The organism is Streptomyces sp. NPDC003032, from assembly GCF_053591415.1.
Window position 1 is genome coordinate 124,908 of record NZ_JBSFTT010000003.1, and the last position, 113,933, is coordinate 238,840.

At 71.1% G+C, this 113,933-nt stretch carries 98 protein-coding genes, 1 tRNA gene and 1 pseudogene (1 of these 100 only partly in view); 37 read left to right on the top strand and 63 right to left on the bottom strand.

Going from position 1 to position 113,933, the window contains the following annotated elements; translation table 11 throughout:
• Positions 1-183: 183 nt before the first annotated feature.
• Positions 184-729 carry a response regulator gene (locus ACWDZ7_RS05155; protein ID WP_451794952.1) on the bottom strand — a complete coding sequence of 182 codons (546 nt, stop codon included), beginning with the start codon at positions 727-729 and terminating at the stop codon, positions 184-186.
• 213 nt (positions 730-942) lie between these two features.
• Between ACWDZ7_RS05155 and ACWDZ7_RS05160 the strand changes: the two genes are divergently transcribed.
• A tRNA-Arg gene (locus tag ACWDZ7_RS05160) sits at positions 943-1,014 on the top strand.
• A gap of 231 nt (positions 1,015-1,245) precedes the next feature.
• Here ACWDZ7_RS05160 and ACWDZ7_RS05165 read toward each other — a convergent pair.
• The 15 genes from ACWDZ7_RS05165 to ACWDZ7_RS05235 form a co-directional block, all read right to left on the bottom strand.
• Positions 1,246-2,619 carry a tyrosine-type recombinase/integrase gene (locus ACWDZ7_RS05165; protein WP_451794954.1) on the bottom strand — a complete coding sequence of 458 codons (1,374 nt, stop codon included), beginning with the start codon at positions 2,617-2,619 and terminating at the stop codon, positions 1,246-1,248.
• Positions 2,616-2,786, bottom strand: coding sequence for a helix-turn-helix transcriptional regulator (locus tag ACWDZ7_RS05170; protein ID WP_451794955.1), 171 nt, complete (start codon positions 2,784-2,786; stop codon positions 2,616-2,618). The genes ACWDZ7_RS05165 and ACWDZ7_RS05170 overlap by 4 nt, the downstream gene beginning before the upstream one ends.
• Before the next feature lie 11 nt (positions 2,787-2,797).
• On the bottom strand, positions 2,798-4,276 hold the full coding sequence (locus ACWDZ7_RS05175; RefSeq protein ID WP_451794956.1) for a replication initiator: 1,479 nt from the start codon (positions 4,274-4,276) through the stop codon (positions 2,798-2,800).
• Entirely contained in the window at positions 4,273-4,482 is a 210-nt protein-coding gene (locus tag ACWDZ7_RS05180; RefSeq protein ID WP_451794958.1) for a hypothetical protein, read from the bottom strand. Before ACWDZ7_RS05180 ends, ACWDZ7_RS05175 begins: the two co-directional genes overlap by 4 nt.
• A complete protein-coding gene (locus ACWDZ7_RS05185) occupies positions 4,479-4,931 on the bottom strand; it encodes a Pycsar system effector family protein (protein ID WP_451794960.1) in 453 nt (150 codons plus the stop codon). Before ACWDZ7_RS05185 ends, ACWDZ7_RS05180 begins: the two co-directional genes overlap by 4 nt.
• Positions 4,928-5,122, bottom strand: coding sequence for a hypothetical protein (locus tag ACWDZ7_RS05190; RefSeq protein ID WP_451794961.1), 195 nt, complete (start codon positions 5,120-5,122; stop codon positions 4,928-4,930). The genes ACWDZ7_RS05185 and ACWDZ7_RS05190 overlap by 4 nt, the downstream gene beginning before the upstream one ends.
• A gap of 92 nt (positions 5,123-5,214) precedes the next feature.
• Entirely contained in the window at positions 5,215-5,556 is a 342-nt protein-coding gene (locus ACWDZ7_RS05195) for a SpdD-like protein (RefSeq protein WP_451795363.1), read from the bottom strand.
• 24 nt (positions 5,557-5,580) lie between these two features.
• A complete protein-coding gene (locus ACWDZ7_RS05200; RefSeq protein WP_451794963.1) occupies positions 5,581-5,736 on the bottom strand; it encodes a hypothetical protein in 156 nt (51 codons plus the stop codon).
• A gap of 17 nt (positions 5,737-5,753) precedes the next feature.
• The gene (locus ACWDZ7_RS05205; RefSeq protein ID WP_451794964.1) at positions 5,754-5,948 is read right to left on the bottom strand and encodes a mobile element transfer protein; all 195 of its coding nucleotides are present in this window, start codon (positions 5,946-5,948) and stop codon (positions 5,754-5,756) included.
• A 20-nt stretch (positions 5,949-5,968) separates the two neighbouring features.
• A complete protein-coding gene (locus ACWDZ7_RS05210) occupies positions 5,969-6,622 on the bottom strand; it encodes a DUF2637 domain-containing protein (protein WP_451794966.1) in 654 nt (217 codons plus the stop codon).
• Positions 6,623-6,699: 77 nt separating this feature from the next.
• On the bottom strand, positions 6,700-6,873 hold the full coding sequence (locus tag ACWDZ7_RS05215; RefSeq protein ID WP_451794968.1) for a hypothetical protein: 174 nt from the start codon (positions 6,871-6,873) through the stop codon (positions 6,700-6,702).
• 2 nt (positions 6,874-6,875) lie between these two features.
• Positions 6,876-7,100 (bottom strand): hypothetical protein, encoded by a 225-nt coding sequence (locus tag ACWDZ7_RS05220; RefSeq protein ID WP_451794970.1) that lies wholly within the window; start codon positions 7,098-7,100, stop codon positions 6,876-6,878.
• The gene (locus ACWDZ7_RS05225; protein ID WP_451794972.1) at positions 7,088-7,240 is read right to left on the bottom strand and encodes a hypothetical protein; all 153 of its coding nucleotides are present in this window, start codon (positions 7,238-7,240) and stop codon (positions 7,088-7,090) included. Before ACWDZ7_RS05225 ends, ACWDZ7_RS05220 begins: the two co-directional genes overlap by 13 nt.
• Before the next feature lie 80 nt (positions 7,241-7,320).
• Positions 7,321-8,664, bottom strand: a complete 1,344-nt coding sequence (locus tag ACWDZ7_RS05230; protein WP_451794973.1) for an FtsK/SpoIIIE domain-containing protein — start codon at positions 8,662-8,664, stop codon at positions 7,321-7,323.
• 2 nt (positions 8,665-8,666) lie between these two features.
• Positions 8,667-9,026, bottom strand: coding sequence for an SCO3933 family regulatory protein (locus ACWDZ7_RS05235; RefSeq protein ID WP_451794974.1), 360 nt, complete (start codon positions 9,024-9,026; stop codon positions 8,667-8,669).
• Between the two features lie 396 nt (positions 9,027-9,422).
• On the opposite strand from ACWDZ7_RS05235, the gene ACWDZ7_RS05240 reads away from it, so the two are divergent.
• The gene (locus ACWDZ7_RS05240; protein WP_451795365.1) at positions 9,423-10,499 is read left to right on the top strand and encodes an XRE family transcriptional regulator; all 1,077 of its coding nucleotides are present in this window, start codon (positions 9,423-9,425) and stop codon (positions 10,497-10,499) included.
• 4 nt (positions 10,500-10,503) lie between these two features.
• Here the strand turns inward: ACWDZ7_RS05240 and ACWDZ7_RS05245 are convergent, their stop codons facing one another.
• Positions 10,504-11,274, bottom strand: coding sequence for an NUDIX domain-containing protein (locus ACWDZ7_RS05245; RefSeq protein ID WP_451794975.1), 771 nt, complete (start codon positions 11,272-11,274; stop codon positions 10,504-10,506).
• 116 nt (positions 11,275-11,390) lie between these two features.
• A pseudogene (locus ACWDZ7_RS05250) lies at positions 11,391-12,262 on the bottom strand (nuclease-related domain-containing protein).
• Between the two features lie 991 nt (positions 12,263-13,253).
• On the opposite strand from ACWDZ7_RS05250, the gene ACWDZ7_RS05255 reads away from it, so the two are divergent.
• Positions 13,254-15,074, top strand: coding sequence for a DUF262 domain-containing protein (locus ACWDZ7_RS05255; RefSeq protein ID WP_451794977.1), 1,821 nt, complete (start codon positions 13,254-13,256; stop codon positions 15,072-15,074).
• 152 nt (positions 15,075-15,226) lie between these two features.
• Here the strand turns inward: ACWDZ7_RS05255 and ACWDZ7_RS05260 are convergent, their stop codons facing one another.
• Complete coding sequence (locus tag ACWDZ7_RS05260; protein WP_451794979.1) at positions 15,227-16,087, bottom strand: DUF6551 family protein; 861 nt, start codon at positions 16,085-16,087, stop codon at positions 15,227-15,229.
• Between the two features lie 614 nt (positions 16,088-16,701).
• Between ACWDZ7_RS05260 and ACWDZ7_RS05265 the strand changes: the two genes are divergently transcribed.
• Positions 16,702-17,106, top strand: coding sequence for a hypothetical protein (locus tag ACWDZ7_RS05265; RefSeq protein WP_451794981.1), 405 nt, complete (start codon positions 16,702-16,704; stop codon positions 17,104-17,106).
• Between the two features lie 898 nt (positions 17,107-18,004).
• Here the strand turns inward: ACWDZ7_RS05265 and ACWDZ7_RS05270 are convergent.
• The 3 genes from ACWDZ7_RS05270 to ACWDZ7_RS05280 all read right to left on the bottom strand — a co-directional run bounded on the left by ACWDZ7_RS05270 (position 18,005) and on the right by ACWDZ7_RS05280 (position 20,388).
• The gene (locus ACWDZ7_RS05270) at positions 18,005-18,805 is read right to left on the bottom strand and encodes a HEAT repeat domain-containing protein (protein WP_451794983.1); all 801 of its coding nucleotides are present in this window, start codon (positions 18,803-18,805) and stop codon (positions 18,005-18,007) included.
• Positions 18,806-18,818: 13 nt separating this feature from the next.
• Entirely contained in the window at positions 18,819-19,751 is a 933-nt protein-coding gene (locus tag ACWDZ7_RS05275) for a hypothetical protein (RefSeq protein WP_451794985.1), read from the bottom strand.
• Positions 19,752-19,959: 208 nt separating this feature from the next.
• Positions 19,960-20,388, bottom strand: coding sequence for an SRPBCC family protein (locus tag ACWDZ7_RS05280; protein ID WP_451794987.1), 429 nt, complete (start codon positions 20,386-20,388; stop codon positions 19,960-19,962).
• A gap of 108 nt (positions 20,389-20,496) precedes the next feature.
• Here ACWDZ7_RS05280 and ACWDZ7_RS05285 point away from each other — a divergent pair, with 108 nt between their 5' ends.
• Positions 20,497-21,264, top strand: a complete 768-nt coding sequence (locus tag ACWDZ7_RS05285; protein WP_451794989.1) for a thioesterase II family protein — start codon at positions 20,497-20,499, stop codon at positions 21,262-21,264.
• A 16-nt stretch (positions 21,265-21,280) separates the two neighbouring features.
• Here the strand turns inward: ACWDZ7_RS05285 and ACWDZ7_RS05290 are convergent, their stop codons facing one another.
• From ACWDZ7_RS05290 to ku, 9 genes are all read right to left on the bottom strand, one after another.
• Positions 21,281-23,443 (bottom strand): beta-ketoacyl synthase N-terminal-like domain-containing protein, encoded by a 2,163-nt coding sequence (locus ACWDZ7_RS05290; protein ID WP_451794991.1) that lies wholly within the window; start codon positions 23,441-23,443, stop codon positions 21,281-21,283.
• Positions 23,440-26,922 (bottom strand): non-ribosomal peptide synthetase, encoded by a 3,483-nt coding sequence (locus ACWDZ7_RS05295; RefSeq protein ID WP_451794993.1) that lies wholly within the window; start codon positions 26,920-26,922, stop codon positions 23,440-23,442. The genes ACWDZ7_RS05290 and ACWDZ7_RS05295 overlap by 4 nt, the downstream gene beginning before the upstream one ends.
• 5 nt (positions 26,923-26,927) lie before the next feature.
• A complete protein-coding gene (locus ACWDZ7_RS05300) occupies positions 26,928-31,346 on the bottom strand; it encodes a non-ribosomal peptide synthetase (RefSeq protein WP_451794995.1) in 4,419 nt (1,472 codons plus the stop codon).
• Positions 31,343-36,565: a condensation domain-containing protein gene (locus ACWDZ7_RS05305; RefSeq protein WP_451794997.1), complete on the bottom strand. Its 5,223-nt coding sequence runs from the start codon at positions 36,563-36,565 to the stop codon at positions 31,343-31,345. The genes ACWDZ7_RS05300 and ACWDZ7_RS05305 overlap by 4 nt, the downstream gene beginning before the upstream one ends.
• Positions 36,562-37,629, bottom strand: coding sequence for a MupA/Atu3671 family FMN-dependent luciferase-like monooxygenase (locus ACWDZ7_RS05310; RefSeq protein WP_451794999.1), 1,068 nt, complete (start codon positions 37,627-37,629; stop codon positions 36,562-36,564). The genes ACWDZ7_RS05305 and ACWDZ7_RS05310 overlap by 4 nt, the downstream gene beginning before the upstream one ends.
• On the bottom strand, positions 37,614-41,597 hold the full coding sequence (locus tag ACWDZ7_RS05315) for an amino acid adenylation domain-containing protein (protein ID WP_451795001.1): 3,984 nt from the start codon (positions 41,595-41,597) through the stop codon (positions 37,614-37,616). Before ACWDZ7_RS05315 ends, ACWDZ7_RS05310 begins: the two co-directional genes overlap by 16 nt.
• On the bottom strand, positions 41,590-42,969 hold the full coding sequence (locus ACWDZ7_RS05320) for an MFS transporter (RefSeq protein ID WP_451795003.1): 1,380 nt from the start codon (positions 42,967-42,969) through the stop codon (positions 41,590-41,592). The genes ACWDZ7_RS05315 and ACWDZ7_RS05320 overlap by 8 nt, the downstream gene beginning before the upstream one ends.
• 91 nt (positions 42,970-43,060) lie before the next feature.
• On the bottom strand, positions 43,061-43,321 hold the full coding sequence (locus ACWDZ7_RS05325; protein ID WP_451795005.1) for an MbtH family protein: 261 nt from the start codon (positions 43,319-43,321) through the stop codon (positions 43,061-43,063).
• Positions 43,322-43,537: 216 nt separating this feature from the next.
• Entirely contained in the window at positions 43,538-44,713 is a 1,176-nt protein-coding gene (ku, locus tag ACWDZ7_RS05330; RefSeq protein WP_451795007.1) for a non-homologous end joining protein Ku, read from the bottom strand.
• 86 nt (positions 44,714-44,799) lie between these two features.
• Between ku and ligD the strand changes: the two genes are divergently transcribed.
• The 3 genes from ligD to ACWDZ7_RS05345 all read left to right on the top strand — a co-directional run bounded on the left by ligD (position 44,800) and on the right by ACWDZ7_RS05345 (position 47,200).
• Entirely contained in the window at positions 44,800-45,744 is a 945-nt protein-coding gene (gene ligD / locus ACWDZ7_RS05335) for a non-homologous end-joining DNA ligase (protein WP_451795009.1), read from the top strand.
• Complete coding sequence (locus tag ACWDZ7_RS05340; RefSeq protein ID WP_451795011.1) at positions 45,741-46,628, top strand: ATP-dependent DNA ligase; 888 nt, start codon at positions 45,741-45,743, stop codon at positions 46,626-46,628. The genes ligD and ACWDZ7_RS05340 overlap by 4 nt, the downstream gene beginning before the upstream one ends.
• A gap of 143 nt (positions 46,629-46,771) precedes the next feature.
• Positions 46,772-47,200: a nuclear transport factor 2 family protein gene (locus ACWDZ7_RS05345; protein WP_451795013.1), complete on the top strand. Its 429-nt coding sequence runs from the start codon at positions 46,772-46,774 to the stop codon at positions 47,198-47,200.
• A gap of 39 nt (positions 47,201-47,239) precedes the next feature.
• On the opposite strand, the gene ACWDZ7_RS05350 is transcribed toward ACWDZ7_RS05345, so the two are convergent.
• Complete coding sequence (locus ACWDZ7_RS05350; RefSeq protein ID WP_451795015.1) at positions 47,240-48,049, bottom strand: nuclease-related domain-containing protein; 810 nt, start codon at positions 48,047-48,049, stop codon at positions 47,240-47,242.
• A gap of 267 nt (positions 48,050-48,316) precedes the next feature.
• Here ACWDZ7_RS05350 and ACWDZ7_RS05355 point away from each other — a divergent pair, with 267 nt between their 5' ends.
• The 7 genes from ACWDZ7_RS05355 to ACWDZ7_RS05385 all read left to right on the top strand — a co-directional run bounded on the left by ACWDZ7_RS05355 (position 48,317) and on the right by ACWDZ7_RS05385 (position 54,997).
• Positions 48,317-48,817 (top strand): hypothetical protein, encoded by a 501-nt coding sequence (locus tag ACWDZ7_RS05355; protein ID WP_451795017.1) that lies wholly within the window; start codon positions 48,317-48,319, stop codon positions 48,815-48,817.
• Positions 48,818-48,872: 55 nt separating this feature from the next.
• On the top strand, positions 48,873-49,523 hold the full coding sequence (locus tag ACWDZ7_RS05360; protein WP_451795019.1) for a class F sortase: 651 nt from the start codon (positions 48,873-48,875) through the stop codon (positions 49,521-49,523).
• A 51-nt stretch (positions 49,524-49,574) separates the two neighbouring features.
• Positions 49,575-50,330, top strand: coding sequence for a hypothetical protein (locus ACWDZ7_RS05365; protein ID WP_451795021.1), 756 nt, complete (start codon positions 49,575-49,577; stop codon positions 50,328-50,330).
• Complete coding sequence (locus tag ACWDZ7_RS05370) at positions 50,327-51,637, top strand: ATP-binding protein (RefSeq protein ID WP_451795023.1); 1,311 nt, start codon at positions 50,327-50,329, stop codon at positions 51,635-51,637. Before ACWDZ7_RS05365 ends, ACWDZ7_RS05370 begins: the two co-directional genes overlap by 4 nt.
• 95 nt (positions 51,638-51,732) lie before the next feature.
• On the top strand, positions 51,733-52,083 hold the full coding sequence (locus ACWDZ7_RS05375; protein ID WP_451795025.1) for an SH3 domain-containing protein: 351 nt from the start codon (positions 51,733-51,735) through the stop codon (positions 52,081-52,083).
• A 74-nt stretch (positions 52,084-52,157) separates the two neighbouring features.
• On the top strand, positions 52,158-53,522 hold the full coding sequence (locus tag ACWDZ7_RS05380; RefSeq protein ID WP_451795026.1) for an FtsW/RodA/SpoVE family cell cycle protein: 1,365 nt from the start codon (positions 52,158-52,160) through the stop codon (positions 53,520-53,522).
• Entirely contained in the window at positions 53,519-54,997 is a 1,479-nt protein-coding gene (locus tag ACWDZ7_RS05385; protein ID WP_451795028.1) for a penicillin-binding transpeptidase domain-containing protein, read from the top strand. The genes ACWDZ7_RS05380 and ACWDZ7_RS05385 overlap by 4 nt, the downstream gene beginning before the upstream one ends.
• 16 nt (positions 54,998-55,013) lie before the next feature.
• Here the strand turns inward: ACWDZ7_RS05385 and ACWDZ7_RS05390 are convergent, their stop codons facing one another.
• Positions 55,014-56,123, bottom strand: a complete 1,110-nt coding sequence (locus ACWDZ7_RS05390; protein ID WP_451795030.1) for a ferritin-like domain-containing protein — start codon at positions 56,121-56,123, stop codon at positions 55,014-55,016.
• Positions 56,124-56,248: 125 nt separating this feature from the next.
• On the opposite strand from ACWDZ7_RS05390, the gene ACWDZ7_RS05395 reads away from it, so the two are divergent.
• The 4 genes from ACWDZ7_RS05395 to ACWDZ7_RS05410 all read left to right on the top strand — a co-directional run bounded on the left by ACWDZ7_RS05395 (position 56,249) and on the right by ACWDZ7_RS05410 (position 59,542).
• The gene (locus ACWDZ7_RS05395) at positions 56,249-57,187 is read left to right on the top strand and encodes an AurF N-oxygenase family protein (RefSeq protein ID WP_451795032.1); all 939 of its coding nucleotides are present in this window, start codon (positions 56,249-56,251) and stop codon (positions 57,185-57,187) included.
• A gap of 35 nt (positions 57,188-57,222) precedes the next feature.
• A complete protein-coding gene (locus ACWDZ7_RS05400) occupies positions 57,223-57,948 on the top strand; it encodes a TetR/AcrR family transcriptional regulator (protein ID WP_451795034.1) in 726 nt (241 codons plus the stop codon).
• A 24-nt stretch (positions 57,949-57,972) separates the two neighbouring features.
• On the top strand, positions 57,973-58,245 hold the full coding sequence (locus ACWDZ7_RS05405) for a hypothetical protein (protein ID WP_451795036.1): 273 nt from the start codon (positions 57,973-57,975) through the stop codon (positions 58,243-58,245).
• A 145-nt stretch (positions 58,246-58,390) separates the two neighbouring features.
• On the top strand, positions 58,391-59,542 hold the full coding sequence (locus ACWDZ7_RS05410; protein ID WP_451795038.1) for an NlpC/P60 family protein: 1,152 nt from the start codon (positions 58,391-58,393) through the stop codon (positions 59,540-59,542).
• Here the strand turns inward: ACWDZ7_RS05410 and ACWDZ7_RS05415 are convergent.
• The 5 genes from ACWDZ7_RS05415 to ACWDZ7_RS05435 are packed head-to-tail and all read right to left on the bottom strand — an operon-like array spanning position 59,512 to position 65,542.
• On the bottom strand, positions 59,512-60,750 hold the full coding sequence (locus ACWDZ7_RS05415; RefSeq protein WP_451795040.1) for a styrene monooxygenase/indole monooxygenase family protein: 1,239 nt from the start codon (positions 60,748-60,750) through the stop codon (positions 59,512-59,514). The two genes, ACWDZ7_RS05410 and ACWDZ7_RS05415, sit on opposite strands and share 31 nt — an antisense overlap.
• 26 nt (positions 60,751-60,776) lie before the next feature.
• The gene (locus ACWDZ7_RS05420; RefSeq protein WP_451795042.1) at positions 60,777-61,403 is read right to left on the bottom strand and encodes a GTP-binding protein; all 627 of its coding nucleotides are present in this window, start codon (positions 61,401-61,403) and stop codon (positions 60,777-60,779) included.
• Positions 61,384-61,821 carry a DUF742 domain-containing protein gene (locus ACWDZ7_RS05425; RefSeq protein WP_451795044.1) on the bottom strand — a complete coding sequence of 146 codons (438 nt, stop codon included), beginning with the start codon at positions 61,819-61,821 and terminating at the stop codon, positions 61,384-61,386. The genes ACWDZ7_RS05420 and ACWDZ7_RS05425 overlap by 20 nt, the downstream gene beginning before the upstream one ends.
• Complete coding sequence (locus tag ACWDZ7_RS05430) at positions 61,818-62,369, bottom strand: roadblock/LC7 domain-containing protein (RefSeq protein ID WP_451795046.1); 552 nt, start codon at positions 62,367-62,369, stop codon at positions 61,818-61,820. Before ACWDZ7_RS05430 ends, ACWDZ7_RS05425 begins: the two co-directional genes overlap by 4 nt.
• An 8-nt stretch (positions 62,370-62,377) precedes the next feature.
• On the bottom strand, positions 62,378-65,542 hold the full coding sequence (locus ACWDZ7_RS05435; RefSeq protein ID WP_451795048.1) for a sensor histidine kinase: 3,165 nt from the start codon (positions 65,540-65,542) through the stop codon (positions 62,378-62,380).
• 763 nt (positions 65,543-66,305) lie between these two features.
• On the opposite strand from ACWDZ7_RS05435, the gene ACWDZ7_RS05440 reads away from it, so the two are divergent.
• Positions 66,306-67,151, top strand: a complete 846-nt coding sequence (locus tag ACWDZ7_RS05440; RefSeq protein ID WP_451795050.1) for a hypothetical protein — start codon at positions 66,306-66,308, stop codon at positions 67,149-67,151.
• Positions 67,152-67,169: 18 nt separating this feature from the next.
• On the opposite strand, the gene ACWDZ7_RS05445 is transcribed toward ACWDZ7_RS05440, so the two are convergent.
• Positions 67,170-67,658 (bottom strand): MarR family winged helix-turn-helix transcriptional regulator, encoded by a 489-nt coding sequence (locus ACWDZ7_RS05445; protein ID WP_451795051.1) that lies wholly within the window; start codon positions 67,656-67,658, stop codon positions 67,170-67,172.
• 256 nt (positions 67,659-67,914) lie between these two features.
• Between ACWDZ7_RS05445 and ACWDZ7_RS05450 the strand changes: the two genes are divergently transcribed.
• Complete coding sequence (locus tag ACWDZ7_RS05450) at positions 67,915-68,748, top strand: lysozyme (RefSeq protein WP_451795054.1); 834 nt, start codon at positions 67,915-67,917, stop codon at positions 68,746-68,748.
• 84 nt (positions 68,749-68,832) lie between these two features.
• Here the strand turns inward: ACWDZ7_RS05450 and lon are convergent, their stop codons facing one another.
• Together lon and ACWDZ7_RS05460 are read right to left on the bottom strand one after the other, a co-directional pair.
• Positions 68,833-71,268, bottom strand: a complete 2,436-nt coding sequence (gene lon, locus ACWDZ7_RS05455) for an endopeptidase La (RefSeq protein WP_451795055.1) — start codon at positions 71,266-71,268, stop codon at positions 68,833-68,835.
• A gap of 96 nt (positions 71,269-71,364) precedes the next feature.
• Complete coding sequence (locus ACWDZ7_RS05460; RefSeq protein ID WP_451795057.1) at positions 71,365-72,171, bottom strand: rhomboid-like protein; 807 nt, start codon at positions 72,169-72,171, stop codon at positions 71,365-71,367.
• Between the two features lie 161 nt (positions 72,172-72,332).
• On the opposite strand from ACWDZ7_RS05460, the gene ACWDZ7_RS05465 reads away from it, so the two are divergent.
• The 4 genes from ACWDZ7_RS05465 to ACWDZ7_RS05480 all read left to right on the top strand — a co-directional run bounded on the left by ACWDZ7_RS05465 (position 72,333) and on the right by ACWDZ7_RS05480 (position 79,037).
• On the top strand, positions 72,333-73,046 hold the full coding sequence (locus tag ACWDZ7_RS05465; RefSeq protein WP_451795058.1) for a spermidine synthase: 714 nt from the start codon (positions 72,333-72,335) through the stop codon (positions 73,044-73,046).
• 65 nt (positions 73,047-73,111) lie between these two features.
• Positions 73,112-73,852 (top strand): response regulator transcription factor, encoded by a 741-nt coding sequence (locus tag ACWDZ7_RS05470; RefSeq protein WP_451512757.1) that lies wholly within the window; start codon positions 73,112-73,114, stop codon positions 73,850-73,852.
• Positions 73,853-73,865: 13 nt separating this feature from the next.
• Positions 73,866-74,963: a sensor histidine kinase gene (locus ACWDZ7_RS05475; RefSeq protein ID WP_451795060.1), complete on the top strand. Its 1,098-nt coding sequence runs from the start codon at positions 73,866-73,868 to the stop codon at positions 74,961-74,963.
• 276 nt (positions 74,964-75,239) lie between these two features.
• Positions 75,240-79,037, top strand: a complete 3,798-nt coding sequence (locus ACWDZ7_RS05480) for a multifunctional oxoglutarate decarboxylase/oxoglutarate dehydrogenase thiamine pyrophosphate-binding subunit/dihydrolipoyllysine-residue succinyltransferase subunit (RefSeq protein WP_451795061.1) — start codon at positions 75,240-75,242, stop codon at positions 79,035-79,037.
• Positions 79,038-79,190: 153 nt separating this feature from the next.
• Here ACWDZ7_RS05480 and ACWDZ7_RS05485 read toward each other — a convergent pair whose 3' ends face one another.
• From ACWDZ7_RS05485 to ACWDZ7_RS05510, 6 genes are all read right to left on the bottom strand, one after another.
• A complete protein-coding gene (locus ACWDZ7_RS05485; protein ID WP_451795062.1) occupies positions 79,191-79,715 on the bottom strand; it encodes a radical SAM protein in 525 nt (174 codons plus the stop codon).
• Positions 79,712-79,885 (bottom strand): hypothetical protein, encoded by a 174-nt coding sequence (locus ACWDZ7_RS05490; RefSeq protein ID WP_451795063.1) that lies wholly within the window; start codon positions 79,883-79,885, stop codon positions 79,712-79,714. Before ACWDZ7_RS05490 ends, ACWDZ7_RS05485 begins: the two co-directional genes overlap by 4 nt.
• Positions 79,882-83,886, bottom strand: a complete 4,005-nt coding sequence (locus ACWDZ7_RS05495; RefSeq protein ID WP_451795064.1) for an SAV_2336 N-terminal domain-related protein — start codon at positions 83,884-83,886, stop codon at positions 79,882-79,884. Before ACWDZ7_RS05495 ends, ACWDZ7_RS05490 begins: the two co-directional genes overlap by 4 nt.
• Before the next feature lie 4 nt (positions 83,887-83,890).
• On the bottom strand, positions 83,891-84,892 hold the full coding sequence (locus ACWDZ7_RS05500; RefSeq protein ID WP_451795065.1) for an AAA family ATPase: 1,002 nt from the start codon (positions 84,890-84,892) through the stop codon (positions 83,891-83,893).
• A gap of 271 nt (positions 84,893-85,163) precedes the next feature.
• Positions 85,164-87,191 carry a VMAP-C domain-containing protein gene (locus tag ACWDZ7_RS05505; RefSeq protein ID WP_451795066.1) on the bottom strand — a complete coding sequence of 676 codons (2,028 nt, stop codon included), beginning with the start codon at positions 87,189-87,191 and terminating at the stop codon, positions 85,164-85,166.
• Positions 87,184-87,639 carry a CU044_2847 family protein gene (locus ACWDZ7_RS05510; protein WP_451795067.1) on the bottom strand — a complete coding sequence of 152 codons (456 nt, stop codon included), beginning with the start codon at positions 87,637-87,639 and terminating at the stop codon, positions 87,184-87,186. Before ACWDZ7_RS05510 ends, ACWDZ7_RS05505 begins: the two co-directional genes overlap by 8 nt.
• A gap of 179 nt (positions 87,640-87,818) precedes the next feature.
• Here ACWDZ7_RS05510 and ACWDZ7_RS05515 point away from each other — a divergent pair, with 179 nt between their 5' ends.
• Positions 87,819-88,001 (top strand): DUF6104 family protein, encoded by a 183-nt coding sequence (locus ACWDZ7_RS05515; RefSeq protein ID WP_055509879.1) that lies wholly within the window; start codon positions 87,819-87,821, stop codon positions 87,999-88,001.
• Here the strand turns inward: ACWDZ7_RS05515 and ACWDZ7_RS05520 are convergent, their stop codons facing one another.
• Positions 88,002-88,925, bottom strand: coding sequence for a TIGR03620 family F420-dependent LLM class oxidoreductase (locus tag ACWDZ7_RS05520; RefSeq protein WP_451795069.1), 924 nt, complete (start codon positions 88,923-88,925; stop codon positions 88,002-88,004).
• Positions 88,926-89,066: 141 nt separating this feature from the next.
• Between ACWDZ7_RS05520 and ACWDZ7_RS05525 the strand changes: the two genes are divergently transcribed.
• Complete coding sequence (locus ACWDZ7_RS05525; protein ID WP_451795070.1) at positions 89,067-89,963, top strand: TetR/AcrR family transcriptional regulator; 897 nt, start codon at positions 89,067-89,069, stop codon at positions 89,961-89,963.
• Positions 89,964-90,400: 437 nt separating this feature from the next.
• Here ACWDZ7_RS05525 and ACWDZ7_RS05530 read toward each other — a convergent pair whose 3' ends face one another.
• Positions 90,401-91,249: a hypothetical protein gene (locus tag ACWDZ7_RS05530; RefSeq protein ID WP_451795071.1), complete on the bottom strand. Its 849-nt coding sequence runs from the start codon at positions 91,247-91,249 to the stop codon at positions 90,401-90,403.
• A 215-nt stretch (positions 91,250-91,464) separates the two neighbouring features.
• Between ACWDZ7_RS05530 and ACWDZ7_RS05535 the strand changes: the two genes are divergently transcribed.
• Both ACWDZ7_RS05535 and ACWDZ7_RS05540 read left to right on the top strand, forming a co-directional pair.
• Complete coding sequence (locus ACWDZ7_RS05535; protein WP_451795367.1) at positions 91,465-92,400, top strand: DUF4097 family beta strand repeat-containing protein; 936 nt, start codon at positions 91,465-91,467, stop codon at positions 92,398-92,400.
• 1 nt (position 92,401) lies between these two features.
• Positions 92,402-93,742 carry a helix-turn-helix transcriptional regulator gene (locus tag ACWDZ7_RS05540; protein ID WP_451795073.1) on the top strand — a complete coding sequence of 447 codons (1,341 nt, stop codon included), beginning with the start codon at positions 92,402-92,404 and terminating at the stop codon, positions 93,740-93,742.
• A gap of 64 nt (positions 93,743-93,806) precedes the next feature.
• Here ACWDZ7_RS05540 and ACWDZ7_RS05545 read toward each other — a convergent pair whose 3' ends face one another.
• The 4 genes from ACWDZ7_RS05545 to ACWDZ7_RS05560 all read right to left on the bottom strand — a co-directional run bounded on the left by ACWDZ7_RS05545 (position 93,807) and on the right by ACWDZ7_RS05560 (position 97,155).
• On the bottom strand, positions 93,807-94,430 hold the full coding sequence (locus tag ACWDZ7_RS05545) for a Clp protease N-terminal domain-containing protein (RefSeq protein ID WP_451795074.1): 624 nt from the start codon (positions 94,428-94,430) through the stop codon (positions 93,807-93,809).
• Positions 94,430-94,639: a helix-turn-helix domain-containing protein gene (locus ACWDZ7_RS05550; RefSeq protein WP_451512743.1), complete on the bottom strand. Its 210-nt coding sequence runs from the start codon at positions 94,637-94,639 to the stop codon at positions 94,430-94,432. Before ACWDZ7_RS05550 ends, ACWDZ7_RS05545 begins: the two co-directional genes overlap by 1 nt.
• Positions 94,640-94,761: 122 nt before the next feature.
• A complete protein-coding gene (locus tag ACWDZ7_RS05555) occupies positions 94,762-95,724 on the bottom strand; it encodes a zinc-binding dehydrogenase (RefSeq protein WP_451795075.1) in 963 nt (320 codons plus the stop codon).
• A gap of 207 nt (positions 95,725-95,931) precedes the next feature.
• The gene (locus tag ACWDZ7_RS05560; RefSeq protein ID WP_451512741.1) at positions 95,932-97,155 is read right to left on the bottom strand and encodes an NAD(P)-dependent malic enzyme; all 1,224 of its coding nucleotides are present in this window, start codon (positions 97,153-97,155) and stop codon (positions 95,932-95,934) included.
• A 474-nt stretch (positions 97,156-97,629) separates the two neighbouring features.
• On the opposite strand from ACWDZ7_RS05560, the gene ACWDZ7_RS05565 reads away from it, so the two are divergent.
• From ACWDZ7_RS05565 to ACWDZ7_RS05575, 3 genes are all read left to right on the top strand, one after another.
• Entirely contained in the window at positions 97,630-98,586 is a 957-nt protein-coding gene (locus ACWDZ7_RS05565) for an ABC transporter substrate-binding protein (protein WP_451795076.1), read from the top strand.
• A 76-nt stretch (positions 98,587-98,662) separates the two neighbouring features.
• The gene (locus tag ACWDZ7_RS05570; RefSeq protein ID WP_451795077.1) at positions 98,663-99,607 is read left to right on the top strand and encodes an amino acid ABC transporter permease; all 945 of its coding nucleotides are present in this window, start codon (positions 98,663-98,665) and stop codon (positions 99,605-99,607) included.
• Complete coding sequence (locus ACWDZ7_RS05575) at positions 99,607-100,368, top strand: amino acid ABC transporter ATP-binding protein (protein ID WP_451795078.1); 762 nt, start codon at positions 99,607-99,609, stop codon at positions 100,366-100,368. The genes ACWDZ7_RS05570 and ACWDZ7_RS05575 overlap by 1 nt, the downstream gene beginning before the upstream one ends.
• A 121-nt stretch (positions 100,369-100,489) precedes the next feature.
• On the opposite strand, the gene ACWDZ7_RS05580 is transcribed toward ACWDZ7_RS05575, so the two are convergent.
• Positions 100,490-101,275, bottom strand: coding sequence for a class I SAM-dependent methyltransferase (locus ACWDZ7_RS05580; RefSeq protein ID WP_451795080.1), 786 nt, complete (start codon positions 101,273-101,275; stop codon positions 100,490-100,492).
• Between the two features lie 91 nt (positions 101,276-101,366).
• Here ACWDZ7_RS05580 and ACWDZ7_RS05585 point away from each other — a divergent pair, with 91 nt between their 5' ends.
• Positions 101,367-102,017, top strand: a complete 651-nt coding sequence (locus ACWDZ7_RS05585) for a CGNR zinc finger domain-containing protein (RefSeq protein ID WP_451795081.1) — start codon at positions 101,367-101,369, stop codon at positions 102,015-102,017.
• Here ACWDZ7_RS05585 and sodX read toward each other — a convergent pair.
• Positions 101,900-102,331 carry a nickel-type superoxide dismutase maturation protease gene (sodX, locus tag ACWDZ7_RS05590; protein WP_451795369.1) on the bottom strand — a complete coding sequence of 144 codons (432 nt, stop codon included), beginning with the start codon at positions 102,329-102,331 and terminating at the stop codon, positions 101,900-101,902. The two genes, ACWDZ7_RS05585 and sodX, sit on opposite strands and share 118 nt — an antisense overlap.
• 144 nt (positions 102,332-102,475) lie before the next feature.
• Between sodX and sodN the strand changes: the two genes are divergently transcribed.
• Positions 102,476-102,871, top strand: a complete 396-nt coding sequence (sodN, locus tag ACWDZ7_RS05595) for a superoxide dismutase, Ni (RefSeq protein WP_041984481.1) — start codon at positions 102,476-102,478, stop codon at positions 102,869-102,871.
• Positions 102,872-102,952: 81 nt separating this feature from the next.
• Here the strand turns inward: sodN and ACWDZ7_RS05600 are convergent, their stop codons facing one another.
• Both ACWDZ7_RS05600 and ACWDZ7_RS05605 read right to left on the bottom strand, forming a co-directional pair.
• Positions 102,953-103,609, bottom strand: coding sequence for a response regulator (locus tag ACWDZ7_RS05600; protein WP_451795082.1), 657 nt, complete (start codon positions 103,607-103,609; stop codon positions 102,953-102,955).
• A complete protein-coding gene (locus tag ACWDZ7_RS05605) occupies positions 103,609-103,782 on the bottom strand; it encodes a hypothetical protein (protein WP_451795083.1) in 174 nt (57 codons plus the stop codon). The genes ACWDZ7_RS05600 and ACWDZ7_RS05605 overlap by 1 nt, the downstream gene beginning before the upstream one ends.
• 140 nt (positions 103,783-103,922) lie before the next feature.
• On the opposite strand from ACWDZ7_RS05605, the gene ACWDZ7_RS05610 reads away from it, so the two are divergent.
• Together ACWDZ7_RS05610 and ACWDZ7_RS05615 are read left to right on the top strand one after the other, a co-directional pair.
• Positions 103,923-105,008 carry a CPBP family intramembrane glutamic endopeptidase gene (locus ACWDZ7_RS05610; RefSeq protein ID WP_451795085.1) on the top strand — a complete coding sequence of 362 codons (1,086 nt, stop codon included), beginning with the start codon at positions 103,923-103,925 and terminating at the stop codon, positions 105,006-105,008.
• Between the two features lie 196 nt (positions 105,009-105,204).
• On the top strand, positions 105,205-107,358 hold the full coding sequence (locus ACWDZ7_RS05615) for a GTP-binding protein (protein WP_451795086.1): 2,154 nt from the start codon (positions 105,205-105,207) through the stop codon (positions 107,356-107,358).
• Positions 107,359-107,427: 69 nt separating this feature from the next.
• On the opposite strand, the gene ACWDZ7_RS05620 is transcribed toward ACWDZ7_RS05615, so the two are convergent.
• Complete coding sequence (locus ACWDZ7_RS05620) at positions 107,428-108,387, bottom strand: sigma-70 family RNA polymerase sigma factor (protein ID WP_451795087.1); 960 nt, start codon at positions 108,385-108,387, stop codon at positions 107,428-107,430.
• Positions 108,388-108,472: 85 nt separating this feature from the next.
• Between ACWDZ7_RS05620 and ACWDZ7_RS05625 the strand changes: the two genes are divergently transcribed.
• Positions 108,473-108,925 carry a carboxymuconolactone decarboxylase family protein gene (locus ACWDZ7_RS05625; protein WP_451795089.1) on the top strand — a complete coding sequence of 151 codons (453 nt, stop codon included), beginning with the start codon at positions 108,473-108,475 and terminating at the stop codon, positions 108,923-108,925.
• A gap of 57 nt (positions 108,926-108,982) precedes the next feature.
• On the opposite strand, the gene ACWDZ7_RS05630 is transcribed toward ACWDZ7_RS05625, so the two are convergent.
• The 5 genes from ACWDZ7_RS05630 to ACWDZ7_RS05650 all read right to left on the bottom strand — a co-directional run.
• Positions 108,983-109,612, bottom strand: a complete 630-nt coding sequence (locus ACWDZ7_RS05630) for an HAD family hydrolase (protein WP_451795090.1) — start codon at positions 109,610-109,612, stop codon at positions 108,983-108,985.
• An 86-nt stretch (positions 109,613-109,698) separates the two neighbouring features.
• A complete protein-coding gene (locus ACWDZ7_RS05635) occupies positions 109,699-110,178 on the bottom strand; it encodes an N-acetyltransferase family protein (protein ID WP_451795091.1) in 480 nt (159 codons plus the stop codon).
• A gap of 672 nt (positions 110,179-110,850) precedes the next feature.
• Entirely contained in the window at positions 110,851-111,504 is a 654-nt protein-coding gene (locus tag ACWDZ7_RS05640) for a GNAT family N-acetyltransferase (RefSeq protein WP_451795092.1), read from the bottom strand.
• Positions 111,505-111,767: 263 nt separating this feature from the next.
• Positions 111,768-112,856, bottom strand: coding sequence for a family 2 encapsulin nanocompartment cargo protein polyprenyl transferase (locus tag ACWDZ7_RS05645; protein WP_451795094.1), 1,089 nt, complete (start codon positions 112,854-112,856; stop codon positions 111,768-111,770).
• A gap of 102 nt (positions 112,857-112,958) precedes the next feature.
• On the bottom strand, positions 112,959-113,933 hold the 3' portion of the coding sequence (locus ACWDZ7_RS05650) for a family 2B encapsulin nanocompartment shell protein (RefSeq protein WP_451795096.1). The gene runs 432 nt beyond the window's last position; only the last 975 of its 1,407 coding nucleotides appear in the window; its start codon lies beyond the right edge, outside the window — the gene reads right to left on this strand; it ends in the stop codon at positions 112,959-112,961.

Genomic DNA, 113,933 nt, shown 5'->3' on the forward strand with positions numbered 1-113,933 from the left:
GGACTGGGCGGCGGGCTCGGCCTGTGACAGTGACCGGCCTGGCTCGTCCGGTTCAGCCGCCGGACTGGGCGGCGGGCTCGGCCTGTGACAGTGACCGGCCTGGCTCGTCCGGTTCAGCCGCCGGACTGGGCGGCGGGCTCGGCCTGTGACAGTGACTGACCAGGCTGACTTGGCCGGCCTGGTTCAGCCGCTGGAGCGGGCGGCGGGCTCGGCTTCGCCGGTGAGGCCGGTGCTGCTGCCGTCACCGGCTGGGCGGCCGCTCGGCAGAGGACTGCGTTCGAGCCCCACCCCGCACTCATGGGCATCGGCACGACCGACCTGACGCCCCTCACTCCCCCCACGCCCCTCAGCCCCGTCACATCCCTGTCGCCCCATCAGCTGCCGCACAACCCCGACAAGTTCACTCGGCTCGAAGGGCTTGGCAAGGAAGGCGTCGACGCCGACTTCAAGGCCACTCTCGACCTCGTACTGCGTACAAGCGCTGACGACGACGATGGGCAGCTCCCGAGTCCGCGCGTCGGCACGCAGCCGGGCGGCGGTCCGCAGACCGTCGAGACGGGGCATCACGACATCGAGGGTGACCACGTCGGGTCGAACCTGGTGCACGACATCCAGACACTCGGCACCATCAGCCGCGGTCACCACCTCGAAGCCCTCCAGCTCGAGGTTGACCCTGATCAGTTGCCGAATGACCTTGTTGTCGTCCACAACAAGCACGCGGCCGGGCATGCCTGACACAACTCGAGAGTAGGTCCGCGCCCACCGCCGCGTCCCGGTTTTCCCCACTTCCGCCCCACGCAGACCGAGCCGCCGCCGCTCCCGGGCCACCGGGGGGCGCCCGTCCCCTCCACGGCGGGGTCGGCAGCACGGAAATACCTGTTCATGGGGAGGCCAGGAGAGCTGGTAGGGTTCTACCCGTCGCCGCACCACCAGCGACGATACGCCCCCGTAGCTCAGGGGATAGAGCAACGGCCTCCGGAGCCGTGTGCGCAGGTTCGAATCCTGCCGGGGGCACCTTGTAGGAGGCGCCCAAAGACCCCGTCACCAGCGGAAACGCTGAGGGTGGGGTCTTCGCGTATCTACGGACGTGTGCAGCCGTATGCCGCCCTGAGCGGCCCTATGTCAGAGTCTGTGGACTATTCGTGGACATGATCTTGAGGCGTTTCCCCAGGTCAGTCCCCACAAACGACGAAGGCCCCCGGACAGGTCCAGGGGCCCAGCGTAGCGACGCGCGCGGTCGATCAGTCAGTCGTACTCGCTCAGGAGATCCTCGATGCGGCGGTTAGCCACCTCCAGACGACCATCGAGGCACTTCGCGTAGCGACCGAGCAGGACCTCAACGCTGTTGCCCGCGCGCTCGGCCACCTCCGTCGGATCGACGCCGGCGTTGAGCCACGTCGACAGTGCGGAGTGCCGCAGGTCGTACGGACGACGAGCCAGCGGCGAGGCGGCCACGGCCGGCGGGAGGGCAAGCAGCCGTGCTTCCTGCCAGGCCCGCCAGTAGGTCGAGGAGGCCACCACTCCCCCACGCTCGCTGTAGAACAGGCGCCCGTCCACAGCCGTGCCGAAGGTGTCGAGATGCTCGCGGAGCACGGCCACGAGCTGCGGCGGGATGGGTACCCGGCGGACGGCCTCCACAGCACGGTTCTTGAGCCCGCGGTCATCGTGGGTCTCGCCGGAATCGGTCCACTGCCGGCCAACGCTCGGGCGTGTGCGGTGCAGGAGAGCGGAGCCCCAGCCATCCCCGGGCAGGACGAGATCGGATTCGGCGAGGCCGACAGCTTCCGCGGGACGAAGGCCGGCGAAGTACATGCAGGCGAAGAGTCCGACCAGGCGTCGCCCGCGCGCACGCCGGAACCCTCCGACGTAGGACACGGCATGGAGCAGAGCGCGCGCCTGTTGCGGATTGGCCACCACGCGCGGATCTACCTCACTGGATACTTTGGGCTTCTGCCAGCGCACGGCGGCCAAGGGGTTTTCCCGGAACTCACCCAAGTCCACGGCGTAGTGGAGGGCGTTGACGAACGTGCGCCTTTTCCGACGTACTGTCTCCGCGGCAGCGGCCTTGCCATCGAGGAGGATCTTGAACGAATCAAGAACCTCACGGACGGTCACTGGATCTGCGAGGCAGTCCAGGGGACGGGATGCTTTGGCGACCCAGTGCAGCGCATTGGCGACATCAATAGGAACTTCCCGATCTCGGGGACCGGGCAGGACGAACGCCCAATTACGCAGAGCCCTTCTCAGCAGGTCGTCAGCGGGGCGCCCCGGGCGGTCATCCAGCATGGCCAAAGTCACGGACGTCAGAGCCTCATTCATGCCATCGCGCGTGTTGGGGGCAGTATGCGGCCACTTCATCGCCAAGTACCGCAAGGCAAAGGCGTACCAGGTCAACACGGCTTGCTTGGTGGTCATCGACCCAGGCAGACCGGTCTCACCGTCGAACTCCTCACCTTCTCGGGCAGCACGCAGGAGCTTGGACCGGTAATGATCAGCCAACGCCTTCGTACGGAACGACTCCGAGAAGACATTGCCAGCGACAGACCAACGCACGTCGTATGAGGGCCGTTTCGAGGCTCGCTTGCGAACACCCCAGATCTTCACGTCGAGGGATTTCACGCGGCCTCTTCCAGCTGACGCAGCCATGCATCGTAGTCGCTCCGCCAGACCCGGAGTTCACCGTTTGGCAGCTTGAAGGCAGTCGGTGCCTGCCCAAGCTCCCGCCACCGGTAGAAGGTGCGCCGGGAGACGTCCCGCAGCTCGGTCAGGATCTCTGCCACGGTCATTAATTCGTCTTTCACTGGTGCTCTCCTTCCACGGCGTGTTGATCCTGTAGCGCTTCGCGTGCGGTCTCGCGGTTCAGCTGGAGATCTCGCGCGATGGAGGCGGCGAGCGCGGATTCACCGGGGGTGTGGCCGTGGCCGGCGTACTGCCAGGAGGCGAGGACGAGCGTGGTGTCGGGTTCGTGTCCGTCGAGGCCGAGGGCTTCGCGTTCCTGGGCAGCGCGGAAGTCGGCGCGGATCTGTCGCAGTGTGCCGAGCGTGGTGGAGTAGCGACGGGATTTGGTGGAGAAGTGTCCGCGGAAGCCAAGCATGTGGGCCCATCGCACCAGGGCACGTTCGGGGTAGTGCGCCTGAAGGTCGACGCAGGCGGTCATAAGACGCCGGGCGTGTGCGGAGATCTTTAGGCGGGCGAGGTCTTGGGCCAAGCCGGTGCCCTGGCATCCCGCGCAGCGGCTGAGGATTGATCCGGGGCGGGCGTACACGGAGGAGTGCCCGGTTCCTTGGCACTTGCGGCAGTGGATCGGGGCGTCTACGGCGCCGGTGTTCTCGGCTGCTTTGATGGCGTACTTGGCGACGTAGGAGGCCACGGCCTGTTCGGTGAGTTCGGAGCGGTCGCCGAACGCCTTGATCGGCCGTATGTCGAGCTGTTGTCCCCAGCGCAGTTGCCAGCCGTTCAGGCGAGCCGTGTCCGGGGCAGGCGGGACGGGCACGGTGACGTAGGGGTGGGCGGCGGCTGCGCGGATGGCGTGGGTGAGGAGTTCCGTGCTGGCCCAGGCCGGGGGCGGGGTGTCGGGTCCGTCGGGTCCGTCGATGCGGATCACGGAGTGGAAGTGGACGGCTCCGCGTTTCTGGAATTCGGCGACCTTGCCGTAGGAGAGCCGGGCGGTTTCCTTGAACGCTTTCTGTGTGATGCCGACGCGGGCGGCGATCTCGCGGCGCAGCCGGTTGACGAAGCGGTGCCATAGGTCGCCGGCGTGGTTGTTGAAGAGCACCGCACCCGCGTAGTCGTACCGGGTCGGGTCGAGCGGGGTGCCAAGTGCCGGGTCGTCGTCACGGTGGGCGGTGCCGCAGCGGCATGCGCCGTGGGCAGGTTGGTTGTGCACAGGCCCGAACGAGGGGGCGGTGAGGGTGGCGAAGACGCGGGGCCGATGGCGGATGGTGGCGGGGATTGCGTGCCGGGTATCGCCGACGAGCCCGGCGCGGATGAGGTGGTAGGTGTCGCCGGCGTAGGTCCGGGCACAGGCCGGGCAGCGGGAGGCACGGCGGTTGCCGCACGCGATGCGGAGCCGGCCGCCGGGCTCGTTCTCGGTCGAGTAGTGCCGCAGGGTCTCGCCGGTGGCGCGGTCCTTGGTGAGGGACCAGCCGGTGAGGTGGATCGGGTCGGAGCAGCCACCGGTGCGGCGGATCTGGTCTTGCCAGCGGTCGAAGCGGTCGGAGCCGGCCACCTTCAGCATGTCGGCGAGAGTGGCCGTGTCGAGGTCCGTCAGGGTCATCGCTGCCCCTCTTGGATGTGTGCGCGACCGTGGAAGTAGGTGAAGTCCTGCACCAGGGACCAGACGTATTCGTCCCCCTGAGCGCAGGCAGCGTCCTTGCAGCCGCCGCAGACATAGGAGGCGGTGGCGGGCACGCGCGGCGAACGCTTGACGACGTACAGACCGGGGCTCTCCGGGGTGGGGATCAGATCAGCCGTGGCGCTCATGCCGCACCCCCGATGGTGATCAGGGCTGCGGTGATGAGGAGTGCGCCACCGATGCGGACGCAGTCGACTGCCCGCGTCAATGCCGTGAACTTGGCGACCGCGGTACGCGAGAGGGCAGCGATGTACTGCGTGCTGCGGTAGTCGGCCAGTTCGGTTTCGATCTCGTCGGCGGTGAGCGTCGCCCAGAGCGGGAAGCCGACACGGTGTGGGCCGCCCAGGTTCGGGCGGACCGAGCCGAGCAGCAGGCAGGCTGCGGCGATCAACAAGACCACGCCGGTTGCACCGACGATGGCGGTGGCGACGTTCAAGGGAACGTCCTTGGCGATGCTCCATCCGCCGGCCAGCACGGCGCCGATGAACGCCAGGAGTAGGCCGGCTTTGGTGTCGGTGCGGGCGATCTCTGCCCGGACGTCGGCCAGAGCGGCTATGTGGCTTTCCGGCGTGCTCATGCGGCCACCGCCCAGTGCGCAGTGTCGAAGCGGCGGGCACGGGTGGTGCCGGTGCCGTGGCAGGTCTTGCAGTGCGCAGTGACCAGGCGACGGTGCCCGTGGCGGTCGAGTCCGCCGAGGGTGACCTTGACGGAGGCGAAGCCGTCGCAGTTCCGGCAGATGCGGGCCGGGGTAGGGGTGGGTTGGGTCATGATGGTGTCTTCCTTCCGGATCGGTTGGTTTGGATGGGAGGCGCGGCACCGGAGCGGGCTGGACTTGGCGGTTGAGGCCGCTCCGGGGCCGGTCAACGGGTGTGTTTGGCTTCGCCGTTCATCAGCGAGCGGATGACGAGGGCGACGATGGCGAGCGCGCCGGCGGTGATGGCGACCGCCAGGAGCATCGAGACGAGCACGGCGCCGACCACGAGCACGGCCACGGTGCCGCCGACCACCACGGTCACCAGAGCGCCGGGAGTGAGCTGCACCGCTGACCGGGATGCGGCAGGCGCCTGCGGTACCGGGGTGTGGGGGGTGCAGGCGCACGGAGCACTGATTTGGTGCTGCGGTGCGACGGTTCCCAGGGTGGTGATGGTCGGGACAATCTCGCCGGTCGGAAGCTCGTTGACCGGCACGTGGGGCTTGAACATGATCTGCACTCCCTTCCTATGCGGTTACTTGATGGCGGGGTCGATGGCGGGGGCGAGCAGGCTGTCGGCGAGGATGTAGCCGCCGATCACCAGGACGATCACGAGCCAGAGCGGTGGGCGGACGAGCTTGACGCCGACCACGGCCAGACAGCCGATGAAGAACCACAGCGGGATGGACACGGCGTGTTCCTTTCGGGTCAGGTGCGGATGCGGCAGCGGTGGCCCTTGGCGGCCATGCACACCGCGGAGTAGGTGTTGAAGTCGGCCGACCAGCCGCACCGGTCGGTGGTGCAGGTAGCGATGTAGCCCTTGTCGCCGTCCCTGCCGAGACCGCGGCCGACCTCTACGGGGCCGTAGGCCATGAGGCGCTGGAACAGAAATCCGTGCGGCATGACGTGTCCTTCCTTCCTGATCAGGTGAGTTGAGCGGCGATCGCATCCGCCATCGGCGCAGGGACTCCGAGGCGAGCGCGCAGGGTGTCGAGATCGATCGGAGTGCCGGTGCGGGCCTGGTGGTCGTCCGCGAGTCGACGAGCATGTGTCACCAGTGCCGCCGGAGCCTCCACAGCGGGCACGGGAGCCGTCTCAGGCACAGCCGCGGCGGGTTCCACAGCGGGGAGGGGTTCGGGCTCCGGGGCAGGCTCGGGGTCCCGCGTCGCGGTGACGGAAGTCGGTTCCGGTGCCGGCTCGTCGGATGCCAGGTCCGGGGCATGGCTGTGGGCGAGGAGGGTGCCGCCGAGGAAGGCGAGCGCGGGCCAGCCGGCCACCCCGAAGCGCAGCCAGCCCGGAGGGTGGGCCAGGTCGAGGAAGCCAGCGGTGGCGACGTTGGCGCCGAGCGAGGCGATCAGGGCGATCAAGAACCAGCACCAGGCCAGCCGGGACGGTCCGTCACTGCGGAGCCGGCGCCATGCGGCCACGAGCAGCAGGTCGACGGAGATGGGATAGGCCCAGGCCTTCCAACCGGTCTGTCCGGCCGCGGCAGCGAGGTCGTGCAGGTGGGCGAAGGACAGCGCACCGGCGATCACGGCTTGGACCAAGACGGCATCCGGTCGGATCGGACTGTTCATGTCGCTTCACCTCCTTCTAGGGGAATTGGGCCGGGACGGGGCGGGGATCTAGTCCGGCCGCCCGGTCCCGGCGGTGATCAGTCGGTGGGTGCTTCGCCAGACCCCAGGCAGCCCAGGCACATGCCGTTCTGTTCACCGACGACACGGCGCTTGCGGCCGACGCGAACCGGGCGGGCAACTTCCCCGGTGCCCTTGCAGGTCGGGCATTCCTTCGCCGCCGGCTTGGCAGGAGCGCGCTTCTTCGCGGCCACGCTCACCACCCCTCACCGGGGTACTCAGGCGCGTCGGTGGGGTCGTAGCCGGGCGGCAGGAATCCGGGCTGAGGTGCGGGCAGGGAAGCGGCCAGACACGGGCCCACCGTGTCGACGAAGTCCTGGTCAGCGCCGAAGCCGTCGCTGTACAGGGCCAGATCGCCGAGCATCACGATCGTGCGGGCGATGTCCTCGCAACGCGGGCACATGCCGGTCACCATCCCCATTCCGAGTCGGTGTCCTGCGGCTCGTCATCGCGGTAGTCGTCCATGACGTCCGGCGAGTTGTTCCACGCGGAGATCAGGGCGGACTCCAACGGGTCGACCTGTCCGGGTTCCGGGGAGCGCTCCGGGAACGGGATCGTCATCACGATCACTCCATTTCAGGCATGGTCGGGTAAGGACCTGGCGCGAAGCGGTCACGCCGACCGTGGAGCAGAGGGGTGGTTCAGGCGGCTGTGGCCACCGCGGGCGCCTCGACGGGCGCGAGATCAACCATGGGACGGAAGCGGGCCAGTTCCGGGATGTCTGGGGTGAGGCCGGCGTGCTTGTTGCAGGCGCTCACGGCCTCGCGCATCGAGGTGTGCGGGGTGCGGATGTGGGTCCATTCACCGTTGGAGTGGCCGATCACGGCCATACCGGGGCGATCATTGGAGATCTGTGTGGCGGCGAACACCGCGTGCGGGGAGACATCCCCGAAGGCCATCTTGGCCGACGATTCGTCGTTGACCCGGTGGGCCATCCGGCCGGTGAGCTGGGCGCGCAACATGGTGATGCCGTCACCCAGTTCGGAGCCGAAGCGCTGGCCGTAGATGTCCAGGAAGATCCCCGCGGCACGGCCAAGCTGAGCCAGCCGCACGAGGGCGACGATGATGCGCTCACGTCGCTTTTTCTCCGCCGACGTGGTGAACAGAGCCAGTTCCGCGATCTCATCGATGGTGACCACCACCGGTACCGGCCGCAGCTTTTCGGGCAGGCCCCAGATGTTGGCGGTGATCTCCCCATCTGGGGTGTCGGCACTGACGCGCTGCTCGCGCCGGATCACCTGGTAGATCGCGTCCATGCGGGAGACGAGGGCTTCCAGGAGGTCGGCCGCATCGTCCGGGTTGTCGGCCAGTGCGGTGAAGCGGCGGGCGAGCGGGGCGATCTCGACGCCTTGCTTACAATCGATGCCGACCAGCGCGACGTGCTGTGGGGCGAGTTCCTTGATGACCTTGCGTTGGGTGACGGACTTTCCCGAGCCGACCGCGCCCAGGGTGACGGAGTGTGGCACCTGTTTGTAGTCGCGGTAGTGCACCGAGCCGTCTTCACACAACGCCACCGGCACCCGCAGATCACGACGCTCGGTCTTGGCCGGCATCTGTACCAGCTTGAGCACGTCATAGCCGGTCGTGGCGACTTCCATCACGCCGGGCTTGATCTCGCGTGAGGTGACCTGGTGGACGCCGAAGGCGTGCCGCAGCCGGTCGACCGCGGCCGAGTAGTCGAAGGCGTCCTGCCCCGGCAGCATCCGAATCCGCAACCGCAGACCGGTCCGCGTCGGCTTCATCCACAACAGGTGCGGGACCCGTTGGCGGGGCGTCTGCCAGTTGAACATGCGAGCCAGAGCCAGCCGCCACCGTGAGGCCGGCTCGGTCAGGTCGCAGGCATCCATTACGGACGCGTACCGGAGACGGACCTTGACCGCGGCGAAGACGATGCCGAAGGTCATCCAGTACCAGGCGGGGCGGCGCCACCGAAGCAGCAGCGCCAGCCCGACAACAACCGCCAGGGCGATCGTTAACCACACCATGATCAGGCCGCCTTCACGGGCTTCGCAGCGCCGACCGTCTGCGCGGTGACCGCGACCGCACGGAAGCTGATGCCGTGCCGCTTCTGGCCGTTGAACTCGTTCTCCCACGGCCGCGCCACCAGGCCAGTCAACGCGACGGGCGTACCCATCGCCAGCTCACCGGAGATAGCCGACTCGCCCACAGTGACCTTTACGACCTCCGCGTTGCCGCTCACCACGAACAGCACGTCCAAGGTCACCAGAAGCTCACCGGTCTGCCGGTCGGCCGCACGCTCCTGCGTCTTCTGATTCGCGTACTTCGGCTGAGGAGGCTGAGCGACCATCAGGGTCGCGCCGACAGTGTCCACAGGGATCTGCTGCATTATGGAACTCCCTTGATTGAGGGGCGGGAGCGGCGGACTGCTTGGCGGTAGGGCGCCGCTCCTGCGTTGTGTAGCGGAGCTTGAGACAGCTCCACAGGACTCTCGCGTTCCCAACTGGTGCGCACCAACAGGTTGCATCTGGTGCGCACCAGTTGTCAACGGCTCTCGCTACTCGGCTTCTGAACTCGCCTTCTAGCGACACCTCAAGAGAAGCGCGATCCTCAACTTGGCGGTAGCCAACAGGGGTTAACACAGATCCTGTTAACCCCTGCCGACCTGCACCGATGTGCGGCATGCTTTCTGTTAACAGGTGACGACGCCAAGTAGAGGGCGGTACAGGTGTCCAACCGGCTACGCAAGATCCGAAACGAACGAGGCTGGTCGCAAGATCGCTTGATCCGAGAGATCGAGCGATTCGCGCATCAGCACGTTCTCGATGTGGCATCAACGGCAAGCCTGCGCGTCTACGTGTCCGAGTGGGAGAACGGGAAGCGCCAGGTCAGCGAGCGGTACGCCCACATCTTGCGCCCGCTATTCGGGGTCACAGATGCAGAGCTCTTCGACCACCACGACATACACGCTCCTGCTGTCGAGACCGGCGGATATGCCGAGTTGATGAGCCGGATCGACTCTGCCCGAAGCGTCAGCACCTCGATGGTGTCGACGTTCATGGATCAAACCGAGCTACTGCGCACCCTTGATCGTCAGATGGGGGCCGCGAGCCTCATTGACCAGATGACGGGCCACCTAACGGCACTCGAAGATGCCCTGACCTTTGCCGTGTTGCCCGACGCTCGCCGGCCTGTCGCACGTGCACTTGCCGGGGCCGCAACCCTGGCAGCTTGGCAAGCACTCAGCGCCGGCTCTATCGAACGGGCCTGGCGAAACTACGAGTTGGGTAGGAGAGCCGCACAAGAAGCTGAAGAACCGATGTACTTAGCCCACGCCACGGCAGAGCAGGCGTACGTACTGAGCGATGGCGGCCGCCCTGAGATGGCGGTGCAACTAGTGCGAGAAGCCCAGCGGTTAGGCGGGGAGCAGGCCTCACCGCGCCTCCGAGCATGGCTGTTCGCTGCCGAAGCCGAGCTCTGCGCCAAGGCCGACATGCCGGATGACTGCAAACGAGCTCTGGACAGAGCCATCCTCTCCCTTCCACCTGGGAACGAAGACCGAGATCCAGACATGCTCAGCATCTTCCTAAACAGCAGTCATCTTGCCCGTTGGCGAGGCAACGCCCTCGCCATGATCGGGGACGAAGACGCTCTCGACAGCCTCTACACCGGACTCAGGACAACTGATCCGACATTCGTACGCGCGACTTCCGGTCTACGTTGCGATCTTGCTCAAGCGCACCTCGCCCGCGGAGAGTTCAGCCAAGCACGGGAGCACCTACAGCACGCTCGCTTGCTGGCCAACCGCACGGGATCAGTCCGACACCGCCGCCGGATTGAACAACTCACGCTGAAGTTGTAGACGCTCAGCCGGCGCGGGTAGCCAGGACGTGCAGTAGAGCGACCAGCGTCCCCGAGCCCATCAGCTCATCCCGAGCCATCAGCGCGGGGACGTCCGAGAGTGGCACCCAGGCAACGTGTCCCGCTTCCTCGATATCCGTGGGGTCACCGACATGCGTGGCGCCGTGTCCGACGTAGATCCCATGCGGTGAGTCGACCATGCCCACCATGGGCTGATAGGTGACCACGTGCTCCAAGGACTTCGGACGCCAGCCGGTCTCTTCCTCGAACTCTCGCGCTGCGGTCGCGTGCGGCTCCTCGCCATCATCCACAATGCCGCCAGGAAGCTCCCAGCCCCATTTGTCCGGCACGAACCGATAGCGCCAGAGCATGAGTACGCGGTCCTGATCATCGATCACAGCAGTGATCGCAACATGGTTCAGCCGTACTACGTGATGCTCAAAGCGCTCAACGCCGGGCGGCTCGACGTCTACGAGATCCAGCTTCACCCAACGGTTGTCATAGATCCGGCGCTTGCCATGGATCTGCCAGGATTCGAGGTCTTCTGGTCGTTCGACGCTCACGGCGTGATCAGGAACCCTGTAGGAGCTACGGACGTGCGACTCGATGACGCCCTCCGCGACTAGCTTCGCGAGTACGACGCGAAGTTGGGTCCGGCCGATCTCCAGTTCCTTCTCAAGAGTGCGCTCAGAGGGAAGCTTCGCACCGGGCTCGTACTTCCCCGACGCGACCCACTCACGAATCGTGCGGTAAGCCCGCGCCGACTTCGGCCCCATGCAGGCAGCAACTCCTTAAATCCTCTGTCCGAGTGTCAACCCGCACCAGGGTAGCCGCCCGATCTGACAGCGCACAGCTCTGATCGCAGCGGGCTCGGTCCCTCCTGCACCAGCCCTCAGGCCGACAGCCAAGCGAGTCGATGTCGTGCGACGGAATGCACCGTCTCCACCTGCCCGGGATCTAGCACTCCGCTGAGCGGTCCGAGGGCAGACACCTCCCGTTCGCGATACACACGCACGGTGAGTTGAGTCGCTGCCTTGGCAAGATCTGTCACTCCGACGAACACGATGACGGGCTCAACCCGAACAGGAAAACCTACGTAGCGCTCCAGCACCTTCTGGGCACGAAGAGCCTCCGCCTTGCTCTTACGCGCGTACGGCTGGGGACTGCCATGGTTAACGCGCGCCATCTCGTCACCGATCCACACGGCCTTGCCATGGTGGTGCTTGGTGTTGATGCTGAACACCCCGCCGGGGCCGATCATCAGGTGGTCTATGTCCACATCACGGGGCAGCGGCACCGAATGCAGTACACGCCAACCGTTTCGAGAGAGCCTCTGCAACTCGCCCCCGACTCGACGCTCACCGGCGAGCCCCTTACGCCACGAATCCCACTCAGTCTCACGCCGCAGCAGCCAGTCCAGGGCACGCTTTCCGAGGGTGGGGCCCTTCTCGTCGAGCAGCTCCCTCAGCGCAGCGCCAGGGGGTTGGTCGCAAGGTCATTTGCTGGTGTCAGCTCGGGCAGCCTCGGCATCTCTGCCCGCCCCACTTGTATACGTCGCGGTGGTGGCACTTTCACCGGCGGTACCTCGGCACGCACAAGTCGAGGCCGCAGCATCTTCAGTGCCTCGCGGCGATGGGGCTCAAGCAGGATCGTGACCTTGCCCGTACGCCGATCGGCCCATGCCACGGCAGTACCGTCCGGAAGGTTCACATAGAGCCGATCGTGCCCATGCCTCTTCCAATGAACGATCTTGAGATCACTCATGCCTGCCCCCACGCCAGTAGCTTTCCCACTGACATGGCAGCAGCGGACCACCCTCGCGGCAAGACCGCCGAACGTCGCGGACAGAGTTTCCCTACTTAATCAAGGCTCGCTGCGCTCGCGGCCGCCAGAGTCAGCCGCGAGCTTCAACCACCCCTTGCCCAGGGCTTTCGTACCCCGTGATGCGGGAGGAGCCCTCCGGGTACCGCCACCGCGATCCGGCCTAGGGGAGGGAAGAAGAACCAAGCAAGATCCGTAGGGCCGAGGAAGCGCACGCCGATGAACACCCCCATCAAGACCACCAGGCCCGAGCCGTCCCCGAAAGGGGATCAATCCAAGGAAGCGAGGGCCCCCGACAAGGGGGCAGGGCGCCGGCCGACCGCCGCCCCGCCGCTTCCATGTCTACGCCACCAGCTGCGCGCCGTCGCCCGTCCGTCGCCCACCCCAGGGGCCAGAGACCCAGCACCGGGCCATAGGGGCACAGGGGATTGCCGCACAGCAGGCCACATAGAGCTTTGTGTTACCGAAGAGGCCGGATCGCGGTGGCGGTACCCGGCGGGCAAAACCGCTACCTGGGTCGTGGCCCCGTGGCTGGGACGGTCGGCTCCGCGGCTTTAGACAGCCACTTTGGGGCGAGCCTCGAAGATCATGGCCCCAACGTCGTGCTTTAACGGGCAGGTCCACAGACCGCCCGACTTGCCGGAAGCTTAAGGGGCCATGATCACTCGCCCCAAAGCAGCTCCAGTCCAAAGCCGCTCCACCGACCTTTGTCGATCCCATCCGCTAGTGTGCCGGGCGCTGCTGCGTCCCACCCCCTTGACGAATTCACGGAACGAATGCTCGTCACCAGCGGAGCAACCATGCCGCTCCTGACCACGCCTACCCGCTCGGCACGCTGTTCGGGTTGAGCTATCGTCCAAACCCATGCGCGGGTCCTTAGGATTGCGCTACTGTCGACGTCTACGTAATTCGTGACGAGGTACGGGAGTCGGGGATGGCCGAGGCGGTTTCGAACAACGAGCTGATTCCAATCGAGAGCCAAACAAAGACCATACAGAATTGTTTCCAACAGTGCCTATACGAGGTTCCTAATTTCCAGCGGCCTTACAGCTGGTCGCAAGAGCAGCTCATCGATTTTTGGGACGACGTCATCTTGGCGAAGGGGGATTTCTTCTTCGGTTCCACGGTGACTTGGGTCAGCGAAAAGAGAGATCTATTCAACGACACGTACTCAATCATCGACGGCCAACAGAGGCTCACTACTAGCGCAATCCTTCTATCCGTTGTTCGTGACGCATTTATTGAAGTGACTACTAAATACGACGATGTCGACGATTTTGATCCCAAGGTGGCTGAAAGCCAGGCGGATACCACCCAGAAGTATTTGATGGCCAAGGATGATGACGGGAATAGTCACCCCGTTTTGCAGAGACCTGAGAAGATGTTCTACGAAGTGATCCAGAATCCTAATGCCATTCCCTCAGGTGTAAAGTGGAATGGGAGCGCCGAGAGGATCGGAGAGGCGCGAGCATTCTTTGAGGTGAAGGTTCTCGCCGCCGTCAAGGACTTGCCGCCAGATGGGCAGGTCGAGCGTCTTAAGTCGATTCGGTCAAACGCATTGAAGGCCCGCGTGATCCAGGTTGAGTTGGCGTCAGAGGAAGACGGCTTTCTGGTCTTCGAGACGTTGAATACGCGTGGGGCAGACTTGCGGCTTTCAGACCTCGTTAAGAACCTCCTGATCCGCGGAGGTGCTTCAGACGCTGCCGATCGCCAAGCGGTCGCGGATCGTTGGGACCGACTCGTCGATCGTGTTCAGGAGGGTCGTGTGAGCGCGGATGTTGTCGATAGATTCATTTGGCAGTCGTGGAACTCGCGACGTGAGGCAGTGAAGGAGCCTGAACTGTTCAAGGAGATCAGTCGCATGGTGGGTGCCACCCCGGCTGCACACCTCTCCTATCTACAGGAACTCGAACGTGATGCGGAAACCTATGAGTGGCTAGAGGCTGAGCATGTACAGGTTCAGCGGAAAACCGCTGGTTCACGCAACGCCTTCGCGGTCCCAGAATTTGTTGACAGCGTTCGTGCACTCGCGATCTTCAATGTTTCTGTAGCCAACTCTACAGTCATCGCTGTGGCCCGCAAGTTCCAGGAAACAAAATTGATCAAGCAGGCTCAGGTAATTGAAGTCTTGAGACTTGTTGAATCTTTCCACTTCCAATACACCGCACTCACAAATAGCGGTTCAACTGGTGGCACGCGAGCCCGGTATAACCGTTTCGCCGTTCGGTTGGAGGGTGCTACGTCCGCCGGCGACGTGGCATTGGCCATCGAGGACTTGAAAGATAAACTTCGCGTAAGTCTGCCCGATCGCGCAAGAGCTCACCAAGCGTTCTGCTCTTTGTTCTATGCGCCCTCACTTCAGCTCACTCAGCCCCAGAAACTCCGATCTCGCAAGATTTTCATCGCTTACGTACTGATGTCGTTCGCGAAGTTGAAAGGCTTGCTACCAGCGGGCCAAAACCTTGCGACGTGGTCGATTGAGCACATCAAGCCGCAATCAACGGCTTCGTTGGGCTCTCGCGATCCGGTCTACTCGATCGGTAATCTGACGCTGCTCACCAATCGCCTCAACAGCTCCCTTGGGGACGCCCCGTTGGCGTCCAAGATTGAGGAGTTCAAGAAGGGGAGGGCGTATTTCGATTCAGAACTCGCCACGTGGGAAACAAACACCACGAATTTTCCTTCTGACGTTCAGATTCAAGCGAGGTCGCGTTTCCTGGCGGACGACGCACTGAACCGCGTTTGGAGCCTGTAAACTCAGCACTATCTAAAAGCCAGTCGCAGTTTTGATCCTGCCGGCTGCACACGACTAAGGGCCAGTTTAGGGGCGGATTCTCTCGGGCTGGCCCTTTGCCATCTCACGTGCCCCGCGCCTTAAAAAGGAGCGGGGCACGGCGCCAGCCGAAGCTACTCGAAGATGTTCGGCACGGGGATCTTATTAACGCTGCGCCTCGCGTTCCATACGGAAGCAACCGCCAAGTGCGCAGCTTTGAGCCGCCCCTTCGTGCCATCAGCCCGAGTGTTGTCGTTGGTGGCGATGGTCTGAATCTTGCTCTTAAAGACGAGGGGTCCCCCCTGGCGCCCGAGCCGTAGAGCCAACTCCTTGTGCTTAACCACCTCGGGGTGCTTGGAGATCACTGTCGCAATTCCGCCGATGGTGACGGAGTGCCAGGTGTCAGGGCCTCGACCCCAAGCTTCCTCGGCGATGGCGAGCGATTGATCCAGAACTTCGGGGCCGTGGTCTTCGACAACACTGAGGATTCCCTTGATGCCTCTAACCCCGTTAGCGCTGCGGCTACCAACCTTGAGTTGGTGCTTCTCCAACACGACGTTGGTGTCCACGAAAAGCGGGTGCCCGGCCAACACGCCGATCCTGAACTCGTCGTTCGCACCGACCTTCGAGGACTCCTTGTTCTTGATGATGAACAGGGACGCCTCGTTTGCCATCGACAGGCCAAGGTGGATCTCACAGTGGATGGTCCGGATCGCCTCGCGGACCTGCTCCGAGACCTTGACCTCCCCGGCCAGGATGAGCTGGCAGGCGTACACACGGTGCATGCCGTCGACCGCGTACTGATACCCGTCCTCACGCTGAGAGAGGATTGGTGTCCCAAGCGCCGTGGGCACTAGGTTCTCGCCTATAACCCGAGCGCGCGGCTTGTTGAGGTTGCGCTGAGCGCGAGAATCGAACTTGATAGACGTCGGATCGACCGGGGCGTACTCGATCGGGTGGTCCGGGATGGCATAGCTGTAGTCCTTGCCGGACATCGGCTTCCCCTCACGTGTCAGCACCCCACCGGGGGTGACGGCGACACATGTCAGCTCCCGTATGCGGGAGACGGCGACTTAGTGTCGTTCAGGTTAGCGGGCAAACGGTAGGCGACTGCGAAGAATTGTCGTTTTACCTGCTGGAACGACTACCTACGTTGAGGGGGATCTTCAGTCATGCCCGCTAGCGCTAGGTCGTGAAACCAACTCGTCCTACGCGCGTGCTGGTGTGATCCCTACTAGTGGATCAACTGCCTCACCAACTTGAGCCGTGCCAGACCCGTGCCAGGTTCGCAGCCACCTCTGTCGAATACATGTCGACGACGCCGAACTCTTGCGTTCAGGCCTCCAGGAACACCAGGTCAAAAGTGATGCGGCAGCGATCACACCCAGCGCCTTCTAAGCGCCTGCGGCTGGTGGCCACTGGGCACGGATCAGGCTGATCGCCGAGTGTCAGGTAAGTCGAGAGGTTCATGGTTGTGCCAGAGGAGGTGGCGGTCGCCGCGGCGCAACTCTGCATCTCCCCACTCAAGGCGCATGACCCCGGTGCCCATGGCGCATGCGTAAGCCAGGAGAACCAGGCCGGCGTCTGGATCCAGCTGGCCTAGGTCCCTGTGGAACTCCTGTTCCTGCAACTCCTCAAGTCCGAGATCCAACTCCCCCTGCATCGGCTCAGGACCGTGGCGTCGTATGAGATCAGCGCGGAGGCCGACAGCACGCCGCAGCCGAGCCACCGTCACCGGTACATCCCTCTTGGCGTATCGGATCGGGTAGAGCACGTGCCCGGCGACGACCATCACAGTTCGCGCCTGCAGACGCACGGCCGCGACACCAGGAAGGTCAGCGAGCCCAGCTGCCAGTTCCTCGTATTGCGAAGCATGAAGCCCATGCCCGTACGCTTCCAGGGTCTGTGTTCCTACACCGCGGTGGCCGTCTCGCGCGCGCTCGTGGGCCCTGCCTATGCACTCCGGGATTCGCCTAGCCAGTGGCACGGCCAACTCGCCGAAGACGCTCCGTGACCATGGCGTGCTGGTTTTCTGGTCCCCCATATCGTTCCCCCCTCGTACACGTGACACCGTCAGAGGCAACTGCCATTGCCTGACGGTGACGCACAGTCAGGTTCGCTGCAAGGGCGCACAGCCGGCGCAACTTGGGAGGACCTGCAACCACGTCGAGTTGCGCCATCGAGTTCAATTGATCCCAAGACCTGCTGACACCGCTTCAAGGCTGGTAGGCAGCTCATGCGAGGTTGCTGACGTCTGGACTATCCGTGGACAGAGCGACTGAAACTTGGCCTGATCAAGCTTCTGACCAGCGCGTTATTCGAGAGGAGAAAGGGCCTCCGGAGCCGTGTGCGCAGGTTCGAATCCTGCCGGGGGCACAGAAGCCGGAGCAGCGTGATCGAGTCGCTGACCAGCAACCGTGCCGAGTGCAAAGAGCCGGATCCAGTCTTACTGGGTCCGGCTCTTTGTCGTTCTTATTCACGTGCCCGAGTGAGGGGCGAGTGAGGACCAGGGCGCTGCTTGCCCCTCCCCATCGCCTTCTCGGAAAGCCGGTACTGGACGTCCCGGGCCACCTTGGGATCGGCAAGGGCCGATAGGGACAGCGAAGGGTGCTGAAGCCACGTGCAGGCAGCCGCAAAGTTGGGTTCTCTGTGTGCTTCAGGCGCCGACGTGTTGGCGGCGAACCGCGTACCGGCTCAGAATCGTAAGAGGCCCGCTGGGTCGCCACGGCGGGCTTCGGCAAGCTTGAGATTCATCCGTCGATGCGGCTTCACATCACGCACGGCGTCGACACCTCGCGCACCGTTCCCTGCATCGGCTACTGGGCCTTAACCCGTGGGGTCGTAGCTGCTGGCAGCCTCACACGTGGGGCCCTGCGACCCACGGGCCCCACGTTGCGTGCCGATCCTCAGCCTCAGAGTGTCGTACCGTCCCCCGGCCAGGTCTGCGGCAGCGGATCAACCGCCCTGGAGAGCGTGTGCCGAAAGGCTTCGGCTAGCGCGGTGTCGGCGGTGGAGGCCGCCTCACGTACCAGCTCCGAGCGTTCCCACAGCATCAGTGCCTGCACTGCCGCGTCCCGGATCTGGGGACGCCGGTCGGCCAGCGCCTTGACCAGACCGGCCTCGGCCGGGTGACCGTCCAGCACCGTGGCCGCTCCGGCGTGGTGCAGCCTTCGTACGGATTGGATCGCGTTCAGGCGGACGTCAGGTGACTGGTCGTCCAGGACTTCGGCCAACGGGTCCAGGGCGGCCGGATCGGCCGTGTCGCCCAGGGCCATGGCCGCGGAGACACGGACCGTGGCACTGTCCGCGCCCAGCCGCAGGGTGTACCGCTCGACGGGCGGCGGGCTGAGGCGCTTGAGCCGGGTGTACCCCCACGCCGATCGCGGAAAGGTGTCGGGGTACGCCAGGGCGCCCCAGCTCATGACCTTCCGAACGAGACGGTTCTTCGGGGGGCGGGGCTCCAGCAGGTCGCGGAAGGGCTCCACGTCCCGGTCCGGGTCCAGCTCTGCCGCGACCCGGACCGCCAGCCCGTGGAGGTCGGGTTCATACAGGTCGTCGAGGTGGTCCAGCGCGGACAGGCGCGTGACGAAGCGCATGACAGCGGCGTCCGCTCGGGGGCCGCCGGCCCTGTGGAGGTCCAGCAGAGCTCCGGAGAATTCCTTCTTCCGGTCGCTGAGCAGAATGGCATCGGCCTCTTCAAGGCTGCTTGTCATGTCGGCCTGCCCTCTACTTCTTGACCGCGAAGAACACGCAGCCCGCGGCGGCGAACGCGGCCTTCTGCTGAGCGGTCATGGCTCCGGGGTTCTTGGCTCCGTGCCAGGCGCCCTTGGCACACCTGACGCCGTACTTCTTGCCGTACTTCCAGGCCGTCTTGCCGGCCTTCTTGGCCCAGCCCTTGGTCTTGTCCCACCACTTGGGGTCGGCGACCACCGGATAGGAGGTGGACTCGTCGGGCCGGATCGTCTGGACGAGTTCGTCGCCGTCGAGACGGTAGCTGGTGGCGACCGCATTGCCGTTGGCGTCCTTGGCCCAGGGCGCTTCGAACGCCCCGACGATTTCCCCCTCGCCGTCGGTCGTACCGTCGGCGATGACCAGGCTGCCGTCCTCGGTGATGACGGGGAAGGCGTCCTTGGGAAGCTCAAGGGGGAAGCGGTACTCGGTAGGAGCGGACGCGTCCCGCAGCGTGATCAGGGCGCTTACACTGCCTTCCGTCTCGACCTGCGCGGCGACGTCCATGGCCCCGCCCGTCAGTTGCGGGTAGACCACAGTGCCTTCGGCGGACGTCTGGGCCTTGGCCGTGTTCGAGCCGGGCAGGCCGATCTTAATGTGCGCGCCGGTGGGGTCCGTCACCGTCAGCTTCCCGGCACTGGTGGCGGGCAGGCCCACCTGAGTGCCCGATGCCTCCGCCGTCAGGCTTCCGTCGGCAGCGGACCGGGGAGTCGTGAGCCGCGCGGCCCCCGTGGCCTTGTGCACCAATGCGGCCGTACGCGCGGCGGCTTTGACGCGGGCGGCGGCCTCGCGGGCCCGGGTGGCGGCGTCTCCGGCAGGGTCGCCGACGGCGTGGGCGGGGGCCATGGTCGCGAAGAGCGCCCCGACGGTGAGGGCGGCGATGGACGAGATCGCCGAAGTGCGGACGGAACGGCGCGCTGATATGTGCACAGGGATTTCCTCGTTATGAGCAGTGAGAGACCACAAGGTCCGCTATCCGATGACCAGTTACGTAATTCGACATAGAGCGGGGAAACAAGATGATCTTGGTTTGATCATGCCATATGTCTACTTCTGGTCACAAGCGACCCAGAGGCGCTCACGGTGGCGCGGGGCCATCACAACGAAGAGGACCGTCCCTGCTCGATGCCGCCTGCCGTCAGCGGTCGGACGCCGCTCGTTCCGCCATCCTCTGGAATTCGCCCAGGTCGTAGTTGGCCAGCGTCGAGTCGAGGTTCGTGAGGGCGCCCAGGTGTTCCACGAAGCCCTGGGGGTCGTACTCGATCTGGAGTGTTACTCGGCTCTCCGTGTCGCTGAGGCGGTGGAAGGTGACTACTCCGGCGTGGTGGACGCCTTCTGTTGTGCGCCAGGCGATGCGTTCCTGGGGGATGACCTCCGTGAGTTCGGCCACGAAGCTCTTGTCCGCGCCGGGGAGGGAGACCTGCCAGGCGAAGGTGGTCCCGTCGATGCGCTTGACGTGCTTGACGTGGCTGAGGAAGGTCGGCCAGCGTTCGACGTTCTCCCAGAGGGTCCAGCTCACGGCTACCGGTGCCTTGATATCGACCGCTTCGAGCAGTGAGGACGCCATAGGTAGTTGTCGGTGACGCTCGCCGTCGTGGGTGTTCGTCGGGCATGCTGGCCCGCGGCAGGGAGCCGGCTGGCGGTTCGCTGCGGAAGAGGAAAGGAGGGGTCGTTTGTGGGCGACTGGATACGTTGCTGCCATCCCGCACCCGACGCCGGGTTCCGTCTGCTCTGCTTCCCGCACGCGGGGGGTTCGGTCAGCGCCTATCACGCGATGTCCGCCGCCGTCACGGGTGTCGTGGAGCCGCTGATCGTGCAGTACCCGGGGCGTCAGGACCGGTTCGGCGAGCCGTTCGCCGCGGGGGCGGACGAGATCGTCGACGCCGTGCTCGATGAGCTGCCTTCGGGGCCGGGCACCGCGCCCCTCGCCCTGTTCGGGCACAGCATGGGTGCCCTCGTGGCGTTCGAGACCGCGCGGCGTCTGGAGGCCGAGGGGCGGCCCCCCGTGGCGCTGATCCTCTCCGGCCGGTCCGCGCCCTCGCTGGCCCGGCCGACCGCGGGCGGACAGTCGGTGCGTGATATGACCGACGCCGAATTGGTGGAAGAGATGCGGAAGTTGTCGGGGACCGCCGACGAGCTACTCGCCTCTCCCGAGATGCTCTCGCTCTTCCTGCCGCCGATGCGCGCCGACTACCAGATCGTCGACGATTACGTCTATCGCGCCGCGCCGCCGCTGAGTTGTCCCGTCACCGTCCTCACCGGCGACGACGATCCCCGCGTCACCGTCGAGCAGGCGCGGGCCTGGGAGAGCGAGACCCGGGGCGCGTTCTCCTGCCATGTGCTGGCCGGGGGCCACTTCTTCCTCGACGCCCATATGCCGTACGTCGCGGGCGTCATCGCCTCCGCGCTGCCCGGCCGGGAGGCGATGACGCCCGCCACGTAGCCGCCGGCCTCCTGGCCTATCCTCGCGGCTCCTCCGCCTCGAACTCCGCCAGGAGCGCGTCCAGCGAGTCGTCCGCCGCGTCCGACTCCTTCGCCTCGACGATGCGTGCCGCCAGTTCCTGGAGGGTCAACTCCTCCAGGAACAAGGTGATCGGTACGTCGATGCCGAAGTCGTCCCTGAGCCTGCCGACCAGGTGGACAGCGGTCAGCGAGTCGCCGCCCGCCGCGAAGTACGTCATCTCCGGGGTGATGGCTTCCCTGCCCTCGTCATCCAGGCCGAGCGCCTCGGACAGGAGGGCCGATATGGCGCGGGTTGCATGGTTGACGTCGGGTCCGGTGCGGGGGCTTGGGGGGCTTGGGGTGGCTTCCTCGCTCGCGGGCGCGTGCCGCAGTGTCAGTGCCGGGAAGCTCTCCCCCGCGAACGGGTACGTCGGCAGGCTCACCCTGCGGGCCCCGTTCGCCGTCTCCGGCCACGGGACCGAGCCGCCCTTCAGCCACAGCTCCCCCAGTTCGCGCAGGCCGTCCGCGTCGGGGCCGTCGTCCCGGTCGTTCCAGGGGCGGCCCTCCGCGAGTGCCGTCAGCCGCTCGGCCGCTTCCGTGCTGTCCGACGCCAGGACGTACGCGCGTACGTCCATGGGGGTGCGGGCGGTGCGCAGGGTGTGCGCGGTGTCGGTGAGGGTGGGGGCGTCGGGGGCGCGCAGGGCGGCGGCGAGTTTCGCGGCCAGTTCGGTGAGGGCGGTCTCCGTGCGGGCCGCGAGGGGGAGGATCTCGGTCGCGGGGCGGCCGTCGGCCGGGGTGGGGTGCTCGGGGCGGGGCGGGGTCTCTTCCAGGACGACGTGGACGTTCGTACCGCCGATGCCCAGGGAGCTGACTCCCGCGCGGCGCGGGCCCTCGGTGGGGTGTGGCCACGGGGTGGCGGCGTCCACGACCCGGAACGGGGAGGCTTCCACGCGCAGTTCCGGGTGCGGGCGGGTGACGTTGACAGTGGGGGCCAGTGTGGCGTGCTCCAGCATGAGTGCGGTCTTGATGAGCGAGGCCACGCCGGCGGCCGCGTCAAGGTGGCCTATGTTCGACTTCACGGAGCCTATGCCGATGCGGGGGGCGTTGGCGGGGGCCGGGGTGAACGCCGCGGCGGCCGCCGCCAGTTCGACGCGGTCGCCCAGTTCCGTCGCCGTGCCGTGCGTCTCCACGTACTGCGCCGCCGACGGGGTGAGACCCGCCGCCGCCCACGCCTCGACGATCGCCGCCGTCTGCTGTTCGACGCCGGGGGCGGTGAAGCCGACCTTCGTGGCGCCGTCGTTGGTCAGGGCGCTGCCGCGTACGACCGCGCGGATCGGGTCGCCGTCGGCGAGCGCGTCGGACAGGCGGCGCAGCACCACGACGCCCACGCCGCTGCCGGGCACGGTGCCGCCCGCCCGCTCGTCGAAGGGGCGGCAGCGGCCGTCGGGCGAGAAGATGCCGCCCTCGTAATGGACGTACCCCTGCCTGCGTACGGTGTCGACGCTCACGCCGCCCGCGAGCGCGGTGTCGCACTCGCCGAGGAGCAGCGCCTGCGCGGCGAGGTGCACGGCGGTCAGCGAGGTCGAGCAGGCCGACTGCACGGTCAGGCTCGGCCCTTCGAGGCCCAGGCGGTAGGAGATCCAGGGGGCGAGGAACTCCCGGTCGGTCAGGATGCGGATCTGCATCGCGCCGATGGACGCGGCCAGACGGCGGTCCGTGTGGGCGGCGAGCATGTGTTCGGTGGGGCTGCCGCCGACGTACACGCCGGTGCGGTCCGGCGCGGCGAGCGGGTCCCGCCCCGCGTCCTCCAGCGCGGCCCAGGCGGTCTCCAGGAGGAGCCGGTGCTGCGGGTCCAGGGCGGCGGCCTCGGTGCGGTTGAAGCCGAACAGCTCGGCGTCGAAACGGTCGGCGTCCGCGAGGTATCCCTTGGCCGGTACGTGCTCGGGGCGGCGCAGCTCTTCCGGGTCCGCGCCGTCCGCCAGCAGCTCCGCCTCCGTGAAGTCGGCGATGGAACAGACGCCGTCGCGGAGGTTCGCCCAGTACGTGGCCAGGTCCGGGGCGCCGGGGAACCGTCCGCTCATGCCGACGATCGCGATCGCGGAGTCGGTGTCGGTGTCCGTGGCGGTGTCGGTGTCCGTGGCGATGTCGGTGGCGGTGGCTGCGGTTGTTGCCTCGGTCATCGTGGCGTGCCCTTTCTGGAGCGGAGCCGTTGTGCGGCGGCGGTCTGGCGGGCGCGGCGGTCGCTGCCTCGGCGCTCTGCCGCTGGGGCGGGTGCTCCTTCCGAGGACCGACCGAGCGAGGCCCGGTCGAGGTATGCCGCGAGTGAGGCGACCGTGGGGTGGCGGAACAGGTCGACCAGGGTGAGGTCAGGTGCCGCCGTTCCCTCTGCCTCACCGGCGGCCGCCGTCTCGCGCAGGGCGTCCAGGACCCTCAGCAGCCGCACCGAATTGCCGCCCAGCTCGAAGAAGTTGTCGTGGGCGCCGACCTCGTCGAGCGTGAGTACGCGGGACCACACCCGTGCCACGCGCCGCTCGGTGGCGGTGCGCGTGGCGACGTACGTACGACTCGTCTCGCGCCGGTCCGACGCGGTCGGTTCGGGCAGACGGGCGCGGTCGATCTTGCCGGAGCGGTTGAGCGGCAGCTCGTCGAGGTGGAGATAGATCTCCGGGAGCATGTAGCCGGGGAGGCGTTCGGCGAGGTGGGCGCGGAGGTCCTCGTCGGAGGGGGCCGCGCCGTCCCGGTGTACGACGTACGCGACGAGGCGCTGTTCGGCGCCGCCGCCGTGCACGGCGGCCGCCGCGACGGCGACGTCCGGGTGGCCCGCCAACAGGGCCTCGATCTCGCCGAGTTCGATGCGGATGCCGCGCAGCTTGACCTGGGAGTCGGAGCGGCCGAGGTAGTGGAGCCGTCCGTGCGCGTCCACGCGGGCGAGGTCCCCGGTCCGGTACATGCGGGAGCCCGGTGGGCCGTACGGGTCGGCGACGAAGCGTTCGGCGGTCAGGCCGGGGCGGCCGATGTAGCCGCGGGCAAGCGAGGCGCCCGCGATGTAGACCTCGCCGGTCACGCCGGTGGGCACCGTGCGCAGACGGGCGTCCAGGACGTACACGCGGGCGCCCGGCACGGGGCGGCCGATCACCACGGGCTCGCCCGGTTCGAGGTCGGCGGTGGTCGCGTAGACGGTGGCCTCGCTCGGCCCGTACGCGTTGACGATCCGGCGGCCCGGCTCGCTGAGCCGCTCGACCAGTTCGGCGGGGCAGGCCTCGCCGCCGACGGCGAGCGTACGCAGATGGGGGAGCCGCCCCTTGATGTCGGGCAGCAGCATCGCGGCGGACGGCGGCAGGAAGACGTACGTGATGCGGGAGTCCCGGAGGCGGGCGTACAGCGCGTCGCCGAGCCGTTCGTCGTCGCGCGCGATGTGCAGCTCGGCGCCGGCGACCCAGGGGAAGAACAGGTCGGAGACGGCGACGTCGAAGCCGAACGACACGAATTGCAGGACGCGGTCCTCGGCGGTGACGGGGAACGCGGGGCGTACGGCTCCAGTGAGGTTGAGCAGCGCCCGGTGCTCCACGGCGACGCCCTTGGGGACACCGGTGGAGCCGGAGGTGAAGAGGACGTAGGCGAGGTCGTCGGGGGTGAGGGTCCTTCCATGGGTGAGGGTGGGGGCGGGGGCGGGGGCCGGTGCGGGGCTTGCGTCTTCCGGGGCGTCCGCGCGCAGGTACGGGATGCCTAGCCGCTCGCCCTTGGCCGCGGTCTCCGCCGCCGTCACCAGCAGTCCCGTGCCGGACGCCTCGGCCATGTGCGCGAGGCGGGCGTGCGGGTGGGCCTGGTCCAGGGGGACGTAGGCGCCGCCCGCGCGCAGCACGGCGAGCGCCGCGATGCCCATCTCCGGGGAGCGGGGCAGGAGCAGGCCGACCCTGAAGCCGGGGCGCACTCCCTCCGCGCGCAGCCGGGCCGCCAACGCGTCCGCGTTGTCGAGGAGTTCACGGTACGTGAGTCGGACGTCGCCGCAGACCAGGGCGGTGGCGTCGGGCCGGGCGGCCGCCACGTCCGCGATCAGGTCGGGCACCAGGCGCTCGGTGGGCGCCGCCTCGGCCGTACGGTCGGCGGCCGTGACGACCCGGTGCCGCTCCTCGGCCGGGACCGCGTCCAGGGTGGAGAGCGGGGCCTCGGGGTGGGCGAGGGCGGCATCCAGGAGCGTTTCAAAGTTCTGCACCCAGGCGCGGACTGTGGCGGCTTCGAACAGGTCGCTGCGGTAGATGAAGTGGGCGGCGAGGGGGGCGGGAGCGGGGGTAGCGGCGGCTCGGCTCTCGTCGGGCGCCGGGGTGGCGTCGCCGTCGCCTTCGGTCCAGCGCTCTACGTGCAGGTGGAAGTCGAACTTCGCCGTTTCCAGGTTCAGGGCGATCCGCTCGACGCGGGCTCCCGCGAGGGCGAGGGACAGTTCCGTGTCGTCGTCGTAGGCGAAGACCAGTTGCACCAGCGGGTCGTGGCTCGTGTCACGGGCCGGGGCCACGGTGTTCACGACCGTCTCGAACGGTGCGTCCTGGTGCGGCTGGCCGGCCAGCAGTTCCGTGCGGATCCTGTCGAGCAGTTCGCCGTACGTGGGGTCGCCGGACAAGTCGACGCGCAGCGCCAGGGTGTTGGTCAGCATGCCGACCATCTCCTGGAGTTCGGGCCGGTCCCGCCCCGACACGGGGAAGCCGATGACCAGGTCGTCGCGGCCCGAGAGGCGTCCCAGGAACGCGGCGTACGCGGCGAACAGCGCCATGAACGGCGTGGCGCCCCGCGCCCGCGCGGCCTCCGTCAGGCGTCGGTGGAGCCCGGCGTCCAGCAGGAACCGTTCACTGCCGCCCGCCGCCGTACGCACCGCCGGGCGCGGCCGGTCGAGCGGCGGTGAGACGACCTCGGGGGCGCCGCGCAGGCGCTCGGCCCAGTGCGCGACGGCCTCGGCGTAGGCGCCGTCGGCCTGGCGTTCGCGCTGCCAGGCGGCGAAGTCGGGGAATTGGAGGGGGAGTTCGGGGAGGGGGTGGCTGTGGGGGCGGGCTGGGCCGTTGCCGGACTCGGTTTCGTACGCTGTCGACAGGTCCCGGAGGATGACGCCGAGGGACCAGCCGTCGCAGATCAAGTGGTGGGCGACGAGCAGCACGCGATGGCTGCCGTCGTCGACGGCGTACACCGTGCAGCGCAGCAGCGGCCCTGTCGCCGGGTCGAAGGGGCGGGCCGCGTCCGCCCGCATCCGCGCCTCCGCTTCGTACGGCCGCACGTCCTTCTCCACTGTGACGTGCGCGCGGCCGGTGGCGGCGACGATCTGCGCCTGCGTGCCGTCGGCGGCGGTGCGGAAGACGGTGCGCAGGGCTTCGTGGCGGGCCACGACGGCGTCCAGTGCGCGGGTGAGCGCGCCGGGGTCGAAGGGGCCGTGCACGGTGAAGGCCGCGGGCACGTTGTACTGGGCGGTGCCGGGGTTCATCCGGTCCAGGACCAGGAGGCGGCTCTGGGCGTCGGAGACGGGGAACTCGTACTCGTCCTCGTACTCGTACTCGTCCTTGTCCTCGTTCTCGGCGATGTACTCGGCTTCCTCCGCTATGTACTCGGCTTCCTCCGTTACGTACTCGTCCTCGACGTACTTCTGCACGGTCTGGGCCGCTTGGTGCGGTGCGTCCACTGGGTTCACTCTCCCTGGAGCTGGAGGGGGGCCCGGGGGCCGCCGGCGAGGATGTTTTCGAGCGCCGCGGCGATCCGCGCGGCCGGTTCCGCGCCGAGGACTTCGGCGTGGGCGCAGGCCAGTTCGTGGACCTCGACCGCCGTGGCGGCGCGGCGCCAGGCCTCGGCCTTCTGCTTGGTGGGGATGGCCTCGGGGTCGCGGGTGGCGGCGAAGAGGGTGACGGTGCCGTCGTAGCGGGACGGGGTCCAGCTCCTGCCGAGGACGACGTGGTGGGCGATGGTTTCGGCGAGGGCGGCGAGGCGGTGCTCGCCGATGCCGTCCAGTGCGGCGCCCTCATCCCGGAGGATGCGCCGGGCCTCCTCCGTCGCGACGGCCGGGGCGAGCGGGGTCCGGGCGACCTCCGGCGGCTTGGGCATGGCGTCCACCACGGCGAGCAGTGCGACCTCGTCGCCGGCCGCGCGCAGCCGCACCGCCATCTCGTGGGCGACGGGGCCGCCGAAGGACGTGCCGAGGAGGAGGTAGGGGCCGTGGGGCCGGACGGTCCGGATGCGGTCGACGTACGACTGCGCGAGGTCGCCCATGGTGGGGGGTGAGCGGTGTCCTTCCTCCGACAAGGCGGGCGTCTGCAGCGCGTAGACCGGGCGGTCGGGGGCGAGGTGGGGCAGCAGGGTGACGTATCCCCAGCTCAGGCCGAGGCCGGGGTGTACGCAGAAGAGTGGGGCGCGGTCGTCTGCGTCTGCGTCTGCGTCTGCGTCTGCGCGGAGTGTGAGGAGGGGGGCCAGGCTGTCGGCGTGGGCGGGCTCGGGGCGGCCTGGCTTCGGGGTACCGGGCTCGGGGCCGTCCAGGCGGGCGAGGAGGCGGGCGGGGGTCGGCGCCGCGAAGAGGGTGGCGACGGGGACCCGTACGCCCCAGGCCTCTTCGATCCGCCCGGCGAGCCGGAGCGCGCTCAGCGAGTGTCCGCCGGACGCGAAGAAGTCGGTGTCGGGCCCGGCCGCTTCCGCACCTCCGAGCACCTCGCCGAACAGGACGCACAGCTCCTTCTCACGGGCGGAACGAGGTGCACGCTGCGATGCGGCCGCCCCCGCCGGGGCCAGGGCACGGGGTTCGGGCAGCGCGGAACGGTCGGTCTTGCCGTGCGGGGTGAGCGGCACGGCGTCGATACGGGCCCAGGCGGTAGGCAGGAGGTGCGGGGGTAGGCGGTGGGCGGCGGCTGAGCGGATGTCTTCCAGGGGGGTGGTCTCCATCCCAGGGGCCGACGGGCCTTCCTGCTTCAGCACCACCCACGCCACCAACCGCTTGCCGCCGCCCGGCGCGGGCCTCGCGGCGACCACCGCGCGGGTGACGCCGGGGCAGGTCATCAGTGCTGTCTCCACCTCCGCCGGTTCGACTCGGAAGCCGCGGATCTTGAGCTGGTCGTCGGCGCGGCCCGCGAATTCGAGGATGCCGTCAGGAGTTCTGCGGGCCAGGTCGCCGGTGCGGTACATGCGGGTGCCCGGGGCTCCGTGCGGATCGGCGACGAAGCGTTCGGCGGTGGCGGCGGGGAGGGCCAAGTAGCCGTGGGCGAGCCCGGTTCCGGCGATGTACACCTCGCCCACGCAACCGTCCGGCACGGGGCGCAGGCGGGCGTCCAGGACGTGGACGCGGGTGCCGTCCAGCGGGCGGCCGATCGGCAGCGGGCCGCTGATCGGGGCGGGGTGCGGGAAGCGGGGGGCCCGGGTGTGGAGGGTCGTGACGCGGGGGGTTGTGGCCTGGTCGGCCGGAGCGCCGGGGGCCAGGGCACCGATGGCCGGAACCCGCTGGCCCGGGACTCCGTCGGCCAGGATTCCCTCGGCCGGGACGTGGTGGGCCGTGGCCCGGTGGGCCGGAGCGCCGTCGGCCGGGACGCCGGGCACCGGGACGTCGGGCACCGGCGCGCCGGGCACCGGGGCGCTGGGCGTCAGGGCGTCGGGCACCGGGGCGCTGGGCGTCAGGGCGCCGGGCACCGGGGCGCTGGGTGTCAGGGCGCTGGGCGCCGGGATGTCAGGGACCAGGACACCCGCAGCCGGAACGTGGTGCGTCGTCGCGAAGACCGTCGTCTCCGTCGGGCCGTAGCCGTTGACGACCGCCGTGCCGGGGCAGTGTTCCCTTACGCGGCGCACCGCTTCGGGGTCGACGATGTCGCCGCCGGTCCAGACCTCGCGCAGCCCGCGCAGCGACCGCGGTTCCAACTCCGCGACGGTGCGGAAGAGTTCCGCCGTGAGCCACAGCGCGGTGACGCGCCGCTCGGGCAGCACCTTCGCCAGCAGGGCGGGAGTGACGGGCTCGTCGGGGCAGATCACCACCGTGCCCCCGTTCAGGAGCGGGACCCACACCTCGTACGTGGCGGCGTCGAACGTATGCGGGCTGTGCAGCAGGACGCGGCTGTGCGTGTGCGCCGAACCCGGCTCGCCCCTCCCCCCGGGACGGAAACGCGTGTCCGCGGCCAGTTCCACGACGGCCCGCTGCGGAACCACGACCCCCTTGGGCTCGCCGCTCGAACCGGACGTGTACATCACGCACGCCGCGGACTCGGGGTGCGGCGACGCGGTGAGCTGTCCGGCCTCCGGTGAATCCCCGTGCACGTGCAGTTGGCGTACGTGGGCGGGTAGCCGCACCGACGGCTCCCCCTCCGTCAGCACCAGCCGCGCCGACGCCCCGTCCAGCAGACGCGCCAGCCGCTCGGCCGGCTGCGTCCCGTCCAGGGGCAGCCAGCACGCCCCCGCCTTGAGCACCGCGAGCTGCGCGACGACCAGCGTCGGCGAACGGCGTAGGAACAGGGCCACCGTCGAGCCGGGCGTCACGCCCGCCGCGGTGAGGCGGCGGGCCAGGCGGTCCGACTCCTCGGCCAGTCGGGCGTACGTGAGGATGTTGTCACCGTCGGTGCTCTCTACGGCGGGCGCGTCCGGCGTGCGCGCCGCCTGTTCGGCGAACCGTCCGGTCATGGTGACGGGCCCGGCCGAGGGCGCCGTCTGCGCCGTCCGCGTTCCGGCGGACCGTGCCAGCAGTTCGCGGTGCTCCTGCTCCGGGAGTACGTCGATCCGGTCCACCGGCGTCGCGGGGTCCCCCGCCAGCTGCTCGAACGCCCGCGCCACGCGCGCGGCGACCGCCGCCGCGGAGATGCCGCGCCGGCAGCCCACCGCGAGGAGCATCCGCTCGCCCGCGACGACGGCGAGCGTCACGGGGTAGTGCGTGGCATCCCGTACGTCCGTGACGCGCACGGTGTGCGGGCCGTCGTCCCGCGGGTCCTGCGCCGCCCCGCGCGGGAAGTTCTCGAACGCGAGGACGGAGTCGAAGAGTTCACCCGACCCAGGGCCGTGTCCACGTCCCGGGCCCGGGACGTGGCCCTGGCCCACCATCCGTTGTACGTCCATGAGCCGCACGTGGTGGTACGGGGCGAGGCTCCACTGCTCGTCCTGGATCCGGGTGAGCAGTTCCCCGACGGTCTCCCCGTCGCGCAGCCGGACCCTTACGGGCAGCGTGTTGATGAACAGGCCCACCATCTCCCCCACGCCGGGCAGATCGTGCGGGCGGCCCGAGACGACGCCGCCGAATACCAGGTCCCGCCCGCCGGTCATCCGGGCGAGCACCAGGGACCAGGCGGCCTGCGTCAGGGTGTTGAGGGTGACGCCCTCGGCGGCGGCGCGGCGGGCGAGGGCGGCGGTGAGTTCGGCGGTGAGGTGCAGCCGCACGGTATCGGGCTCGTCTGAGGAGGAGTCGTAGGAGGGATCGGAGGAGTCGTCGCCCGCGTCGTCGCCTGGGGGCACCGGGGCTGCCGGGCGTACCGGGGGTACGAGGGGCGCGGGGCGCTCCAGACCCGCGAGCGCCTCGCGCCAGGCCGCCTCGGCGCGGCCCTGGTCCTGGCGGCTCAGCCACAGCGCGTACTGCCGGTAGGGCACGGCGGGCGGCAGCGTCCTGCCGGTGACCAGGGCCGCGAGGTCGCGTTCCAGGACCGGGACCGACCAGCCGTCGAGCAGGATGTGGTGGAAGGAGAGGACGAGTTCGCCGCCGGTGTCGTGCCGTACGAACAGGGCGCGGAGGGCCGGAGGGCGCGCCAGGTCGAAGCGGCGGGTACGGTCGGCGGCCAGCAAGTCGGCGGTGGCCGACTCCACTTCGACCGGCGTCCGCCCGGTCAGGTCGGCCTCGCTCCACGGCACGGTGACCGCGTGCGGGATCACCTGTACGGGCCGGTCGAGGCGTTCGTGCCGGAAGCAGGCCCGCAGATTGGGATGCCGCTCCATGAGGGCGCCGAGCGCGGCCCGTACTGTCTCGGGGCTGATCGCGGAGCCGATGCGGAAGCGGGCCTGGACCAGATAGGGGTCCGGGCCATCGGAGTCCCGTACGGCGTGAAAGAGCAGCCCCTCCTGGACCGGGGTGAGCGGCAGAACATCCGCGATACGCCCGTTCATCGCCCACCCTCCGGCCCCGCCGCCGGGCCGGGCAGGTCCGCTGGGCCCGGGAGGCCGCCCTGCGCAGGGACATTCCCCTGGCCCGCAAGGCCCGCCAAGTCCCCCTCCAGCATCGCCAGCTGCTCCATCGAGAGGCCCACCAGTGGGAAGTCCGACGGTGTGGCGCCGATCGGGACGTCCCGTTCTGTCTCCCGCGCCAGTACGGCGATCGCCTCTTGCCACAGCCGGGCGAACTCCCGTATCCGCGACTCCGCGAGGACCCCTTCCTCGTACGAGAAGGTCGCTTCGAGGCACAGCCCTCCCTCACCCTCCTTGGCGAGCGCGTCGATCTCGACCGCGTGGGCGAGCGGGACCGCGTCGGGGCCGGCGGCGAGGAGTTCGCCGCCCGCCGCGTCGCCGGAGGCGAAGCGGCCGAGGTAGTTGAAACGTACGTCGGGGGCGGGGAGTTCGGCGAGTAGCGGGGCCGTCTCCGGGTTGAGGTGGCGCAGGAGCCCCCAGCCGATGCCGCCGTTCGGCACGGACCGCAGCTGCTCCTTCACGGCCTTGAGCGCCTCGGCACCCCCCTCCTGTCCCAGGTCGAGCAGGACCGGGTACTGCGTCGTGAACCAGCCGACCGTACGGGACACGTCCGCAGGCACGGTCAACGCCTCCCTGCCATGTCCTTCCAGATGTACGAGCAGACCGGTGCCCGAACCCCGGTGGCGTACGGCGGCCGAGGCGAGCGCGGTGAGCAGTACCGCGTCGGGGCCGCAGTTGAAGGCGGCGGGCAGTGTGGTGAGTGCGGCCTCGGTGAGGTCGGCCGGGAGGTCCACGGTGAGGGTCGCGCGGCGGCGGGCACCCGCACCCCGCCCCGGCGTCGCGGTGAGGAACCCGGACTCCTCCGGCCCCGACGCCGACACACTCGCCTGCCACCATGGCAGTTCCGCCTCCAGCTGCGGGCTCATCGCTTCCTCTGCGAGCAGCCCCGCCCAGCGGTGGAATGAGGTGCCGGGGGCCGGTGTCGCGCCGCCGCCGCCGTCGCCGTCACCGTCGCCGTCGACCGAGAGCGCGGCGGCCAGTTCCGGGCCGATGATCCGCCATGAAACGCCGTCGACCGCCAGGTGATGCAGGGTCAGGAGCAGCAGGCCCGGCCGCCCCGGTCCGGCGTCGAGCCAGACGGCTCGCAACATCTCGCCGTCCTCGGGGGCGAGGCGGGTTTTGCGTGCCAACTCCCGCGCCTTGCCGTGCACGTCTGATTCCGCATCGTCGGTCACGTCGACGCGTACGAGTCCGGCTGCCCCGGGCGGGGCTTCCTCCGCCACCTCGATCTCCAGTTCCGACGCCAGCAGCCGCATCCGTAGCGCCCCGTGCCGCTCCGTGAGCGCGCGCACCGCGGCCTCGATCCGCTCCCGGTCCGTGCCGGGCGGCACGGGGAACACCATCGACTGCGTGAACGCCCAGGTGTCGCCGCCCTGTTCGAGCCACCACCGCATCACGGGCGTGAGCGGGAATCGGCCGACGCCGGTGTCCGAGGCGTCCGGGCCCTCGGCGGCGGTCGCCGACCGCGCGTGGACGGCCAGCTGTGCGGGCGTACGCAGGGTGAACACGTCGCGCGGTGCGAGGACGAGTCCGGCCGCCGAGGCCTGTCCGGCGAGCTGGATGGCCATGATGCTGTCGCCGCCGAGCCGGAAGAAGTCGTCATCGGCGCCGATCTCTTCGGCGCCGAGGATCCGGGCGAAGAGGCCGCACAGTTCCCTTTCCCGGGCGGAGGCGGGTGCCCGCGTCGATGAGCGGGGCCGGGGTGCGGGCAGGGCTGTCCGGTCGAGTTTTCCGCTGGGGGTGAGGGGGAGTTCGGGCAGCTCCACGATGTCCGAGGGCACCAGGTGCGCGGGCAGCCGGGTGGCGGCGTATGCGAGGAGTTCGGTCGGGTCGAGGGTGGGTGTTCCGGGGGCGGGCACGGCGTAGGCGATCAGCTGTGGCCTGCTGCGGTGACTGTCGCTGCGGCTCCCTCTGCGGTGACTGCCGCTGTGGCTCCTGTGGTGGCTGTGGCTGTCGTCACCGTCCTCGTCGCCGTGCTCGCCGCCGTCCTCACGTATCACCGCGACCGCCCGCGCCACCGCGGGGTGCTCGGTGAGGGCCGCGGCGATCTCGCCCGGTTCGATGCGCAGGCCGCGCAGCTTGACCTGCTCGTCGGTGCGGCCCAGATAGTGGAGGGTGCCGTCGTCGTCGCGGTACGCCAGGTCGCCGGTGCGGTACATGCGGGAGCCTGGGATGCCGTGGGGGTCGGCGACGAAGCGTTCGGCGGTGGCGGCGGGCCGGTTCAGGTAGCCGCGGGCCAGGCCCGCCGAGGCGAGGTACAGCTCGCCCGCGACTCCGGTGGGCACGGGGCGCAGCCGCGCGTCGAGGACGTACGCGGTGGTGCCCGCGACCGGCGTGCCGATGGGCGGGGCGGTGCCGTCGCCGGTCAGCGGGCCGGAGAGGGTGGCGGCGACGGTGGCCTCGGTGGGCCCGTACGCGTTGTGGAAGCGGCGCCCGCCGACGGCCCAGCGGGCCACGAGCGCGGGAGGGCAGGCCTCGGCGCCGACGGCAAGCGCGCGCAGCGCCGGGTAGGGGCCCTCGGGCACGGTCGCGAGGACGGACGGCGGCACCATCGCGCAGGAGATCCGCCGCTCGGTGAGGACGCGACCCAGGCTGTCCCCTGCGAGCGGGCCCGGCGGCGGCACGACGAGGGTGCCGCCGGGCCCGAAGGCCATGCACATCTCGGCGACGGAGATGTCGAACGCCGGTGAGCCGAGCAGCAGGACCCGGGACCCGGCGTCCAGCGCGAAGCGGTCCACAAGGCTGTGGACGAGCGCGGCGACTCCCGCGTGGGTGACGACGACGCCCTTGGGGGTGCCGGTGGAGCCGGAGGTGTGGATGACGTAGGCGGCGTGGGTGGGGGTGAGGGGCGTGGGGGTGAGGGGCCCCGGGCCCAGGGGCGCGGAGTCGAGGGACGCGGCGCCGAGAGGCTCAGGGGCCAGGGGCGCGGAGTCGAGGGACGCGGCACCGAGAGGCTCAGGGCCTAGGCGCTCGGGGGCCAGGGATTCCGGCGCGTGCGCGCCTCCGGGTGCCGGGGGTTCCACCGCGTACACGCCTCCGAGTGCCGGGGGCTCCACCGCGTACACGCCTCCCGGTGCCGAGGGTTCCACCGCGTACACGCCTCCCGGTGCCGGGGACTCCCCCGAATACGAACCCCCAGGCGCCAGGAACTGCCCTGCGTACGCGCGCCCGGGCGCCAAGGACTCCCCCGCGTACACGCCCTCGTCCAGGACGAGCCACGGCAGGTCGGTCCGCGGCAGCACCTCCGCGGTGGCCGTCCGCGTGTCCGTGACGAGAAGTACCGGCGCCGCGTCGTCGAGCGTGCGGCGGACGCGTTCCGTCGGATAGTCCGGGTCGACCGGCAGATAGGCGGCCCCGGTCCGCTGCACGGCGAGCGCGGTCACCGGGAGGTCCGCGCCGCGTCCGAGGGCGAGCGCGACGGTCCGCCCCGGTCCCGCCCCGTGGCGAGTGAGCAGCCCGGCCAACCGCTCGACGCGCTCGACGAGTTCGGCGTACGTCAGACTCAGCCCGTCCGCTTCCAGGGCGGGCGCGTCGGGGGTCCGGGCGGCGTGCCGGGCGACCGTGTCCGGCAGGGATTCGGGCGCGGGCGCGGCCGGGCCCCGCGCCAGAGCGAGCAGGCGGCGGCGCTCGGCCTCGGGGACCACGTCGAGGTCCCGCAGGAGGGCGGCCGGGTCGGCGGCGACCTGCTTCAGCAGGTGCAGGTAACTGTCCGCCCAGCGGGCCACCGCCTCCGGCGAGAACAGGTCCGTACGGATCTCGAAGCTGCCGTCCATGCCGTCGCCGCTGTCCCGCACGACACCCACGAGATCGTGCTCGCCGCCGGTGTGGATGCGCTCGGGCTCGGCGAACTCCCGTACGGCGGAGACACTCGGCTGCTCCGTCAGGTGCATGAACACCCACTGGAAGAGAGGGGAGCGGCCCGCGCTGCGTTCGGGAGCGGCGGCCGAGACGATGCGGCCCACCGGCAGGTCGGCGCCCGCCATCAGGGCGGGGAAGTCCCTACCGAACCGGGCCAGGACGTCGGCGAAGGAGTCGCCTTCGGCGATGCGCCAGCGGGTCGGCACAGCGTTCATCACGTACCCGATGACGTGTTCGAGGCCCTTGGCCGAGCGGTTGGCGACCGGCGTGCCGATGACCAGGTCGTCGGCGCCGGACACGCGGTGCGCGAGGACCGCGAAGGCCGTCATGAGGACGACGTACACGGACGCGCCGCGCTCGCGGGCCAGCGCGCGGACGGCCTGTGTGGTGTCGGCGTCGACGCGGAAGCGGATCTGTACGATGCCGTCCTCGCCGTCCGCGTTCTCGCCACAGGCCTCCGGGCTGCCGTGGCCCGGCACCGTCAGCGGACCCGGCGGGTCGGCCAGGTACCGGCGCCAGAAGTCGAGACGCGCGTCGAAGACCCCGGCGGCCTCCAACTCCCCCTGCCAGGACGCGAAGTCCGCGTACTGGACGGCGGGACGGATCAGCTGCGGCTCGGTGCCGTCGCGCACGGCGCGGTACGCCTCGGCGAACTCGCTCTGCAGGACGTCGAAGGACCACCAGTCGGTGATGATGTGGTGCAGGCTCAGCATCAGCGTCGTCCGCGTGTCGTCGACGCGCACGAAGCGGCCCCGGATCAGCCGCTCCGCCGTGAGGTCGAACGGGCGGCGGCGGAAGGCCCGGAAGGCCTCCTCGATGGTGGTGCCCGTGCCGCGCAGGTCCTCGCGCTCCAGTACGAAGGGGCCCTCGTCGGGGAAGTCGACGCGCGGGTCGTCCGCCGTGCCGGAGATGCGGGTGCGCAGGATGTCGTGGTGGGCCTGGATGAGGGTGAGCGCGGCCTCCAGGTGGGCCGGGTCGACGGGCGCGCCTGCGCCGTCGACGACGTCGTCGGCCTGGTCCGCCTCGTCCCCCTTGCCCGCCTCGTCGAAGTGGTAGGCGCAGCAGAGGTTGAGGGCCGGGGTGCCGGGATACAGCGACTCGTACACCCACAGGTCCCGCTGGGCGGGGCTCAGCGGCACGGTGCCGCCGGCGTCGCGGGGCGGCACGACCGCGGGGATCTCCCGGGCGCGGCCCGCGTCGACGAGGCGGCGCATCAGCCGTATCCGCTGTTCACCGCTGAGGGCGCTGAAGCGGTCGGCCATGGAGGACTGGTTCGGGGTCACAGTGCGGCGGCCTCTCTCAGCTCGGCGAGGCGGTGCAGCCCCGCGAGTACTTCGTCCCGTCCGATGCCGAAGTCGATGAAACAGGCCACCTCGTCGCAGCCCAGGTCGCGCAGGTCGGCGAGCATCTTGGCGCAGGTGCCGGGCGAGCCGAGGAGGCTGCCCCAGGTCAGATAGCGCTGGAAGGCGAACTCGGCGAGCATCGCCGTCTGTTCGCCGGTCAGTTCCGCGCCCTCGCGCGCCCCGGCGGCGCGGTTGGCGGCGGTCTGCCGCAGATACGAGGCGAGGTACGCCTTGAGGGGCGCGGCGGCCAGGCGCCGCACCTCCGCGTCGTCCGCGCCGACGTACGTGTGTGCCATCAGCGTCACGCGGCCGTGCGCGTCGGTGCCCGCCTGGTCGGGGGCGGCGGCGCAGGCGGCGCGGTAGCGGGCGATCTTCTCGGCCAGCTCGTCCCTGCTCTGCCCGACGGTCGCGCCGAGCACTCCGGCGCGCAGCCGCCCGGCGGCCTCCCAGGTCTCGGGGTTGCCGGAGGTGGTGATCCACAGCGGCAGCTCCCGCTGCACGGGCCGTGGTTGCGAGACGACGCCGACGGGCTGCCCGGTGCCGTCCGGGTAGGTGGCCGCCTCGCCCGCCCACAGGCGCCGCAGCTCCGGGATGGCCCGAAGGGTCCGCTCGCGGCGGTCCTCGTAGTGGTCCGGGGCCAGGGTGAAGTCGGTGGAGTGCCAGCCGGTGGCGACGGAGAGGCCGGCCCGGCCGTGCGAGAGGTTGTCGACGACCGCCCAGTCCTCGGCGACCTTCAACGGGTGGTGCAGGGGCAGTACGACGCTGCCCGCACGGATCCCGATGCGCTCGGTGGCGACGGCGAGGGCCGCGCTGAGCACGGGCGGGCTGGGGAAGACCTGGCCCACCTGCTGGAAGTGGCGCTCGGGGGTCCAGATGGCGTGGAAGCCGAGGCGGTCGGCGGTACGGGCGACGGTGAGGATGTCGTCGTACGTCTGTGAGTGCGGGGTGGTGCGGTCCGCGCGGTCCGCGCTGTCCGCACCGAAGAACATCACGCTGAGGTCCACGGCCTCTCCTCCTGTTCTTTGCCGAGGTGGCTCTGCTGTTCCTGTCGGCGGGGCACGCGTGGCCGCCGTGGGATGGGGGCGGGGGCGGGACCTGTGGTCACGGGCGCCCGGGCCAGTTCGGCGGCGAGGGCGGCGACGGTCGGGGCGGCGAAGAGCTGTGCGGCTGTCACGGTTCGCGTGTCGGTGGTGAGGCGGGCCGCGACCCGTAGGGCACGCAGTGAGTTGCCGCCGAGGGCGAAGAAGTCGTCGTCCCGCCCGATGTCGTCCGGCACGCCGAGGACGTCGCGCCAGACGGCGGTGATGTCGCGCTCCAGCGGGGTGGCGGGGCCGGCTGCCGCCGGGTCCGGGGCCGGTGCCACGTCCCTGTCGCTGCCCCTGCCGCTGTCCCTGTCCCTGTCCCTACCCCTGTCGCTTTCGTCCGCGCGGCGCGGGGGTCCGATGGGGACGAGTGCGGACAGCGGTGTGTCGGGTGCGGCGGCCGCTGCCTCCAGGGCCTGGGGCAGCGCGTCCGCGAGCCAGTACACGAAGGGCTCCTCCAGGGAGTCGACGCGGTACTCGAAGGTCATCGTCAGGCCTTCAGGGGCCCCGCCGGGTCCGACGGCGTCGGTGACGTCGACGAGCAGCTCGAAGCGGGCCTCGCCGGTACGCACCACCTCGACTCCGGCGTCGGCGCCGGGCAGGTCGACGTCGGCGCGCGCGTTGTTCTGCAGGGCGAGGACGACGTCGGTGAACGGCTGCCTGCCCCGCGTACGCGGCGGATTCAGCTCGCCCACCACATGCTCGAACGGCACGTCCTGATGGGCGAAGGCGCCGAGGTCCGTCTCCCGGACGCGGGCGAGCAGCTGCCGCGCGCTCGGGTCGCCGGACACATCGGTGCGCAGCACGAGCATGTTCACGAAGAACCCGACGGCGTCCTCCACGCTGCCGTCCCCCGCGCGCCCCGCCACCGGCGCGCCGATCGCCAGATCCTCACCCGCGCCCGCCCGCGCGAGGACGGCGGCGAGCGCGGTGTGCAGGGCCATGAAGAGGGTGGCGCCCTGAGCACGGGCGGCGTCGACGACGCGGGCGTGGGCGGCCGCGCCGAGCCGACGCACCACGGTCGCGGCAACGGACCCCGGCACGGCGGGCCGGTCCGAACGCCGGGGAAGCAGTGGCCCGTCGGGGCCGACGCCTCGCAGGGTTCGCTGCCAGTAGGCGAGTTGGCGGGCGGCGAGGGACGCGGGGTCGGCGGGCGAGCCGAGACGGGCTGCCTGACGGCGGGCGTGTTCGGCGTAGGTGAGGGGGAGCGGCGGCAGCGTTCCCGAGTCGGCGGAGCCTCCCGCAGCCCGAGCGGACCCTGCGTCGTCGCGGGCAGTGGGCGGGCCGGAGTGGTGAGCGTGTTCGGCGTAGGTGACGGGCAAAGGCGGCAGCGTTCCCGAGTCGGCGGAGCCTCCCGCAGCCCGAGCGGACCCTGCGTCGTCGGGCGCAGCGGACGCGCCGAGGTCATCCGCCTCCCAGCGGGCCTGCTCGACGCAGTCGCTGGGCAGGGGCGGCAGCGACGCCGAGTCGACGGGGCCTCCCACAGTCCGGGCGGCGAGGGACGCGGGGTTGGCGGGCGGGCCGAAGCGGGGTGCCTGGTGGTGGGGCTGCTTGGCGTAGGTGTCGGGCAGGGGCCGCAGCGTTTCCGGGACGGCCGCGCCCACCTCCGGTGTGGTCCGCGCCGCGTACGCGCGTGACAGGTCGCGGAAGAGTGGCGCGAGGGACCAGCCGTCCCCGGCGATGTGGTGGACCAGGACGAGCAGGGCGTGCTCGTCGGGCCGCTCGTGGGTGCTGAACAGCACGCCCCGCAGCGGCATTTCGCGGCGCAGGTCGAAGTGGTGCCGGGAGGCGTCCTCGACCGCCGTCGGCAGATCGGCCTGCGGCACCGTGCGGTGCCGGAACGGCGGCCTGGCCTCGGTGCCGCTCAGTACGCGCCGCACGGGAGCGCCGTCCACTTCGTCGAAGACGGTACGGAGCACCTCGTGCCGGACGGCGACGTCCCCGAGGGCGTCCCCCAGCGCGTCCGGGTCGACCGCGCCGCGCAGCCGCACCAGCATGGGCAGGTTGTACGCGACTCCGGCGCCGAGCCGGTCCAGGAACCACAGGCGGTGCTGGGCGTGGGAGACGGGCAGCGGGGCGGTGGCGGCGAGCGGCGAAGGGGCCACGGACCGCGGGGACTTGTCGGCGGCGTCGACGTACGGCGCCAGCCCCGCCGGGGTGGCCGCTGTGAAGAGCGTACGGAGGTCGAGTTCGGCGCCCAGCGTCGCGTGGACGCGGCCGAGGACCCGCGCCGCCAGCAGGGAGTGGCCGCCCAGGCCGAAGAAGTCGTCGCGCGGGCCGACCGACGCGACGCCGAGGACATCGGCGAACAGGGTGCGCAGAGCGCGGACCGTCTCGCTCTCCGCGTTGTCGACGTCGGTGGCGCGCGGTGCCGGGGCCTCGGTCCGGGAGGACGGCTTCGGGAGCGCCGCCCGGTCCAGTTTGCCGTTGGCCGTCAGCGGCAGCGCGTCCAGCAGGACGAAGGCCGCGGGCACCAGGAAGTCGGCGAGTTCGCGCTCCGCGTGGGTCCGCAACTCGGCCTCGAGGACGACGGGCTGTTCCCTTCGGCCCGCAGGGACTACGTACGCGACCAGTTGCCGCTCGCCGTCCGCCTCCGCGCGGGTCGCCACCACGGCGGCGCGGTCGACTCCGGGGTGGCGGGCCAGCACGGTCTCGACCTCGCCCGGTTCCACCCGGAAGCCCCGGATCTTCACCTGGCCGTCGGCCCGGCCCAGGTACTCGAAGGTCCCGTCGGCCCTTCGCCGCGCCAGGTCGCCGGTGCGGTAGACACGCTCACCCGCGGCCTCGGCGCCGGTGCCGGGCGGCGCCGCCACGAACCGCTCCGCCGTCAGCGACGCGTCGCAGTAGCCGCGCGCGACGCCCGCACCGGCGGCGTACAGCTCACCGGTGACGCCGTCCGCGACCGGCCGCAGCCGCTCGTCGAGCACGTACAGCCGCTTGCCGGGCAGCGGGCGGCCGATCGGTATCGGGCCGCCTCCGCGTGCGTCCTGCGGGGTGACGCGGTGGACGGTGAGGAAGACCATGCACTCGACGGGGCCGTAGCCGTTGGTGACCCGCAGGCCCGGCTCGTGCTCCAGGGCGCGGGCCACGTGCGGGGGCGACAGCGTCTCGCCGCCGACGATCAGTTCACGCAGGCCCGCGATCGCGCGCGGATACTCGTCGACGATGACGTTGAACAGGGACGCGGACAGGTACATGGACGTGACGCCGTACGCGGCGACGAGCCTCGCGATCACGACCGGGTCGGGGCGGCGCCCCGGGTGCAGGACGCACGTCCCGCCGCCCAGCAGCGGCCCCCACAGCTCCAGCACGAACGCGTCCCACGACACGGGCGCGCTCTGCAGCCACACCGAGCCGGGGCCGAAGGAGGCGAAGTCCTGGCCGGTCAGGGTGGCCGTGACGGCGCGGTGCGGCGCGACGATGCCCTTGGGGCGTCCGGTCGACCCGGAGGTGTACATCACGCAGGCCACGTCATCGGGCGCCACCCGCACCGCACCGCGCGCCAAAGGGCGCGCGCGTACGGCGTCCTCGACGTACACCACGGGCACGCCCGCATCCCCCACGGGCCCGCCCGCAGCACGCCCCGCCAGCACCACCGCCACCCCCACGTCCGCCGCCATCCCCCGCAGCCGTCCCGCCGGGAAGCCGGGGTCCAGCATCACGTAGCCCGCCCCCGCCTTCAGCGTGCCGAGCACCGCCACCGCCAGCTCCACGGAGCGGTCCAGGTACACCCCGACGGTGTCGCCCCGCGTCACGCCGCGCGCCGCGAGGAGGCCCGCCAACCGGGCGGCGCGGACGTCCAGTTCGGCGTACGTCAGCCGTTCACCCTCGTACACCACCGCCGTCGCGTCCGGCGTCCGTTCCGCCCACTCCTCGAAGAGCTCATGCACGCACCGCGTCATCCTTCTCACCGCCCTTGCCGCTCTTGCCGCCCTTGCCGCCCTTGCGCTCGGTCTCGTCGCCATCGCCATCGTTGACATCGGCGTCGGCGTCGATGTCCGGCAGCAGTACGTCGATGTCCCTGATGGAGCGGCTCGCCAGGCCCCACATCGCGACCGCGAGCCCCGCGACCCCGGCGAGGAAGAGCATCCCCGCCATGCCGCTGCCCGGCGCGTCGCCCAACAGGGGGCCGAGGAGTACGAAGACGCCGGCCCCGTCGGCGGACTGCGGCTCGAAGAGGCCGTCGGCGAGCGGCCCGGAGACGGCCGTGGCCAGCGGTACGGAGATCTGCGACAGGAACATGACGGCGCCGAAGACCCGGCCCTGCCACTCCTGGGGGACCTTGGTCTGCACGATCGCCTGCATCGAGGCGTTCACGAGTGTCATGAGCAGCGCGCCGACCAGGATGGCCGCGCACCAGCCGGCGACCCCGCCGACCAGGGCCATCCCGATCTGCGCCGACAGGCACATGCCGACGATGCCGAGCATCATGCCCCGGCCCCTGTTCTTCGGGCCGCCCCAGGCCGCCATCAGCAGGCCGCCGACGACTCCGCCGACGCCGATCGCGCTGTTGACGGCGGCGAGCGCGCCGTTGCCGGACTTGAGCAGGACCATCGGCTGGATGACGGCGAAGCCGAAGACCATGACGAGGTTGACCGTGCAGAAGTTCACGGTCATGTCGCGCAGGCTCGCCTGCCGGAAGAGATAGCGCAGCCCTTCCACGGCCTCCGCGACGATCTTGGAGCGGGGCGCGCCCGCGCCCTCGGGGACCTTGTCGCCCCTCATCCGTACGACGCGTACGCCGATGAGCGCGAAGGCGTAGCTCACCAGGTCGATGACGAGGACGGCGCCGATCCCGGAGACGGCGACCATGACGCCGCCGAGCGCCGGGCCGCAGATCCCCGCGGCGCTTCTCGCTCCGGCCAACAGGCCGTTGGCGCGGCCCAGTTGGTCCTTGCGCACCAGGAGGGGTACGGCGGCGGTGAGCGCGGGCAACTGGAAGGCGGCGCTGACGCCGAGGAGGACGGTGGCCGGATAGACCTGCCACGGTTCCAGGCCGCCGCCGAAGAAGTGCACGAGGGCGAGCAGGCCGACGGTGACGAATCCGCCCGCGTCGGCGATCTGGAGGGCGGAACGTTTGCGGATGCGGTCGATTATCGCGCCCGCGAACGGGCTGAACAGCGCCTGTGGAAGCAGGGCGCAGAGGGACAGCGCGGTGACGGCGGTGGCCTGCTCCCCGGTGGACCAGACCTCGATAATGAAAGCGAATCTGAGAACGGCGCTTCCGACCAGTGAGACGGCCTGTCCGGACCACACGAGCATCAAGGGACCCGCACCGCTGAAGCGGCCCGCCCGCTCTTTTCCGTCCCTCCGCGACGCCGCTTTTCCCTCTGCCCTTTCGCGGTCGGTCACCTCAGGAGCCGGATATCAGGCTCGCCGGACGCATGTCCGTCCAGTGCTCCTCCACGTAGGCCAGGGAATCTGCCCGTGAACTCGCCTCTTGTACGACGGTCCAGCCGGACGGGGTGTCGAGCCCGGCGGGCCAGAGGGTGTGCTGATTCTCGTGGTTCACGAGTACCAGATATTCCGCACCATCATCTTCAAATGGATTACTGGCCATATACCTAAACCCTCCGGAAATCCTAAAGAATCCCATTGTGTCCGCAGAGATCATTGCGCGGAGGGTCTAATTCCATCAAGCGATTGTGACATCTATCACAGGTCACAAAGGGACGAGAGGGTGCGGTTTGACCGTATTCAGTTGGGGACTTTATGCGGTTCGCTCTCGCAGGCGTCATCGACGGTCCTCCCGGCGAGGCGGCCGAGCTTTGCAATTTGCCCTGCCGCGTCAACCGTCAACCACGCGAGTGGAGGGACATTCGGCGCCGATTCACGCGGACGCCCGGCGCTTCGCCGCCGTCTTCTTCGCCGGCGCCGCCTTCTTCTGGGCCGTCTTCTGGGCCGTCTTCCGGGCCGCCGACCCGCCCGCCGCCGACCCGCCCGCCGCCGTCTTGCCCGCGGCCGACTTACGGGCCGTCGACGTGGACTTCGTCGCCGTCCTCTTGGCGGGGGCGTCCTTCTTCTTCGCCGAGGCCGACGTCGACTTCTTGCCGCCGACCTGCTTGGGGGCGGCGGGGGACGACTTGCGCGCGGACGCCGACCCCGCCCCTGACCCCGACGCCGACGCCGACTTCGACTTCGCGCGGCGGGTGCCCAGTTGCGTGACCTCCGCCTCCGCCCCGCGCCCGGCGTCCTCTCCGCCCCCGGTGCCCGCGTCGGACTCGCCCCGCGCCGTGCGGGCCGCGCGAACGCTGTTCTCCAGCGCGGCCATCAGGTCGATGACCTTGCCACCGCCCGCCTCCGAGGCGGGGGCCTGCTCCACAGGAGTGCCGCCCTGGACCTTCGCGGCGATCAGCTCCTCCACCGCCGAACGGTAGTCGTCATGGAGTGTGGACATGTCGACCTCGCCGAGCGTGTCCATCAGGGCGTCCGCCAGGTCGAGTTCGGCGTCGCGGACCGTGACGTCGGAGTCGGGCGCCACCCCCTCGGGCTGCCGGATCTCGTCCGGCCACAGCAGCCCGTGCATCGCGATCACGTCGTCGACCACACGCAGCATGCCGAGCCGCTCCCGGCCACGGAGCGCGTACTTCGCGATGGCCACCCGCCGGCTCCGCTTCAGCGCCTCGCGCAGCAGCGTGTAGGGCTTGGCGGCGGGGACGCCGTTCGCCGAGAGGTAGTACGCCGCGTCGATCTGGAGCGGGTCGATGCGGTCCGCCGGGACGAAGGCGACGATCTCGATCGTCTTGGCCGTCGGGATGGGCAGCGCGGCCAGGTCCTGGTCCGTGATGGGGATGATCGAGCCGTCCGCGTCCTCGTAGCCCTTGCCGATCTCCGCCGAGGTCACCTCGCGCTCCTCCAGCTCGCACACCTTGCGGTAGCGGATCCGGCCGCCGTCCTCGGTGTGGATCTGACGGAAGGAGATCGAGTGGTTCTCGGTGGCGTTGACGAGCTTGATCGGGATGCTGACCAGGCCGAAGGAGATCGCACCGTTCCATATGGATCGCACGTCCGGGACCTCTCGCTGAGGGGGCAAGGGAGCAAGTTATGTGACCGATTCGTGGCGCTTCATGCGTTTTATGGGACTCTCATCGTATGACGCCGATCACAGAGGTGGAGGGGCGAAGGATCTCGCTCAGCAACCTGGACAAGGTCATCTATCCCGCGAGCGGCTTCACCAAGGGCGAGGTCCTGCACTACTACGCCAGCACGGCCGACGTCTTCCTGCCGCACCTCGCGGACCGGCCCATGTCCTTCCTGCGCTACCCCGACGGGCCCGACGGCCAGCGCTTCTTCACCAAGAACGTGGTGCCGGGCACCCCCGAATGGGTGCGGACCGCCGAGGTGCCCCGCTCCGACGGGATCGCCCGCCAGATCCTCGTACAAGATCTGGCCTCGCTGATGTGGGCGGCCAATCTGGTGACCGAGTTCCACACACCGCAGTGGCGGGCCGACGCCCCGGCGCGCGCCGACCGGATGGTGTTCGACCTCGACCCCGGCCCCCCAGCCACCGTCGTGGAGTGCTGCCGGGCCGCGCTCTGGCTGCGCGAGCGGCTGATGGCCGACGGGTTCCACGTGTACGCGAAGACGTCCGGGAGCAAGGGCCTCCATCTGCTCGTGCCGCTGGAGCCGACGCCCTCCGAACAGGTCAGCGCGTACGCGAAGTCGCTGGCCGTCAAGGCCGAACAGGAACTGCCACAGCTCGTCGTGCACCGCATGACGCGCAGCCTGCGGCCGGGCAAGGTCTTCGTCGACTTCAGCCAGAACGCCGCCGCGAAGACCACCGCCGCGCCCTACACCCTGCGGGCCCGCGCCGAGCCGACCGTCTCCACCCCCGTGACCTGGGCGGAGGTCGAGGCCTGCGAGGAGCCGGGCCCGCTGGTCTTCATGGCGGACGACATCGCGCCCCGGCTGCGCGAACACGGCGACCTGCTCGCACCCCTCCTCGACATCGACCAGGCCAGACCCCTGCCCCTGCCCCTGCCCACGGCGGGCACCCGGAGCGCCCGAACCGCCCGGAGCGCCCGGACCGCGCGATGAACCTGCCCCGGCCCGTACGGGTGGCCCTCGCGGAGGGCGTGAGCGCGCTGCCGGAGGGCGGCGGCTGGGCGTACGAGCCGAAGTTCGACGGTCACCGCATGGTCGTCCTCCGGGAGGACGGTGGGCAGGTGACTCTTCAGGCCCGCTCGGGGCGGGTCGTCACCTCCGCCTTCCCCGACCTCGCCGAGGCCGCCGCCCGGCTGCCCGAGGGGACCGCCCTCGACGGCGAGGTCGTGGTGTGGTCCGGCGGGCGCATCGACTTCGCCGCCGTGCAGCAGCGGGCGGCGGCCACGCGCGCGCGGGCCGCCCTCCTCGCGCGCACCCTGCCCGCCTCGTACGCCGCCTTCGACCTGCTCGCGGAGGACGGCGAGGACTGCCGCGGACTGCCGTACGAGGAGCGGCGCGCGCGTCTCGTACGGCTGCTCGCGCCCTGGGGGCCGCCGCTCCAGGCGGTGCCGTCGACGACCGACCGCGACACCGCCCTGACCTGGTACGAGTCGCTGCCCGGCACCGGCGTCGAGGGCCTGGTGATCAAGCGGCTCGACGGGGCGTACCGGGGCGGCACACGCGCGTGGCTGAAGTTGCGGCACAGCGACACCCGGGACGCGGTGGTGATCGGCTGCACCGGGAACCCGGCCCGGCCCCAGGCGCTGGTCCTCGCGCTGCCGGGGGACGGCACCCCGGTGGTGTCGTCGCCGCTCTCCCCGGCGGTGCGGTCGGCCGCCGCGCGGGCGCTGCCGGAGCCGGTCGGTGAGGGCGTGGCGACCGCGGTGGGCATCGGCGACGTCACGTACGCGGTGATGCCCGCGGAGCCGGCGGTGGTGGTGGAGGTGCGGCGGACCACGACGCGGCATGCGACGGCGGTCGTGGTCCGTTTCCGCTGACGTCGCCCCTCGGGCCTGGCTCCAGCGCTTGTGGCCGGCATCACTTCTAATCAAGTTTGCCTAGCGAGCGCGCGAGGCATAACCTCCCCAGCAATAGTCAAAGTTGACTACCTGCCCCTTCTGCTTACTGCCGAGGAGACCGCGTGACCTTTCTGCCCGAGACCGGATACGTCCCGACCGACGAGGACCGCGCGAGCCTGGACGCATGGTTCGCCGAGTACGACGCGCACAGCGCGAAGCGCGATGTGGAGCGCATGGCCGATCTGGCCGTCTTCCCGCTCAACCTGGTCAGCGACGACTCCGCCGGCGACGGGCGGGCCGCGCAGTGGGGCCGGGAGCAGTTCGTCCGGACGATGACCCATGTGATGGGGGACGGGAGCGAGGACATCGCTTTCGAGTCGACGCGCACGCCCGTCTTCCTCTCCCCCGCCATGGCCGTCGTCTTCACCGACTCGGCGATGACGGCGAACGGCGAGACGCAGCACCTGCGGTACGCCGACATCCTGATCAGGCGCGGTGGGACATGGGCCTTCCAGACCATGATCCAGGGAGGCTGGGGGGACAACCTCTGACGCCGTCCCTCTGAAGCCCCGGGCCGGGCGCCCCACGGCTCAGACCCGCTGCCAGGTGTGACGGTCCCTGGCCAAGGCGTGCAGGGCCTCCACATCGGCCGGTTTCAGTACGCCGCCCAGGCGGGCCAGCGTCGGCAGGTCCCTCTCGCGCAGCACCCGTACGTCGCGGGGCGGCGCCGCCACGTCCGGGTCCGCCGCCCCCGGCCCGGCCAGCGCCAGGACGGGGCGGACCTCGGCCGTCAGCGCGAAAGAGGCGCGGCCCGCGTCGGAGCGGATCGTGCGCAGCAGCGGGACGGGGTCGCCGCGGCCGACCGTCACCATCGGGTCGGCGATGCGCACCCGCTGCTTGCGGACGGCGAGGGTGCCCACGCAGAACAGGCCACCGGGGCCGATCAGCAGATGGTGGATGCGGGCGCCGCCCGGCAGCGGGACGGAGTGCAGCACGCGCCAGCCCGCGCCTTCGAGGGCGTCCAGGGCGTCGCCGACCGCCTGTTCCGCCGCGAGCGCGCGGTGCCGGGGGCCGGCGCGCAGCCTGCGTGCGGGCGCCTGTTCGCGGTCCAGGGCGATGTGGAGGGCCTCGCCGGGGCGGTTCGGGGCGAGGTCGTCGTCGGGGTGCAGCGCGAGGCGGGCCAGCTCGGCGGGGGTGGGGACCGGCGGGGGGCCCACCGTGACGTCACCGGTGAGGAAGGGCGCGAGGACGCGCAGGACGTCCGCTTCGCGGTCCTCGCTGAGCAGGTTCACTCGGGATGTGTCGCGGTCGTACCAGGCCACGCTCCCGCCGTCCGCGAGACAGACGTACAACCGCTCCTGCCCGTGCCGCCAGGCCGGTACGACGCGCAGTCCACTCATGCCGCATCACCCCTCGACCATGGGACCAGCCCGCATGCCGCCGGGGCAAGAACCCGGCGGCGGCGCACGGAAGTTGAGGCGTCTTCGCGCCGACTTCGACCGGTCCGGGGCCGAAGTCCCCCCGGTCCCGTAACAGCACTGCCCGCACAGTTATGGCGCGTTGTTACACGGCTGGCGGGCCGCCGCAATGGCGGACACCTACCTTCGAGGTCGTCCATCCGATCGCTCCGGAGCCACCGGCACCCGGCCGACCGCAAGGAACGTCCCGTGAGCACCCACCGCCGCCACCCCTCCCTCCGTGCCGCCGCCGTCTCCGCCCTCGTCGGCGGGGCGCTGCTCGTGCCGGCCGCCGGGGCGTTCGCGGACTCGCCGCCCTCTCCGGAGCCGAAGACCGAGGTGTACGACGTCACCCTCGGCGATGGCGCGAAGGCCGAGGTGCGCCACCGCGGCGGCTCGTACACCGCGACGCTCTCCGTCGAGGGCCGGCAGATCGCCACCCTCTCCGTGAAGCACCCGACGGTCACCGAGGGCGGCGTGCGGTACGAGCTGTACCCGTCCAACGGACACATCGGCATCACCCGCCTGAAGGGCGAGGCCCCCAAGGGCGGCAGCGGGGCTGTCACGCCCAGAGGTGGCGTCAAGGCAGGCGCCGAGGGTGTGCGGAGCGGGGGCGATCCAGTATTCCTGGTCGCGGGTGGCGGCATGGCGGCGGCCGGTGCCGCGGGCCTCGGCTTCGCCATGCTGCGCCGCGGCCGCACGGACTCCTGACCGCGCGCCCTCCACCGCGGAGAGCGAGTGGGCCAAGGAGACCGAGGAGCCTTTTGTGCGCACCCCCCACAGCGAGGCGGAACGCCGGCGTCGCCGCACCGCGCCCCTCCCGGCCGTCGCGGCCGTCGCGGCCCTCACCGCTGCCCTCGGCATCGGCCTGATCGCCTGCGGGCAGGGCGCCAAGGGCGATCCGGCCCCCGACGTCACGGTGCACGACGCCGCCACCACGCGGCCCGAGCGTGCCCCCGCCCCGCTGAAGGCGTCCAGGCCGACCGGTCTGCGCATCCCGGCGGCGGGCGTCGACGCGACCTCGATGCTCGCTCTGGGCGTGGGCGCGGACCAGGAGCTGGAAGTGCCGCCGGTGGACAAGGCGGACGAGCCCGGCTGGTGGACCGGCGGGGTCACGCCCGGCGAGAAGGGCGCCGCCGTGATCGTCGCGCACTACGACACCGCGAGGGGCCCGGCGCTGATGAGGAACGTCGCGAAGGTCCAGGTCGGCGACACCGTCGCGGTGCCGCGCGCGGACGGCGGCACGGCGACGTTCGAGGTGCGGGAGATCCAGCAGGTGGACAAGAAGGACTTCCCCACCCATAAGGTGTACGGGGCGACCGGGCGGCCCGAACTGCGCCTGCTGACCTGCGGTGGGCCGATCGTCGGCGGTCACCGGTCTGACAACATCATCCTCTACGCCGACCTGGTGTCCTGACAGCGGGCCGGACACCACGACAGGCCGCGCCCCGCGGCAGGCAGGAGCGCAGTGAACCGCAGCCGGCTCGCCCTCACCGCCGCCTTCGCCGCCCTCGCCGCGGCGCTGGCCGGCGGCTGCGGTGACCCCGGCGGGCTGCGCGGCGCCGGTGCGACGCCCACCGCCCAGGGCCCCACGCACCTCTGGCCCGACCTGCCGCCCCCGTCCGCGCCCGCCGAGGACTACGGCGCCATAGAGAGCGTGCGCGTCACCGGTGTCAAGGTGCCCGGCGGCGATCTGCGCAAGGTGGACCCCGCCGACGTCGTCCGCGCGGACTTCGACCAGAACCCCGGGACGTACGACCCCTCTGACTCCTCGTACAAGGAGACCGTCGAGCGGCTCGACGACTGCGCCGACGACAGCTCCGGCGACACCTCCGGCGCGCGGAAGCGGTGCCCGGTCCTCAAGGCGTACTACCGCGATCTGACCGGCGACCGGAAGGACGACCTGATCGTCGGCGTCTCGACGCCGGACGACAACCTCGACATCCGCGTCTACGCCGAGGAGGGGCGGCGGCTGACGCAGATCATGGAGATGAGCGACGCCGTGCTCGGCGTGGAGCTGGCCGGACGCGATCTGATCATCCGGGCCGTCTCCAGCCTGCCGGGGTACGAATACCACACGGTCTGGTCGTGGGATGAGCACCAGAAGACGATGCTGCCGACGCGGGACGAGATCGTCCGCTCCGCGAACGCGTCCCGCCCCAAGCCGCCTCGGTCCACGCCCGCGAGGCCGTCGGAGAGTGCCTCCCCGGGCGGCGGGCGATGAGCCGGCGCCGGCCGCGCGGGCCGCGGCTCCCCGCCTGGACGGCAACGCTCACCTGGAAGGCCGCCGTCTTCATCGCCGTCATGTGCTGCGCGCTGGCCGCGCTGCTCGGCGCGCTCGTGCACGTCTCGGTGACCAACCAGACCGTCGGCCAGGCCCGTGAACGGGCCCTCGACCGCCTGAAGGAGGCCACCGAGCGGTACGAGGCGGGCGACCGGCTCGGCCCCGGCGCGGGCGTCGACCCGGAGGGCCTGCCCAAGGGGCTGCGCGAGCTGGCGGTGAGCGGGGAGCGCGGCACGATGGTCGCCGCGCACGAGTCCCGGCCGACGATGTGGGCGGCGGGGCCCGCCGACGGGGGCCGCGCCATCGCCGTCCAGGTCGACTACGCCCAGGGTGCCCGCACCATCGACGGGCTCGACCGGGCGATCCTCGGCTCCTCCGTCCTCGCGATCGGCGCGACGCTGCTGGTCGGCGCGTTCGCGGTGACGCGCGTGACCCGGCGGCTCCACCAGACGGCGCAGGTCGCCCGGAGGATCAGCGCGGGTGACCTCGACGCGCGCGTCGGCGACCCGCGTACGAAGGTTCCGTCTCGGCGCCAGGACGAGGTGGCCGCGGTCGCCGGGGCCCTGGACACCATGGCGTCCTCGCTGCAGGGCAAGTTGCTGAGCGAGCAGCGGTTCACCGCCGACGTGGCGCACGAGCTGCGGACGCCGCTGACCGGGCTGCACGCGGCGGCCGAACTCCTTGAGCCGGGGCGCCCCACCGAACTGGTGCGGGACCGGGTGGCCGCGCTGCGCACGCTGACCGAGGACCTCCTGGAGATCTCCCGGCTCGACGCGAAGAGCGAGCGGGTGGACCTGGACGCCCACCAGCTCGCCCCTTTGGCGGAGCGTGTGGTGCGGGGTTCCGGTGAGGGCACGGAGCTGGTCGTCGTACGCGATGTCTGCGTGGAGACCGACCGGCGGCGCCTGGAGCGGGTGCTCGGCAATCTCGTCGCCAACGCGCTCAAGCACGGGCGGGCGCCGGTGGTCGTGACCGTCGACGGGCCGGTCGTCACCGTGCGGGACCACGGCGACGGCTACCCCGACTACCTGGTGGAGCACGGCCCGCAGCGCTTCCGTACGGAGGGCACCAGCAAGGGGCACGGCCTCGGTCTGACCATCGCGCTCGGCCAGGCAGCGGTCCTCGGGGCCCGGCTGACCTTCGCCAACGCCTCGGACGGCGGCGGGGCGGTGGCGACACTGCGGCTGCCCTTCGAGGAGATCGCCGAGGGGCTGGAGCAGCCGGACGGACCCGAAAGCGCCACCTGAGCTTGTGTGCTGACACAGTGTCGCTTTTAGTGGGGTTTGCGGCCTTTGCGCAATCGCCAGAAGCCACCAGACCCGCCCTTCCCAGAGGAGGCTCCATGTCCCTGCGGACCACCGCCATCCGGCTCGCCACACTCGCCGCCGGCACCGCCCTCACCACGCTCACCGTCGCCGGCCCCGCCACCGCCCTGGACGACGCCGACCACAAGCGGCCCGTCTACAAGGGCCGCGTGACCGCCAAGTCCGGGCTGCTGCTGCGCGACAACCCGATGCGTGGCAGCCGCGTGGTCCGCAGCGAGCCCTACGGCAAGATCGTCACCATCTACTGCAAGACGAAGGGCGACCAGGTGGGCCACACCAAGCTCTGGTACCTGCTCACCGACGGGACCTGGGCCTGGGGCTCCGCCCACTACATCGCCACCATCGGGAAGGCGCCGCGCTGGTGCTGACGCCGCCTTGCCCGGCGGGCCGACATAGGCGGCATAAGCGGACTTGAGGGCGGGTTGCTTGCTACGTTCCGGGCATGACCGGAACGAGAGCGGGCTCGGCACCTCCCGTGGTCCCCGCCGTCCGTGTCCCCCGGCGCCGCGGCACCGAGCTGGCCCTGCTCGTCCTCGCCGTGCTGCTGTCCGTGTACGGCTACTGCGATGTCGGCCTCGCCAAGAACGGCACCGTCCCGCCCGGCGCCGCCGGTTACGGCGCCGGGCTCGGCGTGCTCGCGCTCCTCGCGCACCTCGCCGTCCGCTTCCGAGCCCCGTACGCCGATCCGCTGCTGCTGCCCATCGCGGTCCTCCTCAACGGGCTCGGCCTCGTGCTCATCTACCGCCTCGACCTGGAGACGCCGAACGACGAGGCCGCGCCCGCCCAGCTGATCTGGTCGACCGTCGGCGTCGGCCTCTTCACCGCCGCCGTGCTCCTCCTGCGCGACCACCGCGTGCTCCAGCGCTACGCCTATCTCTCCGTCGTCACCGCGCTGATCCTGATGATCGTGCCGATCTTCTTCCCGGCCGTGAACGGGGCCCGGATCTGGATCAGGGTCGGCGGGTTCTCCATCCAGCCGGGCGAGTTCGCCAAGATCCTGCTCGCGGTCTTCTTCGCCAGCTATCTGGCGGCCAACCGCAACGCGCTGGCCTACACCGGCCGCACCCTGTGGAGGTTCCGACGCCTCCAGCTGCCCACCGGGCGGGTCCTCGGCCCCATCGTCGCGATCTGGCTGCTGAGCGTCGGCGTCCTGGTCCTGGAGCGCGACCTCGGCACCTCGCTGCTCTTCTTCGGCCTCTTCGTGATCCTTCTCTACGTCGCCACGGGCCGCACCGGGTGGATCGCGGTCGGCCTGCTGCTCGCCGTGCTCGGCGCGTACGCGGTCGGCTCGCTCGAACCGCATGTGCACAGCCGCGTCCAGGACTGGCTGCACCCGTTCGCCTCCATCGACGCGGGCGAGGGCCCCAACCAACTCGCCCAGTCCCTCTTCGCGTTCGCCGCTGGCGGGATGCTCGGCACCGGGCTCGGGCTCGGCCACTCCATCCTCATCGGCTTCGCCGCCAAGTCCGACTTCATCCTGGCGACGGCGGGCGAGGAGCTGGGCCTCACCGGGCTCTGCGCCGTCTTCCTGCTCTACGCCCTCCTCGTCGAGCGCGGCTACCGCGCCGGGCTTGCACTGCGCGACCCCTTCGGGCGGCTGCTCGCGGTCGGGCTCGCCTCGATCGTCGCGCTCCAGGTCTTCGTGATCGCCGGTGGCGTCATGGGGCTCATCCCGCTGACCGGCATGGCGATGCCGTTCCTCGCGCAGGGCGGTTCGTCGGTCGTCACCAACTGGATCATCGTGGCGCTGCTCATCCGGATCAGCCATTCGGCGCGCAGCCAACCCGTCGGGGAGGGTCCCCGGTGACCCGGTACATCCGGCACGCCGCCGCGTTCTACGCGCTCCTGCTCATGGCCCTGCTCATCAACGCCACCCGCGTCCAGGTCGTCGACTCCGACTCCCTCGACCACAACCCCGCCAACCGCCGCCTGGCCATCGTCCGCTTCGACCAGCCGCGCGGCGACATCCTGGTCGAGGGGCGCCCGGTCACCGGGTCGAAGGACACCGGGGAGCAGCTCCGCCATGAACGTACGTACAAGAGCGGGCCGTTGTACGCCCCCGTGACCGGCTTCGCGTCCCAGATGTACGGCACGACCTTCCTGGAGAACGCCGAGGACGACATCCTCTCCGGCACCGAACCGATGCTCGCCCCGCTCCCCCTGTGGAACGACATCACGCGCACGCAGAACCCCGGCGGCAAGGTCGAGACGACGATCAAGGCGGCGGTGCAGCGGGCCGCGTACGCCGGACTCGGCGGCAAGAGGGGCGCCGTCGCGGCGATCGAGCCGTCCACCGGGAAGATCCTCGCGCTGGTCAGCACGCCGTCGTACGACCCCGAACGGCTCTCCGGCAGCAGCCGGTCGGTGGCGAACGCCTGGGCCAGGCTGAACGGCAGCGCAAGCAAGCCGATGCTGAACCGCGCGATCCGCCAGACGTACCCGCCCGGCTCGACGTTCAAGGTGGTCACGGCGGCCGCCGCGCTGGACGCGGGCGTCGTGACGGACCTGGACGCGCCGACGAAGTCCCCCAGCCCCTACACCCTCCCGGGCACCAGCACGCAGCTGACCAACGAGGTGGACGGCTGCACCAACGCCTCGCTGCGGTACGCCTTCCGGTGGTCCTGCAACACGGTCTTCGCGAAGCTCGGGGCCGACACGGGCCTGAGGTCGATGGTGAGCACCGCACGGAACTTCGGCTTCAACGACGACGGACTGCGCATCCCGTCGTCCGTCGTGCCCAGCAACTTCGACACGTCCCTGGACAAGGCGCAGCTCGCGCTCTCCTCCATCGGCCAGTACGACACCCGTGCGACGCCCCTCCAAATGGCGATGGTCTCGGCGGCCGTGGCCAACGGCGGGTCGGTCAAGGCGCCCTACCTGGTGGAGAGGACGACCACGGACGACGGTGACGTGGTCACCACCACGGGCACCAGGACGCTGCGCCACGCGATGAACCCGGCGACGGCGGCACGGCTGCGCGACCTGATGACGGAGGTCGTCGAGAAGGGCACCGGCAAGAACGCCGGCATCCCGGGAGCGACGGTGGGCGGCAAGACGGGCACCGCCCAGCACGGCATCGACAACTCCGGCACGCCCTACGCCTGGTTCGTGTCCTGGGCGCGGGGCGCCGACGACCATGAGCCGTCGGTGGCGGTGGCGGTGGTCGTCGAGGACGCGTCGGCGGACCGCGGCGACATCAGCGGCGGCGGCAGCGCGGCACCGATCGCGAAGGCGGTGATGGAGGCGGCGCTCAGCGGCGGCGGGGCGCGGGGAGGCCGATGACCAGGGGGAACGGCGCTCAGTCCGCCGCCCCGCCGGACGCGATCGCGTCCCGTACCTCCTCCACCCGCTCCCGCTCCTGTGCCGCGAAGCGCTCCGCGTCCAGCTTCTCGGCGATCTCCTCGTCCTGCGCCATGAGCTGGTCGAGGTTGGCGTCGCCCATCTCGAAGACGCCCATGTCCACGTACGCCTGCTGGAGGCGCTTGCCCCACAGGCCGATGTCCTTGACGCACGGGACGATGCGGCTGAAGAGCAGCTGCCGGAAGAGGGCGAGGAACTCGGACTGCTCGCTGTACTGCTCGGCCTGTGCCTTGGGGATGCCGAAGTTCTCCAGGACCTCGACGCCGCGCAGCCGGTCCCGCATCAGGTAGCAGCCCTCGATGACGAACTCCTCGCGTTCGCGCAGCTCGGCGTCGGTGAGCTGCTTGTAGTAGTCGCGCAGCGCCATCCGCCCGAACGCCACGTGCCGGGCCTCGTCCTGCATGACGTACGCGAGGATCTGCTTGGGCAGCGGCTTGTCCGTGGTGTCGCGGATCATGCCGAACGCGGCGAGCGCGAGGCCCTCGATGAGGACCTGCATACCGAGGTAGGGCATGTCCCAGCGGGAGTCGCGCAGGGTGTCGCCGAGGAGCGCCTGGAGGTTGTCGTTGATCGGGTAGAGCATCCCGATCTTCTCGTGCAGGAAGCGGCCGTAGATCTCGGCGTGCCGGGCCTCGTCCATGGTCTGGGTCGCGGAGTAGAACTTCGCGTCCAGGTCCGGCGCGGACTCCACGATGCGCGCCGCGCACACCATCGCGCCCTGCTCGCCGTGGAGGAACTGGCTGAACTGCCAGGAGGCGTAGCTCTTGCGCAGCTCGCCCTTGTCCTTCTCGGTCAGCTTCGCCCAGTGGGGCGTGCCGAAGAGCGACATCGACTCGTCGGGGGTGCCGAGGGGGTCGAGCGGGTCGACCTCCAGGTCCCAGTCGATGCGCTTGACGCCGTCCCACTGCTTGTCCTTGCCCTTCTGGTACAGGGCGAGGAGACGGTCCCGCCCTTCGTCGTACTCCCAGCTGAAGCGCGCCGAACCGGCCGACGGAACCTGCCAGTTCGGCTCCGACGGGGGCCTGGTGTAAAGCTCATGCGTCGACATACGGGCAGGCTCACACGCTCCTAGACGCGGGGTCAACAAGTCGTGCGCGAGGGATTGACGGCCTTGCTGACAAGCAGTCTTATAAGAGTTGACCGCCGGTAACCCGCGACAAGGCAGGAACAGTCATGACGACCGTGACGGAAGATGTCTCCCTGGAGGGCCTGCGGGACGCGCTCGGACTGCTCAAGGACCGGGAGCAGGTGGCCGTCCGGCTCCTGGAGTCCTCCGCCAAGCACTCCTTCGACCCCGACAAGGAGCTCGACTGGGACGCCCCCGTCGAGGAGGGCAAGTGGTTCTGGCCCCCGGAGCTCGTCTCGCTCTATGACACCCCGCTGTGGAAGAAGATGTCCGAGGAACAGCGGATGGACCTCGCCCGGCACGAGGCCGCCTCGCTCGCCTCGCTCGGCATCTGGTTCGAGATCATCCTCATGCAGCTGCTCGTACGGCACATCTACGACAAGTCGGTGACCAGCGCGCATGTGCGGTACGCGCTGACCGAGATCGCCGACGAGTGCCGCCACTCGATGATGTTCGCCCGCATGATCGAGAAGGGCGGCGCGCCGACGTACCCCGTCACGCGACTCAACCACAATCTCGCGCGCGTCCTGAAGACGGTGTCCACCACGCCGGGTTCGTTCGCCTGCACGCTGCTCGGCGAGGAGATACTCGACTGGATGCAGCGGCTCACCTTCCCCGACGAGCGCGTCCAGACCATCGTGCGCGGCGTCACCCGTATCCACGTGGTGGAGGAGGCGCGCCATGTGCGGTACGCCCGTGAGGAGCTGCGGCGCCAGATGGTGAGGGCGCCGCGGTGGGAGCGGGAGTTGACTCGCCTCAGCTGCGGCGAGGCCGCCCGCGTCTTCTCCCTCGCCTTCGTGAACCCCCAGGTGTATACGAACGTCGGTCTGGACCGGCGCGAGGCCGTCGCGCAGGTGAAGGCGAGCGGGCATCGCACGGAGGTCATGCAGACGGGTGCGAAGCGGCTGACCGACTTCCTGGATGACATCGGCGTGATGCGGGGGGTCGGGCGGCGGCTCTGGAGGTCTTCGGGGCTCCTGGCATAGCCGCGGAAGTGCGCTGCCCGGTTACGCTGCGAGGCATGACCTCGCCCGCCACCGCCCCCGCGTACCGCCGCCTCAGCGTCGAAGCGCGGCGGCGGCAGCTTCTGGAGTCCGCGCTGTCCCTCTTCGCGCACCGCGCGCCCGAGGAGGTCAATCTCGACGACGTCGCGGAGGCGGCCGGCGTCTCACGGCCGCTCGTGTACCGCTACTTCCCCGGCGGCAAACAGCAGTTGTACGAGGCCGCGCTGCGGTCCGCCGCCGACGAGCTCGAGCAGTGCTTCGCCGAGCCCCAGGAGGGCCCGCTGACCCAGCGCCTCTCCCGGGCGCTGGACCGGTATCTGGCCTTCGTCGACCAGCACGACACGGGGTTCAGCGCGCTGCTCCAGGGCGGCAGCGTGGTGGAGACCTCCCGGACCACCGCGATCGTGGACGGCGTGCGCAGGGCCGCCGCCGAGCACATCCTCGCCCACCTGCACGTGCCGGAGCCGGGGCCTCGGCTCCGGATGACCGTACGGATGTGGATCACCGCGGTGGAGGCGGCCTCGCTGATCTGGCTGGACGAGGAGAAGCAGCCGCCGCTGGACGACCTGCGGGACATGCTCGTCGAGCAGTTCATGGCGGTCCTCGTGGCGACGGCGGGACGCGATCCGCAGACGGCGGCGGTCGTGCGGTGGGCGCTGGGCCTGGAGACGCAGGAGGGGCCCGTGGGCTCCCTCGCGCGGCGCGTGCTGCCCGTGGTCGCCGACGCGGCGCATCTGCTGTGACGTCCGTGGTGTGACACTGGTGGCGTGAAGAGCGAAGACACCCCCTTCGTGGGTGGCCCCCTGGACGGCCGCGTGCTCCCGGTCCTGCTCGGCCCGACCGGGCACCCGCCGAAGGTCTACCGCGTGCCCGTCCCGGACGACGCGGGCGGCCCGCCGACCGTCCTGGTGTACCGCCGGGTGGCGGCGGAGACGGGCAGGCGGCTCTCGCTCACCCCCAAGTGGCAGTACGAGTACGACGCCGAGGGCGACAAGGACGGCGGCCTGAAGTGGCCGTGGTCGAAGCCGAAGAGGCTTTGAGCGCCAACGCAACACACCACACCGCCGAGCCCTGAACGAGTGATCGGGTTGCGCCGACCGCCCCCCGCCGGGAGGCGGACCCGGCGCCCCGACCCGACGCTCACGGTGCGCGGAGGAGGGCCCTCCGCACACCGGAGGTGATGACGTGTCAGAACGGCTGCTGCGCTGGGCCTGCACAGGGGCCGCCCTAGGCGCCCTGTGCACAGCCGCTCCCCCGGCCCAGGCGGCACCAGGCCCCGGGGAGCGCTCCGTGGCCCAGCTGCTGACGGACCTTCAGCGGCTGTACACGTCGGCCGAGGAGGCCACGGAGACGTACAACGCGACCGAGGAGAGGCTGAAGGAGCAGCGCGCGAGGGCCGAGGACCTCGCCACCAAGTTGGAGCAGGCGCGCGCCACCCTGCGCGACAGCCGGGGCGCCGCGGGCCGCCTCGCCCGCCAGCAGTACCAGGGCGCCACCGAGCTGTCCCCCTACGTACGTCTGCTGCTCGCCCGCGATCCGCAGCGCGCACTCGACCAGGGCCACGTCATCCAGCGGGTGGCGGCCGGGCGCGCCGCCGCCGTGGAGCGCCTGGCCGGCGGCGAGAGGAAGGCCGACGAGCTGGCCGGCGCGGCGAAGAAGGCGCTGGCCGCGCAGAGCGCCCTGGCCGCACGGCACAAGGAGCAGCGCGACGAGGTCGGCGGACAGCTCAAGGAGGTCCAGGAGCTGCTCTCCGCGCTCACCCCCGAGCAGCTGGACGCGCTGCGGGAGGCGGAGGACGTGGGCGCGGCCAGGGCCCAGCGGGAGTTCCTGGCGTCCGGCGCGCTCAGCGGCAGCCAGGCCACGCGGGCGCCGTCACGGCAGGGCGACGCGGCCCTGGACTTCGCGGTGCGGCAGATCGGGAAGCCCTACAAATGGGGCGCCGAGGGCCCCGACGCGTACGACTGCTCGGGGCTGACCTCCCGGGCCTGGGCGCGCGCGGGCCGCGAGATCCCCCGGACCAGCCAGGAACAGTGGGGCCGGCTGCGGCGCATCCCGCTGTCGAAGATGCGGCCCGGTGATCTGGTCGTCTACTTCCCCAAGGCCACGCATGTGGCGATGTACCTGGGCGAGGGGAGGGTCATCCAGGCGCCGCGCCCCGGCGCCAGGGTCAAGGTGTCGCCCATCGCGGCCAACCCGGTCCTCGGCGCGGTGCGGCCCGACCCCGAGCGCCGCCCCATGCGCGGCTACACCCCGCCGAAGCTGCCCGCGGGAGCGACCTCGGGCAGCGATCTGGGATACAGCGGCGATCAGGCACCGGGCGCGACCGACTCCAGGTAGGCGGCGGCCTTCTCCGGGTCGTAGAAGAAGTTCTCGAAGTCGGCCGGGTCGTTGAAGCCGTTGGCGAAGCGGTCGGCCACCGGCTGGAGCTGCCCCGCCGCGCCGAGGATGTTCAGGACGTGCTCCGGCGGGGCGCCCAGCATCGCGTTCGTCCACTTGGTGACCCACTGCGCGGTATCCCAGTAGCGGTCGAAGGCCGACTGCATCCACGCCTCGTCGAACGGCTGGTCGCCGTGCTCGACGATGGAGGAGATGTACGAGGCGGCGCACTTGGACGCCGAGTTGGAACCCTGCCCGGTGATCGGGTCGTTGGCGACGACGACGTCCGCCACACCGAGGACGAGCCCGCCGCCGGGCAGCCGGCCGACGGGCTTGCGGACGGTGGGCGCGTACCGCCCGGCGAGCGTGCCGCCCGCGTCGGTCAGCTCGACGTTCGTGGCGCGCGCGTACTCCCAGGGCAGGAACTTCTCCAGGAGTTCGAGCGTCAGCGCCAGGTGCTCCGAGGGGTCCTTGATGCCCTGGAAGACATCGAGGGGACCGCCCGGGACGCCTTCCCAGAAGAGGATGTCCGCGCGGCCGGAGAGGGTGAGGGTCGGCATGACGAAGAGCTCGCCGACGCCGGGTACGAGGTTGCAGCGCACCGCGTCGAACTCGGGGTGCTCCGGTCGCGGGCCGAGGCCATGGACGTACGCGACCGAGAGGGCACGCTGCGGCTCGGTGAACGGCGAGCGGGACGCGTCACGCTCGAACATCGAGACCAGCTCGCCCTTGCCCGCCGAGACGAGCACCAGGTCGTAGGCGCGCGAGAAGTAGTCGAGGTCGGAGACCGCGGCGCCGTGGATGACCAGCTGGCCGCCGCGCTGCGCGAACGTGTCCATCCAGCCCGCCATCTTCACGCGCTGGTCGACGGACTGGGCGTACCCGTCGAGCTTGCCGACCCAGTCGATGACGCGGGAGGAGTCCGGGCCCGCAACCGAGACGCCGAGGCCCTCGATCCTCGGAGCCTGCGACTCCCAGAAGTTCACCTGGATGTCACGCTCGTGCTGGAGGGCGGTGTGGAACATGCACTGGGTGGACATGACCCGCCCGGAGCGGATCTCGTCCGCCGTGCGGTTGGACATCAGGGTGACCTCGTACCCCTGCGCCTGGAGCCCGAGGGCGATCTGGAGACCGGACTGTCCGGCTCCGACGACAAGTATCTTCCGCATGCGGATCCTTCTTTTCCTCAGGGCTCTTACTCAGGGGTGACGTCGAGCGCGTGTCCGACCAGGGCGAGCAGCGACTCGATCACCGAGATCCGACGCCGGGCGTCCATGATCAGCACGGGTATGTGCGGCGGCACCGTCAGCGCCTCGCGCACATCGGCCGCCTCGAACCTCTCGCTGCCGTCGAAGTGGTTGACGGCCACGATGTACGGCAGGCCGCAGCTCTCGAAGTAGTCGAGCGCCGGGAAGCAGTCGGACAGGCGGCGCGTGTCGGCGAGGACGACGGCGCCGATCGCGCCGCGCACCAGGTCGTCCCACATGAACCAGAAGCGCTGCTGACCGGGCGTGCCGAAGAGGTACAGCACCAGGTCGTCGTCGAGCGTGATGCGGCCGAAGTCCATGGCGACCGTGGTGGTCGTCTTCTCCGGGGTGCCGCTCAGGTCGTCGGTGTCGGCGCTCGCCTGCGTCATCAGCGCCTCCGTCTGGAGGGGCGTGATCTCGGAGACGGCCGTCACCAGCGTCGTCTTGCCGACGCCGAAGCCGCCCGCCACCACGATCTTCGTGGCGATCGGGGCGCGCGACCGGTCCATCTGCCAGGCCTGCAACTGACCCTCGTTCTCGTCCTCGACGAGGAGTTCAGAGACGGCGGAGTCCACTCAGCACCCTTTCCAGCAGTGCGCGGTCGGGCTGACCCGGGCCGTGGCCCGTTCCGTACACGCGGATCTTTCCCTGGTCGGCGAGGTCGCTGATGAGTACGCGGACCACGCCGAGCGGCATCTTGAGGAGGGCCGCGATCTCCGCGATCGTGCGCATGCGGCGGCAGATCTCGACGATCGCCCGCATCTCCGGCATGACGCGGGTCGAGAGCGTGCCCTTGGGCAGTTCGAGGCGCTCCTCGGGGGCCTCGATCGCCGCGTTGCTCGCCACGAAGGTCTCGACGAGCAGGACGTGCCCGAACCTGGTCCGGCCGCCGGTCAGCGAATAGGGGCGTACGCGAGCGGGCTTCCGATCGCCGCCCCGCTGAGGCAACTTGGCCACTTTGGCCGCCTTCGCCTTACGGCTGCTGCTGCTCATCGGGCGCTCTCCATCGACTTGCGCAGCTCGCTGCGGAGTTCGGGGGTGAGGACGTGCCCGGCGCGGCCGACGAAGAGGGCCATGTGGTACGCGACGACGCTCATGTCGCAGTCCGGTGTGCCGTGTACGCCGAGCAGCGAGCCGTCGCTGATCGACATGACGAAGAGGCTGCCCTCCTCCATCGCGACCACGGTCTGCTTGACCGGTCCGCCGTCCATCAGCTTGGCGGCGCCGATGGTCAGGGAGCCGAGCCCGGAGACGATGGTGGCGAGATCGGCGCTGGAACCCTTGGGGCCCGTGGGGTTCGCGGCGGGTCGCTCGGCGTTGCGCCCCGGATCGGAGGAGAGCAGCAGCAGTCCGTCGGACGAGACCACCGCGACGGAGAGGATCCCGGGCACCTCCTCCACGAGGTTCGTCAGCAGCCAGTGCAGATTGCGGGCTTCACTGCTCAGGCCGTATGTGGCGGGCGCGGCAGGTCCGGCAGGTCCGGCAGGTCCGGCCGGTGGGGCGGGTGCGGCCGGTGCGGCGGAAGAACTGGGCGTGCGCATGGGCGCAGTCAACTGCTTGCCTCCTCGACTGAGTCCCCCATTACGTCTGCGGCTTTTACGTTCTTTTCGTTACGTTCCGACGACTCCGCGGGCTTCCCGCCGGCGGCGATCTCGGCCTCCACGTCCCGCCGCCCGCTCTGCGCCCCCTGATGGAAGCCGCCGAGCCGACGGCGGAGCGCATCGGCGTCCACGGAACCGCTGCGCGGCCTGGGCGCGGCGGAGGCGGGCGCGGTGATCTTCGGAGTGCGCTTGGGCAGCCCCTTGTCGGTGACGCGCTCCCATGCGGGGGGCGCGGGCGCGGCGGCGGGCTCGGGCTGCTGCTCGGTATCGGGCTTCGACTCCGACTCCGACTCCGACTCGACTGCGGGCGCGGGCTTCCGCTCGGGCTTCGGTTCCGCTTCCGGGGCGGGCGGGGCGATGAGCTCCATGGTCGTCTCGGCCGAGGACGACGGGGACGGGACGGAGCCGGCCTTCGGCTCGGGGCCGGATTCCGGCGCGGCTCCGGCTACGGGCTCTTCCCCGACTCCGGCTACGGGCTCTTCCCCGGCTCCGGCCGCGAACTCCCGCCCGCCTCCAGCTGCGGAACCCGGCGCGCCCTCGGCCGTAGACTCCCGCACACCTTCGGCTGCGGACCCCGGGCCGGCTTCCATCGCACAGCCCCGCACGGCTGGGGGCTCCGGCGCGGAGGCAGGGGTGGGCTCAGTGGCGGGTGTCGGCGTGGGCGTCCCCGTCCGCTTCGGGAGGGCCGTTTCCAGGGTTCGTTCGGCCGCCGCGATCAGCGGGTCCTCGCCGGGGGTGCCGGGCGCGCGTCCCGGGAGTACGTTCGAGTTGGCCTCGGCCTCCGAGCCCGGCAGATGCGTCACGGGCTCACCGCCCCGAGGCGGGCCGACCACCGCGGCCGCGGAAGGCGCCTCCGCCAGAATCGGCTTCGGCAGGACCACGACCGCCGCGACCCCGCCCTGCTTCTGGTCCCGCAGCCGCACCCGCGCGCCGTGCCGTGCCGCGAGTCGCGCGACGACGTAGAGGCCGAGCCCGAGGCCGTCCCCGCTCTCCTGGTCGTACGCGTCGTCGGGGTCGAAGTCCGCGAGGCGCGCGTTGAGCTCGCGCATGCGGTCCTGGGTGACGCCGATGCCCTCGTCCTGGACGGAGAGCATGACCTCGCCGCTCTCCAGGAGCCAGCCGGAGACCTCGACGGAGGCGTCCGGCGGCGAGAACGACGTGGCGTTCTCCAGGAGTTCGGCGGTGAGGTGACTGATGTCGTCCGCGGCGAAGCCCGCGATGTGCGCGTGCGGCGGCAGCGTGGCGATGCGCACCCGCTCGTACCGCTCGATCTCGGAGACGGCGGCACGCACGACGTCTACGAGCGGGACCGGGCCGGGGTGCTGGTGGCCGTGCTCGGCGCCCGCGAGGACCAGCAGGTTCTCGCTGTGCCGGCGCATGACCGTGGCGAGGTGGTCGAGCTTGAAGAGCGTGGCGAGCCGGTCGGGGTCCTGCTCGCGGTCCTCCAGGTTCTCGATGACGGCGAGCTGGCGCTCGACCAGGCCGAGAGTGCGCAGGGCGAGGTTGACGAAGGTGCCGTGGATGGACTGGCGTACGCGCTCCAGGTGCGCGGAGGCCTCGGCGAGTTCGGCGCGCAGGGCCTCGCGCTCGTCGGCCATGGACTGGCGCTTGCCGATGAGGTGCTTGCGGTCGGTTTCGAGGGTGGCCAGGCGCTCGGTGAGGGCGGCGGCGTGGCCGTGCAGGGCGTTGACGGAGCGTACGACCTGGGCGAACTCGTCGTCGCGGCCCGTGAAGCGGATCGGCTCCTGGGGCGCGGGCTCGGTGGCCAGGCGGGTGGAGCCGAGCCGCAGGACGGCGAGCGGGCGGGTCAGCGAGCGGGCCATCGCCATGGAGACGCCGACCGCGACGAGCAGGAGTGCGCCGACGAGCGCGACGCGGATCTCCAGCGCCGTGACGTCGTCGTCGCGGAGCTGGGCGAGCTGCTTGGTGCGGTCGACGCCGAGCGCGGACTCGGCGCCGCGCATCGTCTCGATGCGGGCGGAGAGCGCGGCGTCGAGCTTCTTGCGGTCGTAGTTCTGCTCGGCGGTGGAGAGCGTGGGCTGGTCGGTGAGCTTGGACAGGTGCTTCTCGGCGGCGGTGACCTCGGGTCCCGTGACCGTCGACTCGTACGTGGCGCGGGCGGAGTCCCCCGCGGCGTCGCGGAAGTCGGCGAGCGCGGTCAGTTCGCGCAGGTGGGCCTGCTGGGCGGCGGCGCTGAGCCCGTCGCGCCGCTTGCCGTCGGCGTCCTGCGAGGAGGCGCCCGTGCCGGTGGCGGGGAGGCCGGTGACCGGGTCGATCTCGGGGGTGGTGGCGCGGGGCACGGCGAGGGAGGCGAGGAGGAGGCCGCGGGCGGCGGCGGCCTGCTCGACGGCGTGGTCGAGGTCGGCGAGGGCGAGGGCGCCCCTGTTGGCCTCGGGCGGCAGCTGCTCGGCAAGGTCGCGGGTGAGGCCGTGGAGTTCGGCGATGACCTTCGTGTACGCCTCGTGCGCTTCGAGGGCGGTGCTCTTGCCGGTGAGGGCGGCGCGGCGGACGGCGGCGATGTCGGCGAGCTCGCCGCGCAGCCCGGCGGGGGCGCCGGCGCCGCGCAGCTCGTCGATCTGCCGGTCGACGCGGGCGCTGCGGCTCTCGGAGAGGCCCTTGCCCTGGGGGCGGCCCGCGGCGATGAAGGAGGTGACCTCGTCGCGCTCGTCGGCCAGGGAGTGGCCGAGGGAGACGGCCTGCTGGGTGTGTTCGGCGAGGGTGACCAGGCTCTGCGTGTCGTTCAGCCGCCCGGAGGCGGCGACGATGGCGGGCGCACCGGCTCCGGCGACGGCGGCGGCCACGACCGCCACGGCGACGATCAGCCGATTGCGCACACGGGCGGTGGGCTTCTTACCGACCCCGGCGGCAGCCGCGGCGACGGCCTTGGCGGAACCCCCGGCGGCGGCTGTGGCTGCGGTCTGCCCGGCGGGGACCTCGGCGGCGGCTGTGGCGGCACCCTTGACGGAACCCCCGGCGGGGGCTGTGGCGGCAGCCTTGGCGGAACCCCCGGCGGCGGCTGTGGCTGCGGTCTGCCCGGCGGGGGCCCCGGCGGCGGCCGTGGCTGTGGTCTGCCCGGCGGGAGCCTCGGGGGCCGCCGCTTGCCCAGCAGACATCCCGGCCGACGCGGCCTGCCCAGCGGAAGCCCCGGCCGACGCGGCCTGCCCCGCAGGAACCCCGGACGGCGCCGCCTGACCCGCAGGCGCTCCGGCCGATGTCGATTGCCCCGCAGCCGCTCCAGGCGTCGCTCCCCCGGCGGCGGACGCCCCAAGCGGCGTCGCCTCCGCCGCAGCCGCTCCAGGGGACGTCACGTCAGACGCCGCCCCCGCCCGCGCCGCGGCGGATGGCTCAGGCGTAGTGGGGGCATCCCGCCCCGTGGGCGCGTCCACCCGCGCCGCAGGCTCCGTGGCGGCGCGCTCCGGCGCATGCTCGGTCGGGGTGGTCGCGCCCGGCGTGGTCCCTTCCGGGGCCGTCTGCTTGCCTTTGCGCCCAGGCCGCATCATCTGCACCGGTGCTCGCATTCCTGTTTTTCGTCTGCCCATGGGCCCGGGTGACGATCCGTCAACACGAGCGCGCCCCCGGTACGGCTCCCGACCCTTTCAGTGCCGGTGAGTGGCGGTCGCGCATCGCCTGCCCGGCCACCCGAAGGAGTGAACATCGGCGGGGAGTTGGCGAGCAAGTCCCGGCGCACGGGACACCCGGCATGCGCGGAGCGCCGGTTGGACGTCGCCGACCGGCTTTGGCAGGATGCGCCGCCACACCCCGCCGGAGTCGATCATTCCGGTCGAATTCCGGCGCGTGGCCCGCTGGTCCGGGCCAATCCCGCCACCCTTCGCCGCTTCCGGCGGACCCCGTGAAGGCCTCGTGCAGACTGGCCGGATGCGTATCGAACTCGCCACAGAGCCCGGAGACCCCGCACGCCCCAACGAGGACTACGCGTCGGTCGCGCTTCCCGCGTCCGGACAGGGCGGATCGCTCGTCCTCCTGGACGGCGTGACACCACCCGAGGGATCGGTGGGCTGTCTGCATTCCGTCCCTTGGTTCACCGCGCGACTCGGCGGCGCCCTGGGCGAACTGTCCGTTTCGCGGCGGGATATGACGCTCCCTGAGGTGTTGGCGGCCGCCATCTCGCGTACCGCCGACACGCATAGTTCAACCTGTGACCTTTCTCACCCACGGACCCCTCAGGCAACAGTGGTGCTCGTGCGGTGGGACACCGAGCGCGTCGAGCACCTCGTCCTGTCCGACTCGGCGCTGCTCATGACGGACCACGGCGGCGGGGTGACGGCCGTGCTCGACCGGCGCCTGGCCGAACTGCCGCCCGCCGTACGCGCCCTGCGCGACCAGGTGCGCGCCCTGCCGCGCGGCTCGGCCGAGCGGGAGGTGGCCGGCCGCGCGTACGGAGTGGCGGTCGAGGCCCTGCGCAACGCGGAGGACGGCTTCTTCACCGCCGCCGCGGACCCCTCGGCCGCCCTGCGCGCGGTCACCGGTGAGGCGGCGCGGTCGGACGTCGCCGCGATGGCGGCGCTCACCGACGGGGCGTCGCGGTGGGTCGAGACGTTCCGCGAGGGCGACTGGTCCGAGTGCTTCGCGCTGCTGCGCAAGGAGGGCCCGCAGCACCTCCTCGACCGGGTACGGGAGTTGGAGCTCACCGACCCCGCCGGCCTCGCCTTCCCGCGCGGCAAGCCGCACGACGACGCGGCGGTGGTGTACGTCGAGCTGTGACCCACCCGCGCCCGCGCTCTACGAGTCCGCGCTCGCGTTCAGCTGCCCGAGCAGCCGGGCCAGCTCGGCGACCTCCGTCCGGTCCCAGCCCTGGAGTTGACGCACGTACCGGGCGCGGCGTGCGGCGCGCACCGTGCGGAAGCGGGTGCGGCCGTCGGGCGTGAGCCGGATGAGCCAGGCGCGCCCGTCCGCGGGGTCGGGCTCGCGGGAGACCAGGCCGAGCTCCTCCATGGCGCGCAGCTGGCGGCTCATCGTCGCCTTGCCGACCCCGATGTACGCGGCGAGGTCGGTGGCCCGCTGCGGGCCCGAGTCGTCCAGGCAGACGAGCAGGCCGTACGCGGCGGGCTCCAGGTCGGGGTGGACCTGGCGCGCCATCTCGCCGGACGAGGCCCGTGCGCGGCGCATCAGCAGGGACAACTCCCGTTCCAGGGAGAGGAACTCACGGTCCACGCCTGGCTCGGCGTCACCGCGCGCCCCGACCTTCACGCCCTCTTCTGCAGCACCCATGTCCCTTTTTCCGATTCTGAAAGTTATCGCCGGAAGGCTCTCGCGCCGCGGCCGTGGCGCCAGCGGCCTGACCAGTATTTCGCAAGGTCGAGGCGGTGCCGCACCGATGGCGCCGCCACAGGAGTGGACCAACGGCAGACATCTGCACCTCTTCCCTCGTGGCGGTCTACGTGCGTAGCTTTTCAAGTGACATGTTCACACCATGAACCTGTCGCAAGGTCCCCCCAGAGCACCACCGAGGCCTTCGGAGGCACGCATGCCCGTGCACAGACCCGGACCGGCCCGCCGCCCGCGCTTGTCGCCGGCGGGGGTTCTCCTCGCAGCACTCTCCGCTCTCTCCCTCCTCCTGACGCTCCCCACGGCGGCCCAGGCGGACGACATCCCCCCGCGCGGCTCCGCCCGCCTCGGGCAGGGCGTCATCGAGCACGACGGCCAGGGCGGCCTGCCCAGCGGCGGCGGCGCCACCCAGACCGAGGGCGTCGACGTCAGCAGCCACCAGGGCAACGTCGCCTGGTCGACCCTGTGGAACAGCGGAGTGAAGTGGGCCTACGTGAAGGCCACCGAGGGCACGTACTACAAGAACCCCTACTTCGCCCAGCAGTACAACGGTTCGTACAACGTGGGCATGATCCGCGGCTCCTACCACTTCGCGACACCCGACACCACGAGCGGCGCCGCCCAGGCCAACTACTTCGTGGACAACGGCGGCGGCTGGTCGCGCGACGGCAAGACGCTGCCGGGCGCGCTGGACATCGAGTGGAACCCCTACGGGGCGGCCTGCTTCGGCAAGTCCCAGTCCGCGATGGTCAGCTGGATCCGTGACTTCCTGAACACCTACAAGGCGCGCACCGGCCGCGACGCCGTGATCTACACCGCCACCAGCTGGTGGAAGCAGTGCACCGGCAACTACGGCGGCTTCGGCGCGAGCAACCCGCTGTGGATCGCCCGCTACGACACCAGCCCGGGTGAGCTCCCGGCGGGCTGGGGCTTCCACACCATGTGGCAGTACACCTCTTCCGGGCCGACGGTCGGGGACCACAACAAGTTCAACGGCGCCTACGACAGGGTCCAGGCGCTCGCCAACGGATAAGCGCGCCAACGGATAAGTACGCGAACGGCTGAGTGCGCGAACGGCGGCCGCCCCCGTGCGAGGGCGGCCGCCGTTCCCTTGCCGTTACGCCGCGACCGGGGCCTTCACCTCGGCCACGGTGGCGGTGGCTTCGGTGAGCGCCAGTTCGAGCACCTGGCGCACATCCGTGACCGCGTGCACGTCCAGCTTCTCCAGGACCTCGGCCGGGACGTCGTCCAGGTCCGCCTCGTTCCGCTTCGGGATGATCACCGTGGTGATCCCGGCGCGGTGCGCGGCGAGCAGCTTCTGCTTGACGCCGCCGATCGGCAGGACCCGGCCGGTCAGCGAGATCTCACCGGTCATCGCCACGTCCGTGCGCACCTGACGCCCGCTGAGCAGCGAGGCGAGGGCGGTCGTCAGGGTGACGCCCGCGCTCGGCCCGTCCTTGGGGACCGCGCCGGCCGGGAAGTGGACGTGCACGCCCCGCTCCTTCAGGTCGCCGACGGGCAGCTCCATCTCGGCGCCGTGGGCGCGCAGGAAGCTCAGCGCGATCCGCGCCGACTCCTTCATCACGTCACCGAGCTGGCCGGTGAGCGTGAGCCCCGTGGCGCCGGTCTCCGGGTCGGCGAGCGACGCCTCCACGAACAGCACGTCGCCGCCGGCTCCGGTGACCGCGAGCCCGGTGGCCACGCCCGGCACCGCGGTGCGGCGCTCGGCCGGGTCCTGGGCGGACTCGGGCACGTGGTGCGGCCGCCCGATCAGGCCCCGCAGGTCCTCGTCGGTGACGGTGAACGGCAGCTCCCGCTCGCCCAGTTCGTGCTGGGCCGCGACCTTGCGGAGCAGCCGCGAGACGGAGCGTTCGAGGTTGCGGACGCCCGCTTCGCGCGTGTACTCGCCGGCGAGCTTGCGCAGCGCGCTCTCGTCGAGGACCACCTCGTCCTTCTCCAGGCCCGCCCGCTCCAGCTGGCGCGGGAGCAGGTGGTCGCGGGCGATGACGACCTTCTCGTCCTCGGTGTAGCCGTCGAGCCGGACCAGCTCCATGCGGTCGAGCAGCGCCTCCGGGATGGCTTCGAGGACGTTCGCCGTCGCCAGGAAGACGACGTCGCTCAGGTCCAGCTCCACCTCCAGGTAGTGGTCCCGGAAGGTGTGGTTCTGCGCCGGGTCGAGCACTTCGAGGAGGGCGGCGGCCGGGTCGCCCCGGAAGTCCGAGCCCACCTTGTCGATCTCGTCGAGGAGCACGACCGGGTTCATGGACCCGGCCTCCTTGATGGCCCGCACGATCCGTCCGGGCAGCGCCCCCACGTACGTACGACGGTGTCCGCGGATCTCCGCCTCATCGCGTACGCCGCCGAGCGCGACCCGCACGAACTTGCGTCCCATGGCGTGCGCGACGGACTCGCCGAGCGAGGTCTTGCCGACGCCGGGCGGGCCGACGAGGGCGAGCACGGCGCCGCCGCGGCGGCCGCCGACGACGCCGAGGCCGCGCTCGGAGCGGCGCTTGCGCACCGCGAGGTACTCGGTGATGCGCTCCTTCACGTCTTCGAGGCCCGCGTGCTCGGCGTCCAGGACGGCCTGCGCGCCGCGGATGTCGTACGCCTCCTCGGTCCGCTCGGTCCAGGGCAGTTCCAGAACGGTGTCCAGCCAGGTCCTGATCCACGAGCCCTCGGGCGACTGGTCGCTCGCGCGCTCCAGCTTGTCGACCTCCTTGAGGGCGGCCTCGCGCACCTTCTCGGGCAGGTCGGCGGCCTCGACGCGGGCGCGGTAGTCGTCGGACTCCTCGGCTGCGTCCTTGCTGTCGCCGTTCAGCTCGCGCAGCTCCTTGCGTACGGCGTCCAGCTGGCGCCGCAGCAGGAACTCGCGCTGCTGCTTGTCCACGCCCTCCTGGACGTCCTTGGCGATCGTCTCGGCGACGTCCTGCTCGGCGAGGTGCTCGCGCAGCTGCGCGGTGGCCAGCTTGAGGCGGGCGACCGCGTCCTCGGCCTCCAGGAGTTCGATCTTCTGCTGGGTGGTGAGGAAGGGGGAGTAGCCGGAGTTGTCGGCGAGCGCGGAGACGTCGTCGATCTGCGTGACGCGGTCGACGACCTGCCAGGCGCCGCGCTTCTTCAGCCAGCTGGTGGCGAGGGCCTTGTACTCCTTGACCAGCTCGGTGACGGCGCCCGGCAGCGGTTCGGGCACGGAGTCGTCGATCTTCTGCCCCTCGACCCAGAGGGCCGCGCCGGGGCCGGTCGTACCGGCGCCGATCCGCACCCGGCCGCGGCCGCGGATGAGGGCGCCGGGATCGCCGTCGGAGAGCCGCCCGACCTGCTCGACGGTGCCGAGGACGCCGGTGGCGGCGTACGTCCCGTCGATGCGCGGAACAAGCAGCACCTTCGGCTTGCTGTCGCCCTCGGAACGGGCCGCGGCCTGCGCGGCCTCCACCGCGGCGCGCACCTCGGCGTCGGAGAGGTCGAACGGGACCACCATGCCGGGCAGGACCACCTCGTCGTCGAGCGGCAGCACAGGCAGAGTGAGCGGAGTGTACGAGGTGGACTCAGTAGCCATGATCTCCCTTTCGGCATCCAAGTTGAGCTGTACCGACTCAATGCTTATGAGTGCCGCGATGTTCCCCAAGGGCTGTTCGCTCTGAGCGATCACCTGTCAGGGCGCCCGTGACCGGCGCCCGCGCCCGAGCAGCGGCCACGTCGAGACGCCGACCGCGAGCGCCAGCAGGTGGCCCCAGTTCGTCATCGGGTCGGCGAACTCGATCAGGTCCTCGATCAGCAGCCAGCCGAAGCCGGCCAGCACGGCCCACCGCGGCCAGGGAGTGAGCAGCCCCGCGAGCGCGCCGACGCCGGCGGCCACACCGAAGCTGATGCCGTAGTCGAGGCGGTGCAGCGAACTGTCGGGCAGATGCCCCGCGAGCACCGAGAGGCCGACCGGCACCTCCGTCGCGAGGGTGGCGACGACGTGCCCGAGCAGGAAGACCCCGGCGGTGCGCCGGCCCCCGATGCGGCGCTCCAGCGCGGTGAGGACCAGCAGGAAGCCGATCGCGTACGGCGACGCGATACCGCCCGCGATCCACAGGGCGCTGGCGACGAGCACGAGGGCGGGGCTGTGCACGAGGTGCGCGACATCGGTACTGGACCCGCGGAGCAGCGCGTCGACGAGGTCAGGGTCGGCGTACTGAGCGAGAAGAGAGGTGGCGACGAGGACGAGCGCGTACCCGAAGGTGAAGGGGGTGCCCTTGGGGCCGGGCAGCAGCAGCCAGGGCCGGATCCGCAGGCGCGGCCCTGGAGCGCAGGGTCCCTCGCGCCCACCGGTCGTGCCGGTCGTGCCGGTCGCTTCCGCGGCCAGGGGTGCCAAGGGCCGCGGGCGGCGGGCCGGCTGGCGAGGGAGCGCGTTCAGGGGCGGCGGCGGCTCAGGGGGGACCGGCGCGGTGTCCGAGGGCTGGGCGCTCTGGTTCACGGGTGAGGCGCTCCTTCCGTCCCGCCCCACCCTTTGCCCTCTTTTCGGGTGCTGTCTATGACCGACGCCACGCGGGACGCGATTCACAGCAACCTCAGGGGTCACTTCTGCGTTGCCGCACAGGCTGGCAGGCCCCGAGCCCCCGCTCATACGCTGACCCCATGCCCACCCACACCACCACCGCCCCCGTCGTCCTGGACCGGCGCGAGGGCCCGTACGGCGAGGTCGTACTGCGGCGCCACGGTGAGCTGCTGCAGATCATCGCCAACGGCTGTTTCCTGATGGACACCTCCGACGGCCGCTCCGAGCGGCTGCTCGTCGACGCGGCGCGGGACGCCCTCGACGGCCGCCCGGAGCCCGCCGTGCTGATCGGCGGGCTCGGCGTCGGGTTCTCCCTCGCGCACGCCGCCGCCGACCCCCGCTGGGGGCGCGTCACCGTCGTCGAACGGGAGGGCGCCATCATCGACTGGCACCGGCACGGACCGCTCGCCGAGCTGTCCGCCGCGGCGCTCGCCGATCCGCGTACGCGAATTCTTCACACCGACCTCGTCACCTACATCAATGGGCGCGTCGAGGGGGGTGCGGAACCGCTCTCCGGCCCGCCGGAGACGTACGACGCACTCTGCCTCGACATCGACAACGGGCCCGACTGGACGGTGACGGAGGGCAACAACTCCCTTTACTCGCCTGCCGGTCTGGCCTCCTGCAAAGCCCGCCTCACCCCCGGCGGAGTCCTCGCCGTGTGGTCCGCCAAGCCCTCGTCCGCTTTCGACGACGCTCTACGGAATGCCGGATTCCAGAGGGTACGGACGGAAGAGATCCCCGTTGCCCGAGGCGTCCCCGACGTGGTGCACCTCGGCGTAAGGGCTGCGTAGCCGAGGTGCCTTCGCGACCCGTACCCTGCTGACCGAACACAAGCGATCAGTGTCAGGGGCGGGCGATGGAGCAGACACACACCTCCCACAACAGCGCCACGGCGGCGACACCGGGCGCCCAGCGCCGGGTCCTGGTGGTCGAGGACGACCCGACGATCGTCGACGCCATCGCCGCCCGGCTGCGTGCCGAGGGTTTTGTTGTGCAAACGGCCGGGGACGGCCCTTCGGCGGTCGACACGGCTCAGGCCTGGCAGCCCGACCTGCTGATTCTCGACATCATGCTGCCGGGCTTCGACGGCCTGGAGGTGTGCCGCCGGGTCCAGGCCCAGCGCCCCGTCCCGGTCCTCATGCTCACGGCGCGTGACGACGAGACGGACATGCTGGTCGGACTCGGTGTCGGCGCGGACGACTACATGACCAAGCCGTTCTCCATGCGGGAGCTGGCGGCCCGCGTGCACGTCCTGCTGCGCAGGGTCGAGCGGGCCGCGCTCGCCGCGACCACCCCCCGCAGCGGCATCCTGCGCCTGGGCGAGCTGGAGATCGACCACGCCCAGCGGCGTGTGCGCGTGCGCAGCGAGGACGTCCACCTGACGCCCACGGAGTTCGACCTCCTGGTCTGTCTGGCCAACACCCCGCGCGCCGTCCTCTCCCGCGAGCAGCTGCTCGCGGAGGTCTGGGACTGGGCCGACGCGTCCGGCACCCGGACCGTGGACAGCCACATCAAGGCGCTGCGCCGGAAGATCGGCGCCGAGCGGATCCGGACGGTGCACGGCGTGGGATACGCCCTCGAAACCCCGACACCGTGAGGCCGGTCCTGCCATGAGCGGGCCATTCGGGCCTTTCGGGTCTTTTCAGGGGTTGCGGCCGTTCTCCATCAAGACCAAGCTCGGCGCCCTCGTGGTCGTCTCCGTCTTCATCACCACGGGGCTGCTCCTCGTCGCCATGAAGACCGAGACCGAGCTGCGCTTCATCACCGTCTTCTCGGTGATCGCCACGCTGCTCATCACGCAGTTCGTGGCGCACAGCCTCACGGCGCCGCTCGACGAGATGAACGCGGTGGCCCGCGCCGTCAGCCACGGCGACTACACACGCCGGGTGCGCGGCGCCGACCGGCGCGACGAGCTGGGCGACGTGGCCACCACGATCAACGCCATGGCCGACGACCTGGAGGCCCAGGACACCCAGCGCAAGGAGCTCGTCGCCAACGTCAGCCACGAGCTGCGCACCCCCATCGCCGCCCTGCGCGCGGTCCTGGAGAACGTCGTCGACGGTGTCTCGGCGGCCGACCCCGAGACGATGCGCACCGCCCTGAAGCAGACCGAGCGCCTGGGGCGGCTCGTCGAGACGCTCCTCGACCTCTCCCGGCTCGACAACGGCGTCGTGCCGCTCAAGGCCCGCCGCTTCGAGGTCTGGCCGTATCTGTCGGGCGTACTGAAGGAGGCCAACATGGTCGCCTCCGCGCGCGCGGGCATCGCCTCGGGCTCCGGCAGCCACACGCGTACGGACGTCCATCTCCACCTGGACGTATCGCCCCCGGAGCTGACCGCCCACGCGGACGCGGAGCGCCTGCACCAGGTCGTGGCGAACCTCATCGACAACGCGGTCAAGCACAGCCCGCCGCACGGCAGGGTGACGGTGCGGGCCCGGCGCGGCCCCTACCCCGAGTCCCTGGACCTGGAGGTGCTCGACGAGGGCCCCGGCATCCCGGAGTCGGAGTGGCACCGCGTCTTCGAGCGCTTCAACCGCGGCAGCCACGCCGGAGCCCCCGCCAAGAACTCGGGCAACGACGGCGGCACCGGCCTCGGCCTCGCCATCGCGCGCTGGGCGGTCGATCTGCACGGCGGCCACATCGGGGTGGCCGAATCCCCTCGCGGCTGCCGCATCCAGGTCACTCTTCCGGGCCTGTCCGAGGCGTGAAGTTGACGTAGGGTTCGAAGCGGAAGCGATTCTCCGGCCGCTCTCCTGGGCACTCGGGGACCGCCGCCGCGCGTAAACGTCCCGTAGACGTACCCGCGCGGCCATCTCGCGTTGCGGAACCTCGCTTGTTTCCCGCCATTTACACCCCCGAAACCCCCGGCCCAGTGTGACTTACGCGACGGATGACGGGCCCGGCCTGCACCTCGCGCCGATGGAGGCGTAGCCTTTATTTCCGCTGTCCATCACCTTGTGAAGCGGAAGAGGGCGGTTACCGCCGTGTCGCCACAGTCCCCCAGTAACTCGAGCATCTCGACCGACCAAGACGGGCAGGGCAAGGACCCTGCCGCAGCCTTCGGTCCCAACGAGTGGCTCGTCGACGAGATCTATCAGCAGTACCTCCAGGACCCGAATTCGGTCGACCGAGCCTGGTGGGACTTCTTCGCCGACTACAAGCCAGGGGTGGGCGCTTCCGTAGCCGCCGCCCCGGCGAAGCCGGCGGGTGACGCGGCCGCGGGGGCCGCGTCCCCCAGCACTCCCGCCACGCCCGCCGCACCGGCTCCCGCCGCGCCGCAGGCTCCGGCCGCCCCGGCCGCGAGCGCCGCCGCGCCGCAGGCCGCTCCCGCCGCGGCGAAGCCCGCCGCGGCCAAGCCGGCCACCGCGAAGCCCGCCGCCACCAAGGCGGAGCCCGCGAAGGAGGCCCCGGCCGGTCCGGAGTACGTGACGCTGCGCGGCCCCTCCGCCGCTGTCGCCAAGAACATGAACGCCTCGATCGAGGTCCCGACGGCGACGTCGGTCCGCGCGGTCCCGGTGAAGCTGCTCTTCGACAACCGCATCGTCATCAACAACCACCTCAAGCGCGCCCGCGGCGGGAAGATCTCCTTCACGCACCTGATCGGGTACGCGATGGTGCAGGCCATCAAGGCCATGCCGTCGATGAACTACTCCTTCGTGGAGAAGGACGGCAAGCCGACGCTGGTCAAGCCGGAGCACATCAACTTCGGCCTCGCCATCGACCTGGTGAAGCCCAACGGCGACCGCCAGCTGGTCGTCGCGGGCATCAAGAAGGCCGAGACCATGAACTTCTTCGAGTTCTGGCAGGCCTACGAGGACATCGTCCGCCGCGCCCGCGACGGCAAGCTCGGCATGGACGACTTCACCGGCGTCACGGTCTCCCTGACCAACCCCGGCGGCCTCGGCACCGTCCACTCCGTGCCGCGTCTGATGCCCGGCCAGTCGGTCATCATGGGCGTCGGCTCGATGGACTACCCCGCGGAGTTCCAGGGCACCTCCCAGGACACCCTGAACAAGCTCGGCATCTCGAAGGTCATGACGCTCACGTCGACCTACGACCACCGGGTCATCCAGGGCGCCGCCTCCGGCGAGTTCCTGCGGATCGTCGCCAACCTCCTCCTCGGCGAGCAGGACTTCTACGACGAGATCTTCGAGGCGCTGCGCATCCCCTACGAGCCGGTCCGCTGGCTCAAGGACATCGACGCCTCGCACGACGACGACGTCACGAAGGCCGCCCGCGTCTTCGAGCTGATCCACTCCTACCGGGTGCGCGGCCACGTCATGGCCGACACGGACCCGCTGGAGTACAAGCAGCGCAAGCACCCCGACCTGGACATCACCGAGCACGGCCTCACCCTGTGGGACCTGGAGCGGGAGTTCGCGGTCGGCGGCTTCGCCGGCAAGTCGATGATGAAGCTGCGCGACGTCCTCGGCGTGCTGCGCGACTCGTACTGCCGCACCACCGGCGTCGAGTTCATGCACATCCAGGACCCGAAGCAGCGCAGGTGGCTCCAGGACCGCATCGAGCGCCAGCACGCCACCAAGCCGGAGCGCGAGGAGCAGCTGCGCATCCTGCGCCGTCTGAACGCCGCCGAGGCGTTCGAGACGTTCCTCCAGACCAAGTACGTCGGTCAGAAGCGCTTCTCCCTGGAGGGCGGCGAGTCCGTCATCCCGCTGCTCGACGCGGTCATCGACTCCGCCGCCGAGTCGCGCCTGGACGAGGTCGTCATCGGCATGGCCCACCGCGGCCGGCTGAACGTCCTGGCGAACATCGTCGGCAAGTCGTACGCGCAGATCTTCCGCGAGTTCGAGGGCAACCTCGACCCGAAGTCGATGCACGGCTCCGGCGACGTGAAGTACCACCTGGGCGCCGAGGGCACCTTCACCGGCCTGGACGGCGAGCAGATCAAGGTCTCGCTGGCCGCCAACCCCTCCCACCTGGAGGCGGTCGACCCGGTCCTGGAAGGCATCGTCCGCGCCAAGCAGGACATCATCAACAAGGGCGGCACGGACTTCACGGTCCTGCCCGTCGCCCTCCACGGCGACGCGGCCTTCGCGGGCCAGGGCGTGGTCGCGGAGACGCTGAACATGTCGCAGCTGCGGGGCTACCGCACCGGCGGCACCGTCCACGTCGTCATCAACAACCAGGTCGGCTTCACCGCCGCCCCGGAGTCGTCCCGCTCGTCGATGTACTCGACGGACGTGGCGCGGATGATCGAGGCGCCGATCTTCCACGTGAACGGCGACGACCCCGAGGCCGTCGTCCGCGTGGCGCGGCTCGCCTTCGAGTTCCGTCAGGCGTTCAACAAGGACGTCGTGATCGACCTCATCTGCTACCGCCGCCGCGGGCACAACGAGTCGGACAACCCGGCGTTCACCCAGCCGCTGATGTACGACCTGATCGACAAGAAGCGCTCGGTGCGCAAGCTCTACACCGAGTCCCTCATCGGTCGCGGCGACATCACCCTGGAAGAGGCCGAGCAGGCGCTCCAGGACTACCAGGGCCAGCTGGAGAAGGTCTTCACGGAGGTCCGCGAGGCCACCTCGCAGCCCTCGCCGGTGGAGGTCCCGGGCCCGGAGGCCGAGTTCCCCGTCACGGTGAACACCGCGATCTCCCAGGAGGTCGTCAAGCGCATCGCCGAGTCCCAGGTCAACATCCCCGACCGCGTCACCGTGCACCCGCGTCTGCTGCCGCAGCTGCAGCGCCGCGCGGCCATGGTCGAGGACGGCACGATCGACTGGGGCATGGGCGAGACGCTCGCCCTCGGCTCCCTGCTCCTCGAGGGCACCCCGGTGCGCCTCGCGGGCCAGGACTCGCGCCGCGGCACGTTCGGCCAGCGCCACGCGGTCCTCATCGACCGCGCGACGGGCGACGACTACACGCCGCTGCTGTACCTCTCCGAGGACCAGGCCCGCTTCAACGCCTACGACTCGCTCCTGTCGGAGTACGCGGCGATGGGCTTCGAGTACGGCTACTCGCTGGCCCGTCCCGAGTCCCTCGTGATGTGGGAGGCCCAGTTCGGTGACTTCGTCAACGGCGCGCAGACCGTCGTCGACGAGTTCATCTCCTCGGCGGAGCAGAAGTGGGGCCAGACCTCCGGTGTCACCCTGCTCCTGCCGCACGGCTACGAGGGCCAGGGCCCGGACCACTCGTCCGCCCGCCCGGAGCGCTTCCTCCAGCTGTGCGCGCAGAACAACATGACGGTCGCGATGCCGACCCTCCCGTCGAACTACTTCCACCTCCTGCGGTGGCAGGTGCACAACCCGCACCACAAGCCGCTGGTGGTCTTCACTCCGAAGTGGATGCTGCGCCTGAAGGCCGCCGCGTCCAAGACGGAGGAGTTCACGACGGGCGGCTTCCGCCCCGTCATCGGCGACGCAACCGTGGACCCGAACGCGGTCCGCAAGGTCGTCTTCTGCGCGGGCAAGCTCTACTACGAGCTGGAGGCCGAGCGGCAGAAGCGCGGTGTCACGGACACGGCGATCATCCGCATCGAGCGCCTGTACCCGCTGCCGGGCGCGGAGCTCCAGGAGGAGATCTCCAAGTTCCCGAACGCCGAGAAGTACCTGTGGGCGCAGGAGGAGCCGGCGAACCAGGGGGCGTGGCCCTTCATCGCCCTCAACCTCATCGACCACCTGGACCTGGCGGTCGGCGCGGACATCCCGCACGGCGAGCGTCTGCGGCGCATCTCGCGCCCGCACGGCTCGTCCCCTGCGGTCGGTTCGAAGAAGCGCCACGAGCAGGAGCAGGAGCAGCTCCTGAGCGAGGTCTTCGAGGCCTAGGCCTCAGCGGTCCTGCGAACGGTGGGCCCGGCCCCGAGTGCTTGCCGCTCGGGGCCGGGCCCACCGGCGTACGCGCCTCGGATCGGGTGGGGCTCGAAGTCCAGGGCGAGCCCGGCCCTCAGGTCGCGGGTGAGGCCGTGCGACCCCCCGAGGTCAGCCGCGGGGCGGCCCAATTGCCGTGCGGCAGCAGGAAGTCGACGCCGGGCGGGCCCAGGACGAGCAGTGACTCGTACACGTCGACCGGGTCGGCGGCGAGGTCGATGGTGCAGAGGATTCCGGCGTACGTGCCCGGGCGCCCCCGGTGAGCAGGGTGCCGTTGGTCTGGACGGTCGCGGTCACCCGGCAGTCGGCGGGCACGGCGTCCCTGACCTCACGGGCGTACGCGATGGCGGCGTCGGGGCCGGTCAGCAGCGGTTCGCCGCCGTGCGGTTCGATCCGTATCCGGGGCAGCCGGTGCCGGGTGACGTGTTCGGCGACGCGGGCGGCGGTGCGGCGCATGACGGTGGTGTCGGCACGGGCGGGGCGCTCGCGCCAGCTGGCGTCCGGGGAGCGGTAGACGTAGCAGTACGAGCAGTCCAGGTTGCAGCGGCCGTGGACCTTGAGGACGAACTGGCGGAAGGGGACGGGCCGGTGGGCGGCCGGGTCCAGGGTGGCGTGCGGCCGGACGGGGTGGCTCACGGGGCGTCCTCGTACTGGGCGACGACAGGACCCTCGTACGCGGCTTCGACGAGATCGGCGAGCAGCGCGGCGTAGACGGGATGGCCGGCGCGGTCCGCGTGGGGCGCGAGGGCGGCGAGGGGCGGCAGCTCGGGCAGGGGTATGCCGCTCTCGGCGGCGGCGGTGCTCACGCCCCGCCCGGGCGGGACTCCAGACGGGCGAGGGCGGCGCGCAGCTCTTCGGCCCGTACGGCGACCGCGGCGGGCGGAGGTCCGGGGAGGCGGCGCAGGGCCTCGCGGTACTCGACGGCGGCCAGATCGGGCTCCTCCAGCTGCTCCAGCGTCTCGCCGCGCGAGTGGTGCGCCTCGGCGGCGAGGTCGGCGTCGCCCGCCTCATCGGCGGCCTCGGCGGCGCGGCGGTAGTACTCGTCGGCGCGGCGCAGCTGGGCGAGGGCGTCGGTGCGTACGGCGAGGCGCGCCGCGACCTCGCCGCGCCGCAGCCAGCTGTACGCGGCGAGGTGCGGGTCGGCGAGGGAGCGGGCCACCGCGCCGATCAGCCAGTCGGCCTCGTACAGGTCGGCGAGGACCTCCTGCACCTCGAAGCGGGCGACGTAGGCGTCGGCCAGGTGCATGCGCCGCTCGTCGCGCTCCGGGTCGGCCGTCGGGGTCGCCTCGACGGCCTCGCGCAGATGGCGTACGGCCGCGTCGGTGTCGGCCGCCGAGCGGGTGCCGGCGCCGCGCCGGGCGAGGGCGGCGCCCAGGCGGTACAGCAGGCGGGCCCTGGCCGGGTCGTCGCGGGGGGCCAGCGGGAGGGCCATCTCCCAGCGCTCGACGGCCAGTTGGAGGTACTCGTCGCGGCCCGAGCTGACGTACCGCGCCCAGTGCACGTCCGCGCCGCGCGCGTGGCACTCCAGGATCAGGTCGTGGTCGCCGTCGGCCGCCGCCAGGGCCTCGTCCACGGCGGCGAAGATCAGCCGCTGTCCGCCCTCGTCGGGGTCGTCGGCGCGGGCGAGCTGGAGGGCGTCGGCGAGGTCGAGCCAGGCGCGGGTCCGCTCGGCCGCGTCGAAGCCGTCGTGCGCCAGGGCCACCCGGAGGTCGTCGCAGGCGTCGAGGGCGACGCCGCTCGCGTCCGGCACGGAGCGGCCTCCCAGGTCGTCCCTGGGGATCTCGCCGCTCCCGCTGTAGTGCCGCGCGAGCCTCTTGCGCAGCCTGCCGCGCAGGAGGTGGCCGCCCGCCTGGTCGGGGCCGAGGGTGAGGACTCCGGTGGTGCTGATGGCGCGGCGCATGAAGTCGACGTAGACGTCTTGCGGGCGGGGGGCTTCGGTGTGGGGGGCATACGGGTGGCCGTCCTCGCCCGGGTTGTCGTTGCCGTCGCTGTCCGGCGCGTGGTGCTGGTCCCGTGCGGCGCGCTGTTCGGTGTCGGGGCGGGCCCGCCCGAGCATGGTGCCGTAGAAGGCCGCGTCCCCCAGGTCGAGGCGGCCCGCGCGCGGGCCGGGGCCTTCGGGCGCGCTGTAGTCGTCGGCGCCGGCCGTGAGGTCCACGGCCGGCTCCCTGGCCGCCACCGATCCCCTGGCCGCCACCTCCGCGAACGTGCCGGACGGTTCCCCGGCCCCGTCCGCCGTGCCGCGCTCGAACAGCGCCGCGTGCGCAACGTCCGCGTACCGCCTGTCGGTCGCCTCGTCGAAGGGCGTGCGCCCGGCGGCGGACTCCGCGCGCGCGTGCTCCTCCAGGAGCTGCGCGATGACGGCGCGCGCGTACTGCCGCTCGTCCTCGGACGACATCGAGGGGACGCCCATCTCGCGGTCCCTGCGGCGCTGCTCGGCGAGGCGGTCACCGGCCTCACGTGTGAACCGCCACACCAGCTGGGCGTCCACGGGCTTGTTCAGCCCGTCCCGCGAGTACGCGGCCGTGGCACCACCGCGGGATGCGCGCGAGGCGCCGCCGATGCTCTGCGCCCGTACGCCCGTGTGCGGGCCCGCCACCTCGACGCCGCCCTCCACCAGCCGCGCCGCCACCACCGCGAGGTGCCCGAACACCTCCGCCAGCGCCTGCTGCGCGGGCCAGCCCGGGTGCTCGGCGTCGTCGCCCGCGTGGGCCCTGACGGGGACGAGCACGTCCGTCGCGTTGTTCAAGAGGAGGTACTCCGCCCAGAGACCCGCGAGAGGCCCCTGTCCGCCCAGTCGCTCCGCCTGCGCCCGCATCGCGTCCGGCAGTACGGCCGACGCCGTGCCGGAGCGCCCCACTTCCTCGGCGATGGCCATGAGCGTCGTACCGAACACCAGCCGCGCCCGCGCCGACCGCTCCCCGACCGTGGCGGCGACCCGCAACGCCTCCCGCAGGTCCGCCACGCCGCGCCGAGCGCTCCACCGCAGGAACAGCGCCTCGCCGAGGTCGGTCAGGACACCGTTGAGAAGCACGCCGCCGCACCGTCCGGCCGCCGTCTCCAGCAGCTCCACCGCGCGGTCCAGGTCCCGTGCCCGGCGCTCGCGCATGTACCGCTCACGGGCCGCCGAGGCCGCCTCCCGCAGCGCCTCCGGGTCATCCCCGTCGGCCTCGCGCCCCGGCATACGCGTACCCGGCAGGAAGCGCCGCAGCACCTCCCCCGAGACCTCGGCGAAGGCCCGCAGCCCGGGGTGGTCCGCGTCGGCCCCGGAAGGGGCGGGCGCCGGCTCCCCCGTGTCGCCGAGCAGCGCCACCGCCGTGGCGGGGAAGTTGTGCACGCTCCGCCCGAACCGCCGCTCCACGTAGTCCGAGCAGTGCTTCTGGAGCAGCATCGCGTCGTCGCGCTCCAAGTGCCCGAGCAGTTCCTCCTCCACGCCCTCCAGGAACCGGTAGCCGAGCACCTCGGGGTCCTCGTCCCGCTCCCGGCGCTTGAGGAGCCCGCCGAGCAGCACCTCCGCGAGGACCTCGGGCCCGCTGCCCGCCAGCATGGCGCGCTGCACCAGCTGCATCACCGGCAGGATCGTCGGCACCGCCGACAGGTACACGGCGAGCTGCCAGGCGGCGGGTGACGCGGTACGCCGGAACGCCCGCACCCGCTCCGCCCCGCCGACCTCCTGGCGGGCCCGCACCGGCGCCCTGGACGGCTCGTGCCCGGCCTCGGCGTGGCCGGCGGCCGCCTCCAGGGACTGCCCGGTGGCGCCCGACACCAGCTTGGCCCAGCCCTCGACGGACGACCTGCGGAGCGCGAGCACCGGCACCGGAATGCCCCGCCGCCGCGCCGCGCCGCCGCTCGCGGGCTCGAACTCCAGGCGCCCGGCGGGCCCTTCGCACCGGTGCAGATGGCCGCGCTGCGCCGGGAGATGCGTACGCCGCCACATCCGCTGCGGCAGCGGCTGCACCACGGCGACCGGCGCGAGCGAGCCCCAGCGGTACAGCAGCCGCTGCATCCGGCCGCTGCGCCACATCGGGCCCGCGCAGTCGCTCAGGACCAGGGTCAGCCTGCTGCCCGTGGGGTCGCTCAGGCGTTCGGGGTCCTGGAGGGCGGCGCCGGGGCGGACCGTGGCCGCGTACCCGGGGCGGCCGTCCTCGCCCTCGTGCAGGAACTGCACCTGCACCTCGCGGAAGGCCCCCGCGCGCTCGCACACGTGCCGCAGCTCGCCGAGCGCCTGCTCCCACACGACCGTCGACGTGGACAGGTCCATGACGAGCAGGAGCCGTGCCTCGCGCCGCCGGGCGTGCCGCAGGACGGGGACCACGAGGCCGGTGTCGGCCGCGCGCTCCGCCGTGGCCTGTTCGTCGAGGTCGCGCGGGACGGGGCGCACGGGCGGCCGGTAGCGCTGAAGGGGCCGCAGGGCGCGCTGCAGGGCGAGCGGGTCGGGCAGCACCGCGGCGGCCGGTACCTGCACGGGCACGCCGTCGCGCCGCTCGGAGCCGCCGCCCTCCTCGACGGGCACGACCAGGCGGGCACGGGGCACCGCCCGGGGCGCCGCCCGGGGCGCGGGGGCGGGCGGGACGGGTGACCGGTGCCGTCCGGCGTCGTCGTGCGCGCCGCCGCCGGGGCCGGTGGGCCTCGGCGGTTCGGCGGCGGGCCGTTCCTCGACGCCCTCACCGCACGCCGTGACCTGCCAGGAGAGCCATAAGGAGTCGGCCAGCTCCTGGACGGTCGGGGCCAGCTCCGCGTCCCGCAGGCGTGCGACGAGCACCGCGAGCGCGTCGCTCACGGCGTCGGCACGGTCCGGGGCGGGAGTCATGTCGTCACCGCGGTCCGCGGTCCAGGGGCCGCATGAGCAGCCCGGCGATCTCCTCGCGCCGCTCGGGTTCCTGCCGCGCGGCGTGCTGGGCGAGGAAGATGGCGTTCAGGAGCTGGTCGGTGGGGCGCAGCGCGCCGTCCGACTCGGCGTCCGTGAACTGGTCGACGAGGTCGAGGTTCGTGTCGTACGAACCGGTCCCGAAGTGCGCGAGGACCATCGCGGCGAGCCGCTGGTCGCGCGGCGGTTCGAGGTCGAGGGGGACGCAGCGGCGCAGCAGCGGCCCGGGGAACTCGCGCTCGCGGTTGCTGGTCAGGACGACGACGGGGAAGGCCCGACAGCGCACGCGGCCGCGGGTGACCGGCACGCGGCGGCCGTCGTCGGTGAGGACGCGCACGGTCTCCTGCCCGGGCCGGTCGGCGATCCGCTCCAGCTCCGGAATGCCGAACTCGCCCTCCTCCAGCACGTTCAGGAGGTCGTTGGGCAGGTCGATGTCGCTCTTGTCGAGTTCGTCGATGAGCAGGACGCGCGGCCGGTCGGAGGCGATGAGCGCGGTGCCGAGCGGCCCGAGCCGCAGATAGCGGCCGATGTCCTCGGCGTGGTCGCGGCCGAGCTGGTTGTCCTGGAGGCGGCCGATCGCGTCGTAGGTGTAGAGCCCGTCCTTCAGTTCGCTGCGGCTGACGATCGCCCACTGCAGGACGCGGCCGAGCCCCAGTTCGTACGCGAGTGAGTGCGCCAGGGTGCTCTTGCCGGAGCCGGGCTCGCCGGTGACGAGGAGGGGGCGGCGCAGGTAGAGGGCGGCGTTGACGAGTTCGAGCGCGTCGGTGCCCTGCACGGACATCGGGACGTTGCTGTCGCCGAGGCGGCGGCGGGTGGCCGAGTCGATGTCCGGGACCTCGTACGGCACCGGAGCGGCGTCGAACGCGCGCCAGGGCGGCGGCCCCGGCAGCCGTCCGATCTTGTCCGGATCCGGACCACCGACGCCCTCGTAGATGAACCATCCGCTCACAGCGTGCTCCTCGTCGACGGTCGATGGCTTCGATGGCTTGGATGGCTTCGCCGGCACGGACGGCTTCGGCGACTTCGGCGACTTCGGTGCTTCGGTGCTTCGGTGACTTCGGTGCTTCGGTGACCGGTCAGGTCCTGGCCGACGGGGGTGACGCGCGCCCGCGACGGGCCCATGGGAATGTACCCACGCGCGCGTGCCTCAACAGCGTGTTCCGGCCAGGGGATTGTCGGATCCGCGCCATCGGCGGACGTACGTGTGTCCGGCGTCGCCCTCACGGCGAGTCCGCCGGCATCGTGTCCTCGGGCGGCAGCGGCCTGCGCGGGTCGTCGTACAGCAGGGCGAGCGGTTCGGCCCAGCGGCGGTCGCTCCGGCCGGCGCTGATGTCCTGCCGGATGTGCCGGAGCGCGTCGGGCAGTTCGGCCACCGACTCCACCCGGCCGAGCAGCCGCTCCACGCCCGCGTGCAGCTCCTCGCACGAGTCCTGGCAGCCGCGGGTGGCGTGCCCCTCGATGTGCCAGAGCATGACGCCGTGGCCGCTGCCGAGGGCGAGCTTCATGGCGTCGCGGCCGGCGCCGCGCCCGGCGGGGCGGCACATCACGGGGATCGACGCGTGCGGCAGCTTCTGGAAGTGCCGGGCCTGCGGCCTGCTGTCCCGCTCGGGCACCCTGGCGGGCGCCAGCTCCCGGGCCGCCGCGATCGCCTCCCAGCGTCCGTGCCAGTCGGCGTTGTCCGGATCCACGCGGCGCGCGAGGTCGCGCAGGACCACGCGCCGCTGAGTGCCGAGGCGCTCGGTGGCGTACAGCTTGGCGATGTCGTCGAACTGCCAGCGGTGCACCTGGGTGTCGAAGTGCTCGGCGGGCAGGGCGAATTCCAGCGGTACGGGGGCGCCCTCGCCGTCGAGCCTGTGCAGGGTCCGGCTCAGCGGGGCGCGCAGCGCCTGGACTAGCTCGCCGGGCAGAAACCCTTCACCGGAGTAGTCCTCGGCGGCCATCTCCGTGTCGCCGCGCTCGAAATCGCCCCCCTGCCCGCTGTGGTTGATCCACACCTGCCAGTGGAAACGCGCGGGCGTCACGCTGATCACCGGGTCGAGCAGGACGGTCACCGTGGGCCCCTCCCCCGGCCCCGGGTAGGGCACGGCCGCGTGCTCCGGGCCGCCGGGCTCGGGGCGCAGCTCGTCGGGGAGCCGGGCGTCGGTCACCAGGGCGTGCAGATGGGTGCGGTCGTCCTCCCTGAGCCGCTCGGCGACCCAGGCCTCCAGCGGCTCGGCGTCGCCGCCACGGCTGCGTACGTACGCGGCGACGAGCCGCAGATAGTGCAGGAACGTCAGCGCGTCCTCGGGCAGGGCGCCGTCGTAGAGCAGCCCATGGCCGTCGCGCCAGGTCATCAGCGCGGGGGTGGCACCGGGCGGCCTGCGGCCCCGCACCTTGCGCACGATCTTGGCGACGGAGGGCGCGGCGCCCGGGTCGGGCAGGCGGGCGAGCAGGCCGAGGGCGGCACGGCGGTCCTTCGGGGTCCACAGGTCGGGGCCTGGGCGCCGCTCCGTGCCGAGGAGCCGCTGCTGTTCGTCGATCCAGTTGTCGCCGGTGATGACGCGCGGGACGGTGCCGTGCCAGCGGTCGTGGGCGGCGGTCACCTCGCGGTAGGCGGCACCGAACCGCCGCAGCGCGAGCGTCGCCACGGCCATGCCGCCGTCCCGCTCCCTGCGGCGCGACTTGATGAGGCCGACGACGGCGCCGGTGCGCGGGTCGAGCAGGGGGCCGCCGGAGACGCCCTTGGGGAAGGCGATGTCGGGCTTGAAGCGCAGCCCGGCGCCGTCGTCGCGGACGTTGATCTCGGCGTCGGCGCTCCAGGGCTTGGCGCCCGCGCTCGCCTCGTTCTCGTCCGGCCGGTAGCCGTACGCGACGACCTCGCCGAAGGGCCGTACGGCGCGGTCGGCGAGCCACACGCACTCGTGCTCGACGGTGTCGTCGAGGAGCCGGACCAGCGCGAGGTCCTCCTCGGGCGGCACGAGGGACCGCTCGTGGTCGCTGATCAGCCAGTGCGCGAGACGGGCCGCCACGGGGATGCCGTCATCGAGATCGGCACCACGCACCGCGAACGGCCGCTCACGATCCCTGGCGAGGTGCGGCCGCAGCACATGGGCACAGGTCAGCACCCACCCGGGCGCGACAAAAAAGCCACTGCCCCACATAGGCACGTCCCCCACACCCCCACACCCGGCACCGCCACCGTCCCCCGCGAGGAGGTGCACGGTGGCGGCTTGCGCGAGGGCGTCCAGGCGGGGGGTGGGCTCAGGCATGTGGGGGTGCGGGGGGATGGGGGGTGGCGGTGGGGTTGGCGCGGTTGGCGCCGCCGTGGACAGCTGGAGGGACGTCAGGCGCGGCGGCGCCGTGCGCGGCCGGAGGGACGTCGGGCGTGGCGGCGTGGCCGTTCAGCTGCCAGGTGAGCGTGACCTGTACGGACGCCTTGGCCTCGCCCTCGGCGAGCACGGCGATGACCTTGCCCGGCTTGGCGCTCAGCTCCACGCCGAAGGTGACGCTGGCCTCGTCGGGCCGCGCGGCGGCCGCGGCGTCGAGCACGGTGCCGCCGACCCCGCGGATCAGCTCGCCCAGCTCCTCGACCTTGGCGACGGCGCTGTCGAGGACGCCGACGTCCTCGTCGTCCTCACCGTGCCCGCCGACCGCGCCGATCCTGGCGTACACGGTCTTCCCGCCGGGCAGCTCGATCCGCTGGACATGCCCCGACACAGCCCATCCCCCCGCTCTCAACTCACCCTACGAACCCCGCTACTTGATCTGCGACGAGGTTACTGGCCTGCACGGTTGCAGGGCGAGCCCCGCAGGCCGTACGGATCCGGCCACACCGGCGGCACAGCGCCCACCGCCTACCATGAGGCGACAGAGACCGTCCGCATCAGGAGCATGAGTTGTACTTCACCGACCGTGGCATCGAGGAGCTGGAGAAGCGGCGCGGCCAGGAGGAGGTCACCTTCGAGTGGCTCGCCGAACAGCTCCGCACCTTCGTGGACCTGAACCCCGACTTCGAGGTCCCGGTCGAGCGTCTGGCGACGTGGCTCGCGCGGCTGGACGACGAGGACGAGGACGAGTAGTCACACCCCCACGAGCGCGGGCGCGAGCTCACGCCACTCGGGCAGCGGCAGGGCCGCGGGATCAGCCGTGAGCACCTGTACGCAGACGTGGTCGGCGCCCGCGTCGAGATGCTCCCGCACGCGCGCGTGGAGCACGTCCACGTCTCCGTGGGCGACGATCGCGTCGACCAGCCGCCGACTGGGCCGCCCGCCGGCGATGTCCTCGTCGCCGAAGCCCATGCGGCGGACGTTCGCCGCCTGGTGGGGCGCGCTGGCGACGTAGCCCGCGACGTGCCGGGCGGCCACCTCGCGGGCCCGCTCGACGTCCGTGTCCAGGACGACGGCCTGCTCGACGCCGAGGAAGGCGTCCGTTCCCATGATCTCGCGCGCGAGAGCGGTGTGCTCCACGGGCACGAAGTACGGATGTGCGCCCCAGGCCCGCTCGGCGGCCAGCGCCAGCATCTTCGGGCCGAGCGCTGCCAGGACGCGGCGCGGCGCCGGGTCGGGAACCGGCCCGTGGGCCGGGGCGGCGTCCATGGAGTCCAGATAGCGGCGCATCGTCGAAAGGGCCCTCCCTCGCGCGGGGACGGGATATCCGTCGACCTCATGGACGGTGTCGTCGACCCGGTGGCCGCCGAGGCCCAGCAGATAGCGCCCCGGGAAGGCCTCGCCGAGCGTGCGTTCGGCCGTCGCCATGGCGAGGGGGTCCCGGAAGGCGATGTTGGCGATTCCCGAGGCGACGACGATGCGCCGCGTCGCCGAGAGCAGCAGCCACGCCTGCCCGACCGCGTCCCGCCCGAACGCCTCCCCGTACCAGAGTGCGCCGTAACCCAGCTCCTCGATCTCCGCCGCGGCTTCGCGCACACGTCCCGCGGGCTGCCCCTCGAAGGCGAGCGTCCAGATTCCCGCCCGGCCGAGCCCGTTCCGCCCCATGGCGTCAGTCATCACTGCCCCCAACACAGAAGCCTTCCGGAGACCCTCTCCGGATAATCTCATGAGACGATACGGAGAACCGCTCCGGATGGCTAGGGACGGGGGGCGACGGGACAGGAAAATGGGGCGATGACGAAGGCCGAGGAACGCACAATGAGCGGCGAGCGAGCGAAGTCCGCGGAACGGACGAAGACGGAGCCGCGGTCACGGCGGGCCACCGCCACCACCCCTGCTGCCGCCGCCCCTGCCGCGACCGCTACCACCCCTGCCGCCGCCCCCACCCCTGCCGCGCCCGGCACCACCGCTGCCGCGCCCGCCACCACCACACCCGTGACCGGCACCCCCACATCCGGGGCCGGCACCGGCACCGGCCCCCCACCGGACACCGACCCGGCGCTCGGAGCCGACACGGGCACCACACCTGAGACGACCGATCCCGCACCCGTCCCCGTCCCCGCCCCAGTCGGCCGGCAGCCCCGCGCGGACGCCCGCCGCAATCGTGAGCGCATCGTCGCCGCGGCGCGCGAGGCATTCTCCGAAGCGGGTCCGGACGCGTCCCTGAACGACATCGCCCGCCGGGCAGGTGTCGGCCCGGGCACGCTCTACCGCCACTTCCCCGCGCGCCACGCCCTGCTGACAGCGGTACTGAAAGACCGCATCGACACCCTGTGCGACCGCGCGGACGAGCTAGCGGACGCCACCTCACCCGACGAGGCGCTGACCGAGTGGCTGCGCGCCTTCCTCGCCCACGCGCGCGGCAGCCATGGCCTGGGAGGCGCCCTGATGGCCGAAGAGCCGCATCCGCAGCCGCACACACCGGATGCTCCGGACTCCTTCGACTGTCATCAGCGCATCCAGGACACGGCACACCGACTGCTGACGCGCGCGCAGCGCACGGGCACGGCCCGCCGGGACCTCACCGCCCCCGACCTGGTCCAGCTGATCGTCGGAATCGCCCTGTCGACGGCCCATACGACCGCGGACCCCGGTCGACCGGAGCGCCTGCTGGCCTTGGTCCTCGACGCGGTGTCAGCACGCCCGAAGCCCTAACCCGAGCCGACCCGACTCGACCGGGCCAGGCCGGACCAGACCAGACTGGACCGGGCCAGACCGGACCAGGTGAGACCGGACCAGGCCAGGTGAGACCGGACCAGGCCGGGCCGGACCAAGCCGGGCCGGACCGGACCAGGACGGGTGGGACCGGACCAGGACGGGTGGGACCAAGCCAGACCAGGCCAGGCTGGGCCGGGCCAGAACGGGTTGGGCCGGGCCAGAACGGGTTGGGCCGGGCCAGAACGGGTTGGGCCGGGCCGGGCCAGAACGGGCCGGGCCAGACTGGGCCAGGCCGGGCCGGGCCAGACCAGACTGGGCTAGGCCGGGCCAGATCGGGCTGGGCCAGGCCGGGCCAGATCGGGCTGGACCGGGCCCGGCTAGACCGGCCCGGCCCCGACCGGGAGGCTCAGTCACCGAGGACCATCGCGAGGAGGTCAGCCGCGCCGCCGGCCCCAGCCCTCCGCCCGCATCCGGTCGTACGCGAGTCCGAGCGCCCCCTGCGCCAACAGCACCGCGGCCGCCGCGGCCCAGCCCCCGCTGCGCCGCCGTACCGCCCACGCCGCGAGCGGCAGACCGGCCGCCACCTGCGCCACGGCCAGCGCCCGCGCCTTGGGCCCGCGCACCCAGGGGCCGAGCGGACCGTTGTCGACCACGTCGAACTCCGCCCGCACCGCGTCCCGCCATCCGGACCATTCGACCGTACGTACGTCCCGCTGCACCCGCGCGACCTCACGGAGCCGGTCGGCCGCTTCGCCGGGACCCAGGCCCACGGGAAGGGCGAGGCCCGCGCGCGTGAGGACACCGAGAAGACCACGCACCCTGGAGCGCGCGTCGGCCCCCGTGTCGGGCCTGGCCAGCGCCTCCAGGGACTGCATGTCCAGAACGGGATCGAGGCCGAGCCGCGCGGCGAACGTCCGCATCGCCTCGTCCTCGCCGACCGGCGTGCCGTTCGCGAGCCATTCGTAGCCGACGGTGCGCCGGAAACCGGCGGCGAGGGTGTAGCCGGAGCGGTCGGTGTCCCACCACAGGGCGAGCACGGGCCGGCCCGAGCCGACCGCCAGCGCGGTGGCCCAGCCGGTGAGCACCCGGTCGACCGGCTCCTCGCCGTGCAGCCAGGGCTTGCCCTCGGGCACCAGCACGCTCCAGCCGCTGCCGGCCGGCGCGAGCAGCATCCCCTCGCGGAGCAGATGGGCCGCGGGCTCCAACGTGTCGATGTCGGCCCGGCAGAGCAGCAGCGCACCGACGCCCTGGGCATGCGCACGCTCGGAAGCTTCTGACGACATGACCCCCACGCTAGGACAGATCACAACATTCGGCGCATAAACCGCGACAGTTGGCCGCAGGCCACCACACGGCAGACGGTTCACCCTCGCCGTGTCTTGACTTCCCGCAACCGCGATATATCGTGAATAGCAGAGACGCGATATGGCGCGTCGTCATCGCCGCGTCACACCCGCCCGTCAAGGTTCCACGTCGCCAAGGAGGTCAGCCCATGTCCGTGTCGGAGTGGTCCGTCGCCGAGCCCCGGAAGCTCACGTTCGACGCCCCGGTGGCGACACTCCGGGTCCGCGTGGTCAACGGAACGGTGAACGTGATGGGCACGGACGGAGGTTCCGCCCGCCTGGAGGTCTCCGACATCGAAGGCCCTCCCCTGACCGTCATCCAGGCAGACGGAATCCTCTCCGTCGCCTATGACGACCTGCCCTGGAAGGGCTTCCTCAAGTGGCTCGACCCCAAGGGCTGGCGCCGCAGCGCGGTGATCTCGCTGGCCGTGCCCGCGGGCACCCGCGTGGAGGTGGGCGTGGTCGGCGCGGGCGCCATGGTCTCCGGCATCGAGGGGCACGCGGAGGTGAAGGGCGTCACCGGCGACACGACTCTGGTCGGCCTCTCGGGCCCGGTCCGCGCGGACACGGTCGCCGGGAACGTCGAGGTGCAGAGCGTCACCGGCGACCTGCGGTTCAACTCCGTGTCCGGTGACCTGACCGTCGTCGAGGCAGCGGGCTCCTCGGTCCGGGCCGATTCCGTGAGCGGATCGATGATCGTGGACCTCGACCCGGCGGGCAGCCCGACGGACGTCGCCCTGACGAGCGTCTCGGGAGAGATCGCGATCCGCCTCGCCCACCCGGCGGACGCGGAGGTGGAGGTGGACACCGCGAGCGGCTCGGTGTCGAACGCCTTCGTGGATCTCAAGGTCAGCGGCGGTGGAGTCTCCCCTGCCCCGGGCCGTTCGAGGGCTTGGGGATGGGGCGCCAAGCGGATCACGGGACGGCTCGGCTCGGGCAGCGGAAGGCTCAGGGCGACGACGGTCTCCGGGTCGGTCGCGCTCCTGCGCAGGCCACCGACGGAGGAAGATCCATACGACGAGGCCCCCCTGGACATCCCCCCCGCGGACACCGCCGACCCGACCGACCCGACCGACAAGAAGGTGCTCTGAAATGCCTCCCGTGTTCGCCCACGGCCGCCTGCGCCTGTATCTGCTCAAGCTGCTCGACGAGGCCCCCCGCCACGGCTATGAGGTGATCCGCCTCCTCGAAGAACGCTTCCAGGGGCTGTACGCACCCTCGGCCGGCACGGTCTACCCGCGCCTCGCGAAGCTGGAGGCCGAGGGCCTGGTCACGCACACCACCGAGGGCGGCCGGAAGGTCTACGCCATCACGGACGCCGGCCGGGCCGAGCTGGCCGGCCGCGGCGGCGAGCTGGCCGATCTGGAGCTGGAGATCCGCGAGTCGGTCGCCGGGCTCGCCGCCGAGATCCGCGACGGAGTCCAGGGCGCGGCGGGCGAGCTGCGCCGTGAGATGCGGGCCGCTGCCGAGGAAGCACGCGCCTCGGGTGGCGCGGGCTCCTCCACGGGCTCCTCCACCGGCAAGGGCTTCCCCGACGCGGCCGACTTCTTCGAGGGCGCCTGGGGCGACAAGGACGGCTGGCGCCAGGCGAAGGAGGAGTTCAAGCGCGCCAAGCAGGAGTGGAAGGAGCAGGCGCGCCGCGCGAAGGACGAGAGCCGCCGCGCCCGCGAGGAGGCCCAGCGGGCACGCCGCCAGGCCAGGGACGCCCAGGAGAAGGCGCGGACCATGGCCCAGGAAGAGATCCAGCGCATCGCCCAGCGCGTCCAGGAACAGGTCCAGGACCACTTCACACGGGGCGACTGGCCGACGGGCGTACGCGAGGGCCTGACCGAACTGGCCAAGGAGTTCAGCGACTTCGGCCTGGACCTCGGCAAACACTTCCCCCACTCGCCCGGCCGGCGCCCTGCCCCTGGGGCCACCCCGGGAACCGACCCCGGGGGCGCGCCCGAAGGCACCCCCACGAGCCGGCCCCAGGCCGAACCGGGAGCCGGGTCCGGGAGCGGGCCGGGAAGCGAATTCCGAGCCGGCTCCGGGAGCGAGGCCCGTCCTGGCTCCGACTCCAGCCCGGACACCATGCGCAAGCCCACGGCACCCCGGACAAGCGCCGGGACCGACCCCGTAAGCACGCCCGTGGCCGACTCCCTAACCGAGCCCGGAGCCGCCTCCAGAAGTGAGCCCGAGGCAGGCCCCGGACCCAAGTTCAGCGCCGCCCCCGAGGGGCTGGCCGTGGATTACCTCCCCGAGTGGGCCCAGGAGGACTCGACCGGCGATCCGGCCCGTGATCTCGACCGCCTGCTCGACCGGTTCCGTGACGACATCCGCGACGCGGCCCGCGACAACGGCGTCAGCGAGGGCCAACTCCGCGATGTCCGCGATCACTTGGCGTCGGCCGCCGCCCATATCGGGGCGGCCCTGCGCCCACCGAGGACCTGACGTCGGGCGGCGTCGACCGAGGCCGGACCCGCGTCAGACCGCGTCAGACCGCGTCAGACCCGCCTCAGTCGACGCCACCCGCGCCCGCACCCCGGCCCGCGGCCCCGCCGTGAAGGACCCGGTCCACCGACGCATGGGTGACCCCGTGATCCGCGAGCACCTCCGCGACGACGCCCGGGCGGACGGTGAGGGCGAGCAGGATGTGCTCGTCGCCGATGCGACGGTCACGGCGGGCGGTGGCGATGCGCAGGGACTTCACCAGGGCGTCCTTGGCCTCGCGGGAGAAGGGCACACGGCCGAACCAGGCCCGCCCGGCCTTACCGCCCCCTTTACCCGCCTTGCCCACCTTGCCCGCCTTCCCGCCGCCGCCCGCCAACGCACCCTCACCGTGCGTCTCTTCGACCCGGGAGACGAACTCGGCCACGTCGATGCCGAGCCCGGCCAGCGCGTCCGTGTCGGCCTGCGACAGGCCACCACGGCGCCGCGCACCGCTCAGCGCCTCCTCGATCGAGTCCCGGTGGCGTGCGGCCCCGAGCGAGGCCAGGGCGAAGGACCCCCGGCTCGCCTCACGGTCGAGCAGGGCGAGCAGCATGTGCCCGCCGTCGACCGAGTCGGCGCTCCCCCGCTCCGCGTGCTCGACCGCGCCCAGCACCACGGCGCGGGCGTCCTTGGTGAACCGCTCGAACATCACTGCCTCCCGTACTTCTTGTGCACGGCCTGCCTGCTCACTCCGAGCTCCGCGGCGATCTCCTGCCACGACCAGCCCTGCCGGCGCGCACCGCGCACCTGCACGGCCTCGAGCCGCTCCACCAGCTTCCGCAGCGCGGAAACGGCCCGCAGCCCGACCCGTGGGTCCTGATCACCCGCGCGCTCGGCGAGATCCGTAGCTTCGGTCATGCATGTCAACTTACGTTGACAGGAGCCCGTCGTCAACCATGGTTGACACGAGGAGTGGGGGGCGAGACGCGAAACCCCAACCCGCAACCCCCAACCGGCAACCCCCAACCGCCAACCCCCGCTCAGGCCTCCAGCACGATCTTCCCGAACTGCTCCCCGGACTCCAGCCGCTCAAAGCCCTCACGCGCCCGGTCCAGCGGAAGGACCTCGTCGATGACGGGGCGCACACCGGTCGTGGCGCAGAAGGAGAGCAGGTCCTCCAGTTCGTCCTTGGTGCCCATCGTCGAGCCGACGACCTTCAGCTCCAGGAAGAAGATCCGGGTGAGTTCCGCGTGCGAGGGACGGTCACCGCTCGTCGCCCCCGAGATGACCAACGTACCGCCCGGCTTCAGCGACTTGACCGAGTGCGACCAGGTCGCCGCGCCCACCGTCTCGATGACGGCGTCGACCCGCTGCGGCAGCCGGGCGCCCGACTCGACCGCCTCCACGGCGCCCAGCTCCACCGCCCGTTTCCGCTTGGCCTCGTCGCGACTGGTGGCGAAGACCCGCAGGCCCGCCGCCTTGCCGAGCATGATCGCGGCCGTGGCGACGCCACCACCGGCGCCCTGCACGAGGACCGAGTCCCCGGGGCGCACACCGGCGTTGGTGAAGAGCATGCGGTACGCGGTGAGCCACGCGGTCGGCAGGCAGGCCGCCTCGGCGAAGGACAGCTCCTTCGGCTTGGGAAGCACGTTCCAGGTGGGCACGGCCACGCTCTCCGCGAAGGTCCCCTGGTACTTCTCGGTCAGGATGGACCGGCCCTCGCGGGGTCCGACCCCGTGCCCGGACTGCCCGATGACGGAGTGCAGGACGACCTCGTCGCCGTGCTCGTCGATCCCGGCGGCGTCACAGCCGAGGATCATCGGCAGCTTCTCCTCGGCCAGGCCGACCCCGCGCAGCGACCACAGGTCGTGGTGGTTCAGAGAGGCGGCTTTGACCTTCACGGTCGACCAGCCGGGGCGCGCCTCGGGGGCGGGACGCTCCCCCAACTCAAGGCCGCTCAGCGGCTGGTCACGGTCGATTCGGGCAGCGTAGGCAGCGAACATGACGCCGACCATAGGCCGCCGCCGGGCCACGAAGGAACCTCGTACGAATGTGACACGCACCGCGTCCGCCCCCAGCCAGGCCGCCAGGCCACCAGGCCGCCACCCCGCGCCCCCGCCCCCGCCCCGGAAACACCGCGTCCCCCGCCGCGAAACACACGGCAGGGGACACGGTCACACCATCACGCAGGCGCACCATCACGCAGACACTCAGCTGCGAGCGACACCCTCCGCACGCGCGGCAGCGGCCACCGCCGCTGTCACAGCCGGGGCGACCCGCTCGTCGAACGGCGACGGAATCACGTACTCCGCGGAGAGCTCGTCCCCGACGACCCCCGCGAGGGCGTCGGCCGCGGCGATCTTCATGCCCTCGGTGATCTGCGAGGCCCGCACCTGGAGCGCCCCGGCGAAGATGCCCGGGAAGGCGAGGACGTTGTTGATCTGGTTCGGGTAGTCAGAACGCCCGGTCGCCACCACGGCCGCGTACTTGTGCGCGACGTCCGGGTGGACCTCCGGGTTCGGGTTGGCCATGGCGAACACGAAGGAGTTGGGCGCCATGGAGGCGACGGCCGGCTCGGGGACGGTTCCGCCCGAGACGCCGATGAAGACGTCCGCACCGGCGAGCGCGGCCTCCAGCGAGCCGCTCAGCCCGGCCTTGTTGGTGAGCTCGGCGAGTTCCCGCTTGACCGGCGTGAGGTCGTCCCGGTCACGGCTGACGATGCCCTTGCGGTCCGCGACCGCCACGTCCCCGAGTCCCGCTTCGAGCAGGAACTTGGCGATGGCGACACCGGCCGCACCGGCACCGGAGATGACGGCACGCAGCTCACCGAGGGTCCGGCCGGTCAGCTTCGCCGCGTTGCGCAGCGCCGCCAGCGTCACGACGGCCGTGCCGTGCTGGTCGTCGTGGAAGACCGGGATGTCGAGCCGCTCCTGGAGCTTGCGCTCGATCTCGAAGCACCGGGGCGCCGAGATGTCCTCCAGGTTCACGCCACCGAAGGACGGGGCGAGCCGCACCACGGTCTCGACGATCTCATCGGCGTCGGTCGTCGCGAGCGCGATCGGCACCGCGTCCACGCCGCCGAACTGCTTGAAGAGAATGGCCTTGCCCTCCATGACGGGGAGCGAGGCCTCCGGGCCGATGTCGCCGAGGCCGAGCACGGCGGTCCCGTCGGTCACGACGGCGACGACATTCGACTTCCACGTGTAGTCATGGACGAGCTCCGGCCGCTCGGCGATCGCGCTGCACACTTTCGCGACGCCGGGCGTGTATGCGAGGGACAGGTCGTCCTTGTCGCGGACCGGCACGGTGGCCTGCACGGCCATCTTGCCGCCACGGTGCAGCGCAAAAGCCGGATCGAAGGGCTCGTCTGCACCAGCAGGGCCCTCATGATCCGTACTGCTGTCGCTGCGAGGATTGACGATCTCCGCTGCCACTGTTCTGACCCCTTAAGTCTTAATCATTCGTTGAGGGTGTCCACTCCCGGTTGAGAAGTGGGCGGGCACCGTGTCCGTTCCCCGTCTGTCGACGGGGGAGAGGTACGGACACGCGGGCGCGCCGCACACGCGCCCTGAGCCCCGGATGAGGGGTGTAGCCAACCTTTGTACCCGAAGGCGGTGCGCGCGGGCGAGTGGCATTGGTTTCAGGCCGGGCCAACAAGGGCCCCACGGGTCCACATGGCGAGATTCGCGGGATATCGATTGGTTAACGGCGGTTTGCGCCATGACCCATACGCCCGTGCCGTACCGGGCTGTGGGCATTCGCCGTCGGCCCGTTATCCGATTTTGACATCTCCGGCACCCAGAATCGGACGGTCCGAATGGCAAGATGCCGTCATCACACGAGGTCGCGACACCCGAAGGTGTGTGCCCGACCCATCGGCAACTCCCTCATCCGCCGGAGGACCCACCATGACCGCAAGCTCCATTTGTCGTAAGACCGCAGCAAAGTCCGCGAAGTCCCGGATTGCCGCGGTCGGCGCGATCGCGGTCGCCGGTGCGCTGCTGCTTTCCGGATGCGGTGACCAGACCAACGACAAGAAGAGCGACGCGGTCAGCAACGCGCCGCTCGCCGACAAGCTGCCCAAGGACATCCGCGCCAAGGGCGTCATCAAGGTCGGCTCCGACATCGCCTATCCGCCGGTCGAGTTCAAGGACAAGTCCGGCAACACGGTCGGTATCGACCCGGACATCGGCGAGGCGCTCGGCAAGCAGCTCGGCGTGCGGTTCGAGTTCGAGAACGGCACCTTCGACACCCTCCTCGGCGGCCTGCGCTCCAAGCGGTACCAGCTCGCCATGTCGGCCATGACGGACACCAAGAACCGTCAGGAGGGCATCGACGAGGAGACCGGCAAGAAGCTCGGCACGGGCGTGGACTTCGTCGACTACTTCACCGCGGGCGTCTCGATCTACACCAAGAAGGGCGACGACCAGGGCATCAGGACCTGGTCGGACCTCTGCGGCAAGAGGATCGTCGTCCAGCGCGGCACCGTCTCGCACGACCTGGCCAAGACCGAGTCGAAGAAGTGCAAGGGCGACAAGAAGATCTCCATCGAGCAGTACGACAACGACCAGCAGGCCCAGACCCGGCTGCGCTCCGGCGGCGCGGACGCCGGTTCGTCCGACTTCCCGGTGGCCGCGTACGCCGTGAAGACCTCCGGCGGCGGCAAGGACTTCCAGCTGGTCGGCGAGCAGGTCGAGGCGGCTCCGTACGGCATCGCGGTCTCCAAGAAGAACCCCGAACTGCGCGACGCGATCCAGGCCGCGCTCAACGCCATCATCAAGAACGGCGACTACGAAAAGATCATCAAGAAGTGGGGCGTCGAGGACGGCGCGGTCAAGGAAGCCAAGATCAACGGCGGCAAGTGACCGCGTCCCTCCCTTGGGCCGTGCCCTCCCTCCCAGGCCGTGTCCTAGCCGCTCCAGTCGCTGAAAGGCCACTCCCGTGACCACCGACATCTCCAAGAAGGGCCCCAGGGACGACGTCCCGAAGGCCTCACCGGCGGAGGCCATCAGGGCCATCCCGGTCCGCCACTTCGGCCGCTACATCGCCGCGGTCCTCGCGATCGGCATCTTCGCCTCGATCGTCTACGCCTTCTCGCAGGGTGACATCACCTGGGGCGCGATCCCCGACAACTTCTTCGACGAGCGCATCCTCAAGGGCGTCCGCGAGACGTTGATCCTCACCTTCCTCTCGATGCTCATCGGCGTCGTCGGCGGCGTCATCCTGTCCGTGATGCGCCTGTCGAAGAACCCGGTGACCTCGTCGATCGCCTGGTTCTACATCTGGTTCTTCCGCGGTACGCCGGTCCTGGTCCAGCTCTTCGTCTGGTTCAACCTCGGCTTCGTCTTCGACTATGTGAACCTCGGCCCCGTCTACAAGGACGAGTGGTCGGACTTCATGACGCCGTTCCTGACGGCGCTGCTCGGTCTCGGCCTCAACGAGGCGGCGTACATGGCGGAGATCTGCCGCGCCGGTCTGCTCTCGGTCGACGAGGGCCAGACCGAGGCCTCGCACGCGCTCGGCATGAGCCACAACAAGACGCTGCGCCGCGTGGTGCTGCCGCAGGCGATGCGCGTGGTCGTGCCGCCGACGGGCAACGAGTTCATCAACATGCTCAAGACGACGTCGCTGGTCGCCGCCGTCCAGTACTACGAGCTGCTCAAGTACGCCCAGGACATCGGCACCTCGTCGGGCGCGACCGTGGAGGCGCTGCTGCTCGCCGCCACCTGGTACCTGATCATGACGTCGATCCTCAGCGTCGGTCAGTTCTACCTGGAGCGGTACTACGCGCGCGGCTCGTCCCGTTCCCTGCCTGACACCCCCTTCCAGAAGATCAAGGCCAACATGCTGTCGCTGAGCAATCGCGGCGCGGGAGGTGTGCGCTGATGACCGCCATGGTGAAGGCCGAGGACGTCCACAAGTCCTTCGGTCACGTAGAGGTACTCAAGGGCATCGACCTGGAGGTGGCCAGCGGTGAGGTCTTCTGCCTGATCGGCCCGTCCGGCTCCGGCAAGTCGACGTTCCTGCGCTGCATCAACCACCTGGAGAAGGTCAACGCCGGTCGGCTGTACGTCGACGGGGAGCTGGTCGGCTACCGGCAGAAGGGGGACAAGCTGTACGAGCTCAAGGACAGCGAAGTCGCCCTGAAGCGCCGGGACATCGGCATGGTCTTCCAGCGCTTCAACCTCTTCCCTCACATGACGGCGCTGGAGAACGTCATGGAGGCGCCGGTCCAGGTCAAGGGCGTCCCCAAGGCCCAGGCCCGGGAGCGCGCCGGGCAGCTCCTGGAGCGCGTGGGCCTCGCCGACAAGGCGGGCAACTACCCCTCGCAGCTCTCCGGCGGCCAGCAGCAGCGCGTGGCGATCGCCCGCGCGCTCGCGATGGACCCGAAGCTGATGCTCTTCGACGAGCCGACGTCCGCGCTCGACCCGGAGCTGGTCGGCGACGTCCTCGACGTGATGCGCGACCTCGCCGAGTCCGGCATGACGATGGTCGTCGTCACGCACGAGATGGGCTTCGCCCGCGAGGTCGGCGACAGTCTCGTCTTCATGGACGGCGGCGTGGTGGTCGAGTCGGGCCGCCCGCGCGATGTGCTGGGCAATCCGCAGCAGGAGCGGACGCAGTCGTTCCTGTCGAAGGTGCTTTAGCGCTCCGCTGGGTGGGGCGGTTTTCGGCCTGTTTTTCGGGTGCGGGGGCGTCGTGGCCGGGCGCGCGGTTCCCCGCGCCCCTTGCAGGGGCGCCCCCTTCGGGCGCCCCTGTCTCTTCCGTCTACTTCAGGCCCAGGACCACCGCGTCCGAGGGCGAGGCCCATACCGGGCGGGCCTCCGCGAATCCCGCCTCGCGGAGAGCGCGGACGTGCCACTCGGCGGAGGGCATGTCGCCGTCGGCGTGATCGCCGTAGATCTCGAACCGCTTGGCGGTGGGGCCGGCGAGGACCGGGTCCTGGGCGGCGAGCTGCCACCACTCCTTCCAGTCCAGTACGCCCTCGGCCTTGGCGCGCTCCATCCGGCGGTGGCGGTAGGCGCTCTCGGCGGCGTTCAGGCGCGGGGTCGCCGGGTCGGGCATGTGGTCGGCGTTCATGAAGACGCCGCCGTCGCGGACGAGTCCGGCGAGCCGGCCGTAGAGCGTGGCGAGCGGTTCGCTGTAGAGCCAGTGCAGGGCGGTCGCGGTGAGCACGGCGTCGTACGAGTCGTGCGGGAGCGCGGAGACCCACTCGGGGTCCGTCAGGTCCGCGGTGACGAAGGTGACGCGGTCGTCGTCGGCGAAGGTGCCCTCGGCGATGGCGAGCAGCGCGGGGTCGAGGTCGACGCCGACACTGGTGGCGTCGGGGAACCTCTTGAGCAGCCGGTCCGTAATACTTCCCGTACCGCACGCCAGATCGAGCACGCGCGGCGCGGGGCCGACCACGGCCTCGACCATGTCGAGCATGATCTGGAACCGCTCCTCGCGGTCGGGCAGGTACCACTGCTGCTGCCGGTCCCAGCTCTCCTGCCAGGCGCGCCAGTCGGTGCCGAGTCCGGTCCCCGTCTCGACTCCAGTCCCCGTCTCCGTCATCTGAACCCCTCCAGTCCGTAATACCCTGGTACCGCGATCGGCTATTACTTGCCGACAAGATGACCATAGCCCGCCCCCGTAAGGACTACAAGTGGAACTGGCCTATTACTCGGACTACGCCGTACGCCTGGTCAACAGCGAGGAGCCGGGCCGCAACAAGGACACGCTGACCTCGGTCGAAGTGATCCGGGAGCTGTTCGGACCGAGCACGCAGATGGCGCGCCGCGCGACGGACTCCGACCTCACGCGCTTCCGTTCCGTACGGGGCAGGCTCCGGGCGGTCTTCGAGGCGGCGGACGACGGCGACGAGACGCTCGCGGTGGACCTGCTGAACTCACTGCTCCTGGAGTTCCCGGTGAGCCCGCAGATCTCGGGCCATGACCACCGGGACGACGACGGGCGCCCGCTGTGGCACATGCACCTCGCGGACCACCCCTCCAACGCCACCGCCGGGTACGCCGCGATCGCCGCGATGGGCCTCGCCTTCCACCTCACCGAGCACGGCGTGGACCGCCTGGGCCTCTGCGAGGCGGCGCCGTGCCGCAACGCCTACCTCGACACGTCCACGAACCGCTCCCGGCGCTACTGCTCGGACCGCTGCGCGACCCGCGCCAACGTCGCCGCCTACCGCGCCCGCAAGCGCCTGGAGACGGAGCGCTCGGCGAGCACCGGCCGCACGGCGGAGACCGCCCAGCGCACCAGCGTCAACGGCGAGCGCCGCCCGGACGCGGGCGGCCGGTAGCGGAACCGCACCGTCCCCAGGACCAGCTCTTCGGGGACGACGCCGTAGTCAGTACTGTCCCCACCCGCGAACGCGTTGTCGCCGAGCACCCACCAGCCGCCCTCGCGGCGCTCCTTGGCCCGCTTGACGACCAGCAGGTCCTGCTGGAACGGGTGGCGCAGGACCACCACGTCACCCGGGCGGACGCGCGCGCCCCACCGCACGAGCAGCCGGTCCCCGTGGTACAGCGTGGGCACCATCGAGGGACCCGTCACCTCGGCCGCGCCCCACGGCAGGACGGCCCTTCGCTCGCTCTCCTGCGACAGCTCCGGCATCACCGGCACCTCCCCGGTCCTATCCTCCACCGGTCCCAGTCTGACCCTGGACTTTTGTCCTAAGCCCATGGGGGCACTCGCGAAAACCGGCCTCTCACGGAGTAATGTCCCACCTGAGAAGACGATCACGAGGAGGACAGCTCCATGCTTTCCCGCCTGTTTGCCCCCAAGGTGAAGGTCAGCGCCCACTGCGACCTGCCCTGCGGCGTGTACGACCCGGCCCAGGCCCGCATCGAGGCGGAGTCCGTCAAGGCCGTCCAGGAAAAGATGGCCGGCAACGACGACGCCCACTTCCAGGCGCGCGCCACCGTCATCAAGGAACAGCGCGCCGAGCTCGCCAAGCACCACGTGTCGGTGCTCTGGAGCGACTACTTCAAGCCCCCGCACTTCGAGAAGTACCCGGAGCTGCACCAGCTGGTCAACGACACCCTCAAGGCCCTCTCGGCCGCGAAGGCGTCGACGGACCCGGCGACGGGCCAGAAGGCGCTCGACTACATCGCCCAGATCGACAAGATCTTCTGGGAGACCAAGAAGGCCTGATCTGCGCAGGCATCCCGTAGGGGCCCGTCCGGAGCATCGGACGGGCCCCTTCGGCGTCCTCCCGTCTTCCTGCCTTTTCCGCTAGCGCGTTCCGCGTGGCCTGGCCAGGCCCAGGTCGTACGCGAGGATCGTGGCCTGGACGCGGTCGCGCAGGTCCAGATTGCCGAGCAGGGCGTTGACGTGGGACTTCACCGTGCCGGTCGTCACGCCCAGGGCGGCGGCGATCTCCGCGTTGGTGTGGCCCGCGGCCACCAGGGTCAGGACCTCGCGTTCGCGCGGTGTGAGGGATTCCAGGAGTACGGGGTCCGGGGCGGGCGCGGGGACGGTGCCGGCGAAAGCGTCTATCAGGCGGCGGGTGACGGTGGGGGCGAGCATGGCCTCGCCCGAGGCCACGACGCGGATGCCGGCGAGGAGTTCCTCGGGCAGCGCGTCCTTGAGGAGGAAGCCGGAGGCCCCGGCGCGCAGGGCGTCGTGGACGTAGGCGTCCTGGTCGAAGGTGGTCAGGACCAGGACGCGCGGGGTCGCCGCTCCGGCGCCCGTGGTCAGCAGGCGGGTCGCCGTGAGGCCGTCCATGCCCGGCATGCGGATGTCCATCAGGACGACGTCCGGGGAGAGTTCCGCGGCCAGCTGCACGGCCTGGGCCCCGTCCCGCGCCTCCGCCACCACGTGGAGGTCCGGCTCCGCGTCGACGATCGCCGCGAATCCGGCGCGGACCACGGCCTGGTCGTCGACGACCATCACTCGTACGCCGCTTCCAGTACCGCCGCGCGCGCCGCGACCGCCACGATCAGCGCTCCCACCAGCTGGGCGGCGCCGACCGGGTCGCCGTCCCGCAGCGCGCGCCCCGGCCAGTTGGCCAGCTGCTGAACCGCCAGCAGGACGGGCAGCAGCCAGTTACGTATCCCCTCCATATCGGCCTCGACGATACGGAGACGATACGGAGATGACGCGGAGGGGCGGGACGCGCCGGCCCGGCTCTATCCCTGGTTGGAGAGCACGATCGTACGGACGGCTGACGCCGCGACGCCCCGTGGCCGGAATGCTGAGGTGCATGACGACGAAGCCCCCAGCAACACCGGCCACTCCCCCTTACGCCCCAACGACCGCCCCTTCCCCACACCTCACAACCACCGCCACCCCTCCCCCACACTTCACGACCACCGCCACGTCTCCCTACCCTTACGCCCCGCACCCCCCACAAGCACCACCCCCGCCCCTCCCCTACCACCGCCTCGCCCTGATCACCGGACGTCACCAGTGGTGGCGCCCCCTGGCAGGCACCTCCCTGGTCCTGGCCGGTGCCGTGGCCGCCATGCTGCTGGTGCTGCTCGGCGCGGAGATCGCGGGCGCGGTGCTCGACCGCCCGGTCGACGCGGACGGGTTCCGGGTGTGGGGCGGGGTCGGGGAGACCGGCCTGGCGCTCCTCTCCCTCGCCGTACTGACCCCCGTGGTGTTCCTCGCCGCCCGCTGGGCCCAGCGGCGACCGGCCGGGACGCTGTCGTCGGTCGCCGGGCTGCTGCGGTGGGGCTGGCTCGGACGGTGCCTGGCGATGGGGCTGCCCCTGGTCGTGGGGGCGTTCGGCATCATGCTGCTGTTGCCTGCCCCCGCAGGCAGCGGCACGGACGACATGGTGTGGGCCGGACTCCCGGACTTCCTGCTGGGACTCGCGATGGTGTGCGCACTCGTGCCGTTCCAGGCGGCGGCCGAGGAGTACGCGTTCCGGGGCTGGCTCACGCAGGCGGTCGGCGCCTGGCTCCGCTCGCCGTGGGTGGCGATCCTGCCGCAGGCGCTCCTGTTCGCCGCGGCGCACGGCTGGGGAACGCCGTGGGGCTTCGCGGACCTGGTGGTGTTCGGCCTGGTCACGGGCGTACTGACGATCCGTACGGGTGGACTTGAGGCGGCCATCGGCCTGCACGTGCTCAACAACCTGCTGTCGATGGGCGTCTCGGCCGCGATCGCCGGCGCGCTCGCCTCCGACGAGACGGCCGCCGACATGGACTGGATGCCGGTCGCCGCCGATGTCGTGATGCTCTGCGGATACGCGGCACTGGTGCTGCGGATGGCGGGCCGCCGGGGCGTCCAAGCGGTGAGCGCGGGGCACCCGGGGGTGCCCGTGCCGGGCGCGGGAGACAGCTGACGGTACTGATCGGCCAGGCGCGCGCCGCGGGCCACAACCCGCCCCCGCTTAACCGGTTGCCGCGCCCGACGGCCGCCTGGTGCACTGGCCGGAGCCGGCGAGAGACCGGCGCAGTCGACGAAGGAGAAGGAAATGCGGCGTTCGTGCATGTCCCGCCCTGAAGGAAGCCACCTCTCTTCAAAGGACATGACGGTACGTGCATTCACCTGCTCCGCACACGCTGAACCCGAACCCGAACCCGAACCCGAACCCGAATCTGAACCTGGGCATCCTGGCCCACATCGACGCCGGTAAGACCAGCCTCACCGAGCGGCTCCTGCACGCCGCCGGTGTCATCGACGAGGTCGGCCGCGTCGACGACGGGAACACCCGGACCGACTCGCTCGCCCTGGAGCGGCAGCGCGGCATCACGATCAAGTCCGCGGTCGCCTCCTTCGTCATCGAGGCCCCCGAGGAGGACGAGGGGCACGACGGGCCCGGCGGCGACGGCGTCACTGTCAATCTCATCGACACCCCCGGCCACCCGGACTTCATCGCCGAGGTGGAGCGGGTCCTGAGCGTGCTCGACGGCGCCGTGCTCGTGATCTCCGCCGTGGAGGGCGTCCAAGCGCAGACCCGCGTCCTGCTGCGCACCCTGCGCCGACTGCGCATCCCCACGCTGATCTTCGTCAACAAGGCGGACCGCGCCGGCGCCCGCTACGACGGCGTCCTGAAGCACATCGCCGAGCGGCTGACCCCGGACATCGTCCCGATGGGCACGGTCACGGACCTCGGCACGCGCGAGGCGCGCTTCACCTTGTTCACCGCCCATAACTCCGAAGACGGCGGCTTCACCACCCGTCTGACCGAGCTGCTCACCGGGCACGACGACACGCTGCTGGCCGCGTACGTCGACGACGCGGCGTCCCTCTCGTACGACCGCCTGCGGGGCGAACTGGTTCGGCAGACCGGCCAAGCCCTGGTGCACCCCGTCTTCTTCGGATCGGCGGTGACCGGCGCCGGCATCCCCGAACTTACGGGCGGCATCAGGCAGTTCCTGCCCATGGCCACCGGGGACGCCGAAGGCACCGTCTCGGGCCGCGTGTTCAAGGTCGAGCGCGGGACCGCCGGCGAGAAGATCGCGTACGTACGTCTGTTCTCGGGCACGATCCGCACGCGCGACCGCGTCGACATCCTCGACGGCGAGGCGGGGACCATGGGCAAGGCGGCCGGTGACAGCCGCGAGGGCGGCGCGGGCAGCGACGGCAAGGTCACCGCCGTCAGCGTCTTCGACGAGGGCACGGACGTGCGCCGCGCGGAGGTCCGTGCGGGGCAGATCGGCAAGCTCTGGGGGCTCGGCGACGTACGGATCGGCGACGTGATCGGCGTACCGCCCAAGGGAGCCGAGCCGGGCGGGCGCTTCTTCGCGCCGCCCACTCTGGAGACGGTCGTCACCCCGGTCCGCCCCGCCGACCGGGGCGCCCTGCACGTCGCGCTCACCCAGCTCGCCGAGCAGGACCCGCTGATCGACCTGCGGCAGGACGCCGTCCGGCAGGAGGTGTCGGTCTCGCTCTACGGGGAGGTGCAGAAGGAGGTCATCCAGGCGACGCTCGCCGAGGACTTCGGGCTCGACGTCTCCTTCCGCGAGACGACGACGATCTGTGTGGAGCGGGTCGTCGGGACGGGCGCGGCGTTCGAGATCATCGACAAGGAGCCCAACCCGTTCCTCGCCACGGTCGGGCTGCGGGTCGGGCCCGCGCCGGTCGGCGCCGGGGTGGAGTTCCGGCTCGGGGTCGAGCTGGGTTCGATGCCGTACGCGTTCTTCCGCGCCGTCGAGGAGACCGTCAGGGAGACCTTGCACCAGGGACTCCACGGCTGGCGCATCCCCGACTGCACGGTCACGATGACGCGTTCCGGCTACTGGCCGCGCCAGAGCCACGCGCACGGCACCTTCGACAAGAGCATGTCGAGCACCGCCGGTGACTTCCGGCATCTGACGCCGCTGGTCCTGATGGACGCGCTGCGCGAGGCGGGCACGGCGGTGCACGAGCCGATGCACCGCTTCCGGCTCGACGTGCCCGCCGACACGGTCGGAGCGGTGCTGCCCGCCCTCGCCCGGCTGCGGGCCGTGCCGCACACGTCGACGGCGAGCGGAGCCTCGTACCGCCTGGAAGGCGACATTCCCGCGCAGCACGTGCACGCGCTGGAGCAGCGGCTGCCCGGACTCACGCGCGGCGAGGGCGAGTCGGAGACCGCCTTCGACCACTACGAGCCGGTGCGCGGCGCTCCCCCGCGGCGCGAGCGGACGGACCACGATCCGCTCAGCCGCAAGGACTATCTGCTGCGGGTGGTGCGCAGGACGCCGGCCTGAGCAGGCCGGTCGGGGCCCCGAACTCCGGAAGCGGGGCCCCGACCCTCCTGGCCGGGGCCCCGGCCCTCCTCAGGCCCCGAACTTCGGAATGTTCAGGTTCCGCAGCCGCTCGGGGTCCGCGATGATGTCGATCTCCACGATCTTGCCGTCCACGACCGTGAAGGACCCGAGCGAGAACACCTCGCCGTCCGGCGTCGCGACCAGGCCCGGCAGGCCGTTGATGAGCACCACGTGCTGGTCCGCGGCGAGCCGCGCGAACATCGACGCCTGCTTGGCCACCGTCGCCGCGCCCCGCACGAGCTTCGACAGGCCCGAGGACACCTCGCCGGTGTCCGCGCGCAACACGACGTCCGGGTCGAGGAGTTCGAGCAGCGCGTCGAAGTCACCGGCCTTCGTGGCGGCCGTCCAGGCCTCCACTATCTCCCGCTGCCTGGCGACATCGGTGTCCTGCGCGGGGGCCGAGCCCTGCACGCGGCGGCGGGCCCGGCTGGCCAGCTGCCGGGTCGCGGCGGGCGAGCGCTCCACGATGGGCGCGATCTCCTCGAAGGGCACGGCGAACATGTCGTGCAGCACGAACGCGAGCCGCTCCGCGGGAGCGAGCGTTTCGAGTACGACGAGCAGGGCGAGGCCCACCGAGTCGGCGAGCAGCACCTCCTGCTCGGGGTCGACCACGTCCACGCGGCTGACGACCGGGTCCGGCACGTGCGTCTCCAGGGAGACGTCCAGGGAGTCCTCGCGCCGGGACTGCCGCGAGCGCAGCAGATCCAGGCAGACCCGGCCGACGACGGTCGTCAGCCAGCCACCCAGGTTCCGCACTTCGCCGGTGCCGGACGCCGACGGCTCAGACCCGGACCCGGATACCGGCGCGGCGGCCGCCTCGGTGCGGCTGAGCCGGAACCACGCCTCCTGGACGGCGTCCTCGGACTCGCTCAACGAGCCGAGCATGCGGTACGCGACCGCGTTCAGCCGGGGCCTGTGCTCCTCGAAACGGGCGGCCAGGTCGGCTTGGGCCGTTGCGTTGTCGTCCATCAGTCACATTCTCCCGTCGCGATCCGTCATGGCTGTGACACCTGACGGCTATGGCTGTGACACCTGACAGCTGAGGAGAACAGTAATGAACGCACGTATGAAGAACCCGGCCCAGGTCCTCCCCGCGACCGTGCCCGCCGTCCAGAGCCTGCTGGAGACGGCCCGGAGCGCCGGGGTGCCGGAGGCGACCCTCGAACTCGTCCACCTGCGCGCCAGCCAGATCAACGGCTGCGGCTACTGCGTCGACTCCGGGGTGCGCAGCGCCAAGAAGAACGGTGAGACGGACGAGCGTCTGCACGCCGTGGCCGCCTGGCGCGAGGCGCGCTACTTCACCGACTCCGAGCGGGCGGCGCTCTCCCTCGCCGAGCACGCCACGCGCCTGGCCGACCGTTCGGACGCCGTGCCGGACACCGTCTGGGACGACGCCGCCGACCACTTCGACGAGCGGCAACTCGCCGCGCTCATCCTCATGATCGGCATGACCAACCTCTTCAACCGCATAAACGTGACGACCCGTCAGACCGTCGGACGGGCCTGACACATGACACACGGACCAGTGAGGAGGGACCGGAGAAGGGAGGCGAAGCCGGAGTCGTCAGAGAAGCGACGCCAACACCGCCCGTAGTCCGGCGGGTTCGCGATACAGCAGGCCGGTCATCCCGAGCGCTCGGGCGGCCTCCACGTTCTCCTGACGATCGTCCACGAAGAGACAGCGGCCGGGGGCGACCCCGGCCCGCTCCACCGCCGTCTCGTAGATACGAGGGTCCGGCTTGGTGACGCCGAGGTCGGCGCTGCTGATCACGTCGTCGAAGAGCCCGGCCGGACCGGTGAGGCCGAGCAGCGCCAGATCATCGGCCAGCCACGGCGTCGCGTTGGTCACCAGCAGGACCGGAAGCCCGGTCGCACGGACCTGCCGCAGCAGCCCGACCACCACGTCATCGGCGCGGAACTTGGTCTCCGCCAGCGTGATCCCGAGCTGCTGCCCGCGCTCCCACGGCACCCGGTCGGCCAGACCGCGGGCGATCGAGTCGATCCACTGTTCCTTGGTGATCTCGCCGCGCATCAGCGGCAGATCGGTCTCGGGCGCGAAGGCGATCTCGGCGGTACTGCCCGGTGGCAGCCCGGCCGCGGTCTCCATCTGTTCCAGTTCCGCCATGTCGTAGAAGCGGATCACGCCGTCGAGGTCACTCAGTACGGCGTCGAACGCCCGGCCGGAGATGGTCATCGGATGTGTCTATCACGCGCCTGCCAGGACCGTACCGGGGCCGTACCTGGGCTGGGGCCGGGCCGGACCCGTCGCCAGTACGGAGGTCACCCCTCCACCTCCAAGGTGTACCGCAGCTTCTCCTTGGCGCGGGCGCCCAGACGGTCGTAGAAGCGGATGGCTCCCTCGTTCCACGCGGGCGTCTGCCACTGCACCACGGTCAGACCGAGGGCGCGCGCCTCGGCGGACACCGCGTCCATGAGGAGCGGTCCCAGACCGAGGCCGCGGTGGCCGTCGCGCAGGAAGAGGCAGTCCATGTGGAGATACTCGACGCCGTCCCATGTGGAGATCTCGGGCGCGCACGTGGCGTACCCGACGAGTTCGCCCCCGGGCAGCTCCGCCACCAGACAGCGCAGGCGCGGCTCCGGGACACCGAAGAGGAGCGCTCCGAGCCGCTCCGCCAGTCCGGCCCCGGGCGGCGCCGCCTTCTCGAACGCGGCGTGCTCGGCGGCGAGTTCGGCGACGCGCGGCAGGTCAGCGGGCCGGGCATGACGTACGACCGGGACCCCGGAGGCGGCAGTACTCATCGCACGTCCCCTTCCCGCACATCCGCGCCCCAGACGCAGGTGCGCCCCCTCTCCGTCGGCGGGAACTCACGTCACTGGGAGGCTTACGTCACTGGGAGGCTTACGTCGCCGGGAGGCAGGCATCCGCGACCGAGAGGCGGGCGTCCGCGCGGGCACGACGCAGCGCACCACGACGCTTGCCGTCACGCGGGATCACCCAGCCGCGCTCACTTCGTGTCGTCGTCGACGCCCGGCTGCGAGGCCGGCAGGTCGGGCTCCGCGTCATCGTCGGAGACGGGGGCATCCCGGCCCCGGCGGCCCGGTAACGCCGCGGACCTCCTGCCGCGCCGCGACCGGAAGTGCTTCCCGGCACCGGAGTGTGGCGCGTCGGCCTCATCCACGTAGGCCTCACAGTGCGCGTTACGACACGGCCCGGGGCCCCACACAGGGACGAACACCCCGAGCACCTTACGCCGCCGGATGACCGTACCGACCGGTTGACCGCAGGCCTCGCACACAGGCTCGGGCTCGTCCTGCGGGCCGGGGCCGGACCGGGGCCCTTCGCTGACCATACGCGGAGTTTATTCCCGTACGGCCCCGCTGTGCAGCCCCGCGGCGCCCCGGCTCTCCTGACCGCACCCCCGGCCAAGCGCACCGCCGCGCCCCAGCACCGTCCGCGACAGTCGGACACCGTCAGACGGATGCCCGCGGCTCACGCCACATCGGCCACATCCGCGGCCCCTCCGGCAGGTCGAGCGGCGCCCCCGTGAAGGCGAACCCCAACCGTTCGTACAGGTCACGGCTCCGCGCGTTGCTCGCCTCCAGATAGGCGTGCAGGCCCTCCCGATCGCACCGTTCGAGGACGGCGTTGACCAGCGCCGTACCGAGTCCCTCTCCCTGCCGGTCCGGCCGTACGGCGATCATGTGCAGGTACTCATGCGCCCGATCGGTCGGATGGGCCGCGTCCGTCAACCGGCCGATCAGCTCGACCCGTTCGTTCTCCGGGTCGACGGCCTGCCGCAGCAGCGCTGGGCCATCGACCTCCGCATCGGCCTCGGCCGCCGCCTCCGCCCCTACGTCCTCCCCGTCCTGCCCGACACCCTCCGCGCCGGCCGCCGGTACGGACCACCACAGGGCCGCCGCCGCACCGTCCTCGGCGATGTCGATGAACCCCTCGCCGAGCGCGAGATCGAAGAAGGCGCCCATCAACGCGCCGTGCCTACGCCGACGGTGCTCCTCCCCTGGAAACACCCAGCCGCTCACCGGATCCCACATGAACGCCTCGTCGAGCAGCCGGACCACCTCGGCCCGGTCCCCCTCCCCGGCTCTACGGATCGCCACACCCACAGCCCGCCCCACCCCTCACCACTCGCCCGCATCCGATGACGCGCCGCCCCGCGCTCAACTCCGCGTCGGCGCCCGCCGCTTGCAGCCTAAGTGATCGCCCCCGCAGACACGGAAGGCCCCGCGCACCACCAGAATCCCGGCGGCCGCGGGGCCCTCACCTCACTCTCCCCCTCCCAGCATCCCCTCCCCACACCACCCCAGCCCCCTTGGGCCTCGGTCTCCCCTCCTCAGCCGACAGCCCCTCGACCCCGCCCCCGCACCCCTCAATGCGTACGTCGCGTCACGAACTCCGCAAGTGCCAGCAGCCCACCGGCCGACTCCGGATCGGGCACCGCCCTCGCGAGCTGGCCCACCGCCCTGGACATCCGGTCGGCCGCGTGCACCTGCGCCCAGTCACGCCCGCCCGCACGCTCCACCGCGCGGGCGGCCCGCTCCAGCTCGCCCTCGCCCTTGGCGGGCGGCCCGACATAGAGCTGGGCCAGTTCCACCGCGGCCGGCGTGCCCGAGGCGAGCGCGGCGACCACCGGCAGGGACTTCTTGCGGGCCGCCAGGTCCGCGCCCGCCGGCTTGCCCGTGTGACCGGGGTCGCCCCAGATGCCGATGACGTCGTCGATCAGCTGGAAGGCGAGCCCGGCCTCGCGGCCGAACCCGTCGAGCGCGTCGACCTCCTGAGGCCCGCCGCCCGCGTACACCGCCCCCAGCGCGCACGCGCAGCCGAGCAGCGCCCCGGTCTTGGCCTCGGCCATGGCGAGGCACTCGTCGAGCGTCACCTCGTCGGGGCCGCGGCGCTCCAGGGCGCAGTCCGCGTGCTGGCCCGCGCAGAGCTCCACGACACAGCGGGCGAGGCGGGCGGACGCCGCCGGGGCCCCCGGGTGGGGGTCCTCGGCGAGCAGCCGCTGCGCGAGCGCCTGCAGGGCGTCACCGACGAGGATCGCGTCGGCGTCACCGAACACCGTCCAGGCGGTGGGCCGGTGCCTGCGCGTGGTGTCGCGGTCCATCACGTCGTCGTGCAGCAACGTGAAGTTGTGGGTCAGCTCCACGGCCGCCGCCGCCCGGACTGCTGTGGCGGGCTCCCCGCCGAGCGCCCGTACCGCCGCGAGGACGAGCGCGGGCCTGATGGCCTTGCCGGCGTTCCCCGCGGCCGGTGTGCCGTCGGCGTGCTCCCACCCGAAGTGGTAGCGCGCGACGCGGCGCAGGGATCCGGGCAGCGAGTCGACCGCCCTGTGCAGCTCGGGATCGACGCACGCGCGTGCCGCCGCCAGGATCTCCGCGGCCTCATGCCGCTCACCGGGCTCCGGTGGCCGCGCCACCGCCTCGGCCGCGCCTGCCGTGTCCGTCGTCGTGTCCGTCATGGACTCACCCCGGGAAGAAACGGGACGGTGGCGGTTCCTCGGCCTGTGGGCGCGTACGGAGGGGGTGTACCCCGCACGGTGGCCACGGACACGGTCCCGGGCTCACGTCCAGCGGCCGATCTCGACGTTCTCCAGGACGCCGAGCGCGTCGGGCACGAGCACGGCGGCGGAGTAGTAGGTCGACACCAGGTACGAGATGATCGCCTGCTCGCTGATGCCCATGAACCGCACGGACAGGCTCGGTTCGATCTCGTCCGGGATGCCGCTCTGCCGCAGGCCGACGACGCCCTGCTCCTCCTCGCCCGTACGCATACAGATGATGGAGGTCGTGCGGGCCTCGGTCACCGGGATCTTGTTGCACGGGAAGATCGGGACACCGCGCCAGGTGGGGATCCTGTTGCCGGCCATGTCGATGGTCTCGGGGACGAGTCCGCGCTTGTTGAGTTCGCGGCCGAACGCGGAGATCGCGCGCGGGTGGGCGAGGAAGAGCTTCGAACCTCGCCTGCGGCTGAGCAGTTCGTCCATGTCGTCGGGGCTCGGCACGCCGTCGTGCGGCTGGATCCGCTGGTCGTACTCGCAGTTGTTCAGGAGCCCGAACTCGCGGTGGTTGATGAGCTCGTGCTCCTGGCGCTCCTTGAGCGCCTCGACGGTGAGCCGCAGCTGCTGCTCGGTCTGGTTCATCGGCTGGTTGTAGAGGTCGGCGACGCGCGTGTGGATGCGCAGAACCGTCTGGGCGACGCTCAACTCGTACTCACGCGGCGCCGATTCATAGTCCACGAAGGTTCCCGGCAGCACCGCCTCGCCGACGTGTCCGGCCGAGAGGTCGATGGCCGCCTCGCCGAACTTGTTGGTGCGCTGGGCCGGGATGGTCCGCAGCCGCTGGAGGTGCCCGCGCAGTGATTCGCTGCGCTCGGCGACCTGTTCGAGGTCCTGCCTCGGCAGCGTGAGGACCGTACAGGCCGTCACCGCGCGCGCTGTGTACTCCCAGATGGCCTCGGAGTCGAGGAGCGCCGCCTCTCCGAAGTAGGAGCCGTCGGCGAGTGTCCCGAGCACCGAGTCGTCCCCGTAAGGACCCGT

Bases quoted from the DNA above. Each gene is read 5' to 3' on its own strand.
- ACWDZ7_RS05625 (WP_451795089.1), top strand. From the start codon at position 108,473: ATGAACGCACGTATGAAGAACCCGGCCCAGGTCCTCCCCGCGACCGTG.
- ACWDZ7_RS05180 (WP_451794958.1), bottom strand. From the start codon at position 4,482: ATGAGCGCCACGGCTGATCTGATCCCCACCCCGGAGAGCCCCGGTCTG.
- ACWDZ7_RS05550 (WP_451512743.1), bottom strand. From the start codon at position 94,639: ATGACCGAAGCTACGGATCTCGCCGAGCGCGCGGGTGATCAGGACCCA.
- ACWDZ7_RS05645 (WP_451795094.1), bottom strand. From the start codon at position 112,856: ATGACGGACACGACGACGGACACGGCAGGCGCGGCCGAGGCGGTGGCG.
- ACWDZ7_RS05580 (WP_451795080.1), bottom strand. From the start codon at position 101,275: ATGACGGAGACGGGGACTGGAGTCGAGACGGGGACCGGACTCGGCACC.
- ACWDZ7_RS05255 (WP_451794977.1), top strand. From the start codon at position 13,254: ATGGCCGAGGCGGTTTCGAACAACGAGCTGATTCCAATCGAGAGCCAA.
- ACWDZ7_RS05525 (WP_451795070.1), top strand. From the start codon at position 89,067: ATGAGCGGCGAGCGAGCGAAGTCCGCGGAACGGACGAAGACGGAGCCG.
- ACWDZ7_RS05450 (WP_451795054.1), top strand. From the start codon at position 67,915: ATGCCCGTGCACAGACCCGGACCGGCCCGCCGCCCGCGCTTGTCGCCG.
- lon (WP_451795055.1), bottom strand. From the start codon at position 71,268: ATGGCTACTGAGTCCACCTCGTACACTCCGCTCACTCTGCCTGTGCTG.
- ligD (WP_451795009.1), top strand. From the start codon at position 44,800: ATGACGCCGATCACAGAGGTGGAGGGGCGAAGGATCTCGCTCAGCAAC.
- ACWDZ7_RS05185 (WP_451794960.1), bottom strand. From the start codon at position 4,931: ATGAGCACGCCGGAAAGCCACATAGCCGCTCTGGCCGACGTCCGGGCA.
- ACWDZ7_RS05435 (WP_451795048.1), bottom strand. From the start codon at position 65,542: ATGTCTGCTGGGCAAGCGGCGGCCCCCGAGGCTCCCGCCGGGCAGACC.
- ACWDZ7_RS05495 (WP_451795064.1), bottom strand. From the start codon at position 83,886: ATGACTCCCGCCCCGGACCGTGCCGACGCCGTGAGCGACGCGCTCGCG.
- ACWDZ7_RS05175 (WP_451794956.1), bottom strand. From the start codon at position 4,276: ATGACCCTGACGGACCTCGACACGGCCACTCTCGCCGACATGCTGAAG.
- ACWDZ7_RS05245 (WP_451794975.1), bottom strand. From the start codon at position 11,274: ATGGGGCCGAAGTCGGCGCGGGCTTACCGCACGATTCGTGAGTGGGTC.
- ACWDZ7_RS05155 (WP_451794952.1), bottom strand. From the start codon at position 729: ATGCCCGGCCGCGTGCTTGTTGTGGACGACAACAAGGTCATTCGGCAA.
- ACWDZ7_RS05350 (WP_451795015.1), bottom strand. From the start codon at position 48,049: ATGAGTGGACTGCGCGTCGTACCGGCCTGGCGGCACGGGCAGGAGCGG.
- sodX (WP_451795369.1), bottom strand. From the start codon at position 102,331: ATGCCGGAGCTGTCGCAGGAGAGCGAGCGAAGGGCCGTCCTGCCGTGG.
- ACWDZ7_RS05620 (WP_451795087.1), bottom strand. From the start codon at position 108,387: ATGGACGACAACGCAACGGCCCAAGCCGACCTGGCCGCCCGTTTCGAG.
- ACWDZ7_RS05375 (WP_451795025.1), top strand. From the start codon at position 51,733: ATGTCCCTGCGGACCACCGCCATCCGGCTCGCCACACTCGCCGCCGGC.
- ACWDZ7_RS05380 (WP_451795026.1), top strand. From the start codon at position 52,158: ATGACCGGAACGAGAGCGGGCTCGGCACCTCCCGTGGTCCCCGCCGTC.
- ACWDZ7_RS05170 (WP_451794955.1), bottom strand. From the start codon at position 2,786: ATGACCGTGGCAGAGATCCTGACCGAGCTGCGGGACGTCTCCCGGCGC.
- ACWDZ7_RS05300 (WP_451794995.1), bottom strand. From the start codon at position 31,346: ATGAACGGGCGTATCGCGGATGTTCTGCCGCTCACCCCGGTCCAGGAG.
- ACWDZ7_RS05320 (WP_451795003.1), bottom strand. From the start codon at position 42,969: ATGCTCGTGTGGTCCGGACAGGCCGTCTCACTGGTCGGAAGCGCCGTT.
- ACWDZ7_RS05400 (WP_451795034.1), top strand. From the start codon at position 57,223: ATGACCTCGCCCGCCACCGCCCCCGCGTACCGCCGCCTCAGCGTCGAA.
- ACWDZ7_RS05540 (WP_451795073.1), top strand. From the start codon at position 92,402: ATGCCTCCCGTGTTCGCCCACGGCCGCCTGCGCCTGTATCTGCTCAAG.
- ACWDZ7_RS05425 (WP_451795044.1), bottom strand. From the start codon at position 61,821: ATGAGCAGCAGCAGCCGTAAGGCGAAGGCGGCCAAAGTGGCCAAGTTG.
- ACWDZ7_RS05390 (WP_451795030.1), bottom strand. From the start codon at position 56,123: ATGTCGACGCATGAGCTTTACACCAGGCCCCCGTCGGAGCCGAACTGG.
- ACWDZ7_RS05195 (WP_451795363.1), bottom strand. From the start codon at position 5,556: ATGTTCAAGCCCCACGTGCCGGTCAACGAGCTTCCGACCGGCGAGATT.
- ACWDZ7_RS05605 (WP_451795083.1), bottom strand. From the start codon at position 103,782: ATGGAGGGGATACGTAACTGGCTGCTGCCCGTCCTGCTGGCGGTTCAG.
- ACWDZ7_RS05600 (WP_451795082.1), bottom strand. From the start codon at position 103,609: ATGGTCGTCGACGACCAGGCCGTGGTCCGCGCCGGATTCGCGGCGATC.
- ACWDZ7_RS05220 (WP_451794970.1), bottom strand. From the start codon at position 7,100: ATGGGGATGGTGACCGGCATGTGCCCGCGTTGCGAGGACATCGCCCGC.
- ACWDZ7_RS05610 (WP_451795085.1), top strand. From the start codon at position 103,923: ATGACGACGAAGCCCCCAGCAACACCGGCCACTCCCCCTTACGCCCCA.
- ACWDZ7_RS05270 (WP_451794983.1), bottom strand. From the start codon at position 18,805: ATGACAAGCAGCCTTGAAGAGGCCGATGCCATTCTGCTCAGCGACCGG.
- ACWDZ7_RS05575 (WP_451795078.1), top strand. From the start codon at position 99,607: ATGACCGCCATGGTGAAGGCCGAGGACGTCCACAAGTCCTTCGGTCAC.
- ACWDZ7_RS05430 (WP_451795046.1), bottom strand. From the start codon at position 62,369: ATGCGCACGCCCAGTTCTTCCGCCGCACCGGCCGCACCCGCCCCACCG.
- ACWDZ7_RS05325 (WP_451795005.1), bottom strand. From the start codon at position 43,321: ATGATCTCTGCGGACACAATGGGATTCTTTAGGATTTCCGGAGGGTTT.
- sodN (WP_041984481.1), top strand. From the start codon at position 102,476: ATGCTTTCCCGCCTGTTTGCCCCCAAGGTGAAGGTCAGCGCCCACTGC.
- ACWDZ7_RS05225 (WP_451794972.1), bottom strand. From the start codon at position 7,240: ATGACGATCCCGTTCCCGGAGCGCTCCCCGGAACCCGGACAGGTCGAC.
- ACWDZ7_RS05445 (WP_451795051.1), bottom strand. From the start codon at position 67,658: ATGGGTGCTGCAGAAGAGGGCGTGAAGGTCGGGGCGCGCGGTGACGCC.
- ACWDZ7_RS05440 (WP_451795050.1), top strand. From the start codon at position 66,306: ATGCGTATCGAACTCGCCACAGAGCCCGGAGACCCCGCACGCCCCAAC.
- ACWDZ7_RS05415 (WP_451795040.1), bottom strand. From the start codon at position 60,750: ATGCGGAAGATACTTGTCGTCGGAGCCGGACAGTCCGGTCTCCAGATC.
- ACWDZ7_RS05635 (WP_451795091.1), bottom strand. From the start codon at position 110,178: ATGAGTACTGCCGCCTCCGGGGTCCCGGTCGTACGTCATGCCCGGCCC.
- ACWDZ7_RS05290 (WP_451794991.1), bottom strand. From the start codon at position 23,443: ATGACCGAGGCAACAACCGCAGCCACCGCCACCGACATCGCCACGGAC.
- ACWDZ7_RS05190 (WP_451794961.1), bottom strand. From the start codon at position 5,122: ATGACCCAACCCACCCCTACCCCGGCCCGCATCTGCCGGAACTGCGAC.
- ACWDZ7_RS05470 (WP_451512757.1), top strand. From the start codon at position 73,112: ATGGAGCAGACACACACCTCCCACAACAGCGCCACGGCGGCGACACCG.
- ACWDZ7_RS05505 (WP_451795066.1), bottom strand. From the start codon at position 87,191: ATGCCTGAGCCCACCCCCCGCCTGGACGCCCTCGCGCAAGCCGCCACC.
- ACWDZ7_RS05565 (WP_451795076.1), top strand. From the start codon at position 97,630: ATGACCGCAAGCTCCATTTGTCGTAAGACCGCAGCAAAGTCCGCGAAG.
- ACWDZ7_RS05465 (WP_451795058.1), top strand. From the start codon at position 72,333: ATGCCCACCCACACCACCACCGCCCCCGTCGTCCTGGACCGGCGCGAG.
- ACWDZ7_RS05205 (WP_451794964.1), bottom strand. From the start codon at position 5,948: ATGCCGCACGGATTTCTGTTCCAGCGCCTCATGGCCTACGGCCCCGTA.
- ACWDZ7_RS05530 (WP_451795071.1), bottom strand. From the start codon at position 91,249: ATGTCGTCAGAAGCTTCCGAGCGTGCGCATGCCCAGGGCGTCGGTGCG.
- ACWDZ7_RS05280 (WP_451794987.1), bottom strand. From the start codon at position 20,388: ATGGCGTCCTCACTGCTCGAAGCGGTCGATATCAAGGCACCGGTAGCC.
- ACWDZ7_RS05555 (WP_451795075.1), bottom strand. From the start codon at position 95,724: ATGTTCGCTGCCTACGCTGCCCGAATCGACCGTGACCAGCCGCTGAGC.
- ACWDZ7_RS05235 (WP_451794974.1), bottom strand. From the start codon at position 9,026: ATGCAGCAGATCCCTGTGGACACTGTCGGCGCGACCCTGATGGTCGCT.
- ACWDZ7_RS05520 (WP_451795069.1), bottom strand. From the start codon at position 88,925: ATGACTGACGCCATGGGGCGGAACGGGCTCGGCCGGGCGGGAATCTGG.
- ACWDZ7_RS05230 (WP_451794973.1), bottom strand. From the start codon at position 8,664: ATGGTGTGGTTAACGATCGCCCTGGCGGTTGTTGTCGGGCTGGCGCTG.
- ACWDZ7_RS05370 (WP_451795023.1), top strand. From the start codon at position 50,327: ATGAGCCGGCGCCGGCCGCGCGGGCCGCGGCTCCCCGCCTGGACGGCA.
- ACWDZ7_RS05210 (WP_451794966.1), bottom strand. From the start codon at position 6,622: ATGAACAGTCCGATCCGACCGGATGCCGTCTTGGTCCAAGCCGTGATC.
- ACWDZ7_RS05475 (WP_451795060.1), top strand. From the start codon at position 73,866: ATGAGCGGGCCATTCGGGCCTTTCGGGTCTTTTCAGGGGTTGCGGCCG.
- ACWDZ7_RS05545 (WP_451795074.1), bottom strand. From the start codon at position 94,430: ATGTTCGAGCGGTTCACCAAGGACGCCCGCGCCGTGGTGCTGGGCGCG.
- ACWDZ7_RS05395 (WP_451795032.1), top strand. From the start codon at position 56,249: ATGACGACCGTGACGGAAGATGTCTCCCTGGAGGGCCTGCGGGACGCG.
- ACWDZ7_RS05630 (WP_451795090.1), bottom strand. From the start codon at position 109,612: ATGACCATCTCCGGCCGGGCGTTCGACGCCGTACTGAGTGACCTCGAC.
- ACWDZ7_RS05260 (WP_451794979.1), bottom strand. From the start codon at position 16,087: ATGTCCGGCAAGGACTACAGCTATGCCATCCCGGACCACCCGATCGAG.
- ACWDZ7_RS05340 (WP_451795011.1), top strand. From the start codon at position 45,741: ATGAACCTGCCCCGGCCCGTACGGGTGGCCCTCGCGGAGGGCGTGAGC.